The organism is Vibrio sp. V04_P4A5T148, from assembly GCF_963875605.1.
Taxonomy (GTDB): Bacteria; Pseudomonadota; Gammaproteobacteria; order Enterobacterales; family Vibrionaceae; genus Vibrio; species Vibrio anguillarum.
Genome location: NZ_CAWNMS010000091.1, coordinates 1 through 115,343, shown reverse-complemented (window position 1 = coordinate 115,343; position 115,343 = coordinate 1). Strand labels below are relative to the sequence as shown.

Sequence of the window (115,343 nt, the reverse complement as noted above, 5' to 3'; positions counted from 1 at the left end):
TTAGTCATAATGAGAGTTGTGATGAAATTATCGTAGAATTAAGAAAAATTGTAGCGACGAGCCCTTTTGTAAGAACGACAAATTTAGCTCATGATGGAGTGATATATTGTACATCTCTTTGGGGAGAACGATCATTTATTGATAACCCGCAGATTTATATCTCAGGTGAGCTCTTATTAATGTCAGGCAGTCAAGTAGACTTGCAGCATCCACTGATTGTCGTTCGTAATGTGGAAAATGATAATGTGTCACTTAGCGGTATTGACGGATTACACATCCAACAAGCGTTACTTCAATCTTCTGCTCATGCTTTATCTCTATTTTTACAGTTGGGGGAGTTTTGGTTAGGTGAGGACGGTGTAATGTATCCAACTGATCCAACGCTTGCACTGACTGCTGTTCAACAGATTAAATCAGAACGTTTCCCATTTACAATTTATGCAGGATTTGGTTACCCATCATCCTGGTCTGCATTTTGGAATGAGAGAAAGTTCTATATTTTCTTGATTGTATTTATGCAGGTGTCATTTTCGATTTGTTATTGGTGGCTTATTAACCGCCCAAAAACGTTAGATTCGGAACTTCAGCGTGCAATTCGTCAAGAAGAATTTGTACCCTATGCTCAACCGATTGTTAATGCCTCAACCAATGAAATTATGGGTATAGAAATCTTGATAAGGTGGGTTCACCCTATTCAAGGTGTGGTTCGTCCGGATCTTTTTATTCCTCAAGCTGAAGAGTCTGGGCTGATTATTCCAATGACAAGATTGCTCATTAACGAAACAGCTAAGCAGTTGAAGAATTATAAGGACTCCTTACCTAATCCGTTTCATGTAGGGATAAATATTTCGCCTCAACATTGCAATGGTCAAGATCTTTTTAACCAATGTAAGGCTTTTGTTGAGTATATTGATACAGAGAAAGTAGTGCTTGTTTTAGAGCTTACTGAACGAGAGGTTCTTGAGTTTTCGGATGCAACAGATGTACTTTTCAGTAACATAAAACGTTTGGGTTGTAAGATAGCGATTGATGACTTCGGAACTGGCCATTCCAGTCTGATAAACTTACAAAAAATCGATCTGGACTACTTAAAAATTGATCAAATATTCATTAAAAACATAGGAAAGGATCCTATTGCTGAACACTTGGTTGAAAATACGATTGAACTTGCTAAGCGTTTATCAATTGATCTTGTTGCTGAGGGCGTTGAGCTGGCTGAGCAAGCTGAATATCTAAAAAATCATAATGTTAACTATTTACAAGGTTTTTTATTCGCAAAACCTGTGCCTCTATCGGAATTCTTGCAGGCGTATCAAGACCAATGTCATGCTAAATAATTACGATAGTTTTTAAACTAGCGACCTGATTTGGTTGTGATATCTGACTTCCCATCCATACCACTGTTTAGTAGACCTGTGTAACGTTTATTGAAAATCTTTGAGGATTATCCTGCCTACCCGCAATTCCGAGTCGTTTGTGTGCATTCAAGTTAGAAACTGGTCAAGAGCAAAAGATCTGGCTAGCTATTTGAAATCGATTCGCTAAAGTAAAAACGTTTTTTTAAAAGAGCGAAGGTATTGATGCGTTATGCGTTAGAGCGATACGACCAACATGGTTTTCTTAAAGCCCCTAAACTTATCTGGCTTGGTTGGTTATTTTTGGCAAAAGCTTGGGTTGTTTTCGTGGTGGCAGGAGCAAGCCGAGATAATGGCACGACGATTTTAACCATTGTTTACCCAGACCATTCGATGCTTTATTTGGGGTTGATTATGGGGTTGCCAAGTATCATTCTGATGTGGCTTATCAGCTTACGTGCTCCTGAACGATCGTGGCTAAACCGCATCGTCAGCATGGGAAAACCGCTGACGTTACTTATGGTTATCTTGCAATTTATACAAACGCTTTATCATATCTATTTAGAGCACGGCGTTTTTAATTGGGCCAATGCAAGCACACTGTTGGTGCTGTTATGGTTTGGTCTATATCTACTGAAGAGTAAAAGTGTGCGTGATTGTTTTTCTATCCCGCTCATAGACAAGGCGTGATCCCAATCAAGGTCGCCCCAAAAAACTGAATTACACTGAGCAAAAATAAGTAAGTGAGGATATTTTATGACACAACCTCAAACCGCGATTCTGCCTGAAGCAGGTCCGTTTGCACTGTTTAGCCTTTTAAAAGTAAAGCAAAATCCGGCGCATGTTTTAGCGCAATTGAAAGCATTGCCCGCTTTAGTCAATGAGATAAATCAACATCAACCCGGCGCTGAATTAACCGTGTCGGTCGCGTTTACTCGCACCTTTTGGCAGCGTTTAAACCAAAGCATACCACAAGAGCTGATTGATTTTCCTGAGCTTGGTAAAGGCGAAACCATAGCACCAAGTACCGAGGTGGATGTGTTGATTCACTGCCATTCTCAGCGTCATGACTTGCTGTTTTATGTGTTGCGTAAATGGATGGAACCTGTGGCTGAGTTGGTTGAAATGGTGGATGAAACCTACTCATTTCGTTACTTAGATGCGCGAGATATGACGGACTTTATCGATGGCACTGAAAACCCTAAAGCCGAAAAACGTCAAGAAGTTGCACTGATTGCTGATGGTGAATTTGCTGGCGGCAGCTATGTGATGTTGCAGCGTTTTGTGCATAACCTTCCAGCGTGGAATCGCTTAAATGTGGCGGCGCAAGAAAAAGTGATTGGGCGCACTAAGCCTGATTCGATTGAGCTTGATAATGTACCTGCAGCGTCTCACGTTGGCCGTGTCGATATCAAAGAAGAGGGGAAAGGGCTAAAAATTGTTCGTCATAGCTTACCTTACGGTACGGTGAGTGGTGAGCACGGTTTACTATTCATTGCTTATTGCCATACGCTGCATAACTTTAAAGTGATGTTGGAAAGTATGTATGGTGTGGCGGATGGTAAAACAGACCAACTGCTGCGCTTTACCAAAGCCGTGACGGGCGCGTACTTTTTTGCCCCTTCAGCTGAGATGCTGCAACATCTTGAACTAAAGTAAGTTTCAATACTGACCTACTATCGGACCGAGCCTTGTGCTCGGTTTTTCTTTTTTAAGCATTTTATGTAAAGAAAAGCGTCTACTGTCCGATAAAGAGATCATTCATTCTATGGCATGGGTCTGTTATGGCAATTACCGTTAATACCAATGTTTCCGCTTTGATTGCGCAGCGTCACTTAGGCTCAGCAAGCGAAATGTTGAATCAATCTTTGGAGCGTCTTGCTTCCGGGAAGCGTATTAATAGTGCCAAAGATGATGCTGCGGGTTTACAAATTTCGAATCGCCTTGAGTCGCAAATGAGGGGTTTAGATGTCGCTGTACGCAATGCTAATGATGGCATTTCAATTATGCAGACTGCTGAAGGTGCAATGCAAGAGACCACCAGCCTGCTTCAGCGTATGCGAGATCTCTCTTTGCAGTCGGCGAATGGCGCGAACAGTAAAGCGGATAGGCAAGCTTTACAGGAAGAAATGAGCGCCTTGAACGATGAATTAAACCGAATTGCTGAAACCACCTCTTTTGGTGGTCGTAAGTTACTGAACGGTTCGTTTGGTCAATCCTCATTTCAGATAGGGGCGAGCTCTGGCGAAGCAGTGCAAGTTTCGTTAAAAAATATGCGTTCAGACAGTTTGGATATGGGGGGCTTTAGCTATGTTGCGGCAGGCATGGCGGATAGCCAGTGGCGGGTGACACAAGATAATCGGCAGCTCACCATGAGTTATACCGATGCCAAGGGAAAACAGCACAACATTCAAATCCAAGCAAAAGTAGGGGACGATATTGAAGAGTTGGCAACCTACATCAATGGGCAAACCGATAAAGTATCGGCGTCAGTCAACGACAAAGGACAGCTACAGCTGTTCATGGCGGGTAAAGAAACCTCTGGGACTATTGATTTTAAAGGTAGCTTAGCCAATCAGTTGCAAATGAATGTGACGGGATATGAAGCAGTAGACACTCTTGATATTACCGAAGTCGGTGGTGCGCAGCGGGCGGTTGCCGTCATTGATACCGCAATGCAGTACGTTGATAGCCATCGCTCTGAGTTAGGCGCGTTGCAAAACCGTTTTAACCACGCCATCAACAACCTCGACAACGTACATGAAAACCTCGCTTCTTCAAACAGTCGAATTAAAGATACTGACTATGCGAAAGAGACCACCCAAATGGTAAAACAGCAAATTCTACAACAAGTCAGTACCTCTATTCTTGCGCAAGCCAAAAAACAGCCAAACCTAGCATTGGCCTTACTTCGCTAGCGATAAAAATCAACAATTATCGACTTTTATCAACAAATCTTTAGCGAAATTATTACCTTTTTGATGGGTTTTTGACCTCTTGTCCTGTTTTTTACACTAAACACATTTTTTTTAAGAAAATCGAAAAAAAATCCTCAAGCTTTGGAAAATACCGCCGTTATAAAAAGTAACTTTGAGAGAACTATTTGGTTTTCCGAGACGTCGGAAACCGGAAACATCGGAAAATCAATTGGAGTAATCACCATGGCAGTTAATGTAAATACCAACGTATCAGCGATGACAGCACAGCGTTACCTAAACGGCGCTAGCAATGCACAACAAACATCAATGGAACGCCTATCTTCTGGCTTTAAAATCAACAGCGCAAAAGATGATGCGGCAGGCCTACAAATCTCTAACCGTTTGAATGTTCAGAGCCGCGGTCTTGACGTAGCAGTACGTAATGCGAATGACGGTATTTCTATTGCACAAACCGCTGAGGGTGCGATGAATGAAACGACCAACATTTTGCAACGTATGCGTGACTTGTCACTACAATCAGCTAACGGCTCAAACTCAAAAGCAGACCGTGTAGCGATTCAAGAAGAAGTCACCGCTCTGAATGACGAGTTAAACCGTATCGCAGAAACCACATCATTTGGTGGTAACAAATTACTTAACGGTACTTTTGAAACTAAGTCATTCCAAATCGGTGCGGATAACGGTGAAGCCGTCATGCTTAGCCTAAACAACATGCGTAGTGACAATGCTATGATGGGCGGCACAAGCTACCAAGCGGCGAACGGCAAAGATAAAGATTGGTCAGTTCAAGCTGGCAGCAACGATCTACAAATCACACTGAAAGATACTTCAGGTACAGATCAGACTATCAATATCTCAGCTAAAGAAGGCGATGATATTGAAGAGTTGGCGACTTACATCAACGGCCAAACTGATATGGTGAAAGCATCAGTTGATGATGAAGGAAAACTACAAGTCTTCGCTGGCAGTAATAAAGTAGAAGGCCCTGTAACATTCGCAGGCGGTCTTGCTGGTGAGCTCGGCATGCAAGCTGGTCAAGCAGTTACCGTAGATGTCATTGATGTGACCTCTGTGGGTGGCGCTCAAGAATCGGTTGCCATTGTTGATGCTGCACTGCAATTTGTAGATAGCCACCGTGCACAATTAGGTGCATTCCAAAATCGCTTTAGCCATGCAATCAGCAACTTAGATAACATTAACGAAAATGTGAGTGCTTCTAAGAGTCGTATTAAAGATACTGACTTTGCCAAAGAAACAACAGCGCTTACTAAGTCGCAAATTCTTTCTCAAGCATCGAGCTCAGTGCTGGCTCAAGCAAAACAAGCGCCACAAGCGGCACTTAGCTTACTTGGCTAAAAGAGCCCAATAGCTACCCTTAATGAAAATCCAGCCTCGGCTGGATTTTTTTGCTTAGTGGCAAAGTGGAAAAAGTGTTAGTCGATGCAGCATTATCCTTCTTATTTTTTGACGCTAATCACATTTCTCATGCTCGCTGCATAAATTTTAAAAAAAGGCTTATTTTTTTCTAAAGGATATAAATCTTTCGCCGTTAAAGGATACGAGAGAAATGAGGTGTACCGACGTGAGGTGAGAGACACGGAAGTACATCAACACAATGCCTAAGGAGATCAATATGGCAATTAATGTAAGCACTAACGTGTCTGCAATGACCGCACAGCGTTATTTAAATAACGCCGCTGATGGTACGCAGAAATCGATGGAGCGTCTGTCATCGGGCTATAAAATCAATAGCGCGCGTGATGATGCAGCGGGTCTACAAATCTCAAACCGTTTAACGTCACAAAGCCGTGGCTTAGATATGGCGGTAAGAAACGCAAATGATGGTATTTCCATTGCACAAACCGCAGAGGGTGCAATGAATGAAACCACCAATATCTTGCAACGTATGCGAGATCTTTCTTTGCAATCAGCAAACGGTTCTAACTCAAGTTCAGAACGCCAAGCGATCCAAGAGGAAGTCTCAGCACTCAATGATGAATTAAACCGTATTGCTGAAACAACCTCGTTTGGTGGTAATAAACTGCTAAATGGTTCGTTTGGTAATAAATCTTTCCAAATTGGTGCCGATTCTGGTGAAGCTGTGATGCTTTCCATGAGCGACATGCGTTCTGACACAAAAGCGATGGGCGGTAAGAGCTATGTCGCGACAAATGGCAAAGCGCCTGACTGGTCAGTCACCAATGCGACGGATCTGACTCTGAGCTATACTGATAAACAAGGAGAAGCTCGCGAAGTCACCATTAACGCTAAAGCGGGTGATGATTTAGAAGAAGTCGCTACTTACATTAATGGTCAAAATGGTGACATCAAAGCTTCAGTCGGTGATGAAGGTAAACTGCAACTGTTTGCCGCCAATCAAAAAGTCTCAAGCGATGTCACTATTGGTGGTGGACTGGGTACTGAAATTGGTTTTGCTGCAGGTAAAGACGTAACCGTCAAAGACATCAATGTCACAACGGTTGGCGGCTCTCAGGAAGCTGTAGCTTTGATTGATGGTGCACTAAAGGCCGTTGATAGCCAACGTGCCTCGTTAGGTGCATTCCAGAACCGTTTCGGTCATGCCATCAGTAACCTTGATAACATCAACGAGAACGTCAACGCTTCTCGTAGTCGAATTAAGGATACTGATTATGCCCGTGAAACAACCCAAATGACGAAGTCGCAGATTTTGCAGCAAGCGAGTACGTCAGTTTTGGCACAGGCGAAGCAGTCACCATCTGCAGCTCTTAGTCTATTGGGTTAACCGATAGGCGAATGGAGCTTTGTGGGGAAAGCAGTGTTTTCACTGCCAACCTATGAGGTGGAAGGGAGATTGTTATGGAAATACCATCCTACACATCGAACATCCAGCCTTACGGCTCGCAAAGTGGCATTAAATTTGCTTCAGAAAACGATGGCGCGACACGCGCTTCCTCGAAACAAAATGAGGTGAATCGTACTGAACAGTTAAGAAATAGGCAAAACCAAAGCGTTGAAGCGGCAATCGAGCTTGCACAGCAACGAGAGCAGATCAACAAATCGGAAAGAGCCAAGATGGTAGAGCAGATGAATGAATTTATCTCATCTATCAACAAAGACTTAGCGTTTAGAGTCGATGAAGAATCAGGACGGGATGTTGTGACGATTTATGAAGCCAGTACTGGTGACATTATTCGTCAGATCCCGAACGAGGAAATGCTAGAGGTTTTGCGACGCCTTGCCAGACAAAAAGACCACAGTACAGGTTTATTGGTTGCTAAGGTGTAATCGTAGTTTTTGAGGTGATTTAATGAGCTTAGGCCCGATGGGTATGAATACTGGCATGGATATCAATTCCTTGGTCAGCAAAATTGTCAATGCAGAGCGCGTTCCTAAGCAGCAACGTATTGATAATGAGCTTGGCCAAATTGATGCCAGTATCAGTGCCTACGGCCGGCTCAAAGAGTCGCTGGATACGATGAAAAATCTTATGACGAATTTTCGTCAGGAGAAGGCTTTCGCTTTGCGAAAAGTCGATACTACTGATGAAAACGTCGTCTCCGCGACAGCCACCACTGACGCAATAGCAGGTAAATATGCTATCGATGTGTTGCAGCTTGCACAGAGCCATAAAGTTGCCTCGGATGTTTTAGAGAAAGAGGCAAAGTTTGGTCCTGGTAAGCTGCAGATTTCACTTGGTGATCAGAAGTTTGATGTTGATGTCCAAGCCAATTCAAAATTGATTGATATCGTTCGCGGTATCAACAGCACTAAAACCAATCCCGGAGTTCGTGCTTCGGTAATCAATGATGTTGAAGGGCCACGTTTGATTGTGGCCTCTAATCTATCTGGAAAAGATCATGACATTAAAATTAATGCTCAGTCTGATGCCGGAAATCCGCTCAAAAATCTAGAGTACAAAACGCTGGAAGAGCGCGTTAAAGATTTAGAAAAAGCACGCGCTGCGGCGCAACAAATCATTGCACCACTCACGCCAGCTCAACAAGCTATCGCTGCAAAAGTCGCCGAGAAAATAGGTGCGGCGGCACGCGAAGTTGACCAAAGTATGGCGAGTGGTGTTCAAGAAGTCGCCGGGCAAGTAGCTGCCGACGGTAAAGTTGCTAATGCTGCCGGTGAATTAACCGACGCCGCCGTCAAAGCTGCTGCCGCCGCCGGTGTTGCTGCCAATAAATATCTGAAACCGCAAGATCGTATTCCAGGGTGGACTGAAACCGCCTCTGGCACCTTGCTCGATTCCTACTATGAACCTGAGCCAGAGCTTGATGCGACCGCGTTAGAAAAAGCGCCAGATGTGCCCGGTTGGACTAATACTGCTTCTGGTACTTTGGTTGACTCCTATGTAACCCCCAAAGAAGCGCAAGCCAAGCTTGAACAGCAATTAGCAGCTGAAAAAGCCGCGGTTGCGGCGGCGGTGCGTAGTGGTGAACTGACGCCAGAGCAAGCCAAGCAGAAAGAGCGTGAAAAGCTTGACCCGCAAGAGCGTGAGTATTTAGATAAAGTGGACAAAGCAGATGCTGAGCTTAGAGCGGCACAAGCATCGTTTGACGCCTATCAAGGTATGACTCAAGTACAAGCAGGCCAAGATTCCGTGGTGGTTTTGGACGGTGTGGCGACCCTTTCTAGCAACAACAACGTGATTGAAGATGCGATTGAAGGGGTTGATTTGACCCTTAAAGGGCAAACGGCCAAAGGCAAACCACCGGCTGAAATTGGCATCGAATATGACCGCAAAACCGTGCGCGATGATATTGAACAATTTGTCGCGGCGTATAATCAGTTTTATCAGGTCTCTAAAGAACTTGGAGGCGTTGACCCTCGGACTGGCCAAGCTGGGCCACTGGCGGGTGACAGTATTGTACGCAGTGCAGACTCCCGCCTACGTAGTGTTTTTTCGACTAGAATTGAGCAGGCTCCAGAAGAGATCAAAAGTCTGATTGAGTTTGGTATTACCACCACACGACAAGGGACACTTGAAATTAACTACGACATGCTAGATCGCCAACTCAATAACAACTTTAATAAGCTAGGTGAGTTCTTTGGTGGAAACCAAGGATTTGCCAAACGGGTTGAAGATGCTATTCAGAGCATGACGGGGGTGACAGGGTCGATTCGCACACGCGAAAAAAGCTTAGTAGAACGCAACTACCGTGTGGCGGACGACCAAGCGGCACTTGATCGCCGCATGGACAGTTTGGAGAAGCGAACGCATTCTAAGTTTTCAGCAATGCAAGACGCGACCAGTAAAATGCAGAACCAATTAGCTGGTATGATGAATGCGTTAGGCGGCTGATATGGAACAGCAACTCGACCTTTTAAGTGATCTAGATCACCAAATAAGAGCAATGCTTGTCATTGATGAAATTAATACTGAAGAAATCAATCATCTTGTCGATAAAAGGGAACGGATATTGCAAAACTTACTGACGCATGCGTCAGAAAATCCACAGTTTGCAATGTCGAGCCAATGGCGAGAGGCTATTGATGAAACTAAACATCTTGTTGAACTGATGCAGTCAAAAACGGTCGAGATCGGTAGAACGCTCCAAAAATACCGACACGGTAATAAATCCGTTCAGCAATACAAAAAGTTTTTATAAGAGGAAGACTATGCGCGGTTCTTTACAGGCATACAAAAAGGTATCAGTGGATAGCCAGCTCAGTGCGGCCTCGCCGCATAAAGTCGTACAAATGTTGATGGCGGGTGCCATTGAACGCCTTATTCAAGCAAAAGCAGCAATGCTACAGGGGAATATTCCAAGTAAGGGTGAACGCCTTGGTAAAGCATTGGATATCATTATTAGCTTACGCAGTTGCTTATCGATGAGTGATGGCGGGGATATTGCAAAAAATTTAGATCAGCTTTATGAATTTATGATCACTCAGATCACCGAAGCGAATCATCAAAATGACCCGCAACCACTGGATGATGTGATCGACATCATTCGAGAAATTAAATCAGCATGGGATCAAATCCCTCCTGAATACCACAATCTGACGGCAAGCGAAGTGGGCATATAAGTTATTTATAAAACTTTAGGCACTTATTTTTTAAAGTTTTAACTGATGTCACACCAGCTCATTGCTTGGTTGCCTTATTTTTTTTATTCCATAGAATAGAAGCCATTACTAGCCTAATGGCTTTTTTTGTTGCTGAATTCCACAAATTGTCTATCGTTTAATCAAGTGATTATAGAAAAACAAAACTGAATAACGATTTTCAGAAGTGCGGCCACAATTTCTCTGATTTAAGGCAAATATTCTCACCTATGCAAGGTTTAGCAAAACTGCTTGTGATAGAAGACGATCCGCAGATCCGTCTCAATCTAAGTAACATTTTAGAATTTGTTGGAGAGCACTGCGAGGCGATCGAGTCATCCCAAATCAAGGATATTGATTGTTCAAGATTGTGGGGGGGCTGCATTATTGGATCGCTAAAAAGTGAGCAGTTAACTGATGAGATAGCTCAGTGGTTGACTAAGGCCAATTATATTCCACTTCTAATGGCAAACAAGCAGCCATATTCATTGGAAGAATTTACTCAATACGTCGGTGAACTTGAGTCACCTCTTAATTACCCTCAACTGAGTGACGCATTACGACATTGCAAAGAATTTTTAGGACGCAAAGGCGTGCAAGTTCCCTCTACATCGCGTAAGAATACCTTATTTCGTAGCCTTGTAGGCCAAAGTCATGGTATCCAAGAAGTTCGCCATTTGATCGAGCAAGTCTCAGGCACAGAAGCCAATGTGTTGATCTTAGGTGAATCTGGAACGGGCAAAGAAGTGGTTGCGCGTAACATCCATTATCATTCTGCACGCCGCAACGGTCCGTTTGTGCCGATTAACTGTGGTGCGATTCCGGCTGATTTACTTGAAAGTGAATTATTTGGTCATGAAAAAGGGGCGTTTACCGGAGCGATAACCGCGCGTAAAGGTCGTTTTGAGCTTGCCGAAGGCGGTACTTTATTTCTCGATGAGATCGGTGATATGCCGATGTCGATGCAGGTAAAGTTGTTGCGTGTGTTACAAGAGCGCTGCTTTGAACGTGTGGGCGGTAACACCACCATTAAAGTGAATGTGCGTGTGGTGTCAGCGACTCACCGCAATTTAGAAAACATGATTGATGATGAATCATTTCGTGAAGATCTTTACTATCGACTCAATGTGTTCCCAATTGAAATGCCAGCGCTAAAAGATCGCAAAGACGACATCCCATTGCTGTTACAAGAACTCATGACACGTATGGAAGCGGAAGGTGGACAGCCATTTTGTTTTACCCCGCGAGCAGTCAATTCGTTAATGGAACACAATTGGCCGGGCAATGTTCGTGAGCTAGCGAATTTAGTTGAGCGGATGATCATTCTCTATCCAAATAGTCTTGTCGACGTCAATCATTTACCAACTAAATACCGCTATAGTGATATTCCAGAATTCCAACCAGAGCACAGCTCCTATGGCTCTGTTGAAGACCAAGAACGTGATGTGCTTGCGGGTATTTTCTCTGAAAACTTCAGTTTTGAAGACGTCGAAGAGATGCACGAAAATCTCAACGCACCGCAGTCATTGCCTCCTGAAGGCGTGAACTTGAAAGAGCTATTGGCGGACTTGGAAGTCAATATGATCAACCAAGCCCTTGAAGCTCAAGGCGGAGTGGTAGCACGTGCCGCTGATATGCTGGGTATGCGCCGTACGACCTTGGTTGAAAAAATGCGTAAATACAATATGCAACGGTGATTCAAAAACAGCATGGGTAAAGTTTAGTCAATATATTGGCAATGGATTAATTCTTTGATTTTAAAGAAAAATAGCCTGGCATGTATTTTGCATGTTAGGCTATTGTTGTTTTATAGGTAGAATTTCGACATGCAGTCTCCTGACACACCCATTAATCAATCTCACTTAGATTCTGTAGAGGATCAAGTTGAGCGCTATAAACAGGTTCTTGATGTGATGCCTGCTGGCGTCATTTTGCTCGATACTCAAGGCGTAGTCAGAGAAGCTAACCCTGAAGCTCAGCGGTTATTGCAAGTCCCATTGGCGGGTGAAAAATGGTATTCCGTCATTCAAAGTGCTTTTGCGCCGAGAGAAGATGATGGGCATGAAATCTCGCTGCGCAATGGTCGTAAAGTTAGATTAGCCATTTCAGCATCAGCAACAGGCCAATTGATATTAATCACCGATTTAACCGAAACTCGGTTACTTCAATCACGCATCAGTGATTTACAGCGCTTATCCTCACTCGGTCGAATGGTGGCGTCTTTGGCACACCAAGTTCGCACACCGTTATCCAGTGCCATGCTCTATGCCTCAAATTTAGGTGCGCCTAACTTGCCAAACGCTACAAGAGAGCGTTTTCAGTCTAAGCTGATGGATAGGCTTCATGATCTTGAAAAACAAGTCAATGATATGTTGTTGTTTGCCAAAGGTGGTGACAATAAAGTCATTCAGCCGTTTACAGTGACAGACTTGGTCAGCGAATTTGTTCCCATGGTGGAAACGGCATTAAAAAATAGCGCAATTGATTATCATCAGGAAGTGGAACAAGAAGGGACAGTGGTGTTAGGCAATGCAAATGCCATTGCCTCTGCACTGAGTAACTTAGTGATGAACGCAATACAAATTGCGGGTAAGGCGTCGCAAATTGATGTCTTTTTTCGCCCGGTAAATGGTGAGCTGAAAATCTCGGTACAAGACAGTGGCCCGGGAGTCCCTGCTGCGCTGCAAAGTAAAATTATGGAACCGTTTTTTACCACTCGCTCACAAGGAACGGGGTTAGGGTTAGCGGTGGTACAAATGGTCTGCCGCGCCCATGATGGGCGATTGGAATTAATTTCAGAAGAAGGGGAGGGTGCTTGCTTTACTATGTGCATTCCACTCGAGCGTCATGCCCCTTCTTCACCAACAGAGACTGGAGAAGGATGATGGCTCAAAGCAAAGTCTTAATCGTTGAAGATGATGAAGGTCTACGCGAAGCGTTGGTCGATACTTTGGCGCTGGCCGGTTATGAATGGCTGGAAGCTGATTGCGCCGAAGATGCACTGATTAAACTCAAAGCACATCCTGTTGATATTGTTGTCTCTGACGTTCAAATGGCTGGCATGGGTGGCCTTGCACTGCTGCGCAACATCAAACAGCACTGGCCCAATTTACCCGTGTTGCTGATGACGGCGTACGCCAATATTGAAGATGCGGTCTCGGCGATGAAAGAGGGCGCCATTGATTACATGGCAAAACCCTTTGCCCCCGAAGTGCTACTCAACATGGTTAGCCGTTACGCGCCAGTGAAATCGGATGATAATGGTGATGCGGTTGTTGCCGATGAGAAAAGCCTGCGCTTATTGTCACTTGCCGACAAAGTGGCAAAAACCGATGCTAACGTCATGATTTTGGGCCCAAGCGGCTCAGGAAAAGAGGTCATGTCTCGCTACATTCATAACTCATCTCCGCGTAAAGATGGGCCATTTGTGGCGATCAACTGTGCCGCCATTCCAGACAACATGCTCGAAGCCACCTTATTTGGTTATGAAAAAGGGGCATTTACAGGAGCGGTACAAGCTTGTCCGGGCAAATTTGAACAAGCACAAGGTGGGACCATTTTACTCGATGAGATCAGCGAGATGGATCTGAACCTACAAGCAAAACTGCTGCGCGTACTCCAAGAGCGTGAAGTGGAACGCTTGGGGGGGCGTAAAAGCATTAAGCTTGATGTCCGCGTATTGGCGACCAGCAACCGCGACCTAAAGCAGTATGTGCAGGAAGGCAATTTCCGTGATGATTTATATTATCGCCTCAACGTCTTTCCAATCTCATGGCCAGCGCTACGTGACCGCAAAGGGGATATTGAACCGCTGGCTCACCACCTTGTAGAGCGTCACTGCACTAAACTTGGTTTACCTGTGCCTCGTATCGCGCCGCAAGCCATTAACAAGTTGCTTAGTTACGCTTGGCCGGGCAACGTCCGTGAACTTGATAACGTCGTGCAACGCGCGCTGATCTTGAGCGAGCAAGGAGACATTGCAAGTGAACATATCTTGTTGGAAGGGGTTGATTGGCAAGATGCTAGCAGCTTGCAACAAGTCGTAGAGCGCAGCGATATTGCCACACCAGAGATTAAGCCTGTAGCACAAGCCGAAGTGAATAAGCTGTTTAATAACAATGGCGCTGCATTGGGTGATGAGCTGAGAGATCAAGAGTACACCATTATTATGGATACTTTAGTCGAGTGCCAAGGCCGCCGTAAAGAGATGGCTGACAAGCTCGGAATTAGCCCTAGGACACTGCGTTATAAATTAGCGAAAATGCGTGATGCAGGAATTGATATCCCGAATTAACCCCAAAGTGGGTGATGGCATATAAATTGCTGCATCACAGAAAGAAGCAGCACAGCAGTCAAAGATTTGGCGTTAGAGGTAGCAATGAGACTTGATGGTTTAAACAGCGAAATGCAAACAATGATGTTGGAAGCAACCAATGCTCGTCCTACGGCAACTGGACAAAGTGTGAGTGCTGATTTTGGCGACATGCTTTCCAAAGCCATTAATAACGTGAACAGTTTGCAAAAGACCTCAGGTAATTTACAAACCCGCTTTGATCGGGGAGATGAAAATGTCTCACTATCGGATGTGATGATTGCTCGTAATAAGTCGAGTGTAGCCTTTGAAGCGACGATTCAAGTTCGGAATAAACTTGTCGACGCCTACAAAGAACTCATGAATATGCCCGTATAAATTAGGTAGCCGCCGTGGCAGAAGATAAGCAAACAACCGATCTTACCGTGACCAGTGGTTCTGACCACGCTTTAATGGCGAGCTCAGATCTAGACATGGACACGCAAAACCCAGATCTTGAAGAGAAGAGTTCATCCAAAAGTGATTTTGCGATGGGCGACTTGGACTTGTTGCGCCAGGTGGTGTTAGTCCTCTCTATTTCCATCTGTGTGGCACTGATTGTCATGTTGTTCTTTTGGGTTCGAGAACCTGAAATGCGCCCGCTTGGCGCTTATGAAACCGAAGAACTTATTCCTGTCCTCGATTATCTTGATCAGCAGAAACTGACCTACAAATTAGATGGTAATACTATCTTAGTGCCATCCAGTGAATACAACAGCTTAAAACTCAACCTCGTCCGTGCAGGGTTAAATCAAAACAAGCAAGCGGGCGATGAAATCTTGATGCAAGACATGGGCTTTGGTGTTTCTCAGCGCCTTGAGCAAGAGCGCCTTAAACTTAGCCGTGAACGTCAGCTTGCCAAAGCGATTGAAGAGATGAAGCTCGTCAACAAAGCTCGTGTGTTATTGGCACTGCCTAAGCAAAGCGTATTTGTTCGTCATAACCAAGATGCTTCTGCCTCCGTATTTCTTACCTTGCGAACTGGCGCTAACCTCAAACAAGAAGAGGTCGACTCTATTGTCGATATGGTCGCCAGTGCCGTGCCAGGGATGAAACCCAATCGAATTACCGTGACTGATCAACATGGTCGGCTGCTCAGCTCAGGCTCTCAAGATCCTGTGTCGTCAGCCCGCCGTAAAGAACAAGAACTTGAACGCAAGCAAGAAGAGGCGCTGCGTGACAAAATTGATTCGGTATTAATCCCTATTCTAGGTTTTGGTAATTACACCGCCCAAGTGGATATCCAACTGGATTTCAGTGCCATTGAACAAACGCGTAAACGCTTTGACCCGAATACGCCAGCGACACGCAGCGAATATACGCTTGAAGACTATAACAACGGCAATGTGGTGGCTGGCGTTCCAGGTGCATTAAGTAATCAGCCACCTGCGGATGCTTCGATCCCACAAGACGTCGCGCAGATGAAAGATGGCTCGGTACTTGGGCAAGGTTCGGTCCATAAAGAAGCCACGCGCAATTTTGAACTCGATACCACCATCAGTCATGAACGCAAACAATCGGGTGTGGTGAATCGTCAAACCGTTGCGGTGGCGATTAAAAACCGACCATCGGTTAACCCAGAGACTGGCGAAGTCACCTATACTCCCCTGAGCGAAAGTGAAATTAGCGCCGTGCGACAAGTATTGATTGGGACGGTTGGCTTTGATGAAAACCGTGGCGATTTGTTGAATGTCTTGAGCATGCAATTTGCCGTGCCTGAAGTTGAATCAATGGTTGATGTCCCTATTTGGGAGCATCCAAACTTCAATGATTGGGTACGCTGGTTTGCTAGTGCCTTGGTTATTGTGGTTGTGGTGCTGGTGCTGGTTCGCCCTGCGCTGAAAAAACTGCTCAACCCTGCTGCGGATGATGATGACCCAATGTACGGACCTGATGGTTTACCGATTGGTGCTGATGGTGAAACCAGTTTAATTGGCAGTGGTATTGACGGCGGTGATCTCTTTGAGTTTGGTTCCGGTATTGATTTGCCAAACTTACACAAGGATGAGGATGTACTGAAAGCGGTGCGTGCTCTAGTGGCCAATGAGCCTGAACTTGCGGCTCAAGTAGTAAAGAATTGGATGCAAAATGCCTGATAATAAAAATAAGAGTGGAACAGAAGTGACAGAATCATCGGTTGATATTTCAACAATTTCTGGTGATGAAAAAGCGGCTATTTTGTTGTTAAGCTTAAACGAAGAGGACGCCGCTGGCATCATCCGCCATCTTGAACCTAAACAGGTACAACGAGTCGGTAGCGCGATGGCGAAAGCGAAAGAGCTTAGCCAAGAGAAAGTCGGCGCGGTGCATCGTGCTTTCCTCGAAGATATTCAGAAATACACCAATATCGGTATGGGCAGCGAAGACTTTATGCGTAACGCGCTTATCGCTGCATTAGGTGCCGATAAAGCCAATAACTTGGTCGATCAAATTTTGCTTGGCACGGGTTCAAAAGGGTTGGATTCATTGAAATGGATGGACCCACGACAAGTGGCGAGCATCATTGTTAATGAACACCCACAAATCCAAACCATTGTTTTATCGTATTTAGAACCGGATCAATCGGCTGAAATTTTGGCACAGTTTGCTGAACGTGACCGTTTAGACTTATTAATGCGCATTGCCAACCTTGAAGAAGTACAACCTTCGGCATTGGCTGAGTTGAATGAAATCATGGAGAAACAATTTGCTGGTCAAGCGGGCGCGCAAGCGGCGAAAATTGGTGGCTTGAAAGCCGCGGCTGATATCATGAACTACCTTGATAACAATATCGAAGGCATCCTCATGGATCAGATGCGTGAGCAAGATGAAGACATGGCAACGCAGATCCAAGATCTGATGTTCGTGTTCGAGAACTTAGTCGAAGTGGACGACCAAGGTATTCAAAAATTGCTGCGTGATGTACCGCAAGATGTACTGCAAAAAGCACTGAAAGGTGCTGATGACGCATTGCGCGAGAAGATCTTCAAAAACATGTCAAAACGTGCAGCTGAGATGATGAAAGATGATCTGGAAGCCATGCCTCCGATTAAAGTATCAGATGTCGAAGCGGCGCAAAAAGAGATTCTGGCGATTGCACGTCGTATGGCCGACAGTGGCGAAATTATGCTGTCTGGCGGTGCAGACGAATTCTTATAATCTAACCCTGACTCAACAATAGGTAGCATTATGTCTGGAGAAAGAAAACGCGGCTTTTTACGTTTAGATGCAGACGCTAATATTGAACAAGCCAAAAAGTGGGGGTTGCCGGACTACGGCGCAGAGATCAATAAAAAAGCCAAAGAAACGGCAATGAACTACGACCCCGGTTGGATGCCAAGTTTTGATGAGCCAGTGGTCGAAGAGCCGCTGCAACTCAGCGAAGAAGAGATTGGCCAGATCAAACAAGGGGCTTATCAAGAAGGTTTGCACCAAGGCCAAGAAGCCGGATTCAAACAAGGTTATGAAAAAGGCAAAGAAGAAGGGCTGATTGCAGGACACCAAGAAGGTGTTGAGCAAGGCAAAACCGAGGGTGTTGCTGAAGGGCAAACCCTCATCCAGCAGCAGGTTGATATTTTCGTTGGTCTTGCCAATCAATTTGCTCAACCGCTAGAGTTGATGAATGCCCAAGTCGAAAAACAGCTGGTCGATATGGTTTTAACCTTGGTCAAAGAAGTCGTTCACGTTGAGGTACAAACCAATCCGCAAGTGATCTTAGATACCGTCAAATCGTCGGTTGAATCCCTGCCTGTATCTGGTCATGCCATCACATTAAAACTCCATCCAGAAGATGTTGAAGTGATTCATTCTGCTTATGGCGAAAAAGAGCTGGATTTCCGAAACTGGACATTGGTCAAAGAGCCGGCATTAAATCGCGGTGACGTCCAGATTGAAGCAGGTGAATCGAGTGTGAATTATCGAATGGAAGATCGCATTCGTAGCGTGTTGAAAAGTTTTTGTGGCACCAATCGTCACCAACAAGGTGATCAATAGTGTTGTCTCTTGCCGATCGCCTTAGTCAATATAAAACCGAAGGGTTAACCTGCCGCCCAATGGCATCCGGCAAACTGGTTCGTGTGGTTGGTTTAACCCTTGAGGCTACTGGTTGTAAAGCCCCCATTGGCAGCTTATGTAAAGTAGAAACCATGTCCGGAGAAATGGAAGCGGAGGTGGTCGGGTTTTCTGGTGATAGTCTTTACTTGATGCCCAGCGAACAGATAACAGGCGTATTGCCCGGAGCTAAAGTTACCCCAATGACAGGGGACGCTGGCCTACCAGTCGGGATGGAGCTGCTTGGACGGGTGATTGATGGTGTCGGTAATCCACTCGATGGGCTGGGGCCTATTTATACCGAAAAGCGCGCATCGTTTAATGCTGACCCCATCAATCCATTAGCTCGCAAACCCATAACAGAACCTCTGGACGTTGGCCTAAAAGCGATCAACGGTTTACTTACGGTGGGTAAAGGACAGCGGATTGGTTTATTTGCCGGTTCTGGTGTCGGTAAATCGGTAACGCTTGGCATGATGACTCGTGGCACAACCGCTCAAGTGGTGGTGGTGGGGCTGATTGGTGAGCGTGGCCGCGAAGTAAAAGAGTTTATAGAAGAGATTTTAGGCGTTGATGGACGTCAACGTTCAGTGGTGGTAGCCGCGCCTGCGGACTCCTCACCGCTGATGCGTTTAAAAGGCTGTCAAACCGCATTAGCGATTGCGGAATACTTTCGTGATCAAGGGTTAGATGTATTGCTACTAATGGACTCGTTGACTCGTTTTGCCCAAGCGCAACGTGAAATTGCGTTATCTGTGGGTGAGCCGCCAGCCACAAAAGGTTATCCGCCGTCGGTGTTTGCTAAACTGCCCGCCTTGGTTGAACGAGCGGGAAATGGCGGTCCTCACCAAGGATCGATTACCGCTTTCTTTACCGTGCTCACCGAGGGGGATGATCTACAAGACCCGATCGCTGATGCATCGCGAGCCATTCTTGATGGTCACATTGTTTTATCACGTGAAATGGCTGATGCCGGACATTACCCAGCGATTGATGTAGAGAAATCGGTCAGTCGTGTTATGCCACAAATCACCACCGATGAACATCTGTTGATGTCGAAAGCGGTGCGTCAAATACTCTCCATCTGCCGGAAAAATCAAGATCTCGTCTCTATCGGTGCTTACAAGCCGGGGACGGACCCTGCGATTGACAGTGCATTTACGCTAAAACCTAGGCTGGATGAATATTTGCAGCAAGGGATGAAGGATTCGGTTCCTTACGACATGTGCGTCAATATGCTCAAGCACGTTTTGCAAGTGGGGTAATCGATGGATAACGCACTCGAGTTTCTGCTTGACCAAGCCAAAGACAAAGAAGAAAAAGCCGTGATGGCGTTATCTAAATCGCGTGATGAGTTAGAGAGTTATTACAAGCAGTTAGCGCAGATTGAACAATACCGACTGGATTATTGTCAGCAGCTTATGGAGCGCGGCATGTCGGGTTTGACGGCGAGCCAATATGGACACTTAAACCGATTTCTTACCCAGTTAGATGAAACCCTTGTCAAACAAAGAGATGCAGAACAACACTTCAAAAATCAGGTAGAGAACTGCCAAGAGCATTGGATGGAAGTGAGAAAACAGCGACGCTCTTACGAATGGCTCATTGAAAAAAAACAGATAGAAGCGCAACGTCTGCAAGATAAACGAGAGCAGAAGCAGATGGATGAGTTTTCTACACTGCTCTTTAGCAGGCAACGTTCTAATCAACACAAGTTTTAAGCAACATAAGTTTTAATCAAAATAAGTTTTAAGTCACTGACGCCTCAAGTCGTCAACGTGTTCAATAAGATGGGTGTCATACTTTCTTATCGATATTGAAGGCTTGGCTCATTTCTTGCTTCTGACTAATCACGGAGTTCATTAGGTTAATCCACTGCGCCATCGTCAACAAATGATGAAACATGGCTTACTGGCCAATAATGAATCCGCGTCATCCTCTGTTTTTAGTGCGAGCATCATGGATATGAATGTAAATATTACAACACCATCCGACACCTCTAAAATGGCCAGCGTGAGTAAAGCAGGCTCTGATGCGGTGAGTGAAGGTTCTGAATCTCAAGGTTTTTTTGAAAAACTGACCGCCCTCATTATGGGTCGTAGCACTGAATCTTCGGCAGAAACCGACTTTAAGGCGCTGGATGAGGGAGCTGTGCTCACCGATGACGTAGCAGCCCAAAGTAGCGATGCCTTGTTAGATAAAGAACTTGGTGAGGCATTGAGTGAAGAGGCCGATGTTGATACCGTGCAAACAAAATCACCCCCTTCAGCAGAGGTTGATGACTCCGCTCTTCAGCTGAAAACTGCACAGGTTATGAGCGATGGCGATGAAATCCTTGGCCGTTTAAATAGCGCCAATCAAGCACTTGCTGACCAAAACGGCAAAACCTTGCCACAAAACACTCATCCGGTAGACGTGCAAATCGACGACAACGCAGGTGACTCCTCGGATCAAGTGGAGCAAAAAGCGCCAGCGGCTGCGCAAATATCAGCACAGGATGCATTCGCTAAACCCACTACTGAACCAGTAGCACCGACGTCAGTGAATGAGCAAGCTCCATTATCTGATCAGCACATCACGGAACAAGATGCAGAGCGTGTGCTGCCTATTCAGCAGGACAAAGAGCGTTTGATTGCTGCGGAAGGTTCACCTACGGCATCAAGCTTAAACGCAGAGACTGAAGAGAATGGTGAACTCATCCTGCCGGAATCAGTCCGAAAATTCATTCAGCCGCCTCAAGATACAAAGTCAGTGCAAGCAAGCGCTTTGTCGCAAGCGATAGAAGATGAGGCCACTTTACTTGCCACAACTGAAGTTGGCGATGCAGCAGTTAACGCGGTGGAAAAAAGTGACAACGCCATGCCCATAGAGCCATCACCTTTGGTTGAAGCGCAAGCACTTGATTCACAATTGACGACAAATTTAGCAGAGGGCAAGCTACCACTTTCCCCATCCCCATCGGCGAATACACCTCAAACCGATTCGGAAAATGATCTACAAGGGCTGCCCACAGAGGCGTTATTGACTGTCGCTGCCATTCCTTGGGCGAACACAGTTATTGCCGAAGGGCAAGCATTACCTCTAGATGTGGCACAAAGTGAAACGGTCCTCAAGGGTAAAAATACGCCGGTTTCATTAGCCCATTCTGTTCAGCAAGCCTTAGCTCAGCAACAATCTCAAACCATGCAGGCTGCCGTGGCGGCAGACAAAGCCGCACTAGCATCGTCACCTCTTGTGACAGCAAGCAATGAGTTATCCAATGTACAAATACAACAGTTAGCGAGTGCGGCCGCGATACCAGCTGCAACCCATGCTGAATTTCCACTCAACCCCGCGCTATTCAAAGCCGGATTAGGCGCGAAAGCGTTATCGGGTGTGAATGATGCAGGGTCGGCTCAAGAGCAAAAAGAGGGCACATTAACGCAGCAGCTTTCGAGTGCTTTGGGGCAACATGGTTTGAACGCGACGCAGAGCCGTGCTGACAACTTGCAAGCCGCGCAACAGCCTCCTTTGTTGCTTAACCGAGAAATGGCCAGTGAGCAAATGGCGGAACGGCTGCAAATGATGATGTCGAAAAACCTTAAACATGTCGATATTCGCTTAGATCCACCGGAATTGGGGCGTTTACAAATTCGTATGAATATGAATGGTGATCATACGACGGTTCATTTTACGGTCGCTAACCATCAAGCACGTGATGTGATTGAACAATCTATGCCAAGGCTACGAGAAATGTTGGCACAACAAGGTGTGCAGTTGGGTGAGACCTCTGTCCAACAACAGAGCGCTGGTCAGCAACAAGCGCGCTACACTGCCGACGGGGATGCCCAATCTGGTCAATTAGCGCGCAACGGAAGCTATTTAGACGAAGAAAACCTTGATACAGACGTCAAACTTGATTTGAATGTCGCATCAAAGCGTGATGGAATCAGTTATTACGCTTAAACTAATATTAAAAATAACGACATAGAGAACATTATGGCCGATGAAGAGTTAGGCGCGGAAGCCCCCAAAGGGAAGAAAAAACTGCTGATTATCATTATTGCTGCCGTAGTGTTACTGCTTGGTGGTGGTGCAGCTTTCTTTTTGATGAGCGGAGATGAGGGTGAAGCCACGAGTGAGCAAGCCCCCGCAGCGCAGCAAGCTTTGCCAACGGATCCTGTGGCTTACGTTAATATTGCACAGCCGTTTGTGTTTAACGTCACGGGTGATAAGAAAGATCGTTTGGTGCAAATCAAAGTACAGTTGATGGTGCGGGGTTCTGAAAATGAAAGCCTTGCACGTTACCATTCACCTTTAGTGGAAAGCTCTTTACTGGCCACTTTTGCGTCTGCCACTGTGGAACAGCTTCGTAGCCCTACCGGGCGAATTGAGCTGAGAGATAAGGCGACCGATGACATTAAAGCGGCACTCACTAAAGCGGTTGGGCAACCTGTGATCGAAAAAGTGTTGTTTACTGATTTTGTAATGCAGTAGGTGAGAAGTGACTGATTTATTAAGCCAAGACGAAATTGATGCCCTGCTTCATGGTGTAGACAGTGTTGATGAGGCGGAAGACGATGACGATGTTGCCGATAAATCGGCGATTAACTTTGACTTCTCTTCACAAGACCGTATCGTCCGTGGGCGCATGCCTACGCTGGAGCTTATCAACGAACGTTTTGCTCGTCACATGCGTATTAGTTTGTTCAACATGCTGCGTAAAACGGCTGAAGTGTCGATCAACGGCGTACAGATGATGAAGTTTGGTGAATACCAAAATACGCTTTATGTTCCGACTAGTTTGAACATGGTGCGTTTTCGTCCGTTAAAAGGGACCGCGTTGGTCACGATGGAAGCGCGTTTAGTCTTCATTTTGGTGGAAAACTTTTTTGGTGGCGATGGCCGTTTCCACGCTCGAATTGAAGGGCGCGAATTTACGCCAACAGAACGTCGTGTCATTCAATTACTGTTAAAAATTGTTTTCGGTGACTACAAAGAAGCTTGGTCACCGGTGATGGGCGTTGAGTTTGAATATTTGGATTCAGAAGTGAACCCAAGTATGGCTAACATCGTTAGCCCAACGGAAGTGATCGTAGTGAGCTCGTTTCATATCGAAGTCGATGGCGGCGGCGGCGATTTCCACGTGGTCATGCCTTATTCGATGGTTGAACCCATTCGTGAGTTACTCGATGCGGGTGTCCAGTCGGATAAAATGGAAACTGATGTGCGTTGGAGTTCTGCACTGCGCGAAGAGATCATGGATGTACCCGTCAATTTCCGAGTCAATTTATTAGAACAAGACATTTCATTGCGTGACTTAATGGATCTACAAGTAGGCGATATCATCCCAATTAAAATGCCCAAAAACGCAACGATGTTTGTTGAAGAGCTGCCTACTTACCGAGTGAAAATGGGCCGCTCTGGTGAAAAACTGGCGGTTCAAGTCTCTGAAAAAATTAAACGCCCTGATGTAGTAAAAACGGATCTCGCCTTTTTAGGCAAAGACATCATGTCTGAATTTGAAGATGATGACGAAGAAGATAACGAAGAATAATAGAGTAGGTAACGAAGATGGAACCAAGTGACGACCAAAGATTGGCAGACGAATGGGCAGCCGCATTAGGGGAAGACCCGTCCGCGCCTAGTATTGATGTAGATGAAATTCTGGCCGCGCCTCTTGATGAATTGAAAGACACTTCACCACCGATCACCGAAGATGAGCGCCGCAAACTTGATACGATCATGGACATTCCGGTGACCATTTCGATGGAAGTGGGACGTTCGAAGATCAGCATTCGTAACTTACTGCAATTGAACCAAGGCTCGGTGGTTGAGCTTGATCGCATCGCGGGTGAGTCATTGGATGTGATGGTGAACGGAACCTTGATTGCTCATGGAGAAGTGGTAGTGGTTAACGATAAATTCGGTATTCGTTTAACCGATGTAATCAGCCAGACTGAGCGTATTAAAAAGCTGCGTTAGCATAACGTCAGTTTACGAAAAAGAAGTATTTGGATGAAAAAACTGATCGGTTTATTGCTCTGTTCAAGCCAGGCGATGGCAGCGCCGAATGATCACTTAGATTTAGCGACCACTTTCGGGTCGCTTTTGTTCGTTATTGCGCTAATTCTCTTTTTGGCTTGGGTGTTAAAACGCATGCGAGTGCCCACGTTCGGTAATCAAAAAGGGCTGAGCATTGTACGTCAACTGCCCGTGGGTACTAAAGAGCGTATCGTTATTGTGCAAGCGGGAGAAGAACAATTTCTCGTCGGAGTCACGTCACAATCCGTCCAATTGATCGCAAAATTAGATGCCCCACTCAAACAGGAGGAGGCTGAGGTCAGTCCGTTTGCCGGTCAACTGACTCAGCTGCTAAAGAAAAATGACAAGAAATAGTCGCACGGCCTCATTGGGTTACCTTGGTCATCTATGGCATCTTTCTATGTTGCTGGTGGCATTATTGTTTACCCCGTTTGCGTTTTCAGAGCAAGAGTTAGCCACACCAATTCCTTCCAGCGCCGTAGGCGCAGAAACGGTGACAGTAACGGCGATGAATAAAGACAGTGGCGCCTCTAAAACGATAGCCGCTGGTAGCGTCAGTGGTGGTGGCGGTATTCCAGCATTTACCATGACGACCAATTCAGATGGCAGTCAAGATTACTCGATCAATCTACAAATTTTAGCCTTGATGACCATGTTGGGTTTTTTGCCTGCCATGGTCATTTTGATGACTTCCTTTACACGTATCGTGATTGTGATGTCGATCTTGCGCCAGGCAATGGGCCTGCAACAAACGCCGTCAAACCAAGTAATTATCGGCATCGCTATTTTTCTCACTTTTTTCATTATGTCACCAGTCATCAACGCCATTAATGAGCAAGCTGTGCAGCCATATCTCAATGAGCAGATGACGGCGCGTCAAGCGTTTGATACGGCTCAAGAGCCACTAAAAGCTTTCATGCTGAAACAGACGCGAGTCAAAGATTTAGAAACCTTTGTTGAGATATCGGGCTCTGACGCAACCAATCCTGAAGATGTCTCGATGGCGGTGCTGATCCCTGCGTTCATCACCTCGGAGCTAAAAACGGCGTTTCAAATCGGCTTTATGCTCTTTTTACCCTTTTTAATCATTGATTTAGTGGTGGCGTCTGTTTTGATGGCGATGGGTATGATGATGCTTTCGCCGATGATCGTCTCGCTGCCTTTTAAACTCATGCTGTTTGTACTAGTGGATGGATGGAACTTGATCCTCTCAACGCTAGCCGGCAGTTTTGCTTTATAGCGGGGGCGCGAATGACTCCTGAAGTCTTTGTTGAGCTGTTTCGAGACGCACTGTGGATGGTGCTTATCATGGTGTGCGCCATCATCATCCCGAGTTTGTTGATTGGCTTAGTGGTCGCCATTTTCCAAGCCGCGACCTCAATTAACGAACAGACGTTGAGCTTTTTACCGCGTCTCATTGTGACGTTACTGGCACTGATGTTCTTTGCCCATTGGATGACGCAGATGTTGATGGAGTATTTCTTCTCTATCGTTGAACGGCTACCACAGGTGCTGTACTAGGAGCTTGAATGGAGTACCCAACAAGCCTCGTTTTAGAGTGGATTGCTAGCTATTTTTGGCCCTACACTCGTATTTCCGCCATGCTGATGGTGATGTCAGTCACTGGGGCCCGCTTTGTTCCGACCCGAGTGCGGCTCTACTTAGGTTTGGCGATTACCTTCGCCGTGATGCCCGCGATTCCTGCCGTTTCAGAGACCGTTGAACTACTTTCATTTAAAGGTTTTTTGACCACCTTTGAGCAGATTATTATTGGCGTTGCAATGGGCATGATCACCCAGTTTATAATCCAAACCTTTGTTATGCTTGGCCAAATATTGGGTATGCAAGCCAGCTTAGGTTTTGCTTCAATGGTCGACCCCGTAAACGGACAAAACACCCCTCTGCTTGGTCAACTGTTTATGTTTTTAGCGACCTTGTTCTTCTTAGCAACCGATGGTCATTTAAAGATGATCCAACTGGTGGTATTTAGTTTTAAAACCTTGCCTATTGGCGATGGGGCATTAACGACCGTGGATTTTCGTGAGCTTGCATTGTGGCTGGGAATTATGTTTAAAGTGGCGCTGAGTATGTCTCTTTCTGGCATCATTGCGCTATTAACCGTCAACTTATCATTTGGTGTGATGACTCGTGCAGCCCCTCAGCTCAACATTTTCTCGTTAGGTTTTGCGTTTGCGCTTTTGGTCGGCTTGTTACTCTGTTGGTATATTTTAGGCGGCCTGTATAGTCACTACGAACTATTCTGGTTAGAAGGCGAGCAACAAATTTGTCGCCTTATCCGTATTAACTGTTAGGAGGCGCGTTTGGCAGAGTCAGACGGTCAAGAACGTACCGAAGACGCCACGCCCAAGCGATTGGACGAGGCGCGAAAAAAAGGTCAGGTCGCTCGTTCAAAAGAGTTAGCGTCCGTTTCGGTACTGGTGGTGGGTGCGATTGCATTGATGTGGTTTGGCGAATCGTTAGCCCGAGCTTTATACGCTTTGATGGGTCGAATCTTCAACTTAAGCCGAGAAGAAGTGTTTGATCTCGGAAAGTTGTTTGATATTGCGGCTGGCTCTCTTGCGACCCTGATATTGCCACTCTCGCTTATCTTAATCACGTTATTTATTGCTGCATTAATTGGCGCGGCTGGCATTGGTGGAATTAACTTTTCTGTCGAAGCTGCGATGCCAAAGCCCTCCAAAATGAACCCGCTCAGTGGCTTAAAACGTATGTTCGGTTTGCAAAGTTGGGTTGAGTTATTTAAGTCCATTTTAAAAGTACTGCTTGTTTCTGGCGTTGCTTTTTATCTGATCAATGCATCGAAAGAAGATCTATTTCAACTGAGCATGGATGTCTATCCACAAAATATTTTCCATGCGCTCGATATCTTACTCAACTTCGTGTTGCTGATCAGTTGTTCTTTATTGGTCGTGGTCGCCATCGATATCCCATTCCAAATCTGGCAGCACGCTGACCAATTAAAAATGACCAAGCAAGAAGTAAAAGACGAATACAAAGATACGGAAGGAAAACCTGAGGTTAAAGGCCGAATTCGGATGTTGCAGCGTGAAGCGGCCCAGCGGCGGATGATGGCGGAAGTGCCACAAGCGGATGTAATCATCACCAACCCAGAACACTTCTCAGTTGCGCTGCGCTATAAACAAAATACGGATAAAGCACCGATTGTGGTGGCTAAAGGCGTCGATCACATGGCGATGAAAATTCGTGAAGTAGCACGTGCGCATGATATACACATCATCCCCGCACCGCCTTTGGCTCGAGCGCTTTATCACACAACCGATCTTGAGCAGGAGATCCCCGACGGGCTTTTCGTGGCGGTTGCGCAGGTACTGGCTTATGTCTTTCAGCTTAAGCAGTATCGTAAACGCGGTGGCCAAAGACCCAAACTCGATGAGAATAACATGCCGATTCCACCGGATTTACGACATTAATCCTCATCGTTATGCTGGAGCAAAAGCGTTGATGCTGAAGTTAGCGTCAGTTTAAATCACTTATCAGGAATAGAAAGCAGCACCAATACCGCGCCATGCCCGCCAAATTCAAGGGGGGCTTGATGAAATGCCATCACATCAGGATGTTGAGCGAGCCAGAGAGGAACTTTTTGTTTGAGAATGTGTTTACCGATCCCATGTTGGACACAAGCGCAGTGAATATTTTCTTTCACACAATAAGCAACCATCGCCCCGAGCTCTCGTTTCGCTTCTTGCTGTGTCATGCCGTGCATATCCAAAAACACATCCGGCACATAGACGCCACGTCTTAACCGTTTAACTTCATATTTCGACACATCATCACGAGCATAGCGCGTCGGGCCTTCATCGCTGAGTTTTGGTATAAACTCATCGGAAAAATAAAATTCGGTATCGCTGGCTTCCCGCGCAATACGGCGGATTTCTTTTTGTTTGGGGTTTCTGTTTGGCGGCTGGATTATGGTATCCTGTCGCAACTTTTTAACGCCCTTTACTGCATCCCGAAACAAGTCGAAAGCGTCATCGTGTTCGGTCTCTTTTTGGCTCATTGGGTTTGGTCATTTTCTAACAGATCGATATTGGCAGTATTGTAGCGCTTTTCGGAGGCAATTTTGGATAAGATTTTTGTAGAAGAGGCGGTTTCTGAACTTCACACGCTTCAAGATATGATTCGTTGGACGGTCAGCCGTTTTAATGCCGCCAACTTATTTTATGGTCATGGGACCGATAATGCGTGGGATGAAGCCGTTCAGCTAATCCTACCGACACTCTATCTTCCGATTGATGTTCCTCCGCATGTACTGAATTCTCGTTTAACAGGCAGCGAACGTCTGCGTATTGTTGAACGGGTGATTAAGCGCATTAATGAACGTACTCCTATCGCCTATTTAACCAATAAAGCCTGGTTCTGTGGCCTTGAGTTTTATGTGGATGAGCGAGTACTGGTGCCACGTTCACCGATTGGCGAATTGATTGAAGCGCAGTTCCAACCTTGGTTGATCGACGAGCCTGTACGCATTATGGATTTGTGTACTGGCAGCGGTTGCATCGCCATTGCGTGCGCCCACGCTTTCCCTGATGCTGAAGTGGATGCGATTGATATCTCAACCGACGCACTGCAAGTGGCAGAGCAAAATATTCAAGATCACGGTATGGAGCAACAAGTTTTCCCGATCCGTTCCGATCTATTCCGTGATTTGCCAAAAGAGAAATATGACCTAATCGTGTCGAATCCACCGTATGTGGATCAAGAAGATATGAATAGTTTGCCCAAAGAGTTCAAACACGAACCAGAACTCGGCTTAGCCGCTGGTACCGATGGTTTGAAATTGGTGCGTCGTATTTTGGCCAATGCGGCGGGGTACCTCACTGATAACGGTATTTTGATCTGTGAAGTGGGCAATTCGATGGTGCATATGATGAACCAATACGACCACATTCCGTTTACTTGGCTTGAGTTTGAAAATGGTGGGCATGGCGTATTCATGCTAACTCGCCAGCAGTTGGTTGATTGCGCTAGCGACTTTGCGCTTTATATCGACTAATGCCGTACGCATAAAAAAACGCCAGCCACAGTGCTGGCGTTTTTTTATCCATTAGAAAAATACACATTGCTTTATTTTGGGGCTTTACATCATTTCGTAATAAAGCCACTATGAATCCACGAACAATAGAATGAAGCGGTGATAGGGAGCATGTCGCTCTGTGTCATCAATATTGAGGAAGTAATGGCAGGAAACAGTATCGGACAACATTTTCGGGTGATGACATTCGGAGAAAGTCACGGTATCGCACTAGGATGTATCGTCGACGGATGCCCTCCGGGCTTAGAAATTACAGAAGCTGACTTACAGATAGACCTAGATCGTCGCCGTCCTGGCACATCTCGCTATACAACGCAGCGCCGTGAAGCGGATGAAGTCAAAATTCTTTCTGGTGTATTTGAGGGGAAAACCACAGGTACATCGATTGGTCTATTAATTGAAAATACCGACCAACGTTCAACCGATTATTCAGACATTAAAGACAAGTTTCGCCCCGGTCATGCCGATTATACCTACCATCAAAAATATGGCATTCGCGACTATCGTGGTGGTGGCCGTTCATCAGCACGTGAGACAGCGATGCGAGTGGCAGCGGGAGCCATTGCGAAGAAATATCTCAAACAAGAATTTGGGGTTGAAATTCGCGCTTACTTGTCACAAATGGGTGATGTTTGTATCGATAAAGTGGATTGGAATGAAATTGAGAATAACGCCTTTTTCTGTCCAGATGCAGACAAAGTGGCGGCATTCGACCAACTGATCCGTGATTTGAAAAAAGAAGGTGATTCGATCGGTGCAAAGATTCAAGTTGTCGCGACAAACCTGCCTGTTGGTTTAGGTGAGCCGGTATTTGATCGTCTAGATGCGGATATTGCGCACGCTTTGATGAGCATTAATGCGGTGAAAGGGGTTGAGATTGGTGACGGTTTTGATGTCGTGCAGCAAAAAGGCAGCCAGCATCGAGATCCTCTAACACCGAACGGCTTTCGCTCAAATCATGCCGGCGGTATTTTAGGCGGTATTTCGACTGGGCAAGATATTGTTGCCAGTATTGCGCTTAAACCCACGTCAAGTATTACAGTACCTGGCGATACCATTACTCGCACGGGTGAACCCACACAACTTATCACGAAAGGTCGCCATGATCCTTGCGTTGGTATTCGCGCTGTGCCCATTGCCGAAGCAATGCTGGCGATTGTGTTGATGGACCACTTACTTCGTCATCGCGGGCAGAATTTTGCGGTTCAAACCGAAACGCCTAAAATCTAATCCAGCATAACCGAATTAAAATGAAAAGCGCCCTTCTTGTTAGGGCGCTTTTGTTTTAAGCAATTTTCTGTTTGACCAATTTCCGCGGCTGAATGAATTTTTTATCGAAACAAGTCAGCTAACTAACTAAATATCTAACATCGGAATATCTAACATCGGATTGTGGTTAATGAATCTGATTTTCAGCATCAAGCTGGAAAGAAGGCAAACGCCATTTAAAACGCACTGCCGCCATACGCAATAAATAACCCACAATAAGCGTTACTATCGTGCTGGTGACATCATTGATGCCGAATGCGAGTAAGGTTAAATAAAGCCCTGAAGCGACTAATGAAACCGAAGCGTAGAGTTCTTCATGCAGTACCAGTGGCGTTTGTCTGCAGATTAAATCGCGTAATAACCCACCAAACACCCCAGTGACCAACGCAGAAACCATACAAATGCCGGGATGCAAACCCATGCCCATTGCGACTTTTGTGCCTATGATACTGAACACAATTAGCCCCAATGCATCTAAACGAATGAACAACCCTTTGAGTTTGATTACCCATTTAGCTAAGCCAGTGGTGAGAACGCCTGCGATACAGGTAATGGCTAAAAACTCCGGATTCTTCACCCAACCTAGCGGATAATGGCCGAGTAAAATATCCCTCACCGTACCGCCTCCAATCGCAGTGGCACTCGCTACTAACATCACACCGAACCAATCCATTTTTCGACGGCCTGCACTCAATGCGCCAGTCATCGCTTCGGCAGTAATACCAATAATATATAAAACACTGAGCAACATAATGCGGTACTCCGACAGCACTTCCTTAGGTATATAAGAACCGAGAAAGCGGTTGAACTTAAAAATGGAGGCGCAAGTGTAGTAGTAAAGTCAGGCGATGGCGAATGAGATTTTATGCCAAGAAACCGTTTGACCGATTAATAAAACTAATGAAGTGGGGCGATTGAATGGCTTTACCTGACTACAGAAAAATAAGAGAATGCGTTGAGAAATTTTTGCCTGCATGACTGAGCGATGACACATCACTACCAAGACTTGATCTCCCTGTTCAATGACACTTTTTTTGAGCCATTCAATACGCGTTTAGAGCTCGGTGGTGATGAGCCGATTTACTTGCCTGCTGATGCGCAAATCAATCATCACCGCATCATTTTCGCACGGGGATTTTTTGCCTCGGCACTGCACGAAATCGCGCATTGGTGCGTCGCCGGCCCTGAACGGCGATTGATGGAAGATTTTGGCTATTGGTATCAACCAGACGGGCGAACCGCGCAAGTCCAAGCCGAATTTGAAAAAGTAGAGGTTCGCCCTCAAGCGTATGAGTGGATTTTATCGGTCAGTGCTGGCTTTCCTTTTACTGTAAGTTGTGACAACCTACACGGCGATTTTGAACCAGACCGCATCGCCTTTATGACTCAGGTACATCGTGAGGTAGTCGCTATCTTACAGGTTGGGCTTCCACCCCGAGTGAAGATGCTGTCAGATGCATTACGTGCTTTTTATGGTACGACAGAATTAAGGCTAGAGCACTTTATTATCAGGTAACTAGCTAAATAATAAGAGAAAATGAGAGTTGTATGATTATTGGATTTGAAGAAAAACTGCTGGAAATGATTGATGCACGTATTGCGACGGCATCGGACGATGAATTGTTTGCGGGTGGTTATTTGCGAGGTCATATTTCTTTGTCTGCAGCCGCGTGTGAAGATGAAGGAATTGACGATCTATCTCTGTTTAAAGCACGAATTGAGCAAAGCCTAGAGCAAGCGCGCACAGAGCTTACGCCTGCCGACCGCGTGATTGTGTTCGATTTATGGACCGAGCTTCACAACCAAGCTTAAGATGAGCACACTTAACTCATTCGAATTCTTTGAATGAGTCCGTAAAATTTTTATGGTTGTTGTTAATTTGTGCGATCGCTATGCTTAAGCCATATTCGGACACACAAGGGCAACACCATGAAAGTCATCGCATTTGGAGCATCAAACAGCTCAACTTCAATCAATAAAGCATTGGCCACTTACACCGCTCACCTCATTGAAGGTGCAGACGTGGTGGTGCTTGATATTAACAACTATACCGTTCCTATGTTTAGCGAAGATCTTGAAAAAGAGCTTGGTCAAGCCGAAGGTGCTCAAGCTTTTCTGCGTGACCTTGCTCAAGCGGATGCGTTTGTTATCTCTTTTGCTGAGCATAATGGTCACTACCCAGCGGCGTACAAAAATTTATTTGACTGGGCAACACGCATTGACCGTGAACTATTCAAAGGTAAACCTGCTGTTTACCTAGCCAGCTCTCCTGGTCCTGGTGGCGCGCAATCGGTTTTGGCGGCGGCAAATAATTCTGCTCCTTATTTTGGTGGTAATGTAAAAGCGTCTGTCTCGGTACCGAGTTTTTATGACAATTTTGACTTGGCCACGGGTCAAGTGACTAACCCAGAAGTGGCGGCACAATTGAAAGACGCGGTTGCGAAGCTCGTATAGTTTTCTTGTCTCGTTTTAAGTTCGTCTCACGTTAAGTTTCACGCCTTTTCGCGTGAAAAAGTGAGCATTAAAAAAGCCTTGCTGGATAAGCAAGGCTTTTTTCTATGATGGGTTTTATCGAGGAGTACGTTCGGTGATGGCTTTGCCTTTTTTGAGTTTTCTCACCCACATTCGACTTGGATGAAGCGTTTCGAGTACATCAACAGCAAGTGGTAGCGGATCGCCATTCATTTGTGAAGCCAGCAACTCAGCCATTAATGGCGCAGAACTTAGTCCTCGCGATCCTAGCCCGAGCATGCAGTACAAATGAGGATAGTGAGCCACAGATGGAGTCTGTTGCGGATCTTGGTACGTTAACGGCTGGTAGTCGAGTTTGATCTGTTCAAAGTTGCCCACATTCCCGACAAACGGCAAATGATCGCGGCTGACACAGCGAACGCCTTGGCGAGATTGATTGCTAGATGTATCGACTTGCTGTGTCCAGTTTTGGTCGTTAATACAACGGGTTAAGCGTTGTCCATTCTCTTGCTGCGCCGCCGCATCGAATGCTTGGTTGATTTGACTTCGGTCATAGCTTGCGCCAATGCAGTGCTGTTGACTGTTGGGGTTGTGCGGTGTCATATAGCCGTCGTAACACAACACGCTGCTCAGCTTTTGCAATGTTTCTGAGGTTGGAATATGGCTCACTTGTCCTTTCACTTTTCCAAGTGGCAACGCTTGAGTTTGCTCGAAATGGTCAAATTGATGACCGTTTGCAATGACCACACACTGATGGTGCTTTTCGCTACCATTAACACTTAATGTCCACTGCCGCTGTATTTCATCCCAGCGCAAAGACTCCACCTCGTGATTGAAATAGGCGTTGAATCGCTCACTTTGGCTTAATTGGTCAAACAGGCCTTGTGTCAGTTGAGCAGGGCAAAGCCATCCTCCGAGTGGGTAATGTAAGCTGACCATGTCAGTCGGTAAGCCGACGTTTTGTAACGTTGCTTGTTGATCGCAGTAGTGCATTAGCTGAGGGTTAAATTTCCCTTCAAGCATCGCCATCTGTTTTTGGGTCGATTTTTCATCCCACATCAATTGGGTCACACCACACCAATCATGATCAAAAGGGACGGTTTGCGCCATTTGCTCAACAAATTGCCGAGCAAACAGAAAAGCGGGCGCAAAAACACGCGATACACCACTGTGGTCTTTATTCAGCAGTGGGTAAACCGCACCTTGTCGGTTACCTGAAGCACCTTGAGCGGCTTTATCATCAGCGCAATACAGGCTGACATTGATACCGCGGCGATTGAGCATTTTAGCTAATGTGGCACTGGCAATGCCGCCACCGATGATCGCCACGTCGGTAACATTGGTCGTCGGCGCAATCGCAAACCAAGGTTTTATATTGCTGTACGGCGTTTTGTGTTCCAGTTGACCAGCAATCATCTCTCTTTTGGTGCCAAAGCCTTTCACTTTTTTCATCGAAAAGCCTGCTTCTATCAATCCGCGTCGTACAAAACCTGCGGCGGTAAAAGTGGCGCACGTGGCTTTGTGTTTCGCCAGTTTGGCCATATTCTCAAACAGCGTTTGATTCCACATTTCAGGGTTTTTACTGGGAGCAAAACCATCCAAAAACCATGCGTCTACCACGCCTTGCTCAGTCGTGGGAACTTGCGGCATACACTCTTTGATATCACCGAACCAAAGATCAAGGGTAATGGCGCCATCATCAAGAACAATGCGATGACATTCTGGTACTGCAATCGGGTAGTGTTGTTGAAGCTTTTTCGCATAAGTCGCTAATTCAGGCCACGCTTGGTGCGCTGTTATCAAGTCGTGTTTATTGAGCGGATATTTTTCAAAACTGATAAAATGCAGCGCTTGCAATGGCGCATTTGGGTTTTGTTGCCTAAACGCATCAAATTCTTGCCATACAGCGAGAAAATTTAACCCAGTGCCAAACCCCGTTTCGGCAATGACGAATCGTTTTTGGTCATATTGGTGCCATCTTTGTGGTATATGATTTTGGGAAAGAAACACGTAACGCGTCTCTTCTAGGCCGTTAACGTTGGAAAAGTAAACGTCATCGAATTGGTCGGAAACGGGTGTGCCCGCTTCATTCCAACCCAGTGTTGCGTTGGTTATGCTGGTCATAATGGTGTAATTCTGTGAAATCGGGCGATATATAGCTCGAGATTGTACGAATTTCTGGGAAAGCTGACCACTTTTGTTATTCTTCTTAGTTATTATCTAAGCGAATTTTGAATTATAGGAATGTCACATGAAACGAGTCGTAATCACCGGTATGGGTATTGTTTCAAGTATCGGTAACAACGTCGAAGAAGTTTTAGCGTCTCTAAAAGCAGGCAAATCAGGTATTACCGCTTCTGAGCAGTTCAAAGAGAACGGTTTACGCTCTCAAGTGTGGGGTAGCCTGAAAATGAACCCTGCTGACCATATTGATCGCAAACAGATGCGTTTTATGGGTGATGCGGCCGCGTTTGCATACCTATCAATGGAACAAGCGATTGCCGATTCAGGTTTAGCACCAGAGCAGGTCTCTAATGACCGCACTGGTATTGTGGCTGGTTCTGGCGGTGCGTCGTCGTATAACCAAGTTATTGCTGTCGACACATTGCGCACAAAAGGCGTGAAGCGCGTTGGTCCTTACATGGTTCCACGTACTATGTCTTCGACTGTTTCAGCCTGTCTTGCTACGCCATTTAAAATCCGTGGCGTCAACTACACCATGAGCTCCGCTTGTGCGACGTCGGCTCACTGTATTGGTCACGCAATGGAACTTATCCAATTGGGTAAGCAAGATGTTGTGTTTGCAGGTGGTGGTGAAGAGCTCGATTGGTCTTTAACTATGATGTTTGATGCAATGGGTGCGTTGTCAACTAAGTACAACGAAACACCAGAAAAAGCGTCACGTACTTACGATGCTGACCGCGATGGTTTCGTGATTTCAGGCGGCGGCGGCATGGTTGTGGTTGAAGAGCTTGAGCATGCACTGGCTCGCGGCGCAAAAATTTACGGTGAAATCGTCGGTTACGGTGCGACATCCGATGGCTACGACATGGTGGCTCCATCAGGTGAAGGCGCTGTGCGTTGCATGAAGATGGCAATGCAAGCGGTAGATAGTGTGGATTATGTCAATACACATGGTACTTCCACACCTGTCGGTGATGTAAAAGAGTTGGGTGCCATTCAAGAAGTGTTCGCTGGCAACAGCCCAGCTATCTCGGCAACAAAAGCAATGACTGGCCACGCATTGGGTGCGGCAGGTGTGCATGAAGCCATCTACTCTACCTTGATGCTTCACCACGGCTTTATCGCGCCAAGCATCAACATTGACAATTTAGATCCAGCGGCTGATGGCCTTGATATTGTGACCGAAATGCGCGAGCAAGAGCTAACCACTGTGATGTCTAACAGCTTTGGTTTTGGCGGTACGAACGCGACGCTAGTGATCAAAAAGTATCAAGGCTAATGAGCCTACACACCTCTAATAAAAAGGTTTCCAGAGCGGGTCAGCTTAGCTGATCGAACAGACGCAGACTCTGTCCCATGGAGAGCGGGACGGGATCCTTTTGTTCTGGGTTTTTGCCCGGTTTCCGTGAGGAGCCGGGCATTTTTATGGAAAGCGGGATTTCTTCTCGACAGTCTGTGCGCTTTTCTGCACAATTCCTTCAATTTCGAAAATTGTGAACTCCGCTATGAAAATCCTTATTGATGAAAACATGCCTTATGCTGAATCGTTATTTAGCCAGCTTGGTGAGGTGGTGTTGAAACCCGGTAGAAGCTTAACAGCTGATGATCTTATCGACGTTGACGCCTTGATGATTCGTTCTGTTACGAAAGTAAATCAAGCACTATTAGCGAAAGCCAATAAATTAAAGTTTGTTGGTACGGCGACGGCAGGTATGGACCACGTTGATCAAGCGCTTTTGGCTGAAAGAGGCATCTTTTTTACTGCCGCACCGGGGTGTAATAAGGTGGGAGTGGCTGAGTATGTTTTCAGTGTATTGATGGTGTTAGCACAGCAGCATGGTTTTTCTGCCTTAGAGAAAACCGTTGGCATTATTGGTGCTGGTCAAGTCGGCAGCTATTTAGCCGAGTGTTTAGCGGGGATTGGCATTAATGTGCTGCTCAACGATCCCCCAAAACAAGCACAAGGTGATTGCCGCGAGTTTACTCATCTTGATGTTTTACTTGATAAAGCGGATGTCATTACGCTGCATACACCCATTACTAAAAGTGGTGAATGGCCAACTCATCACTTGATTGATGAAGTTCGACTTGCCCAGTTGCGCAGTGATCAGATCTTGATCAACGCGGCTCGTGGCCCTGTGGTGGATAACCAAGCGCTGAAACAACGCCTACAGAAAAATGATGGTTTTATTGCCGCTTTAGACGTGTTTGAATTTGAACCTGAAGTGGATATGGAACTGCTGCCTTTGCTCGCCTTTGCGACGCCGCATGTGGCTGGCTATGGGTTAGAAGGTAAAGCCCGAGGCACGACCATGATTTTCAATAGTTTTTGTGAGTATCTTGGCGATGACCATTGCGCGAATGCCAGTAGTTTATTACCCGAGACTCCCATTGCCAAAGTGTATTTATCACGCGGTTGGGATGAGGAAACATTACACAGTTTAACCCAATTGATTTATGACGTACGCAAAGATGACGCCTTGTTTCGCCGTGAAATTGGCAAACCAGGTGCTTTTGATCAAATGCGTAAACTTTATTGGGATAGAAGAGAATATAGCGCGATGACTGTCGTCGGTAGTGAGTCGTGTGATCTCACTCCCTTAGCTAAATTAGGTTTTAAAACAGAGGTAACAAATGAGCCAAGAATTTAATATCGCTATTTTAGGAGCAACCGGCGCGGTTGGTGAAACCATGCTTGAAGTGCTCAAAGATCGCAAATTCCCCGTTGGTGAACTTTACCTACTTGCCAGTGAGCGTAGTGAAGGTAAATTCTACCGCTTCAATGGTAAGACCATACAAGTACAAAATGTTGAAGATTTCGATTGGTCACAAGTTCAGATTGCACTGTTTTCCGCTGGTGGTGAATTGTCCGCAAAATGGGCACCTATTGCCACAGAAGAAGGCGTGGTAGTCATCGATAACACCTCACATTTCCGCTATGAGTACGATATCCCACTTGTTGTGCCTGAAGTGAACCCTGAAGCGATTGCGGATTTCCGTAACCGCAATATTATTGCGAACCCAAACTGCTCAACCATCCAAATGTTGGTGGCGTTAAAGCCGATTCACGACGCTGTGGGTATCGAGCGAATTAACGTATCAACTTATCAGTCCGTATCAGGAGCTGGGAAGTCAGGCATTGATGAGTTGGCGGGACAAACCGCAAGGCTGTTAAACGGTGTTTCGGCCGATCCTGATGTGTTTAGCCAGCAAATTGCGTTTAACTGCATCCCACAAATCGACCAGTTTATGGATAATGGCTACACCAAGGAAGAGATGAAAATGGTGTGGGAAACGCAAAAAATATTCAATGACTCAACCATTATGGTCAACCCAACTTGTGTACGCGTGCCAGTTTTTTACGGCCATGCTGAGTCACTGCATATTGAAACACGCTTACCGATTGATGCTGAGCAAGTTATTGAGTTATTAGAGAAAACTGAAGGTATTGAAGTATTCAGCGGGAATGATTTCCCCACGCAAGTTCGCGATGCGGGAGGGAAGGATACGGTTCTTGTAGGGCGTATTCGCAACGATATCAGTCACCACAGTGGCATTAACATGTGGGTAGTGGCAGATAACGTGAGAAAAGGCGCTGCAACAAATGCGGTACAAATTGCGGAAGTGTTGATTCGAGATTATTTCTAATTCATACCTAAGTAAAAAGGCACTCCTTTCTCTTTACACAAAAAAGCCGAGTGATTGATTCACCCGGCTTTTTTATTATCGTCCAGCTCAAGGCTGAGAATGATGGCTATCTTTTTGACTTGTGCGCGTTAGGGTTCTGCTTGCAACTGCCGTCGGCACATTTACCATATAGATAAAGACTGTGATTGGTGAGCTGTACATTATATTGCTCGGCAATCTCTCTTTGGCGTTGTTCGATCACCTCATCTGAAAACTCAATCACTTCACCACAATCTAAGCACACTAAGTGGTCGTGGTGGTGTTGTGTTGAAAGTTCAAAAACGGATTTTCCACCTTCAAAATGGTGACGAGTGACAATACCCGCATCATCAAATTGGTTTAATACTCGATAAACAGTCGCAAGACCGATTTCTTCACCAAGATCAATCAATTTCTTATACAGTTCTTCAGCGCTGATATGTTGGCATTCAGGCTGCTGTAGTACTTCTAAAATTTTTAGCCTAGGAAGGGTAACTTTAAGACCTGCATCCTTGAGCGCTTGGTTATTATCTGACATACACTTTCCTGTTGATGATCTGCAGCAGTTAACAGAATTCATAATTGCGATCATTATAGGGGAGTCACTGCTAACAATAAACCACGAAGTTCAAAGGGTTACTTTATATTTGTCACAAAGCCGCGCAATATCACTGATATAACAGCTCTTACCAGTTACAATTGCGTAACATTTATTAGTGATTGAGTCGATAGGTTTAAAAGGTGAGCACGGAATGAATCACTCTTTAGCAAGATTTTATAAGCCAAATATTGTTAAGTGGGCGTTAAATAGCTGGCCCCCTTTTTGGGGCGCTGGTATCCACATTGATGAAATTAGTAGCGACTTCCGTCAGGTGAAAATGCGCCTAAAGCTGCGGTGGTGGAACAAAAATGCCAATCGCACTCAGTATGGTGGCAGCATTTTCTCTCTTACTGACCCTGTTTACTCGTTGATGTTAATGGGGATTTTGGGTGAGCAATATTACGTATGGGACAAAGAGGCCAGCATCAACTTTATCAAACCGGGCCATTCTGATTTGTATGCGGAGTTTCTGATAACGCAAGACCAACTGGATTCAATCTTAGTGAGCACGGCCAATGGGGATAAATGCTTTCCGGAATTTGTTATCCATGTTAAGGATGCCAAAGGCGAAGTGGTCTCTGAAGTGCAACGTAAATTGTACGTGCGCAAAAAACCTAAATATAGAGAAGAGAGTGATGCAGACAAAATGGTTACTTTTTGTGATCGCTAAGGCTGTTCGTTCTGCATTTGGCACAGCTCAATCCAAGCTTCGGCGGTGCGAGAAACGTACCGTTCCGCGTGCCATATTAATCCTAAGTGCCAATCAATACTGGGTGTCATCGGTTTGACTAAGACGCCTTCTCCTTGAATTCGTCGACAAAGTGGTTCGGGTAGAAAGGCAACGCCTACGCCACTTTTGACCAACGCGACTAAAAAATCCCATTGGCTACTGCGCGCTGCAACTTGTGGTGTAAATCCGTGTTGTAGGCAGAATGAGTGGATGTAGTCACTCAGCGTAAAATCATGGGTATAGAGGTAAAATGGCTCATTTTGTAGTTGCTCCCAACCGATAGCTTCTTGCTGCTTCCAAGGGGATGTATCAGGGAGTACGGCGCAAATGGGGTAACTGTCTAAGGAGAGTGACCGCAGATTGTCAATCGGATGAGGCGAAAGCATGGTGACGGCTACGTCAATTTCGCCATTGAGAATAGCTTGCTCTATTTTACGTCCGCCATACTCAACGATGGTGAGCTCTACATGAGGGTAGGTTTGACGGTATTGGCGGATCAGACCTGCGTAAAGGTGTCCAACCATTGGTGGAATACCGAGATGCAGTTGTCCCCGCTTTACCTGATTGAGATCGACCAATTCGGCTTCTAACTGAGACATCTGCGCTAAGATCTCTAGCGCTCTTTGATAGACAACCTCTCCTGCATCGGTAAGCCAGAAACGTCGACCTTCACGATGTAATAGTGGCTGTTCAATTTCCTGCTCTAGACTGCGGATCATCTTACTGATGGTGGGTTGGGTGACGAACAGTTGCTCGGATGCGCGGGTAAAGCTTTGTTGATTGACCAACTCAACAAAATAGCGCAGTGCTTTAATATCCATAATATCTCCTTTTTATCATTCCATTTTGGCATGAAAATGATAATAAAAAGTCATTTTACGATGGTTTTATGGCTTAATATAATGTGACTAATTTCACAAAACGGCATTAGTCTCATCATGCAAAGAATAAGAAACAGCCAAAGAGTAAAAAACAATCTGCAAACAGTGGTACAAGTTGCTGCGTTATCAATGATCTGGTTTTTGGCGGATTTTCTAGTCAGCACTTTTCATATTCCTTTACCAGCAAATTTAACGGGCATGCTATTGCTGTTAACTTTAGTGATTATGCGAGTTGTAAAAGTTGATTGGCTGCGCAAGGGAGCAACTTGGTTATTGGCGGAAATGCTGTTGTTCTTTGTACCAGCGGTCATTGCGGTCGTTAACTATCAAGAGTTAATGCAACAGCAAGGGTTACGAATTATGGCGGTACTTGTCATCAGTACCATCATGGTCATTGCTATTACTGCTTGGACCGTTGATAAAATGTATCGTTTAGAGCTGATATTAGCGCGTAGAAAAAGCAACCGGGCAATACGCCTAACCAAAGTGGAGCGTTCATCATGAGCTCACTACTTACCTCAACGCTGCTTGGTGTATTTTGCTTGCTGTTAACCTTGGCTTTTTACTATGGCAGCAAGTGCCTTTATCAACGTAAACGTTCTATTTTTTTAATGCCGCTGCTATTGGCCCCTATATTGTTAGTGGCTGTTGTGATGATCTTTCACATCCCTTACCAAACCTATATGGCAGAATCTCATTGGTTATTGTGGCTACTTGGTCCGGCGACAGTGGCTTTTGCTATTCCGGTCTATGACAACCGATTGTTGATCAAGCGCCACTGGCTCTCTCTATCCGTTGGAGTGATCGTATCGGTTGTGGTGGCTGTGGGAAGCACGGTTTTGTTGGCTCGTTGGTTTGAATTACCCGATATGCTTCAGCGCAGTTTAGCGATGCGCTCGATTACCACGCCTTTTGCTGTTGAGGCGACGAAGTCAATTGGTGGGCAAAGTGATCTGACTGCTCTATTTGTGGTACTTACTGGGGTGATAGGCATGGCGGTAGGTGAAGTGGTGTTAGCGTTATTATCCATTCGCTCTGGGCTTGGTAAAGGAGCCAGTCTTGGCGCTTCCGCGCACGGTGCAGGAACGGCAAAAGCGTATCAAATTGGCAATGCTGAAGGGGTAGTGTCGAGTGTGGTGATGATGATTGCGGGCATGGTCACTGTGTTGCTTGCTCCATTTATCGGCCGTCTACTTTGGTAAAGAAAAGAGTGCTGTTGTATACGGGTCAATAAAAAATCCCCTCGCAAGGGGATTTTTTATGTTTAAGAGATTAGCCTTCAAGTTCAGCTAAACACATCTCTTCATAAATCTGCTTAACCCATGTGCTGACGCGCTGTTCAGTCAACTCTGGTTGACGATCTTCATCGATGCATAAACCAATAAAGTGGCTATTGTCACCTGCAACCAAGGCTTTAGAGGCTTCGAATTCATAACCTTCAGTTGGCCAGTGGCCAATAATCGTTGCACCTTTGCTTTCGATAATGTCACGCACTGTACCCATCGCGTCACAGAAGTATTCAGCGTAGTCTTCTTGATCGCCGCAACCGAAAATAGCAACTAATTTCGTCGAGAAGTCGATCGCTTCTAACTCTGGGAAAAAATCATCCCAATCACACTGCGCTTCACCGTAGTACCAAGTAGGGATACCCAGTAACAATAAGTCAAAATTATCAATGTCTTCTTTGCTGCTTTTCGCAATATCTTGAACGTGAACGAGCTGCTTACCCAGTTGCTTTTGAATCATTTTCGCAACGGCTTCAGTATTACCGGTATCGCTACCAAAGAAGAGGCCTACACTTGCCATAGAATCATTACCTTTAATTTGTCATTTTCTGGCGGATGAGCGTGTTCTTTATCCCAGTCCGGTGCCTTCCCAACTGAGTTGGATAAGTCCTTTAAGGATAAAGCCAGCACAACCTAAAAACAGAACTAGCCATACAATACGGCGCCCAAATGGCGGTACATTACCTTGCTTAAGGACATCTTTTATTGCCATACCGATAAGGAAAAATATAGACGCAAAAAGAAGATCGAGTCCAATCGACTCAAGCATGTTCATGTAGTCGTACAGCATGGGTATCCTTTATGCCAATTTGCTTGAGCGCACTATAACACTGTTATTCGTCAAAGTTAATGCGCGCATTGGTACCTATTTCACACTTGTTGTTTCACAGTAAAGCGGCTAGCTGCCAATGAACTTCCTGATCGCTCGTAAAACTTCAACGGGCTTTTCTGCGTGTAGCCAGTGCCCTGTGTTGGCGATGACGTGCGCTTTCGCTTGGCTAAACTGCTGCTGGATCATTTCTTGGTGTTCCGCTAGTAGATAGTCAGAGTTGCTGCCTTTAACCAATAAGGTTGGAACAGAGCTGCAAGGGATTGGTTCCCAGCCTAAAATATTCCAGTAATTTTTTTCAATGGCGGGAACATTAAAACGCCAGCTCATTACACCATCTTCTCGTTTAAATAACGATTTACTGAGAAATTGTCGTACGCCTTCTAGCTCAATATGTTGCGCTAAAATGGCCATGACCTCTGCTCGCGAGGTAGGCTGCTGTGCAATAACCGCGTTGAGCCCCGCCAGTACGTTATCATGTTTCCGATGCTGATAGCTGACGGGGGCCATATCTAAAACCACCAGTTTGGCGACTTTGGATGAGGCGATGTCAGCCAGCTTCATAGCAACTTTACCGCCCATTGAATGGCCAATCAGCGTGACTGAATCACAAGCTAACTCTTCGAGTAAACTAGCAACATCGAATGCCATGCTCGCGTAATCATGTTCCTCACTGTGAAATGATTGACCGTGATTGCGCAAGTCAATACTCAATACTTGGTGATCGGCTTTTAGGTCTCTTGCAAGTAAACCTAGGTTGTCTAAATTGCCGAATAAACCATGGATCAAAACAACGGTGTGACCTTCACCTTCGAGTTTGTAATTAAGAAGTACTGACATTTTATCTTATTAGTGATTGGTTTAACGTAGAGTATCAGTGAAGATCTCGCTATAATCCCTCAGAGTTTAAACATTGAGATTGTGAAAAGCGAATGAAAACAATTGAGGTTGATGAGGATCTATACCGTTATATTGCCAGCCAAACCCAACATATTGGAGAAAGCGCGTCGGATATTTTACGCCGTTTGCTCAATGTTGACGGTAAAGTGTCTGCAGCAGCGGTCGTGACGCAAGTAAGTACCGAGCCCAAGGGCATTGTTGTGAGTAAAGATGCCGTACAAGAGATACAGATTGATAGCGTAAAAGAGATGCGTTCTTTGCTCATTTCTGATGAATTTGCGGCTTTGAAAAAAGCAATTGATCGTTTTATGTTGGTGCTTTCAACCTTATACCGTATCGATCCAGTAAGTTTTGCTGAAGCGACCTTAGTGAAAGGACGTAAGCGTGTGTATTTTGCTGACAACGAGCAAACCTTGCTTGCTAGTGGGCAGACAACCAAGCCAAGAGCGATTCCAAACACACCATTTTGGGTCATTACCAATAACAATACTAGCCGCAAACAACAGATGATCGAGCAGCTGATGGTATTGATGAATTTCCCGAGTGACATTATTGAGAAAGTGACGCACTCAATCTGATTTGTGCCCATTCATAGATAAAAATCTGATTCAAGCCTCATACTGCGGACCACTAAGTCCGTATCATGAGGCTTTTTATTTCGTTGTTATTTTAAGAAAGGATGTCAAAAATGGCTATGCACCCACGCGCCGGACAAAAAGCACGGCAGGAAGACTTACATAATATCCCTGCGCTCGTTGCAAACTACTTTTTACTTCAACCTGATGCGGCTAACCCAGACCATAAAGTGCAATTTGGTACTTCGGGGCATCGTGGTTGCGCGGATAAATCGACATTTAACGAAAACCACATTCTTGCTATTGCTCAAGCGGTAGCAGAAGTGCGCGCTCAGCAAGGAACCACTGGGCCGATTTTTGTCGGAAAAGACACGCACGCACTCTCTGAGCCTGCTTTTTCTAGTGTACTTGAAGTACTGATCGCTAATGAAATTGAAGTGATCGTTCAACAGGATAATGGCTATACGCCAACTCCGGGTATTTCACACGCAATCTTGACTCATAACTTGAAGCACGCGCAAAAAGCTGATGGCATTGTGATCACACCTTCTCATAATCCACCACAAGATGGTGGTATTAAATACAATCCTACCCATGGCGGCCCTGCTGAAGGGGAAATCACCCAAGCGATTGAAAACCGTGCCAATGAGATCATTGCAGAAGGCATGCAAGGCGTGAAGCGTCTGCCTATTATGTCGGCAAAGCAATCGCCGCTGTTTAAACAAGTTGATCTTGTGAAACCTTATATTGATGACTTAGTGAATGTGATTGATATGGAGGCCATCCAAAAAGCCAATCTAAAACTGGGTGTTGATCCGCTCGGTGGCAGTGGTATTGATTATTGGCGTCAAATTGGCAAAGCGTATCAGCTTGATTTAACACTGGTGAGCGAAGCGGTGGATCCGACATTCCAATTTATGTCACTCGATAAAGATGGTGTAGTGCGTATGGACTGTTCTTCTCCTTATGCAATGGCGGGGTTATTAGCGTTAAAAGATCAGTATGATCTCGCGTTTGGTAATGACCCTGACTACGACCGCCACGGCATTGTCACTCCGAAAGGTTTGATGAACCCAAACCATTTCTTAGCCGTATGCATCGATTATCTGTATCGTCACCGCAAGCAATGGCGTAAAGAAGTGGCTGTTGGTAAAACGTTAGTATCAAGTGCATTGATTGACCGTGTGGTCGCCGATCTTGGCCGTGAGCTGTGTGAAGTACCTGTCGGCTTTAAGTGGTTTGTTGATGGCTTATACAGTGGTCACTTCGGTTTTGGTGGTGAAGAGAGCGCAGGTGCGTCATTCCTGCGTAAAGACGGAACGCCTTGGTCAACGGATAAAGACGGTATTATCCTTTGCTTACTGGCGGCGGAAATCACCGCTGTCACAGGTAAAAATCCGCAGCAATATTATGAAGATCTGGCCGCGAAACATGGAGAGTCTAAATATAGTCGTATTCAAGCTGTCGCAAATGGCCCGCAAAAAGCAGTGCTGAGCAAATTATCACCAGAGATGGTCTCTGCGCAAACATTAGCGGGAGATGAGATCACAGCCCGCTTGACGCATGCTCCCGGCAATGGCGCAGCCATCGGTGGATTAAAAGTGACCACTGATTATGGCTGGTTTGCTGCTCGTCCATCAGGCACAGAAGATATTTATAAGATCTATTGTGAAAGTTTTAAGGGCGATGAGCACCTCAAGCAAATCGAAGCGGAAGCGCAACAGATTGTTAATCAAGTCTTTGCCGACGCTGGTTTGTAAGCAAACTTATCAATTAAAATAGGCGGCCAGAGGCCGCCTATTTTATATTTAGTCGTCTATTATCTTGGTTAAAGCTGAGGCCAACTGTCGGGAACGATGAACCAGAACTTTCCGCTGTCACTTTGGCAATGCACAAAACCATGCTCTTCATTTGCTGTGTAACGCGTGCAGTTTTTACCTTTCCCGCTAATCCATTGAGGCTTTTCCAGTAAGAATAACGCTTCATCTATTTGATGTGACTGGCTTTGATAACACCAAAAACCAGCAATTTGTGACGGATTGAGTTTATAACCTAGGCATTCACTAGGAACAGGCTCATCGTGAAAAGGGTTTACATATAAGCGCCCTTGCATCAGTAAATGACGGCTAACGTCACGCCAAAGTGGGTAAGCCGCACTAAATTGGGCTGATTGGGAAAGGGTCAATTGGTGGTTCAGCATATGTTCAAGTTTGAGATCTAATCGATCTTGAGCATTGGGACCATACCACAGCCCTTGATGTAGTAGGTAAAACTTCACTGCGACTTCCCAATGTTCATAACGCTGACTGCGTTTATTTTTGATGACAAAATCTAGCGAACCTAGTGTACTTCCTGCTTCGTTCAATTGAATTTCTTCAGAAACGGCGGAATAAGTGGGGTTTAGCGTAAACAATAAAGAACATAAATGCTGGTAGAGAAAGCCTAATCTAGGGTTCCCTCTATATTCTTCTTTCAATGTCGGAACATTGGGTAAAAAAGGGGTACGCGCCGCGACCACACCCTCTCCTTGGAAAAGAGTAGGGGTTGTCGACACCCAGTGTGCCAGTGTGTTGAGGTCCATTGTCATTAATTATTCTCGTCCTTATTTTTCGACATTCTAGCCTGAAATTGTTATAACCACGCTAATGATAAAACTCAATTTTGGAATGAAAGATGGATAATTTAAAACTTGAAGCTCTGCTCAATCAAAAGCTTAATCCTCAATTGATTAAAGACTATTGCCCTAATGGATTGCAAGTTGAAGGTCGCACTGAAATCAAAAAGATTGTGACGGGTGTGACGGCCTCGCAAGCGCTGATTGAACAAGCAATTGAACGAAATGCTGACGCTTTATTAGTGCATCATGGCTATTTTTGGAAAAGTGAGCCTGAGTCCATCCGTGGAATGAAAGGACACCGGATCCGAGCTTTGATACGAAATGATATAAACTTATACGCATATCACTTGCCGTTAGACATCCATCCAGAATTAGGCAATAACAAATTGCTAGCTGATTTGTTGGGGATTCATGTTGATGGCGGATTAGAAGGGCACCCGCAGTCGGTCGCCATGTTCGGCCATTTTGAACAAGCGTTGACAGCCGATGAGCTCAGTCAACGAATCGAGCAAGCTTTACAACGACGGCCACTGCACGTAGCTCCGAGCTCAAACAGAATCATCAAAACGGTGGGTTGGTGTACTGGTGGTGGACAAGATTTCGTCGATCTAGCGGCGCAGTACGGATTAGATGCGTTCATCTCTGGTGAAATATCAGAGCGGACTACCTACTCAGCAAGAGAGCAAAATATTCATTATTTTTCTGCAGGGCACCATGCCACAGAGCGTTATGGCGTTAAGGCTCTGGGAGAATGGTTAGCGAGCGAATATGGCTTTGAGGTTGAGTTTATCGATATCAATAACCCTGTGTAGTGGGCTTGTTTCTGATCAATGTATCAAATGAAAAAAGAGCGAGTGGGAACTCGCTCTTTTCTATTAAGTACTATGACTGGGTTTGCTATTCGCGTTCGTGTAACGGTTTAAAGTTACGCATTTTTTGACCAGTGTAAAGTTGGCGAGGACGGCCAATTTTATTATCTGGATCACTGTGCATTTCATTCCAGTGGGCAATCCAACCGATAGTGCGAGACATTGCGAAGATAACGGTAAACATAGAGATTGGAATACCGATAGCCTTCAGAATAATGCCTGAGTAGAAATCCACGTTAGGGTAGAGTTTTTTCTCAACAAAGTATTCGTCAGAAAGCGCGATGCGCTCAAGTTCCATCGCCACATCTAACAGTGGGTCTTGAATATTCAGCTCTTTGAGCACTTCATGGCAAGCCTCACGCATTACCGTCGCTCTTGGGTCGTAGTTTTTATAAACTCGGTGACCAAAACCCATCAAGCGGAATGGATCATCCTTATCTTTTGCTCTGACGACATACTCAGGAATGTTATCAACGTTGCCTATCTCTTCTAGCATACGCAGACAGGCTTCGTTAGCACCCCCATGAGCAGGCCCCCACAACGAGGCAATGCCAGCCGCAATACAGGCAAACGGGTTAGCACCAGAAGAACCGGCAAGGCGAACCGTTGAGGTTGACGCGTTTTGTTCATGATCGGCATGCAGTGTGAAAATTTTATCCATCGCGCGTGCAACCACAGGATTCACTTCATACTCTTCACACGGCGTTGCAAACATCATGTGTAGGAAGTTCTCGGCATAGCTTAAGTCATTACGCGGGTAGATAAATGGTTGGCCGACAGAATACTTGTAGCACATCGCCGCCAATGTTGGCATTTTTGAGAGTAGGCGGTAAGCCGCTATTTCTCGGTGTATATCATTATTAATATCAAGTGAATCATGGTAGAACGCAGCAAGCGCTCCAACCACACCACACATTACAGCCATTGGGTGAGCGTCACGGCGGAAACCGTGGAAGAAACTTGCGATTTGCTCATGAACCATAGTGTGACGCGTCACTGTATGTTTAAACTCTTCATATTGCTTACGATTAGGGGCTTCACCGTAAAGAAGAATATAACAAACTTCCAAGTAATCAGCGTTATTGGCTAATTGATCAATAGGGAAGCCGCGGTGCAGTAACACCCCTTTTTCGCCATCGATATAAGTGATTTGAGATTCACAAGATGCAGTGGCAAGAAAACCAGGGTCAAAAGTGAAGTATCCGTTGGCTCCTAGTTTACGAACGTCGATTACTTGTGGGCCTACAGTCCCATCCATAATCGGCAGCTCGATTGGCGCTTTACCTTCAATATGAAGGGTCGCTTTCTTATCTGCCATAACAATCTCCTTTGTTTATTATTTAATCCGTCCAGGATGTTTGTGTGACATTTTTTTACGTGTGTTCTTAATTAAAGTCAATTTTTCTCGTCTGATGTGTGCACTTGTTTTGATTTTTTATACATATAAAGTTAAAAATCTGTTCTGTGTAGCAAAAATTGTTACATCAATTGTATTAGAATGTTGCGAGCCGTATAGTGGCACTGAAAATTTTGGTGAACACCTTATAAATAAAAGGCTAGAAACTGTATTTCAGTATTGCATTCTGTCTTTGTTGTTAACGTAATTATTACATTTAACTGCGCGATATCGGGCTTTTTATGTTAAAATAATGTTAACTTTTGTGGGTTTTACAACCAAAATTCATTTATAACTATAAATGCTCAATGGAGCTGAGTGAGCAAGCCCGTGAAAGAAAGAAAGTCAAGACCTGTTAATTTAGATTTACAGACCATTCACTTTCCGATCAGTGCGATTGCATCCATCCTACACCGAGTGTCTGGGGTGATGATGTTCGTTGCGGTCGGAATTTTGCTGTGGTTACTCTCCCTCTCGTTAAGTTCTCCGGTAGGTTTTATGGAAGCCAGCAACATTGTGAATGGCTTTTTCGCAAAATTTATTTTATGGGGAATTTTAACAGCGCTGTCTTACCACATTGCAGGTGGTATACGCCATTTGCTGATGGACCTGGGCCACTTTGAAGAGTTGGAGTCAGGGGCTATGAGTGCCAAAGTCGCCTTCATCGCAACAGCAGTGCTTTCAGTTTTAGCGGGAGTATTGGTATGGTAAAACATGTTTCTTCTTTTGGTCGTAACGGAGTGCATGATTATCTGCTGATCCGTGCTTCTGCGATCATTATGACTCTTTATACTATCTACCTAGTCAGCTTCTGTGCTTTCTCTGGTGATATCTCCTATGTTTCATGGACACAGTTTTTTGGTGGAACCTTTACCAAAGTCTTCACAATGCTGGCGTTAGTCTCTGTCCTTATCCATGGTTGGATCGGTTTATGGCAAGTATTAACGGATTACATTAAGTGTTCTAAATTGCGTGGTGGCCTGCAATTGGTCGTTATCGCAGTGCTCTTTGGATACTTCTTCTCTGGCTTATTTGTATTGTGGGGTGCGTAAGTGACTATTCCAGTTCGTGAATTTGATGCCGTAGTGATCGGCGCTGGTGGTGCCGGCATGCGTGCAGCACTGCAAATTTCAGAGCAAGGTTTATCCTGTGCTCTGCTTTCTAAAGTTTTTCCAACACGTTCTCACACGGTTTCGGCTCAAGGTGGTATTACCGTTGCGTTAGGCAACGCGCATGAGGACCACTGGGAACAACATATGTATGACACGGTGAAGGGCTCCGACTATATTGGTGACCAGGATGCTATCGAGTACATGTGTAAGAATGGTCCAGAGTCGGTGATTGAACTAGAGAAAATGGGTTTGCCTTTTTCTCGTTTTGACAATGGCACCATTTATCAGCGCCCATTTGGTGGGCAATCCAAAAACTTTGGCGGTGAACAAGCGGCTCGAACCGCTGCTGCCGCTGACCGTACTGGTCACGCACTACTTCATACCTTGTATCAACAAAACATTAAATATAAGACCACTATTTTCTCTGAGTGGTACGCACTTGATTTAGTGAAAAATGAAGAGGGTGCAGTACTTGGCTGTACCGCCTTGTGTATGGAAACAGGCGAAGTTTGTTATTTCAAATCTAAAGCCACAGTATTAGCGACTGGCGGAGCTGGCCGTATCTATGCTTCAACCACCAACGCGCACATCAATACGGGTGATGGCGTGGGCATGGCTATCCGCGCTGGCGTCCCGATGCAAGATATCGAAATGTGGCAATTCCACCCAACAGGGATTGCTGGTGCTGGCGTTCTTGTGACGGAAGGGTGTCGTGGTGAAGGTGGTTATCTTTTAAATAAAGATGGCGAACGTTTCATGGAACGTTATGCACCAAACGCGAAGGATTTGGCTGGTCGCGATGTAGTAGCCCGCTCAATGATGATTGAGATCCGTGAAGGTCGTGGTTGCGATGGTCCATGGGGTCCACACATCAAGCTTAAACTGGATCACCTTGGCAAAGAAACTCTGGAATCTCGTCTGCCGGGCGTATGTGAGTTGTCACGTACGTTTGCTCATGTCGATCCAGTTAAAGAACCGATTCCAGTGATCCCAACCTGCCACTACATGATGGGAGGAGTACCGACTCAAGTTTCAGGTCAGGCGATTAAGCAAGATGCTAAAGGCGCTGATGTGGAAGTTCAAGGTTTGTTTGCGTGTGGTGAAATTGCATCAGTATCGGTGCATGGCGCGAACCGTTTGGGTGGTAACTCTCTACTGGATTTAGTGGTCTTTGGCCGAGCAACAGGCTTGCATTTGGGCGAAACGTTGAAAAAGCAAGCGGACGCAAAACCTGCCACAGAAGCGGACATTGAAAAATCGCTAGAACGTTACAACCGCTGGGAAAACAGTACAGGTGGTGAAGATCCCGCGCAAATTCGTAAAGATCTGCAACGTTGTATGCAAAATAACTTCTCGGTGTTCCGTGAAGGTGAAGCGATGGCTAAAGGTCTTGAAGAGCTTAAAGTGATTCGTGAACGTTTGAAGAACGCACATCTTTCAGACAAGTCAACCGAGTTCAACACTCAACGGATCGAGTGTTTAGAGCTGGAAAACTTGATGGAAACAGCATTTGCTACCGCGGTTGCTGCAAATTATCGTACCGAAAGCCGTGGAGCCCACGCTCGCTTTGACTATCCTGAACGCGATGATGCTAATTGGTTATGCCATTCAATTTACAACCCTGAGACTGAAAGCATGTCGAAGCGTAGCGTAAATATGGAACCAATTTATCGTGAAGCGTTTCCGCCTAAAGCGCGCACATACTAAGGAGAAGGCACTATTATGAAATTGAAATTCTCTTTGTATCGCTATAATCCGGATGTCGATCAAAAGCCTTACATGAAGGATTATCTGCTTGAAGTCGAAGAGGGCTCTGACATGATGTTGTTGGATGCACTCATTTTGCTGAAAGAGCAAGATCCCACCATTGCTTTTCGTCGCTCGTGCCGTGAAGGGGTGTGTGGATCTGACGGTTTGAACATGAACGGTAAAAATGGATTAGCGTGTATCACTCCATTATCCGCGCTTTTGGCCAAAGGCACGATCGTTATTCGACCTCTGCCTGGGCTACCAGTCGTCCGTGATTTAATTGTCGATATGGCCCAGTTTTATGAAAATTACGAGAAGGTTAAACCTTATCTTGTGACTGACGGAAACTTGCCTCCGGCTCGTGAGAACTTGCAATCACCAGAAGAGCGAGCGCATTTAGACGGTTTATATGAGTGCATTATGTGCGCTTGCTGCACAACTTCATGCCCTTCTTTCTGGTGGAACCCGGATAAGTTTATCGGCCCAGCAGGTTTGTTGGCGGCTTATCGTTGGCTAATTGACAGCCGAGATACTGCAACAGATGAACGTTTATCTAATCTTGATGATGCTTTTAGCGTTTTTCGTTGCCATGGCATCATGAATTGTGTAAGTGTTTGTCCTAAGGGATTAAATCCGACGAAAGCCATTGGACATATCAAATCAATGCTTGTGAACCGTTCGGTTTAAAATGAATAAAAATTGCAGGTCTTCGGACCTGCCTTTTATAGCTCGGCATAGACCGAAGCAAACGTGAAAACTACTGGTTAAGGGAAAATATGCACAACGGCGTGATGAAGGCATGGCTCGAGTCTTCACACTTGGCTGGCGCCAATGCAACTTACGTAGAGGACCTCTACGAACTGTATCTAAGTGATCCTGATCTGGTAAGTGAGGAGTGGAAACGTGTTTTTGATGGCTTGCCTGCGCAAGCTGACAATGTGGTTGAACAGCCACATTCACGTGTCCGTGACTACTTCCGACGACTCGCGAAAGAAACAAAGCATTACAATGTCCAAGTTAGTGATCCAGATGTCGATGCTAAGCAAGTAAGAGTCTTGCAGCTGATTAATGCTTACCGTTTTCGCGGTCATGAAGCGGCTCAACTCGACCCCCTAGGTTTATGGCAACGCCCATTAGTGGCAGAATTAGACCCAGCGTTCCACAATCTTAACGAAGGTGACTTCGAAGAAACTTTCAATGTCGGCTCTTTTGCTATCGGGCAAGAGACAATGAAATTGAAAGACATTTATCAAGCCCTCAACAAAACCTATTGCGGTTCCATCGGTGCAGAATACATGCACATTATCGACACTGAACAAAAGCGTTGGATACAACAACGTCTTGAATCAGTCGTTGGTCAACCTTCTTTCAGCAAAGAAGAAAAACGAATTTTCCTCGAAGAATTGACAGCCGCAGAAGGCCTTGAGCGTTATTTAGGCGCGAAATTCCCCGGTGCTAAGCGTTTTTCTTTGGAAGGTGGTGACGCGCTCATCCCAATGATGAAAGAGTTGATCCGTCATGCTGGTAGCACAGGTATGCGTGAAGTTGTGATTGGTATGGCGCACCGTGGTCGTCTTAACATGCTCGTCAACGTCTTGGGTAAAAAACCTCAAGATCTGTTCGACGAGTTTGCGGGTAAGCATGGTGAAAGCTGGGGAACGGGTGATGTTAAATATCACCAAGGTTTCTCTGCTGACTTTGCGACACCCGGCGGTGATGTGCATCTAGCCTTAGCATTTAACCCTTCGCATCTTGAAATTGTTAACCCAGTCGTAATTGGTTCAGTTCGTGCTCGACAAGATCGATTGGGAGATGAAGACGGTTCGACAGTGCTACCTATTTCGATTCATGGTGACTCTGCTATCGCTGGCCAAGGTGTCGTTGCCGAGACATTTAACATGTCTCAAGCGCGTGGCTATTGCGTGGGAGGGACGGTACGTATTGTTATTAACAACCAAGTTGGTTTTACCACGTCAAACCCTCGTGATACACGCTCGACTATGTATTGTACTGACATCGCTAAGATGGTTCAGGCACCCATTTTCCACGTCAATTCTGATGATCCAGAAGCAGTTGCTTTCGTCACCCGCATTGCGCTCGATTATCGTAATGAATTTAAGCGTGATGTCGTCATTGATCTGGTTTGTTATCGCCGTCACGGCCATAACGAAGCCGACGAGCCAAACGCAACTCAACCGCTGATGTATCAAAAGATCAAAAAGCATCCTACGCCGCGTAAGCTTTATGCCGATGTTTTGATAGAGCGTGGTGAGTTTGATATCGAGATTGCCACACAGTTAGTCAACGAATATCGTGATGCTCTGGACCATGGTGAAGTCGTGGTGAAAGAGTGGCGTCCAATGGCACTGCATTCTGTTGATTGGTCACCGTATATTGGCCATGAATGGGATATGGCATGGAATAATAAAGTTGACCTTGAGCGTTTAAAAGAGCTGGGTAACCGAATTTGTCAGTATCCAGAAAGCCATAAACTGCAAAGTCGTGTGGATAAAATCTATACCGACCGACAAGCGATGGTTAATGGAGAGAAGCTTCTCGATTGGGGTATGGCTGAAACGCTGGCTTATGCAACCTTAGTTGATGATGGAAAGCGAATCCGCATTTCGGGGCAAGACTCTGGGCGTGGAACCTTCTTCCACCGTCACTCGGTATTGCATAACCAAAGTGACGCAAGTACCTATATTCCATTGGCGAATATCCATGATAAACAGGGTCCTTTTGAAGTATTGGATTCGGTTTTGTCGGAAGAAGCAGTGCTAGCTTTTGAATATGGCTACGCGACAGCGGAGCCGAGTGGTTTGACGATTTGGGAAGCTCAGTTTGGTGATTTCGCCAATGGAGCTCAAGTCGTGATTGACCAGTTCATCTCTTCCGGTGAACAAAAATGGGCGCGTTTGTGTGGTTTAACCATGCTGCTACCTCATGGTTATGAAGGGCAAGGCCCGGAGCACTCATCAGCACGCCTAGAGCGTTATTTGCAACTGTGCGCCGAACAAAACATGCAAGTGGTGGTTCCCTCTACGCCAGCGCAGGTATACCACATGCTGCGTCGTCAGGTTGTTCGTCCAATGCGCCGACCATTGATCGTTATGTCACCAAAATCGTTGCTGCGTCACCCACTATGTATATCAACACTGGAAGACTTGGCTGACGGATCGTTTTTGCCGGCTATCGGCGAAGTTGACGATCTCAACCCAGCGAACGTCAAACGTGTTGTGTTCTGCTCTGGTAAGGTTTACTACGACCTGCTTGAACAGCGCCGCAATAACGAACAAGGTGATGTTGCTATCGTCCGTATTGAACAGCTATATCCATTCCCGAAAGAAGAAGTGGAAGCGGTTATCGCTCAATACACTAATGTTGTTGACTATGTATGGTGCCAAGAAGAGCCTCAAAACCAAGGTGCTTGGTACAGTAGCCAACACAACTTCCGTTCTGCCATTCCAGTCGGTGCTGATCTGAAATACGCAGGTCGCCCTGCATCAGCATCACCAGCCGTTGGTTATATGTCGGTACACTTGAAACAACAAAAAGCGTTGGTTGAAGACGCTCTGACCCTAGCTTAACGAACTAGAAGTAAAAGGAAGACACAGATTATGACAATTGAAATTCTGGTTCCAGATCTACCTGAATCAGTGGCTGATGCAACAGTCGCGACATGGCATAAAAAGCCAGGTGAAGCCGTCGCTCGTGATGAAGTACTCGTTGAGATTGAAACTGATAAAGTAATTCTTGAAGTGCCAGCGCCTGAGGCGGGTGTTCTCGAAGCCATTATCGAGCAAGAAGGTGCGACGGTGCTTTCGAAACAGTTATTGGCGAAATTGAAACCCGGTGCCGTTGCAGGTGAACCGACGAAAGATACCACCAACGATACAGAGCCGTCTCCTGATAAACGCCACAAAGCCACACTGACAGACGAAACGAATGATGCGCTTAGCCCTGCGGTACGCCGTTTACTCGCCGAGCATGGTTTGGAAGCAAGCCAAGTGAAAGGCTCTGGTGTGGGTGGACGTATCACGCGTGAAGATATTGATGCTCATCTAGCAGCCGCAAAATCAGCGTCAGCAGTTGCTCCAAGTCAACCTGAGCCTGTCGTTGCGATGGCGCGCAGTGAAAAACGTGTCCCGATGACGCGTTTGCGTAAACGTGTTGCGGAGCGTCTGCTTGAGGCAAAAAATAGCACGGCGATGTTGACGACGTTTAATGAAGTTAACATGAAGCCTATCATGGATCTTCGTAAGCAATATCAAGGTCTGTTTGAAGAGAAACACGGTATTCGTTTAGGCTTTATGTCTTTCTACGTGAAAGCGGTAACAGAAGCGTTAAAACGTTACCCAGAAGTGAATGCATCTATTGATGGCCAAGATATTGTGTATCACAGCTATTTTGATATTAGCATGGCAGTTTCAACGCCTCGTGGCTTAGTGACTCCGGTTCTTAAAGATTGCGATACGCTAAGCCTTGCCGAAATTGAGAAGGGCATCAAAGAGCTTGCACTCAAAGGAAGAGATGGCAAATTGACGGTTGAAGAACTGACTGGCGGTAATTTCACGATTACGAATGGCGGTGTGTTTGGATCGTTAATGTCAACACCGATCATTAATCCGCCGCAAGCGGCCATATTGGGTATGCACAAAATCCAAGACCGCCCAATGGCTGTGGATGGCAAAGTGGAAATTTTACCAATGATGTACCTAGCACTTTCTTATGACCACCGTTTGGTGGATGGCCGTGAGTCAGTTGGTTTCCTTGTTACAGTAAAAGAGCTACTTGAAGATCCAGCACGTCTGCTACTGGACGTGTAACCTCACTGAACGTTGTTCAGTGAATTTAAGGCTAGGCAGGCTCACGTCTAGCCTTCATTTAAGCAAAAGGCTACAAGCTATCCTCTTGGATAAATTGCAGCCGCTTAATTTGAGAAGCACCCTACAGATATATGGCGCAGCATAGCTGCCGCTTTATGGAAATAATAAATCCCCTAAGGGATAAACAAACGGAAGAACATAATGAATTTGCATGAATATCAAGCCAAACAGCTGTTTGCAGAATTCGGTTTGCCTGTACCGGAAGGTTATGCCTGTGATACTCCACAAGAAGCTTTTGAAGCGGCGGGTCGGATTAGCACAGCGAAGAAAGTTGTTAAGTGTCAAGTGCATGCAGGTGGTCGCGGTAAAGCGGGTGGCGTTGAGTTGCACGACACTAAAGATGGTGTCAAAGAGTTTGCTCAAAAATGGCTAGGTAAACATCTGGTTACTTATCAAACGGACGCAAATGGCCAGCCAGTATCAAAAATTTTGGTTGAAGAAGCCTCTAATATCGCGAATGAGCTTTACTTAGGCGCAGTCGTCGATCGTGCGACTCGTCGTGTCGTGTTCATGGCCTCAACAGAAGGCGGCGTGGAAATTGAAAAAGTAGCGGAGGAGACTCCTGAGCTGATTCATAAAGCCGCGATTGATCCTTTGGTTGGTCCGCAAGCCTACCAAGGCCGAGAACTTGCTTTCAAACTTGGCTTGGAAGGTGACCAAATTAAGCAATTTGTGAAGATCTTTCTAGGTCTTGGCGCTATGTTTACCCAGTATGATCTTGCACTGCTAGAAATCAACCCATTAGTTGTCACCGCTGAAGGGAACTTGTTGTGCCTTGATGGCAAGATCAACATCGACTCAAACGCACTTTATCGTCAACCTAAACTTCGCGAAATGCACGATCTCTCACAAGAAGATGAGCGCGAAGCTCATGCTGCTCAGTGGGAACTGAACTATGTTGCTCTTGATGGTAATGTTGGCTGCATGGTGAACGGTGCTGGCCTTGCAATGGGCACTATGGATATTGTTAACCTTCATGGCGGAAAACCTGCAAACTTCCTTGATGTTGGTGGTGGCGCAACCAAAGAGCGTGTTGCTGAAGCGTTCAAAATCATTTTGTCTGATGACAACGTGAAAGCCGTATTGGTTAATATTTTCGGTGGTATCGTACGTTGCGATATGATTGCAGAAGGCATTATCGGTGCGGTGAAAGAAGTTGGTGTAACGGTTCCCGTAGTCGTGCGTTTGGAAGGTACAAATGCGGAATTAGGACGCGGAGTACTTGCAAATTCTGGTCTTGATATCATTGCAGCTGAGTCGTTAACGGACGCAGCTCAGAAAGTTGTTGCTGCGGCGGAGGGTAAATAATGTCGGTACTTATTAATAAAGACACCAAAGTAATCTGCCAAGGTTTCACTGGTGGCCAGGGAACTTTCCACTCCGAACAGGCGATTGCCTACGGTACACAAATGGTCGGTGGGGTTTCCCCGGGTAAAGGTGGTCAAACTCACCTTGGTCTGCCTGTATTTAATACGGTGCGTGACGCAGTGAAAGCAACGGGTGCAACGGCAACCGTTATTTATGTACCTGCACCATTTTGTAAAGACGCTATTTTAGAAGCAATTGACGCTGGTATTGAACTTATTGTGACGATCACTGAAGGTATACCGACTACCGATATGATTGACGTAAAAGTGAAGCTCGAAGAGACTGGTGTGCGTATGATTGGCCCGAACTGTCCGGGTGTGATTACACCGGATGCGTGTAAGATCGGCATCATGCCAGGCCACATTCATAAGAAAGGAAAAGTGGGTATTGTTTCTCGTTCAGGAACGCTAACTTATGAAGCCGTTAAGCAAACAACAGATGAAGGCTTTGGTCAGTCAACGTGTGTTGGTATCGGCGGTGACCCAATCCCGGGCTCTAACTTTATTGATATCTTGAAACTATTCCAAGACGATCCTGAAACAGAAGCGATTGTGATGATTGGCGAGATCGGTGGTACAGCCGAAGAAGAAGCCGCTGCATTCATTAAAGAGAATGTCACGAAACCGGTGGTGTCTTATATTGCTGGTGTGACTGCGCCTCCGGGTAAACGGATGGGCCATGCTGGCGCTATCATTTCTGGTGGCAAAGGGACAGCTGATGAGAAATTTGCAGCGCTTGAAGCCGCGGGTGTGAAAACCGTCAAAAGCCTTGCTGATATCGGAAAAGCATTGCGTGAAGTGACGGGTTGGTAATCACGCCTCCCTCAGTTTGAAGACAAACCCCGAACCTTGTTTCGGGGTTTTTACTTTAGATTCAATAGGTTTTGATACTAGCGTTTTACAAGTTGACTGCACATAAACATCGTTGTAGCCGTCACGACAACCGAAGGGCCTGCAGGTGTGTCAAAATGCCACGAGAGGATTAGCCCGCCCAGCACAGCTAAAGCGCCGACCAAAGAAGCCAATATTGCCATCTGCTCTGGGGTTTTTGTGAGTCGTCTAGCGGTCGCCGCGGGAATAATCAGCAGCGATGTCATAATCAGAGCACCAACAAATTTCATTCCTAGTGCAATCACCACCCCAATTAATAGCATTAGCAGCAAACGCATTAAATCAACGTTGATACCCTCAACAAACGCAAGCTCTTCGTTCACTGTAGTTGAAAGTAATGGCCGCCAAAAAAGAAATAGCAGTGCACTTACTGCAATCGCTCCCCCCCAAATGAAGGCTAAATCGGTAAAGTTCACTGCCAATAAATCGCCAAAGAGATAGCTCATTAAATCGATGCGAACGTTATCAAGGAAGCTTACTGCAATGAGACCAATGGATAACGAGCTGTGAGCGAGAATGCCGAGCAAAGTGTCTGTCGCCACAAGCTGCTGTTTCTGCATAGTAACCAAAATGATTGCAAGCCCAAGACAGCAAACGAGCAACGCAAGATAAAGGTTGATATCAAGCAAAAAGCCTAGCGCCAATCCCATCAGCGAGGCGTGTGCGAGGGTATCGCCAAAATAAGCCATTTTTCGCCAAACCACGAATGACCCAAGGGGACCTGCGATAACGGCAATACCAAGGCCTGCTAATATTGATGGAAGAAGAAATTCAATCATGATGGTGACCGTGTGAATGATTTGAACAGCAAGTTGCATCTCCTTTCACAGGTTGGCCTGCTAAGTCGTGATGATGCTGATGTTTGTGATGGTAAAAAGCTAAGGCTTCGCGATTGCGCGTACCAAATAAAGCGATATAGCTTGGGTGTTGAGTAATCGTTGCAGGTGAACCGAAACAGCAAACATGGTGATGAAGACAGATAACATCATCCGTTTTTGCCATCACCAGATGCAAATCGTGAGAGACCATGAAGACACCACAGCCGAAACGATGTCGTATGGCATCGATAAGATCATACAGATCAATTTGCCCTTGCACGTCAACACCTTGAGCTGGTTCATCAAGAATTAGAATATCTGGGCGCTGTAGCAATGCACGGGCGATAAGAATCCGTTGTGTTTCACCACCGGACAGCTTATGCATATCATAATCAAGAAGATGCTCGGCCCCGACTAGTCTGAGTGCGTCTAGCAACTCTTGTTGACTAAAACGTCCGGCCAAACTTAAAAATCGTTTAACGGGGAGTGGTAACGCGTCATTAAGTTTTAACTTTTGAGGAACATAACCAATTTTAAGGTTTTTTACGCGCGTCATCGTTCCGCTATGGACGGGCTGTAGCCCGAGCAATACTTTAACGAGCGTCGACTTGCCCGCACCATTAGGACCTATCAGTGTGGTAATCTTCCCTTTTTCTAGGTTGATACTGACATTGTCCAAAACACGGCGGTTGTTGAATTCGACACAAATGCCTTGCAGCTGAATTAAGTTGGACATGAATGGAACTTATTTGCAATTCGGAAGTGTTATAATGTAACATTTCGTTCCCTTTAACGCTATATACCGAATGGAAAAACCATCATGTTGCGTCAGATTATGATCCTTCTTTGCTTAATAACATTATCGCCTTTGGCGTGGTCTACGGTCATTTTGACCAGCATCAAGCCGATTCAGATGATTACATATGAATTGACTCTCGATGTGAATGAACCAGAAGTACTACTGGGGGCAAATACCTCACCGCATGACTATGCGTTGCGCCCTTCTGATGTTAAAAAAGTCAGAGCGGCGGATTTAGTGATTTGGTATGGAAAAGACCTTGAGCCATTCTTAAGTAAGACATTAGCGAGTCACCACAACGTTTTGACCATCAGCCAAATTGATGGCCTGACACTGAGAGAGCTCAGTGGCGAACAACACGATCATGATGGGCATCACCATGGTATGTATGACCCACATTTTTGGCTTGGAACAGATCAAGCCAAGCAAGTGGCAGCGGCGATTACCGCAAGTTTAGTGAAAAGTGATAGCGCTAATGCCGAGCAGTATAAAGTAAACTTAGTCCGCTTTTTAGCTCAATTAGATTCGACCCATCAAGCAATCATGCAGAAGATGAGCAAAATTAGTGATAAAGGATATTATGTTTTTCATGATGCATACGGCTATTTTGAACAGCAATACCATTTGAATAACCTCGGCCATTTTACCGTTAGTCCTGACAGAAAGCCGGGTGCTAAAACCCTAATCACCATTAAAAATTCAATCATTAATAATGAAGCGAAATGCGTGTTTTCAGAACCTCAGTTTACCCCGGCGGTGATTGATACTGTGACTCGTGGCACTAAGGTTAAAACGGGAGTACTTGATCCATTAGGCGCAGATATCAAAGTGAAAAGTGGCAGCTATTTTGAGCTGTTAAATCAGCTGAGCAACAACTTTTACACTTGTTTGTCTCAATAGATGTACGCTGTATTGTATGTTGTACGATCTGCACTGAAATCTAGGATAAAGATTCACAGATTGTCGCTTTCTTAGCTTCAAAAAGCCTTATCTTTGGTTAGAATGTTTTGATAATTATCGCCACGAAAAAACAGTTTGCAATTTGGCGTGCTATTGATTGAGGCTCTGTCTGTTGAAAGGAAAGAACGACTATTTTAAACCTTTGCTCTGGATCTTGGGTTTTCTGACGCTTTTATTAGCGCAGGGGACACAAGCTCTAGACAAAGCACCTTCCATCTTCTATCCATTGCCAGCTCAGGCTCAAGGGAAAATTTTTGCCGCACAAAATTTGTTTCTAGGTGAAGAAGGGGGAATTTGGATACACGATGTGCATGGCAAAGTGGTTTTCTTTGATGGGCAAAACATCCTTCCCCGGCGTGGCTCAGTGCTTTCACAAGAGAGCGAAAATATTACCTATCTTAATAACGCTTTTTGGACGTTCATTGATAATGAACTTTATCGAACTTATCCCGCACAAGATCGCGAATTAGTATTTAGCTTAACGCCTGGAATCATCATAAAAAAAATAGGTTCGTCAGGTAATTTCATCTGGTTAGCCGATGAGACGCACTTTTATACATACCATGCGCAAACCCACAAGTTAGTTACTTATTCTTTTAAAGAAATGTATCAATTAAATCAAGCTAGTCGATTGATCGTTAATGATGCGAAGTTTGTGCTTTCTAAATGGGTATTAGCCACTAATGCTGGAGTCTATCTGTCAGATGGAGAGAGTTTTTCTCACGTGCTCAGCTCTGGTAAAAACTTCATTGAGAAACTCTATTTTTCCGAGAAACGTAGAGAGCTTGTGATTGGAATGCTCAATGGTGGGCTGATTATTGATGTCGAGGACCCAAAGCGCCAACAAAAGTTGGTTGGAGATTCCCATGTATTATCTGTTGCTGAGACAGATCAAGAGTATTGGATTGGTACTGAAGATGGATTATTTGTTCATTCGTTTTTGACAGGTAAAACCGTCAAGTTAGAAAGTAATGACCAAGACAATAATGGGTTACCAGGCAATAAAATTTATTCATTGGTCAATGACTTACAAGGTGGGATTTGGATCGCAACGGATAAAGGTGTTCGTTACTTTTCTCTGTTTGGACAAAAATTTAAGCGTCATTCCATTGCACCGCTCACCAATAATCCCATGACAAAAATTGTAACAAGGTCAGATAACAACGGGTATTTGTTTTTAACTCGACAAGGGTTGTACCAAGTCGATGCTGAAGATTGGCAAGAGCCTAAACTTATTTTCTCTGGAGAAGTGCATGATGTCGCTCAAATAGATGATCATTCTCTATGGATAGCTACACATACAGGCATCGTTATTTATCACTTGCAGACAAAAAAGATGATAGAAACGAGCGTTTTACCTCTGAAGCTGCGTTCGAATGATACTAAACATCTTGAATTTGATCATGAAGGACTGTTGTGGGGAGCAACAGGTAACCATTTGTGGTCATATCAGTTGGCCGATAACTCGCTAACCGATTTCGGTTCTGAATGGTTTGTTGATGCATTTTTACCTGCAAAAATAATAAAACTTAAGTCAACTCGGCGAGGGGTATTTATCGGCACTGACCATGGTGTTTATCTTTTTGACAAAGGCAAAATTGTTTTTCTCCGAGCGACTAGTCATTATGGACAAAGCATTGATATATTTGAGAGTAGCAAGGGCGATGTTTGGTTTGCTAGTGCTTATGGCGTCTTTGTTTTGGCACATGATCGTAGTGATATTCGATCTATTGATATGGTTGAAGAGAATATTAGCCCCAAATGTTTAACTGAAACGGGCAACGGTATTTGGCTGACTTCCTCACAAGGAATCTCGCTCTATAATCCTATGGGTGAGATGGTAAAGCATTTTGGTGATCCACACGGATTGATGAATAATGAATTTAAAAGTGGAGTTTGCGAATCAAGTATTATCAATAACCAACAGCAGTTGCTGCTAGGTTCCCGTTTTGGCTTAGTGACAGCATGGTCCTCTGAACTCACGGTTGCTACCCCTCCTAATACCAATATTATCTTTAGCCAAGTGAATGTCGATCACATTCCTGTCATGTTCGGTCGTGGTCGTTTTCAGACACTAGAACTGGAATATGGAAGTTCGATAAGCTTTTTGTTTGGTGCATTGCCAGAATCGAGAGCCTTATCATTGGAGTATCGTATAGCAGGGGATAAGGAGTGGCAGAGATTAGAAAGTGCTCAGTTGACACTTGATCACCTGTTACCTGGACACTATCGTTTGCTGGTGAGAAATTACAGTCCAAATCCGCAAAACAGTATGATAAACAGTCTATCATTTATTGTGGATAACCCGTGGTATTGGTCTTCATGGGCTATTGTTCTTTACCTTTGCCTTTCTATAGGCCTTATTGCTTTTGCTTCATGGTGGCGTTCTCGTTGGGTTACCAAAGTAAACCGAAAGTTAAAAGCTCAGGTGGCCTTGAAAACGGATCAACTACGGCATCAAAGCAAAATTGTTTTGACTAATAACCAGCAGTTGCGCAAGCAATTACAAATTCGCCATATCGTTGTTGAACAGATGTTAGATTCTATTACACCTACATTAAATCAGCTGATTTATCGCTCCCAACTACATCAACTCGCGCGACTTGAGTCTTTAGCTTTAAAAGTAAAACGTGAACTGGCGTTACTTCGTAATGTAAGAAATGATAAAACAGCGACTCAGTTGCTCTACGACCTATCGATCATCTTGAACTCTTGTGTGGACGGATGGCGTGAAGAGTTCGCGAAAGCGAATATTTCGTTGGCGGTGAACAATGAGCTTAAACAAGCTTATATTGAATCTGCCCATTTTAACCTAGACATCATTTTCAATACGCTACTGTCTGATGCGGTAAAACGTCTTTACAGAAATCAAGAGCTACAAATTCATTGTTATGAAAGGGAGAAAAGACTGTTTATTGTGATGATTGACTGTGGCGATCAGGTACAGTCTATCAATAGTGATAAGCGTATCTCTGGTTTTGAACTAGAGGAAATGCAACTGTTAGTACAGCGCAGTGGTGGGGAAATACATATTTTTTCATCGCCAGAACGAAATTTAGTTGAGCTTTCTTGGCCATCAGTTGAGCTTGTGAGTGATGCACCTGAAATGATCGTCGTAGAGGAGCATTCAGAGGACAAGTTTATTGATGTAACGGAAAAAGAGTGGCTTAAAAAAGTAGAAAAATTGGTACACAATTACTATTCAGATCCTGAATTTAGTACCTCTAGTGCGGCCAAATCACTCTTCGTATCGGAGCGTAGTTTGCAGCGTCGTTTTAAAGCGATCACCAATAAAACATTCAAAGAGTATCTAAATGAGATCCGCTTAGAGAAAGCGTGCCAATATTTGCTCGCAGGAGGAAAAGTCGCCCAAGTCGCTTTTGATTGTGGGTTTAATGATCCGTCTTATTTCAGCCAAAGATTTAAACATCACTTCGGTTTATCGCCAACCCAATTTGTTGATGATAACGAGTAATACCGCCCCTGATAAATAGTGATAACTTTCCCACTTGAAGCTGCAGCGATGTTAGCGACATTCAGTCACCCTAATCACAAAGCTTATTCAGGTGTGTGGAGATGAACTCACTTTCCGCCGGCCTGCAATCAAGCTGTATCTCCCTTCTTGATTAGATTGGCTGCTGTGTTAGCTGCGCATATTTGTCTATGCTTGCGTAGATACACTCATTAATACTCAAAGTCGTAATATCAATTTATTTTGGAAATAGCACTTACTCAATAAACAGGCTGGGTCGGTGATTGTGTTGCGGTAAAGATGAGATGAGTAGAAAAAAAAGATCGTGGTATAGCCGGGGGGACTATACCACGGGTGTCAATGACACCTTCGCTTGCTGCCGGAGTGATACGAGTAACACCCGTACCACCTCTGGAATTTGTATCTAAGGAGTAATTCCTTTCGATGGATTTACTATATGGCAAAGGACTTATTTCATTTATAAAATTAACGACAACCTAGTATAAGAAAAACGACAAAATACATAATTAACTATAACTAATTGATTTTAATTGTTTATTTTAATTTCATCTGTTTTTGTTTATTTTTTTATGTTGAGCTCATTTGTACCTGATAATTTTTTAACGTTTTTAACGTCAGTTTATTTACCGAAAACAACGTGATGGATTTATGCAATCTTTGATTTCACGCAATAAAATAGAGGGTTAGCGCGTGTATTATTCGTCTGTTAATAAAAATATTTCTCATTACCACTACCATTGAGAGCAAGATAGATGAAATTATCTCAATTAAATGAAGGGGATAGCGCGAGCATTGTCGCGTTCAATCAACTTCCAAATGACATTCGTAAAAAATTGATGGTGATGGGCTTGCTGCCTCTAACTACTGTTACGTTAATCAGAAGAGCTCCTATGGGAGATCCACTTCAACTTGAAGTGAGAGGCGTCTCTTTAGCGGTACGTGAAAATATAGCCGCTTGTATTGAAGTGGAGAGAGCGTAGTGCGATATCAAATTCTAACCGTTGGTAACCCTAATAGTGGCAAAACAACGTTATTTAATGGTCTTACTGGTTCTAAGCAGCAAGTCGGTAACTGGGCTGGTGTTACCGTTGAGAAAAAAACGGGTCGCTACACTCATTCTGGAGATGAATTCATACTAACGGATTTGCCGGGTATCTACGCACTTGACAGCGGGAATGACAGTAACAGCATTGACGAATCCATTGCCTCTAGAGCGGTTCTTACACATCCTGCCGATTTAATCATTAACGTTGTGGACGTGACGTGTTTGGAGCGCAGTCTCTATATGACGCTTCAATTGAGAGAGCTCGGGCGTCCAATGATTGTGGTTTTGAATAAAATGGACGCTTTAAAAAGAGAGCGTCAAAGCCTAGACATTCAACAACTTGAGAAAGTTCTAGGTTGCCCCGTTTTTATGCTTTCTGCTACCAGTAAAGAGCAGGTGAGTCGATTCAAAGAAAAGCTGCATAAAGTACTGCTGCAAGGAGTAGCTCTTAAAGAACTGCTATTGGATTACGGCAGTGCATTTGAACAATCGATCGGAAAATTAGCCACTATTTTTCAACATAAGCAAGTGGCACCTCGCGCATTGGCCATTCGTGCTTTAGAAAATGATCTTTTGGTGATTAATGGATTGCCAGAAGTGCAGCGTGAGCTTATTCAGAAAGAGCAATTGCAAAGTGGTTTGGATATTGATCTGCATGTCGCTGATACCAAATACACATTTTTGCATGAACAGTGCCAGCAGATCCGCAAAACCGAAGGGAAACTAAGCCACAGTTTTACACAAAAAGCAGATAAGCTGATTTTAAATAAATGGGTGGGTGTACCGTTTTTCTTTGTGGTTATGTACTTAATGTTTATGTTCTCGATCAATATTGGGAGCGCTTTCATTGATTTCTTCGACATTGGCGTCGGGGCGTTACTGGTTGATGGCGGGCACTACTTACTGGATGATCATTTGCCTATTTGGCTAGTGACATTATTAGCCGATGGCCTTGGCGGAGGTATTCAAACCGTCGCCACATTTATCCCAGTTATCGCTTGTTTGTACTTATTTTTAGCTGTACTCGAAAGTTCAGGCTATATGTCTCGCGCGGCTTTTGTTTTAGATAAAGTGATGCAGAAGATAGGCCTACCGGGTAAAGCGTTTGTTCCGCTTGTTTTAGGATTTGGTTGTAACGTTCCCGCGATTATGGCGACTCGTACTCTAGATCAAGAACGTGAACGTAAATTAGCGGCATCGATGGCACCCTTTATGTCATGTGGTGCACGTTTGCCTGTTTATGCGCTATTTGCTGCGGCATTTTTCCCTGAAAGCGGTCAAAATGTAGTTTTTGCTCTTTATTTATTGGGCATTTTAGCCGCAGTGTTCACTGGTTTGGTTTTGAAGCATACGCTCTATCCGGGTTCAAGCGACAGCCTCGTTATGGAGATGCCAGATTACGAGATCCCAACGGTACAAAACGTCATGATCAAAACATGGCAGAAATTAAAACGTTTTGTTCTCGGTGCAGGGAAAACGATTGTCATCGTCGTTATGATCTTAAGCTTCCTCAATTCAGTTGGTACTGATGGCAGCTTTGGTAATGAAGATAGTGACAACTCAGTGCTATCAAAAGTGGCTCAAGTGGTTACGCCGGTATTTGCTCCTATTGGTATCAATCAAGATAACTGGCCAGCGACAGTGGGTATCATCACGGGTATTTTTGCCAAAGAAGCGGTAGTCGGAACATTAAATAATTTATATACCTCTGCTGAAGGTGATGAAAGTGAATATGACCTAATGGCGAGCCTACAAGAAGCGGTCATGTCTATACCAGAAAACCTAACGGGATTAAGCTTCTCTGATCCGCTCGGTATCGAAGTCGGAGACTTGACAGACAGTAGCGCAGTGGCTGAAGAGCAAGCCGTAGATGCCTCAATCTTTGGTAATTTGAAACAGCACTTTGTGACTGGTCATGCCGCATTTGCCTACCTTATCTTCATTTTGCTTTACACGCCTTGTGTTGCTGCAATGGGGGCTTATGTTCGTGAGTTTGGTGCGAATTACGCTCGTTTTATCGCCGTATGGACCATGGGGCTTGCTTATGGTGGCGCCGCGCTTTATTACCAGGCGACAAGGATCACCGAAACTCCTGTCGAAAGTTTAACATGGATTATTGCCATTATTATGGTGAGCTTGTTGACCTTTAAAATGCTTAAACGAAAAGGACTCCAGCAGAAAACGGTGCTTGAGGTACAAGTGGCATGATATTAAATGAGTTAAAGCGCTACATTGAAGAGAATGGAATCGTTAGCCGCTCGGCGATTGCGAAAAAGTTTTCGCTCAGTGAGGACGGCGTTGACGCTATGTTAGCCGTGTGGATAAGAAAAGGTGTGTTGTCGCGTACCATCGATACCAACAAGGCTCACCACGTAACAAGAGTGCGTTATGGGCTTAACCGAAATAACGGGCTGTCTTTGACTGTCTTACTTTAGTCATAATCGATGCCGGGCATTCTGTCTGATAAACGAAAGCCGCTAATGTCAGCGGCTTTCAAACTTTTACCCAATCTATCTTTTACCTAATATATGGTGTGAGAGACGACGTTTATCCTTTTCTAAAAATAGAACTCAGTGATAGAACATTTTGGATTCTGGTTAAGATCGCTTGCTGTTCTTGTTCGGCTCTCACTATCCCTTGAGTATTGCCCCAGATAGGCCCAGGCCATGCTACATCATTTTTAAATCGAGCAACATGGTGAATATGGAGCTGAGGCACCATGTTACCCAGCGCACCTAAATTGAGTTTATCTGGACAAAACGTGGCTTCAAGAGCTTGGCTAACGGCTTGAGATTCGCATAAAAATTGTTGCTGTTCCTGCATTGGTAGATGATGCAGCTCTTTCAAATTGGCACGTTTAGGCACCAGAATAATCCAAGGCACGGCATTATCTTTATGGAGTAAGGCTAAGCAAAGAGGAAATTCGCCAATGACGGAAGTGTCTTTGGCCAGTTGCGGGTGGAGTTCAAAATTCATGTCAATCTCACTTGCACGGATGTTATCACCGATAAAAGAAAAGGCTGACCATGGTCAACCCTTTCATTCACTCATAGCTGTCGTTACATACGTTCTAATGTATCAATACCGAGTAGCGACAAACCTTGCTTGATGGTTTTTGCTGTCAATGCAGCCAGTTTTAGACGGCTTTGTTTCACACTTTCATCTTCAGCGACTAAGATTGGGCATGCTTCATAGAAGCTAGAGAATTGGCCAGCTAATTCAAATAGGTAGCTACACATAATGTGAGGTTGGCCTTCGCGGGCAACAGCTTGTACCGCTTCTTCAAACTGCAGAAGTTTCGCAATCAAAGCTTTTTCTTTCTCTTGTGTGACTTTAATTTCACCCGTCAGGTTATCCATCGATACGCCTGCTTTAGCAAAAATTGACGCAACACGTGTGTAGGCATACTGCATGTAAGGTGCAGTGTTACCTTCAAATGCCAACATGTTGTCCCAGTCAAACACGTAATCGGTAGTACGGTGCTTAGAAAGATCAGCGTATTTCACTGCGGCCATCGCGACAGTATTGGCAATGTTCGCTTTTTCTGCGGCGTCTAAATCAGGGTTTTTGGATTCAATTAATTTAGCGGCACGCTCTTGCGCTTCATCGAGAAGATCGGCCAGACGAACAGTACCGCCAGCACGAGTTTTGAACGGGCGGCCATCTTTGCCTAGCATCATACCAAAGGCGTGGTGTTCAAGAGTCACTTCTTCAGGTACATAGCCCGCTTTGCGGACAATCGTCCATGCTTGCATTAGGTGTTGATGTTGACGCGAGTCGATAAAGTACAGCACACGGTCCGCACCCAAGGTTTCATAACGGTATTTTGCACACGCGATATCGGTTGTGGTGTATAAGAAGCCGCCATCACGTTTTTGGATGATAACGCCCATCGGCTCGCCATCTTTATTTTTGTATTCTTCAAGAAAAACGACTTGTGCGCCATCATCTTCTTGCGCCAAACCTTTTTCTTTTAAATCGGCTACGATGCCGGGCAACATGTCGTTGTACATGCTTTCGCCCATCACATCATCGCGCGTGAGCGAAACATTCAAACGATCATAGTTACGCTGATTTTGGATCATGGTGATGTCCACCAATTTTTTCCACATTTGAGCGCAGAATTCGTCACCGCTTTGTAGTTTGACCACATAATTTCGTGCTTTAGCGGCAAACACTTCATCTTCGTCGTAGAGTTTTTTTGACTCACGATAGAAAGCTTCAAGATCGGAAAGTTCCATTGAAACTTCGTTACCAGATTCTTGTTGCACACGTTCAAGGTTGGCTATCAACATACCAAATTGCGTGCCCCAGTCACCGATGTGGTTGGCGCGGATCACTTTATGGCCTAAAAATTCCAAGGTACGTACAACGGCGTCACCAATGATGGTTGAGCGTAAGTGGCCTACATGCATCTCTTTGGCAACGTTAGGCGCTGAGTAGTCTGCGACGATCGTCTTCTGCGCTTCTTTGGTTACACCAAGGTGCTCATCTGCTAGGGCGATATCCGCTTGTTTAGCAAGAAACGCTTCACTGAGGAAAATGTTGATAAAACCTGGGCCTGCAATTTCCGTTTTGCTCGCAATGCCATCGAGGTCCAGAACATCCAATACTTTTTGAGCAAATTCTCGCGGGTTGGTACCCAGTTGCTTAGCTACGCCCATGATGCCATTGGCTTGATAGTCACCAAATTGCGCTTTGGCCGATTGGCGAACAGCAGCAGGACTGCCAGCTGGTGCGCCTGCGGCTTCAAGAGCCTGAGATACTTTGTCATTAATCAGTGCTTGGATATTCACACGCGTTTCCTTTAATTCTTGGAATTGCAAAGGTATGCATTTTATTCACCATTTAGTGCCAATACATATCTTAATTTTGTTCATCATTTGGCGCACATAATACCAATTTTATTGAGGCGCTTATAGGGACTAAATTAGGAAATTTTCTACTTTTCGAAGAGTTGTTGGTACTATTAGACGATAATCATCATTTTGGACCATTTAAATGCTTGAACCATTGAAGAATGCAGCGCTTCATCCTGAACAGCTTAAGCAGGATTTAGATAAATTTATGCATAAAATTCAAGAATTAACCAAAATTTTGCATATTGATTTATCCACAAATCAAGCTGACCACATTGCACTGCGCATTAATGATCGTAAATTAGCGTCATTAGCACATGCGGCATGGCTGGAGGAAGGGCGAGAAATATCGAGTGCTCAGATAAATGGCCGTCCTATCATTGTGATTGAATTTGCGGTGCCGCTATCGGCTAATAGTTGGTCAATAGAATGTTTGGAATTGCCTTACCCTGCCGAGGGGAAAATTTACCCAGAGCAGAGCTGGGAGCATGTGGAATTTGTGGTGCCATCTGAGGCACAAACCGCGCAAGCCTATTTGCAGGATATACTGTCGGTTTACCCACGATTAAAAGAATGCTGGACTACATTAGACACTCAAGGTGTTCAAGTTAAATTGTCCAGTCCAAAAGGGGAAGGAGAGCGATTACATAACCCGACGGTTGCATTTAAGTGGCAAGGCGTGTGTATTAAACTGCATCCCCACTCTTTAAAAGAGATCGTAAAATCAGAGCAAAGATAAATTGCTCTGATGGCGATGAAGTACTGTTACCCTAAGTTATAGCTTTTAGGCCGAAGCTGGAACGCTTCAATTGAGCCAATTTCTTGCCCTAAACTGAGTTTCTGAACCGTTTGATGTGCGTTTCCTTGGCTGTGCATGATCAGTCGATTGGCGGTCCTTGGTTTTAGCTCATTGACCACAAAGCGGATCATATCACTGCGACTGAGTGATTTCAGTTCACTCAAAACCTGCTCTCTTTGATCAAAGCCGGCATCTTTATTGCCGATAGCAACCCAAAGTCTTTGCGCACGGCTGCGAAGGGTGGGGTCGGGCGTTGAAATTTGATTCCATAAACCGCGCTTACTGCTGTGCCACTGGTATTCGTTGAGCTCCAGCAACACCATGTAAAAAGCATTTAAAAATTCATCTACAGCGCTAATCAGCTCATAAGGGGCAGCATTCGGTGACTGGACGTAGAGTACGATGCCTGGGTGACGGTTTAATGGCATGTTGCCCGTTCCGACCATATAACCAAGTTGCTGCTTAGTGCGAATTTCATGAAAAAATGTAGCGGACATCAAGTGATTAGCTAATGAATATAAGGCGATGCTGCGCGGTGCGGCATCATTGCACTGATAATAGACCACCACAGCAGAATCTTCTTGATCGCAGTGAACCTCTTTTTGAAAAGTCCCACTCTCTCCGAGCATGACGAGTGGTCTTAATGATTCCTCGTACTGTTGATCTTTGACTCGTAATGCATTTTTAAGCGTATCTGCCATCGCTTGTGCATCACTTCTTAACCAGTCGCCATAGACAAACATCTCAACATGAAGTTGCGCTAATATTTGTTCAACGAAATCACTGAGCTCATCGACTTCTATCTGCTTTAAGGCACCAAGTAGCGTTTCATAAGGAGGGTTGTTGGGTTGTAAAATACCCGTCATTGCATTGAAAAGCTGCGAAATTGGACGATCTTTAGTGGTATTTTGCCAGTTACGAAGCAGTTGTTGCTTGATGGTGTTAAAGCGTTTTAGGCTAAAATCACGTTTAGCAAAGCGTGCGAGAATCATCTCCATTAACTGTGGTTGTTTTTCGCTAAAACCAGAAAGCATCAGGGTGACGCCGCCTTGATGAGCGTACATGTTGTAACTCATCCCAGCAATTTCTGCTTGGTAAGTTTCCGTGGCCAGCGAGTCTAAAAACATTTCCACACAGAGACGGGTTTTAACAATATTTCGAGAAGTGGCTACCGAGATGGGGCTATCAATCGCGATGTAAATTACCCCTTTAGGCACTCTAAATTCATGGTCTTGTAGATGCCATAAACGAAAGCCTGGTAACTCTTCAATGACTTCCGGGTGTAAAGACGTTGAAGGCTCTAACGGTTTTGGGTCTAAGTCGTAACAGATAAAAGGATTGAGTGGCGGTAAGTTTGTTTCAATGTCGCAAGGGGTTGCGAATGCTGCAAGTTGTGACGCCGATAATGGAGTAATTGAATAAGGTGTAAAATACCATTTCGCTTTCTTATCGTAATACCCATCTTTAGCAATTAACGTGGCGCGTAGATTTTCAGGAGTTAAATAATGAAGTGCTTGCTTAAGTAGCGATTCGTTGTAGCCCGCCATCATGTAATCGCCATAGATAGTGTCTTGCGGCTGATAGTGCTGCATATTGACCACTAAATGGCTGACCATGTCTAATGGCCTTGTCGTTTCTTGAAAGCGAAAAGCCGATTCAAGCACCGCTCTTTTCTCAAGGTAACGCCATTCGTTTAGCCCCTGATCTGCGATTAATTTAATCTGAGTAAAGAGTGACTGGATGATGTTATCGACCTGTTTTACGCCTTCATGTGTCAGGCTAAAACTTATCGAAAACTCACGATAATTGCTGCCACTCGCGCCGCCTCCAGCCGATAAGGACGTGATCCAACCTTTCTCTTTTAATGCCAGCATTAAACTGCCTTCACCTTCGTAACCGATGAGATGGGCGAAATAAGAGAGAGGTTTGACATGATAAAAGTCATCCGTGCTTGGGGCAGGGAAGCTTAAAATCAGTTTGCGGATCTCTTTTCGTGGCTCGATTTGAATCAAGACGCCTCGGTGCGCGTCTAAAACAAAAGGCACCTCTATTTTTTTCGGGCCGAGCTGTTTATTTGGGATGGAGGAAAATTCATCTCTTGCCCACTGCTCTAACTCATCAAGTGTCTGTGGGCCTGCTAGCGAGAGCGTCATCAAATCAGCCGAGTAATTTTCATGGTGAAAACGGACAATTTCTTCACGGATAGAGACACCATTTCTATCACACAGCGTTTCTAAATTACCCACTGAAAATTTAGCAAACGGGTGTTGCGGATTGATGGTTTCTTTTTGAACCTGATAGAGCCTTCTCGAATCATCATTCTGTTTGAGTTTAAATTCAGAATCCACCGCTTGGCGTTCTTTATCTAGGGCTTCTTCATTAAATAAGGGGGCACAAAAGAATTGGCTGAATCGGTCCAAGGCTTTTTCAAAATGATTTGGGCTTACATCAAAGAAAAAACAGGTGTGCTCTGTACCAGTCCATGCGTTATTGCTGCCACCATGTTGATTAATAAAACTTTGAAACTCACCAATTTTCGGGTACTTTTCTGTGCCTAAAAACAGCATGTGTTCCAGATAGTGGGCAAGACCTTCTCTGTCTTCAGGGTCATCAAAATGCCCCACATTAATCGCTAAAGCAGCGGCTGACTTTTGTGCATCATCCGCTTGAATAAGTAATGTTCTCAGACCATTAGTTAACGTAATGTAGCGGTATTGGTTGGTGTCGTTAGGGCTTAAATGCACAGTGACTCTCCACAGAAAAGGCTTTTTTAATTATGGCGTTGAAACGGTTAGGTGCAAATTTCAAGCAATGATTTTATGAGCGAAGTGCCATTTTAGTCCTTCAGGAGACTTTTTAATAGACTGTTAACAGTGTCGAAGTCTTTGCTTGGTTGCCTGATATAATCGAGAATAAAGCCGCCTAGACGGCATAGATAATAACCACTAGGAATGAGTAATGAAGATTTTTATTATGCGTCACGGAGAAGCTGAACATTATGCAGCGAGTGATGCACAAAGGGCCTTAACCGAAAGAGGTCTTCGTGAGTCTGTTGCTGTGGCTCGTGCTTGTGAAAAGCAAGATCTTCGCCATGTAGATAAAGTATTGGTAAGCCCTTACTTACGGGCGCAGCAAACTTGGGCTGCTATAGCCTCTTATTTTAATGCCGATGAGGTTGTGACCTGTGATGACATCACACCTTATGGGAAAGCGGAAGTGGTATTTGAGTATGTCTCTGCCTTGGCCGATGTAGAACAAATCGAATCAGTGCTGCTGGTGTCTCATTTACCGTTAGTTGGCTATCTCGCGGCTGAATTTGTTACCGATTTAGTCCCTCCAATGTTCCCCACATCCGGTCTGATTGGTATCGAATATGATAGAGAGTTGCGCAAAGGACAGCAGATCTGGAGTATTAATCCTTAAACCACCATTCAAAGTAAAAGAAGTTCACGTAATTTGAATAACTAGGCTACGTTAAGTGAAGGGTTATTGCCTTTACCAATGTAGCCATTATTTTGACTGTTTTACTGGACTAAAAATTGCATCGCCGAGTTAACGCATTGTCGCATTTATAGATATTTATCAACAGATTGCTTGCTAACCTATGAAATTTACTCTTCCATTTGCAGATAAATTGCCATCAATACCGCAGCGAAGTATGCCAGCAATCGGTGCGCCGGTTATGGTATTGGCCACGTTGGCTATGGTCGTTTTACCGATCCCAGCCTTCCTATTGGATCTGTTTTTCACTTTTAACATTGCCTTATCGATGGTGGTGTTACTCGTTACTGTCTATACCCGTAGACCGCTTGATTTTGCTGCTTTTCCTACGGTTTTGCTTATTGCAACCTTACTTCGACTAGCCTTGAACGTTGCTTCAACCCGTGTGGTTTTATTGTATGGTCATGAAGGCCCTGGGGCGGCTGGTAACGTCATTGAAGCGTTTGGTAGTGTGGTGATCGGTGGTAACTACGCCGTCGGTTTAGTGGTGTTTTTGATCTTGATGATCATCAACTTCATGGTAGTAACCAAAGGTGCGGGACGTATTTCTGAGGTGAGTGCTCGCTTTACCCTAGATGCTTTGCCGGGTAAGCAAATGGCCATAGATGCGGACTTAAATGCGGGTTTAATCGATCAAGACCAAGCGCGGCTACGACGTTTCGAAGTAACCAAAGAAGCGGATTTCTACGGTTCAATGGACGGTGCGTCAAAATTTGTTAAAGGGGATGCGATTGCTGGGATCTTAATTTTGTTCATCAACATTATTGGCGGCTTATCGATTGGTATGGCGCAATATGGGTTGGGGTTTAAAGAAGCGATCCAAATCTACACACTGCTGACCATTGGTGACGGCTTAGTGGCTCAGATCCCCTCATTGCTGCTTTCGATTGGTGCTGCCATGATGGTTACCCGTCAAAATACCGATGAAGATATGGGAGAGCAAGTCGTCTTCCAACTGTTTGACAACCCTAAAGCATTGATGATTACCGCTTGTATTCTCGGCATCATGGGCATTGTACCGGGTATGCCTCACTTTGCTTTTTTACTGCTAGCCGCGTTAGCGGGTGGTTGCGCGTATTGGATGATACGCAAACAGAAAAAAACCGCCGATGAAAAGAAACTGCCTGCAAAAGTGGACAACGAAGCACCCACTCAAAAAGAGCTCTCTTGGGATGATGTTCAACCCGTTGATGTGATTGGCTTAGAAGTGGGCTATCGATTGATACCGCTGGTGGACCGAGATCAAGGTGGAGAGCTGCTCGAACGCGTAAAAGGTGTTCGGAAAAAACTGTCGCAAGACTTTGGCTTTCTCATCCCCGCAGTGCATATTCGCGACAATTTAGAATTAACACCCAATAGTTATCGCATTACCTTAATGGGGGTTGCTGTTGGTGAAGCGGAGATCCGCCCAGATCAAGAACTGGCGATTAACCCTGGTCAAGTCTATGGTGTTATTGACGGTGAACGCACACTCGACCCTGCATTCGGCCTTGAAGCGGTTTGGATCCGTGAAGAACAACGTGAACACGCACAAGCTCTCGGTTACACAGTTGTGGACTCATCGACCGTACTCGCCACTCATTTGAGTCAGCTTCTCACTAATAACGCCTCGCAACTGATTGGTCATGAAGAGGTTCAAAACTTAATTGAAATGCTGGGTCGCTCAGCGCCAAGGCTAGTTGAAAACTTCGTTCCAGATCAACTGCCGTTGGGTACAGTCGTTAAGGTACTGCAAAACCTACTCAATGAAGCGATTCCAATCCGAGATATTCGAACCATAATACAAACCTTGGCGGAGTATTCTGGGCGGAGTCAAGAACCTGACATCCTAACGGCGGCCGTTCGAATCTCATTGAAGCGTTTAATCGTCCAAGAAATCAATGGTATAGAACCTGAACTACCAGTGATAACACTGATTCCTGAGCTGGAACAAATATTGCATCAAACCATGCAGGCGTCAGGAGGAGAATCGGCAGGTATTGAGCCAGGCTTAGCAGAGCGTTTACAAGCTGCACTGAGCCATGCAACGCAAGAACAAGAATTGAAAGGTGAGCCCGCCGTGTTACTCACGTCTGGTGTGCTTCGTTCCACTTTGGCGAAGTTTGTGAAAAACACGATACCTAATTTGCGTGTGCTCTCTTATCAAGAAATACCTGACGAGAAACAAATTCGGATTGTTCAAGCCGTTGGGAACTAACGAAACTGTTGTTACCTAATCGGGCTTTAGCCATTTAACACGGATATCTGCTTTGAAAATAAAACGATTTTTTGCCAAAGATATGCGAACAGCGCTGCTGCAAGTGAAAGAAGAGCTTGGTGCGGAAGCGGTGATCATGTCGAATAAAAAAGTCGCGGGTGGTGTGGAAATCGTTGCCGCTGTGGATGGTGAACAGCCCACCCAGCAAAACAGTGCCAAGCGCTATAATTCGCAGCCTAGACAACAAGGTTACACCCAAGTCACCCCGTCTTTGAACAAATCCTCTCGTGAGTTGGATGATGATCGAGTCAGCCTGCAAAACAGCGCAGATACTGGGCGTTCAATGACCAAACGTTTTGCAAATATGTTAAAGCAGTACAGCACACCAAGTGGCTCAGATTCGGACTATCACGCCGAAAATGAAGATTCGCTCTCTGCATTATTGCAACGTCAATCGGGTTCATCTAACACCAACTCAGGACACGGTAGTGCAGAGTTACGAGCCGATTCGCCATTAGCGAAGTTAATTGCAGAGGATAGAAGAGCGTCCACCCGTCAAACGCCGAAGCTAGATCCGTCGCGTTATGATCGTTACCCAACGCAAGAGGCGAGTGTTTCGAACCCAGAGCTGGAAAACATGCGTGAAGAGATGACCTCAATACGCCGCCTGTTAGAACATCAAGTTTCAGGATTAATGTGGCAAGAAGTTGAGCGTCGAGAACCTTTGCGTGCCATGCTCATTAAAAGACTTGAGCGCATGGGGGTTTCACAAGAACTGGCTGACCAGCTTGCGTGCTATATCCCAGAAGATACTGCTCCAACTAAAGCTTGGAAGGCACTGCTTGGCTTAGTGGCTGATCAAGTCCCTGTTTCCAAACAAGATATTCTGAAACGTGGTGGTGTGGTTGCGCTATTAGGCCCAACAGGGGTTGGTAAAACCACCACCATTGCTAAACTAGCCGCTCGCGCTGCTATGGAGTATGGCGCTGATAACGTTGCTCTAGTCACCACAGATACCTACCGTATTGGTGCTCATGAACAGCTCTCTATTTATGGCCGAATCATGGGTTGTCCAGTAAGAGTTGCTAAAGATTCCAGTGAGTTAGCCGATGTAATATATCAGCTAAGAAATCGGCGTTTAATTTTAGTTGATACCGCGGGGATGGGGCAGCGTGATGTTCGGTTATCAGAGCAGCTCGATACCCTGATGCAAGAGAGTGGCGAAATCATCCACAGTTACCTTGTTCTGCCTGCAACGGCACAAAGAAAAGTATTACAAGAAACAATCGAGCACTTTAGAAGGATCCCTCTTTCAGGGTGCATTATGACTAAGCTTGATGAGTCATTGAGCTTAGGGGAATTTGTGAGTGTCGTGGTTCAAAACGCACTGCCCGTTGCTTACATCGCGAATGGCCAGCGTGTACCAGAAGATATTGTGATTGCCCAGCCGAAGTACATGGTTGCAAAGGCAAACGAATTGCTAGAGAAGTCGACAGAGAATGAACCTCACTATTGGAGCAGCGACTCCGAGAGATTCTAGGCGGCGGACAAATATGGCGAATAATATGATATATGACCAAGCGAGCGGTTTACGCCGCTTAACTCAACCGTCACTGACCAAAGTCATATCTGTGACTGGTGGTAAAGGTGGTGTGGGTAAATCTCACGTGACACTCGGCATGGCGATCTGCATGGCTCGTCAAGGCAAAAAAGTCATGGTGTTGGATGCAGACTTAGGTTTAGCTAACGTGGATGTGATGCTTGGCATACGCCCGAAGCGAAACTTAGGGCATGTACTGGCTGGCGAGTGTGAACTCAAAGATGCCATCGTCGAGGGGCCTTTTGGGATACGAATAATTCCAGCGACCTCGGGCACACAGTCGATGACAGAGTTGTCACACGCCCAACATGTTGGTTTAATACGCGCCTTTGGCAGTTTAGAAGATGAGATGGATATTCTGCTCATCGATACAGCCGCAGGTATTTCTGATATGGTCGTGAGCTTCTGTCGCGCCGCACAAGATGTAGTGATCGTGGTATGTGACGAACCGACATCCATCACCGACGCTTACGCGCTGATCAAGCTCTTAAGTCGTGAACACCAAGTGCAACGTTTTAAAATTGTGGCCAATATGGTGAGAAGTTATCGTGAAGGACGGGAATTATTTGCTAAATTAACTTTAGTGACAGAAAGATTCCTAAATGTGAGCCTTGAACTTGTTGCTTGCATACCTTTGGATGATAAAGTGCGACAAGCAGTAAAAAAACAAAAAATAGTGGTCGATGCGTTTCCACGGTCACCTGCGGCACTGGCAATCAGCTCGTTGGCAAGTAAAGCGTTAACGTGGCCAATTCCAAGAACGCCGACAGGCCATCTGGAATTTTTTGTCGAGCGTTTGCTAAATAGAACAGAAAGTGTAGGGGAACCATTCGGTGAATAAAGCGCTTACTTATGACCAACACGGAAACCTAAAGAGCCAACAAGCATTTTTAGAAAAATACTCTGTATTGGTTAAGCGTATTGCACACCATTTAGCAGGTCGCCTGCCACCAAACGTATTGGTCGAAGATCTAATACAAGCCGGTATGATAGGCCTACTTGAAGCACAAAAAAATTATGATGGGAGTAAAGGTGCAAGCTTTGAAACCTACGCAGGAATTCGAATTCGTGGAGCTATGCTCGACGATATTCGGCGTGGTGATTGGGTTCCACGCTCGGTTCATAAACACAACCGAGAGATAACCCATGCAATTTCAGTTCTAGAAGGTGAGCTAAACCGAAACCCAACTGATACAGAAGTTGCGAAGTATTTAGGCATGTCGCTGGATCAGTACCATACTGTATTAACTGACATTAATTGCTCACGGATTGTCGGAATCGAAGATTTAGGTATTTCTGATGATGCAATTTCTCCTCTGGATGACGATGAAGACAACTCGCCATTTAAGGGAGTCGCCGATGAATCGTTTCGTAAAGCATTGGTTGAATCAATAAAATCACTTCCAGAACGTGAAGCTTTGGTACTTTCGCTCTATTATGATGAAGAGCTAAACTTAAAAGAAATTGGTGAAGTTCTAGGTGTTAGCGAATCCCGCGTTAGCCAGATACTAAGCCAATCTATGCAGCGACTAAGAACGAAGTTAAGTTCTTGGACGCAAAATGACTAATATCACTGATTTCGAGCTCAGTGGAGGCAATTTTGAATAAAAACATGAAGATCCTTATTGTTGACGACTTTTCAACAATGCGCCGTATTGTTAAGAATCTACTTCGTGATTTGGGCTTCAATAATACCCAAGAAGCAGATGATGGCCTGACAGCGTTGCCTATGCTAAAGAAAGGTGATTTTGAGTTTGTGGTTACAGACTGGAATATGCCGGGCATGCAAGGCATCGATTTGTTGAAAAATATCCGAGCAGACGCAGAACTTAAGCATCTGCCTGTTCTGATGATCACCGCAGAAGCAAAACGCGAACAAATCATCGAGGCTGCTCAAGCAGGTGTGAATGGTTATATCGTAAAACCTTTTACTGCTGCTACGCTTAAAGAAAAACTGGATAAAATTTTCGAGCGTTTATAAAGCGTGTGGTCACAGACAAAAGGTGCTCTATTCATTTATGCGCGAAAAGGCTAATCGATGATTTCATTAGAACAAGCAAAAGAACTCGTTCAGCTACTGGAAAATGGACAGCAAGATCAGGCGAATCAACTCTTTAAAGAGACCTACGACAAAGCAAGCAATCCAATGCTGCAAGAAATAGGCACTTTGACAAGGGAACTGCATGAATCGCTCAAACAGTTCAACCTTGATGAACGGATGGCTGAGATTGCAAATGACGAAATTCCAGATGCAAGGGATCGTCTTCAATATGTAATTGATAAAACGGAAGTAGCTGCGAATAAAACAATGGATGCAGTGGATCGATGTATGCCGATCGCTGACAGCCTTCACGAAGGTTTGTTAAAAGTGCGTCCACAATGGAATGAGTTGATGCATGGACGTATTGATCTCATTGAGTTTAAAGCACTTTGTCACCGTATTGATGATCTACTATCACAAGTTGAAGGCAACAGCAGCGAATTGCGAGGTCAGCTAACTGAGATATTGATGGCTCAAGACTTTCAAGATCTCACTGGCCAAATAATTCGGCGTGTTATTACGCTGGTTAATGAAGTTGAGAAACGCCTAGTTGAGATTCTCACTGCCTTTGGGGCTAACCAAATAGAACAAAAAACAGACAAGAAGAACCCATCTATCGAACCTGAAGGTCCTATTTTGAACCCTCATGAAAGAGCCGATGCGGTTTCATCTCAAGACGAAGTCGATGATTTGTTATCGAGTCTTGGTTTTTAGGGGTAACGTATGAGCTACGAATTAGACGACGACATTCTTCAGGACTTTTTGGTTGAAGCAGGTGAAATTCTCGAATTGCTCTCAGAGCAATTGGTTGAACTTGAGAACAACCCCGAAGACAGGGAGTTATTAAATGCGATTTTCCGCGGTTTCCATACCGTTAAAGGTGGGGCCGGGTTTCTTGCCCTCACCGAGCTGGTTGAGACGTGCCACGGTGCCGAGAACGTATTTGATATCTTACGCAATGGCCAAAGAAGTGTAACATCGAGCTTGATGGATACGATGTTACGAGCTTTAGACACCGTTAACGCACAGTTTCGCGCTGTTCAAGATCAAGAACCCTTAGAGCCTGCAGATCCCGCTCTACTCGATGAACTTCATAAATTGTGTCGTCCTGCTTCTGAAGATGAAATTGACGAAGTGGAGCCTGTTATTGCTGAAGTTGAAGTCGAGGAAGAGGCCGCTATCGAAGCGCCTGAACCGGAAGTCATTCAACCAGTGGCCTCAAAGGCTGTCGCGTCAAATTCTATCGATGAAATCACGCAAGATGAATTTGAAAAACTGTTAGACGAATTACATGGCAAGGGCACCGCGCCTAATGCTCATTCTGAAAATGCCGCACCAGCGGCCCCAGCGCCTAAAGCCCCAAGTGCATCAGTGGCTGCTAGTGGTGACATTACGGATGACGAATTTGAAAAGCTGCTTGATGAACTGCACGGCGTAGGCAAAGCTCCAACCGTTGAACCCGCTCCTGAGGTTACAGCGAAACCAACTACTCCGCCTAAATCAACAGCGGCACCTAAAGCTTCTGCTGGTGGTGGCGATGATTTGATGACGGACGAGGAGTTTGAAAAGCTTCTTGACGAACTGCATGGCTCAGGAAAAGGGCCATTGCCAGAAGAGTTGGAAATGGCAACCAGACCTGCTTCTGAAAATGTGAAGCCAGCAGAGCCTATAAAACCAACAGAGACCGCAAAACCGAAAGCTGAAGCGGCGAAACCTACACCGGCTCCTCAGCCTAAAGTAACGGCTCCAGCCGCCTCTTCCCCGGCGAAAGCTCCGGTTGCAGTGGCTGAGAAAAAAGAAGTATCAGCACCTGCTGTGGCTAAAAAAGCGCAAACTCAGCCGGAAACAACAGTCCGTGTTGATACATCAACGCTCGACATCATTATGAACATGATTGGCGAATTGGTGCTAGTGCGTAACCGCTTGCTGAGTTTAGGGCTTAATAGCAACGACGAAGAGATGGCAAAAGCGGTGGCTAACCTTGATGTAGTTACTGCGGATTTGCAAGGCGCTGTTATGAAAACGCGCATGCAACCGATTAAGAAAGTGTTCGGTCGTTTCCCTCGCGTGGTTCGAGACCTTGCACGTACCCTGAAAAAAGACATCGTGCTTGAAATGCGGGGCGAAGAAACAGACCTTGATAAAAACTTGGTTGAAGCGCTTGCAGACCCATTGATCCACTTAGTGCGTAACTCAGTTGACCACGGCATTGAAATGCCTGATGTGCGTAGCAAATCTGGAAAGCCAAGCACGGGTAAAATCATACTCTCAGCTTCGCAAGAAGGTGATCATATTGAGCTAGCTATCGTCGATGATGGCGGCGGTATGGACCCAGATAAGCTGCGTAGTATTGCGGTTAAACGAGGCATGATGGATGAAGATGCGGCGTCGCGTCTCTCCAATAAAGAGTGTTTCAACTTAATCTTTATGGCGGGATTCTCCAGTAAAGAGCAAATTTCAGACATTTCTGGGCGTGGTGTTGGGATGGATGTTGTAAAAACAGCCATCAATACACTCAATGGTTCAATTGACATCGATTCTGAGATGGGCAAAGGGACTAAGATTACGATCAAAGTGCCGCTAACACTCGCTATCTTACCGACATTGATGGTTGGGGTCGCAGGGCATCCATTTGCTCTACCACTTGCGAGCGTGAATGAAATTTTCCACCTTGATCTTAGCCGGACGAACGTCGTTGATGGACAACTGACCATCATAGTACGTAAAAAATCGATACCACTCTTCTACTTACAGAATTGGCTAGCACCTAAAGCAGGTAAAATAGAACTGCGTAAAGGTCATGGACATGTTGTTATTGTTCAGATTGGTAGCCAGCGAGTTGGTTTTGTGGTTGATACCTTAATTGGCCAAGAAGAAGTGGTAATCAAACCACTAGATAAGCTTCTTCAAAAAACACCGGGTATGGCTGGGGCAACGATTACCAGCGATGGACATATTGCACTAATACTAGATGTGCCAGATTTGCTTAAGCAGTATGCTGCTGCTTCCCGCATTTAAATGAGCACACAATATAAGGACACCCATGGCGATTAGAGTATTAGTCGTTGATGATTCGAGCTTTTTTAGACGGCGTGTGAGTGAAATTATTAACTCTGACACCCGTCTAGAAGTGATTGATGTTGCAACTAACGGTAAAGAAGCCGTAGAAAAAGCGAGAATCTTAAAGCCTGATGTCATCACAATGGATATTGAGATGCCAGTTATGGATGGCATTACTGCTGTCCGTGAAATTATGGCTGCGAACCCGATCCCAATCTTGATGTTCTCATCGCTGACTCATGATGGTGCCAAAGCAACGCTAGATGCTTTAGATGCTGGAGCGTTAGATTTCTTACCGAAAAAGTTTGAAGATATTGCTCGTAACCGTGATGAGGCTGTCGCTTTATTACAACAACGGGTTATTCAAATCGCGTCGAAAAAAGGGATGCTGAGAAGACCTTTGGTTTCACGCCCAGTGCCGAGCACATCGTCGCCGTTTGCTAATAGAACAGCAGCTACAACGGCGAGTTCCCCTGCGCCGAAATCAATGAGCACATTGGCTCGCTTTAAAGCTACAGGTAAAAAATATCAGTTGACCGCTATCGGTACCTCTACAGGGGGCCCGGTTGCGTTACAAAAAATATTGACGAAGTTACCTGCGAATTATCCGCATCCGATCGTACTCATTCAACACATGCCAGCCACTTTCACTGCTGCATTTGCAAACCGGCTCAACTCACTGTGTAAAATTGAAGTGAAAGAAGCAGAAGATGGCGATGCATTGCGCCCAGGCGTTGCTTACTTGGCTCCGGGTGGTAAACAGATGATGATTGAGGGCCGTCCGGGTAGTGCAAAATTGCGCATTATCGATGGTGGCGAACGTATGAATTATAAGCCGTGTGTTGATATAACATTCGGTTCTGCGGCTAAGATCTATGCAGATAAAGTGCTGTCAATGATATTGACTGGTATGGGAGCCGATGGTCGTGAAGGGGCTCGAATGTTACAAGCCGCAGGGGCAACCATTTGGGCTCAGGATGAAGAAAGTTGCGTGGTGTATGGCATGCCGCAAGCTGTCGCAAAAGCGGGGATCTCGTCTGAAGATTTACCGTTAGAGCGTATATCAGAACGAATGTTAGTTGAAGTTGGCCTCGCATAAAGGAAGTTCAATGATTGTATGGAGTATTGCAAACCAAAAAGGCGGTGTGGGTAAAACAACCACAACGATTACGCTTGCCGGTTTGCTAAGTCAGCAAGGCAAAAGAGTGCTGTTGGTCGATACTGACCCTCACGCCTCGCTTACTACATACTTAGGTTATGATTCTGATGGCGTGCCCGTCAGCCTGTTTGACCTATTTCAGCAACGTGAGTTAACAGAGCAAAGCGTTACCCCTCTTATCCTAAAAACCGATGTTGAAGGCATTGATCTCATCCCTGCCCATATGTCTCTAGCCACTTTAGATAGAGTCATGGGCAACCGCAGTGGAATGGGGCTGATTTTGAAACGTGCGCTTCTTGCATTGCGCCATAATTATGACTACGTATTGATCGACTGTCCTCCAATCTTAGGGGTAATGATGGTTAATGCATTGGCCGCCAGCGATCGTATCTTAATTCCAGTGCAGACTGAGTTTCTGGCTATGAAAGGGCTCGAAAGGATGATTCGCACCTTAGCCATCATGCAAAAATCTCGTAGTCGATCGTTTAAAGTGACTATCGTACCGACTATGTACGACAAGCGAACCCGGGCTTCTTTGCAAACGCTGAATCAACTTAAAAAAGATTACCCAGAGCAAGTTTGGAGCTCTGCTGTACCTATAGACACCAAGTTTCGTGATGCGAGTTTAAAGCGCTTGCCTGCTTCTCATTTTGCTGAAGGTAGCCGTGGTGTTTTTGCTTATAAACAGTTGCTGATTTATTTAGAGAGGCTAGCTATTGATGAGTAGTGGGCCATTTTTATCCAGTGAACAAGCACTCGATGACTACTTTACAGCGTTACTAGATGAAGAAGCGATTGAACTTGAGCTGAAAGCGGAAGAGCAAAAAGAATTGTCCCTTGCTGAACCTGAGTTAGCGCTTTCGACATCGGTGCAATCTGTACCGGAAAAAAGTTATTACCATGCTGAAGTGGTTGAGTTTGAGCTGCCGAATTTAGATGATGTGCAGCGCTTATTAAGCCAGCTAGAATCAAGTAATCCAGTGGCAGAGTTAGAGCTGGAAGAGATCATGGAGCAAAACACCGTTCAGATCGCTTTAAAAACTCAACCAGTGACTGAAATTGTTGAAGAGATCCAAGAATGGGATATTCCCGCCGATACCTTGGAAACAGAACCTGAAGTTGAAATTCTGACTGCGGCAGACACTGTTGAAGAATTTGCTGTTGACGTGGAAGTGGTTGAGCAACCGACGGCTGAAGTCGAACTTGAAACGCAAGCGGGCTACTCTGGAATTGGTACATGGCAAAGCACTGCGAGAACACGAGATTTTCAAGTGCTCTATTTTGAAGTGAATGGCGTGACGTTTGCGGTGCCTCTTGATGAACTTGGGGGGATCCACCGTATGGCAACGCTCAATCATTTAATCGGTCGACCTGCTTGGTACCTTGGACTGCAAACGAATAAAGATAATCAGCTAGATGTTGTCGATACGGCAAAATGGGTAATGGCAGAAAAGCTCCATGATGATAGCTACAAAGAAGGTTATCAATACATCGTCATGCTTGGTGACAGTATGTGGGGGTTAGCAAGTACTCAGCTTATGGGTACAGAATTGCTAAGCTCAGAGAAGGTCCGCTGGCGAGAACAGGCAGGCAAAAGGCCGTGGCTTGCTGGAATGGTAAAAGAAAAAATGTGTGCTTTGATCCATGTTGAAGCATTGATAGCTATGCTTAATGCAGGGCTTGATGTAAAAGCACTAGAGAAATAATAATACATTGATGTCGGAATCGACTTAGAGAGGAAAAGGTATGTCTCAGACTAACGAAGTAGAAGTAAGAAAAGACAAGTCTAACGACGAAGTGCTTCAGTGGGTGACGTTCCAACTAGAAGAAGAAACATACGGAATTAATGTAATGCAGGTACGTGAAGTACTCCGCTATACAGAAATTGCACCGGTACCAGGTGCTCCTGATTATGTTCTTGGCATCATTAACCTACGTGGTAATGTTGTGACCGTCATTGATACACGATCTCGTTTTGGCTTAATGCAAGGTGAAATCACGGATAATACACGCATTATTGTGATTGAATCTGAGCGCCAAGTGATTGGTATTTTAGTCGATAGCGTTGCGGAAGTAGTTTACCTACGTTCTTCTGAAATCGATACTACACCAAGTGTTGGTACTGATGAGAGCGCTAAGTTTATCCAAGGCGTGAGCAACCGTGACGGTAAGCTATTGATCCTTGTTGACCTGAATAAACTGCTAACTGAAGACGAGTGGGACGAGATGGTCCACCTATAATGAGCGAAGCTATGTTGTTCAGTGCTCCTGTTATTCTTATAGGGAGCGCGGTTTTTGTTGTTGTATTTTTGTTGCTGGTGTTACTTCGTGTACGTCAGGGACTTGCCCAACAGATTGATCACCAAAGACAACAAGCCCGATCGTTAGATAAGGAGTTGCAAAAGGCGAATAGACAGCTGTTGGAAATACGCTCAGTTGCTATTGGTCTTGGCCAAAAAGTGACGGATCAGCAGGATCTCATCCAGCATTTAAACGAGCGAATTACTGAATTGGAACATGTTGATACGGATGGGCGTTTATACAGCCGAGCGACAAAAATGGTCCAACTCGGTGCTGACATCAATGAGCTTATTAAAGAGTGTGAGCTACCTAAAGCTGAAGCTGAGTTGATGATGTCCTTGCAGAAGAAAATTGCAGGGCATGAAAGCATCCCGCCACTGAGTAGTCACCCGGAAGGTCGCGAGCCGGTGCAAAGTACGAGGCGACCTGCAAAAAAATAGTCGAAAGAGCGAAACTAGAGAGGGAAGCCAATGGCTTCCCTCTCTAGTTTTGAATGTGGTTAAATGTAACCATAAAGTAGTAAATGAGACAGAAAATAATTAAAAATTAACAGTTTCTTACCTAGTTTCGTGACTGGTAATAGTCTTATTATGTTTTGTCTTAGGTGTGGTGTGCTAATATAGCGGCTCAAATTTCTCGATTTAGATGCACATGCTTGAAGTAAATAACCTGACCGCAATTCGTGATGAAAGAGTTCTGTTTGAAGCACTTAGCTTTGTGATTCATGCTGGCGAATTGGTGCAGATTGAAGGACGGAACGGCACAGGTAAAACGACCTTACTACGAATTATTACCGGGTTAGGTGATAGAGAGGATGGTTCTATTTTGTGGAATGGCATGAATATTGAGTCTAATCGTGATGATTACCACCAAGATTTACTGTTTCTTGGTCATCAAACTGGGGTTAAGCGCGATTTGACGGCATTCGAGAATCTTCATTTTTATCAATCAGTGCATAATGCAGAATCGTCTTCTCAAGAGATATATCAAGCCTTGGCTAAAGTGGGTTTAGCTGGCCGAGAAGACGTGGCTGCAGGCCAGCTTTCTGCCGGACAACAGCGCCGAGTTGCGCTGGCTCGTTTGTGGCTCAGTCAACAAAAGTTGTGGATTTTAGATGAACCGTTAACTGCGATTGATAAGCAGGGTGTCAAAGTGTTGGAAGCCTTATTTCTAGCGCATGCGCAACAAGGTGGCATTGTTGTATTGACCACACACCAAGATATGTTTGCTAACTATCCGCAATTGCGAAAAATTAAATTGGGGCATGAGTCATGATCGTGACCATGGGGATGATCATCCGTCGTGAATTATTGATCGCCTTTCGACGTCAAGCCGATATTTTTAATCCACTGTGGTTTTTTATCATAGTGATCACCCTATTCCCGCTGAGTATCGGCCCAGAGCCTGCTTTGCTCGCCCGTATCGCTGCAGGTATTGTTTGGGTTGCGGCGTTACTGTCGGCGCTACTATCACTTGAGCGTCTGTTTCGCGATGATTTTCAAGACGGGTCACTTGAACAAATGATGCTGATCCCAGTGCCATTACCCATAGTCGTTATTTCAAAAGTCGTGGCTCATTGGTTATTGACTGGACTGCCTTTAATTTTAATTAGCCCATTGTTAGCCGTATTATTGTCATTAGATTTTAATACGTGGCTTGCAGTTGTATTGACTTTGTTCATTGGCACGCCAACGTTGAGTTTTATCGGTGCTATTGGTGTTGCATTGACCGTAGGCTTGCAAAAAGGTGGCGTGTTGCTGAGCCTACTGGTCTTACCCTTGTATATCCCGATTTTAATCTTCGCTACATCAGCTATTGATGCAGCATCGCTTGGCATGCTCTACAACGGTCAATTGGCTGTTTTGGGGGCAATGTTTATGGGCGCGATAACATTAACTCCATTTGCTATTAGCGCAGCATTGAGAGTCAGCGTTAACTAAATTAAGTACGAACGATATTTTCAGCAATGCATTTGAGCGTTGCGTATCAACAACACAATAAACTGAGCAGACACATGCTCAGAAGCAATGAAGTAAGAGTGAGACAATACAATGTGGAAATGGCTCCATCCCTATGCAAAGCCTGAATCCGCCTATCGGCTATGTGGAAAGTTCCTGCCTTGGTTTGCAGGGCTCGCTATCTTATGCCTGGTAGTCGGTAATATCCTTGGTTTAGCTTATGCTCCGGCAGACTATCAACAAGGCGACAGCTTCAGAATCATTTACATTCATGTCCCTTCCGCCATTTGGTCAATGGGCATTTATATGTCGATGGCGATTGCGGCTTTCATTGGTCTAGTTTGGCAATTAAAACTGTCAGACATGGCCGCTGCTGCAATGGCGCCCATCGGTGCGGTATTTACGTTTATTGCGTTAATTACTGGAGCAATTTGGGGCAAACCGATGTGGGGTACCTGGTGGGTATGGGATGCTCGTCTGACGTCTGAGCTCATTTTACTGTTTCTCTATTTGGGAGTGATTGCGCTTTACCACGCTTTCGATGATCAAAAAACAGCCGCAAAAGCCGCAGGTCTGCTGGCCATCGTTGGTGTGATCAATCTACCTATCATTCATTTCTCCGTTGAGTGGTGGAATACCCTGCATCAAGGTGCCACGATTACTAAATTTGAAAAGCCTTCCATATCCAGTGACATGTTGTGGCCATTGCTGCTCAATATTTTTGGTTTTGCTTTCTTTTTTGCTGCGGTCACTATGGTCCGCTTACGCAATGAAATTATCAGTAAAGAGAGCCATCGCCCTTGGGTTATCGAATTGGCAACCCTTCAAACACAGAAAGGTAACTGATCATGCATTTTGACTCTTTGAGTGATTTCTTGGCGATGGGCGGTTACTCCGCCTATGTATGGAGTGCATTTGGCATTACCTTTTTATCCATGTTTATTTTACTGATGCTCAGCATCAAGCGTGGCAAAACCTTGTTGCAAGATGTGCAAGCAAAGGTTGCACGCCAAGCCAGAATTGATGCTGCAAAGCATATGGAGAACACCTTATGACCCCAAGACGTAAAAAAAGACTCACCATTATTTTGGCATTGATTATTGGGGCTGGTGCCACCATTGGTTTGATGTTGTATGCACTCAATCAAAATATGGACCTTTTCTATACGCCGACCGAGCTTGTACACGGTAAACCCGATGGGACAAAGCCAGAAGTGGGTCAACGGCTACGCATTGGCGGCATGGTGGTGGTGGGCTCTGTGAAAAGAGATCCGGGGTCACTAAAAGTAAGATTTCAGCTCCACGATGTTGGTCCAAATGTGACGGTCGAATATGAAGGCATCTTACCCGACTTGTTTAGAGAAGGTCAGGGTATTGTTGCGCAAGGCGTATTGAAAGATGCCACCACAGTGGAAGCGTTTGAAGTGCTAGCCAAGCATGATGAAAACTATATGCCACCGGAAATTGCTGAAGCAATGAAGAAAACGCATGAGCCGTTAACCTATAGCTCGGAACAAAAACAAGGAAGTGCTCAATGATTGTTGAAATAGGACATTTTGCCCTTATTGTTTCACTTGGGCTGGCCATATTACTCAGCTTACTTCCACTTGTTGGTGCTTCTAAAAACAATACTATGCTGATGAATACTGCGCGGCCATTAGCATGGGGAATGTTTTCATTGCTATTGGTCTCATTTAGCATTTTGCTGTGGGCATTTTATGTCAATGACTTCACGGTACAATACGTGGCGAGTAATTCGAATAGTCAATTACCCTGGTATTACCGTCTAACAGCGGTGTGGGGGGCGCATGAAGGTTCATTATTGCTGTGGGTTTTAATTCAAGCGGGATGGACTGTGGCGGTGGCTACCTTTAGCCGTGGTATGCCTCAAGAATCTGTGGCGCGAGTCTTATCTGTTATGGGGCTGATCAGCGTTGGATTCTTGCTGTTTGTCATCGTGACTTCGAATCCATTTTTACGCACCTTACCCTATTTCCCAATTGATGGTCGTGACTTAAACCCGCTGCTACAAGATCCTGGGCTAATCATTCACCCACCCATGTTATACATGGGATATGTTGGTTTTTCAGTCGCATTCTCATTTGCGATAGCCTCTTTGATGACTGGGCGTTTGGATACTGCATGGGCCCGTTGGTCTCGTCCTTGGACAACTGCGGCGTGGTTATTTTTGACATTAGGTATCGCGCTAGGTTCGTGGTGGGCTTACTACGAACTTGGCTGGGGTGGCTGGTGGTTCTGGGATCCAGTAGAAAACGCGTCGTTTATGCCATGGCTTGCGGGAACGGCATTGATGCACTCACTTGCTGTGACAGAAAAACGTGGCACATTCAAAGCTTGGACAGTGTTACTGGCAATTTCAGCATTTTCGCTCAGTTTACTGGGCACATTCTTAGTGCGATCTGGTATTTTGGTTTCGGTACACGCATTTGCATCCGATCCCGCTCGTGGCCTGTTTATCCTTGGGTTTTTGGTGTTTGTCATCGGTGGCTCACTGCTATTGTTTGCCGTTAAAGGTGCGGCAGTGCGCGTCCGTGGCAATGCTGAATTGATCTCGCGTGAAAATGCGCTGCTCTCCAACAACATCTTATTAATCGCGGCATTGGTGGTGGTGTTGGTTGGCACCTTGTTACCTTTAATCCACAAGCAGATTGGCCTTGGTTCCGTATCAATAGGAGCGCCTTTCTTCAACATGCTGTTTGCATGGCTAATGGTGCCATTTGCATTTTTGCTGGGGATCGGTCCACTGATCCGTTGGAAGCGCGATAATTTTTCCAAGCTTTTGAAACCGATGTTGATTTGTGGCCTGATGGCGTTGATTCTTTCGGCGGTTATGGTGTACCTGCTAGCTGAACGCTTTAGCTTGATGGCATTTATCGGCTGGGTCATGGCGTTTTGGATCATCTTGCTACACGTTGTCGAGTTGCACCAACGTGCGACACATCGTCATAGCTTCATGATAGGGGTGACTAAATTACAACGTAGCCACTGGGCCATGATGTTAGGCCATGTTGGTCTTGCCGTTACTGTGATTGGTATTGCGATGGTGCAAAACTACAGTATCGAGCGTGATGTTCGTCTAGCACCTGGGGAATCTTTTGAAATCCAACAATATAACTTTTATTTCAAAGGGTTAAGAGATAAAGATGGCCCGAACTATGATGGTTATATTGCCGATTTTGAAATTACGCAGGATGGGCAATACGTGAATACACTCCATGCGGAAAAACGCTTTTATCGTACTGCCAAGTCAATGATGACTGAAGCGGCCATCGATCGTGGCATCACTCGCGATTTGTACATTGCAATGGGTGAGCGATTAGAAGATGGTCGTTCATGGGCGATCCGAATTTATTACAAACCATTTGTACGTTGGATCTGGGCTGGTGCTTTATTGATGTCATTAGGTGGTGCGTTAGCCATCAGTGACAAACGCTACCGCTTTAGAAAAAGCTCCCAACAGGAGGCGTAGATGAACAAGAAAATTCTATTTATTCCATTGGTGGCTTTTCTTGGTCTAGTTGCCGTGTTTGTTACTCAGTTGGTCAAAAATACCGAAGGTGATGATCCCACAAAATTGGAGTCGGTTCTGATTGGTAAGTCTGTGCCTGAATTTCGTTTGGAAGATTTAGCCGAACCCGGCAAGCTGTACGACCAAGCGATATTTAAAGGCGAGCCTTTGCTGCTGAACGTCTGGGCAACTTGGTGCCCGACCTGCTATGCCGAACATCAATATCTCAATCGGTTGGCGGGTGATGGTGTAAAAATTATAGGCTTAAATTATAAAGATCAAAGAGATAAAGCGGTTCAATGGTTAAATGAGCTAGGTAATCCTTACTTGATCAGCCTGTTCGATGGTAATGGTATGTTAGGGTTAGATCTCGGCGTTTACGGTGCGCCGGAAACCTTTCTCATTGATGCCAACGGTGTTATTCGTTACCGCCATGTGGGGGATGTTAATCCAACCAATTGGCAAACAACTTTGCAACCTATGTATCAGAAACTTCTAGAGGAAGCGAAGTAATGAAGCGTTTTATATTATCGATCATTGCTAGCTTTGCTTTGGTATTTTCTGTGCAATCTGCAATTGAAGTGTACGAGTTTGATAATCCACAGCAAGAGCAGCAATTCAAAGAGTTGAGCAATACATTGCGTTGTCCAAAGTGTCAAAACAATACTATTGCCGACTCAAATGCTGCATTAGCACAGGACTTACGTAATAAAGTCTATGAAATGACCAAACAAGGTAAGTCTGAACAAGACATTGTTGACTACATGATTGCACGTTACGGCAACTTTGTGACCTATAATCCACCGCTGACTTTGGCGACTTCCATCTTATGGCTAGGTCCTTTGAGTGTGGTGTTCCTGGGTTTTGGTTTTATTGTATTACGCAGCAAACGTCGTAAAGCATCAACCGCTCAAAATGGTGAAGTTTGGGATGCCGAAAAGGAAGAGCGATTAAATCAGTTGCTCGCCGAAGACGCGGTTGATGATGAGAAGCATGGAGACAAACAATAATGACGTTTTTTTGGTTATCTACCCTCATTCTGACCTTCTTTGGTTGTGTCTTCATTGCACTGCCGATCCTCAAAAACAGAGTGAACAACGATGCAGCGCTGCGTGACGAATTGAACAAAGCGATCTTTAAAAACCGCCTTGCAGAGTTACACGAAGAGACGCAAGAAGGGTTGGTTGACAGCGAACAAGAGCTGATTGCTGATCTGAAACAGTCGCTATTGGATGATATTCCTGCGCAATCGGTGCAAGGAAATTCTTCACATGTGTCACCGATGGTTGTTTTGATCCCCTCGATTTTATTGGTCGTCATCTTAAGCTATGGCTTTTACCTAAAATTTGGCGCGGCTAGTCAAGTAGAGCAGTGGCAGCAAGTGAACGCTAACTTACCTGCACTCTCAAAAAAAATGATGTCACCAGAAGGTGCTGCCTTAAGTGATGATGAGATGAATGATCTCACACTGGCGCTGCGCACTCGTCTGCATTATCAGCCTCAAGATGCGACCGGGTGGTTGCTGCTTGGACGTATTGGACTTGCTAACAGAGATATAGAAACATCGATTGGCTCAATGAAAAAAGCGTATGCGTTAGATCCAAAAGATGCAGATGTGAAGTTGGGCTATGCGCAAGCATTAATGTTGTCACAAGATGAGCTCGACCAAAATCAAGCACGTGAAATTTTAACGGCATTAGTACAACAAGATTATGTTGATCTACGCGTGTTTTCACTACTTGCGTTTGATGCGTTTGAACGCCAGGATTACCCAGCGGCGATGAAGTATTGGCGATTAATGCAGCAGATGATTGGCCCTGAAGATAGCCGTTATGAGATGCTTTCGCGCAGTATTGAAAGAGCACAAAGCAAAATGCAGCCTAAAGCTATCGATGGGAAAATGGTTCCTGTCACCATCTCACTCGGTGATGGTGTGACTCTTGAACAAAATGCAGTACTCATAGTCTCTGTGCACAGTTCCGATGGTGCACCTATGCCTGTTGCCGCAGCGCGTTATCCACTGACTCAATTCCCTATTAAGGTTGTGTTAGATGATAGCAATAGCATGGTTCAGGGTCGGAAGTTATCCGACCTTGCACAGCTTATTGTTCGAGTACGCTTGGATACGGATGGTAATGTTTCAACCAAACAAGGTGATTGGTTTGGTGAAAGTGCTCCCATGAGTCTCGGTCAACCTGTTGAAGTTGTGATCAATAAGCAGTATTAATAGCACTTATATACAATTAACGTATTGATAGGCCGATGTCTCATCGGCCTTTATACATGGAAATAAATAATGATAAGCCGCCTATCCCGACTGATATGCCCTATGCTGTTCCTTTTCGTATTAGCAGGGTGTGCAAGCGCTCCGGATTCAACGTCAGCCGAATCAAAGCAAACGCAGTCGGGCGATCCTTTTGAGGTTTTTAACCGATCAATGTGGACAATCAACTACGATTATATCGATCCATACTTGGTTCGCCCTGTTGCGATTGCCTACGTGGATTACATTCCACACCCCATTAGAAAAACGATCGCCAATGTTTTGTCAAACCTTGATGAACCTTCAAGCATTATCAACAACATATTGATGGGTAATGGCACGAAAGCCGTTGACCACTTTAACCGCTTTTGGATTAATAGCACCTTAGGCCTGTTTGGGATGATTGATATTGCGTCAGAAGCGGGCATCACCAAACACAATGAAAAAGCGTTTAGTGATGCGGTAGGCCATTATGGTGTTGGTAATGGTCCATATTTAATGATTCCTGGATACGGGCCCTACACGATTCGAGAAACCACAGATGTTGTGGATGGCTTGTATGTACCACTTTCTTATCTCAATGTCTGGGCTGGCCTAGGCAAATGGGCTCTGGAAGGATTGGAGACCCGAGCAAGGCTCGTTCCCCAAGAAGTGACGTTGGAAAACTCCCCAGATCCATACTCATTAACTCGCGATGTTTATTTACAACGCCAAGATTTTAAAGCAGAAATTGATACCCAAACGTATGATGAATCGGAAGAAGAGTATCTCGACGATTATCTGGAAGAAGGGTTTTAATCATACTCATGTAGGTCGGCCTTGTACTGCTAGCTAGGCCGACATCACACGTCCGCTAAAGTATTCGTTAGCGACGATGTATTCCGTATTGCGGATCAATTCATCTTGCAGCTCAGCCCAATGGGGCTTCTCATCTACATCACCTTTTGCGCTAGGCACTACGCCTCCGACCCTTATGTTGAAAGGGGTTAGTTCTTTTGCCCAACTCTGCGTGAAACCAGAAACCATAGAATTCGCATTTTCAATTCCCGCTAGGTCATACTCATCATTTTGAGAAATGACGTTCACAATCACACCTGGTTTGTTGTTAATACGCATTCGCTCAGCACTGGCTTGACCAAAAGTGAATAAAGTTGAGGCCATCATGGCGAGCTTCTGAAGAAAGACTTCAGCTCGTTGTTCACCTATCAAGGGGGGGAGGGATGCATTTGGCCAATTATTGACCAGTACATCCGGTGCCCCATGATAGGTTTGATCAATAAAATCGAACAGCCGATGGATCGTTTCTAAAGAGTAATCTGGTGTGTGGTAATAATGAACATCCTGAGAGATCGTTTTGCAACGAGCAAAGGTTTCCATTAACCCAAATTTGTCTTGGTCACACAAAATAATTTTTGCACCTAAATGTGCGAAATGAACGGCCAGCGTGCTACCAAGCATCGAACTTGCTGAAGTGATTAATATTATTGCACTTTTTATATCCATTGGGTGCCTCACCCTATTGTTTGTTTTATTGTTGTAGCGGGATTTAGTCTCAATAGGATGGTTGATTAACTGTGGGTAGGGTGTGAATAACATCAAATTACTCAGCCTAAGCGAGCGTGGTATGTGTTTTTTTTGGTCATACTCACATTCTGATCTAGAGAATGTCGTTTTGTGTTACATACAAGACATCAAACTTGGGTGCGGATCTGATCTCGCCGGTGGGCAACGGTGAGTTGAACCGACAGATCGGCAACTAAGAGCTCAACGTTTGAGGGGGAGGCAAGATGCCTTCGCTCATGTCCTGACAGATTAAGATATACCTCTTCGGGTAAATCATGCGTATCTTCAGGCAAATAGGCGAGTACTTCAGGAGTCAAGTAGTGGCTGAGTTTCGCACTGGCGAGTCCTCCGTGATGGAAAAGCTCGGCCTGTTTTGCTGAAACAGCGTAAGAGCTTTGATCGGAACGCAGTGCTTGAGGCTCCGTAAGCTCAAATCGCTTACGTAACAATTCATCGCTAGTGGGTGGGTTTTCAATACGTTCAACAGGAGTGTTGTCGCGTACATCGTTAGAAAACATCGACAGTATGAGTGCAAAGTCCGCACGGCGTCCTTGCTGAACAGCATGGCTTAGCCCCGAGCCAAATTGAAGCTCGTTTATAATACTGGCTTTATCTAATGTATGTACTTGCATTTGCCTCTCCAACCGATGCACTTTTAGCGGCGAGAAAGCAGATAACTTTAGATAAAATAACAAAAAAGCCTGCGATAAAGCAGGCTTTTCATATGACTAAATACCAATCCAAGGGGAAAAGGTTATTTTGCTAGGTTTTCTGCAACGAATGCCCAGTTAACCAGTGCCCAGAAACCATTCATGTAGTCAGGGCGTAGGTTACGGTAATCGATGTAGTAAGCGTGTTCCCACAGATCAACCGTCAGTAGCGGAGTTACACCTTCGTGAGTCAGTGGTGTGGCTGCATTTGAAGTGTTGATGATCTCTAAAGAACCATCCGCATTTTTCACCAACCAAGTCCAAGATGAACCAAAGTTATTGATCGCTGAGTCAGTGAATTTTGCTTTAAAAGCTTCAAAAGAACCAAATGCGGCGTTGATTGCGTCTGCAACGGCACCTGTTGGTTCGCCACCTGCATTTGGTGCAAGGCAGTGCCAATAGAAGGTGTGGTTCCAAATTTGAGCGGCGTTATTAAACACGCCACCAGTTGAAGTTTTGATGATCTCTTCGAGAGATTTACCTTCAAATTCAGTGCCAGGGATAAGGCCGTTAAGCTTCACAACGTAAGTGTTGTGGTGCTTACCGTGGTGGAAATCTAGTGTTTCGGCTGAAATGTGTGGTTCTAGAGCGTCTTTAGCGTAAGGCAAAGCTGGTAATTCGAATGACATTGCTCGATTCTCCGTTGTGTAGAAAGAGTGAAAGTCTCTTTCAGTAGCTTCCAGATATTATAATGATATTCGTCGATACGACTGACTTGAAGGTATTTTAGCAAGTTTTTACTTTATTAAAAGTCCTAATATTGAAAATTGTTGTATAGGCAGGATATCCATAAATAATATGTGCTTTTTATTCTCTATTAATGATTTAGAATGTCAGTAACAAACCGCACTATCCCCATTAAGAGGAAGCAATGGAAACTATTGATAAAATTAAACAGCAACTTGAAGAAAATGCCATTCTGCTATATATGAAAGGCTCTCCTAAGCTACCAAGTTGCGGATTCTCTTCTCAAGCTGCGCAGGCTTTGATGGCTTGCGGTGAGAAATTTGCTTATGTGGATATTCTGCAAAACCCAGATATCCGCGCTGAGCTGCCTGTATACGCACAGTGGCCTACTTTTCCACAATTGTGGATTGAAGGTGAGTTGATTGGTGGTTGTGACATCATTATCGAAATGTTCCAAAAAGGCGAACTGCAACCTTTAGTGAAAGAAGCCGCTGCACGTGCAGGCAATGAAGAGTAATACTGTATAAAATAACAGTTTTTCTTGATTTATTAAGGTCACATTGGTTAATGTGGCCTTATTTTTTTGCGTTGATTTGAGTTTATGACCCGTTTATTCATTGCTGAAAAGCCCAGCTTAGGGCGCGCTATAGCCGATGCTCTGCCGAAACCACACAAGAAAGATCAAGGTTTCATTCGTTGTGCGAATGGTGACATCGTTACTTGGTGTATTGGGCATTTACTCGAGCAAGTTGAGCCGGATGTTTATGATGAACGCTATAAAAAGTGGAATTTACTCGACTTACCTATCATTCCTTCACAGTGGCAGCTTAGACCGCGCAAAACATCGAGCAAACAGTTGACTGTGATTCGTCAGCTTTTGAAAGAAGCATCGCAAATTATCCATGCAGGAGACCCGGATCGCGAAGGGCAACTATTAGTTGATGAAGTGATTGATTATTGCAAAGTAAGCCAAAGTAAAAAAGAGCAAGCATTGCGGCTACTGATCAGCGATTTAAACCTTCCAGCCGTGCAGCGTGCACTGAAACAGATGCGCAGTAACCGCGAATTCATCCCTTTATCGGTTTCAGCGCTCGCGCGTTCAAGAGCCGATTGGTTGTATGGCATGAATATGTCACGGGCTTATACTTTGCTGGGGCAGAAAGCGGGCTATCAAGGTGTCTTGTCGGTTGGACGGGTACAAACTCCTATTCTAGGGCTTGTGGTACGTCGGGATGAGGAGATAGAAAATTTCATCCCGCGAGACTATTTTACATTACATGCGTTAATCCCTTATCAAACTGATCAAGTGGCGTTTGATATCCGTGCGCGCTGGAAACCCAGCGATGCTTGCCAGCCGTGGCAAGATGAAGAAGGGCGAGTCTTAAACCGCAAGTTGGTGGAAAATGTCGCACAGCGCATCGCAGGGCAACCCGCCACAGTGATTGAAGCCGAACAAAAGCAAACTAAGCAAGCCGCGCCGTTACCTTATTCCTTATCTGCACTGCAAATTGATGCAGCGAAGCGCTTTGCAATGAGCGCCCAGCAAGTGTTAGACACTTGCCAATCTCTGTATGAGAAGCATAAATTAATCACCTATCCGCGTTCAGATTGTCGTTACTTACCACAAGAACATTACGCTCAAGCTTCGTCAGTAACTCAAGCTATCGCGTGCAACGCCAAAGAGTTGTTAACGGCGGTCAGTGGCGCAAACTTATCTCTTAAATCCAAAGCATGGAACGATAAGAAAGTGGACGCGCACCATGCCATTATTCCCACGCCAAAGCAGGCATCCGTCAATGCCTTGTCGGGAAATGAGATGAAAATATACCAATTGATTGCGCGCCAATACTTGATGCAATTTTATCCCGCTGCCGTGTACGCGGAAGCCAAGCTGGTGTTTGATATTGCGGGTGGCTTTTTTGTTGCGTCAGGGCGACAACTGGTTGAAACCGGTTGGAAGAGTTTGTTAGGCAAAGTCGATGAAGAAGAGAACGGAGTCGATGCCGTTCCACCACTGAGTAAAGGGACGGTGCTGACGTGTCGAGAAGGGGAGATTCACGATCGAAAAACCGAGCCTCCTCGTCATTTTACTGAAGCGACTTTACTACAAGCGATGACGGGAATTGCTCGCTATGTTGAAGATAAAGAGCTGAAAAAAATCTTACGTGAAACCGATGGTTTGGGTACGGAAGCGACGCGAGCGGGGATCCTTGACACTTTATTCAAGCGGCAACTCTTAACACGTCAAGGTAAGCTGATTCTAAGCTCCCCAGCGGGAAGGGGTTTAATTCATGCGCTGCCAAATGAATCAACTTATCCTGATATGACCGCCCATTGGGAGCATCAATTGCAAGCGATGGCTGAACGTGGGCAAGCGTATCAACCCTTTATGCAAGTGCTGCAAGAGCGCATTATTCAGATCATGGAACAGGCGAAATCGGGCGCAGTGCCAGAGTCGCTTCGCTCATTGCCTAAAGTGGAGCGCCCTGCATTCAAACGAAAGACACGTAAATCCAGCAAAACCACGCGTTATCAACGTAATTCGGCTCAATAAAATGACATCAAAGAATCGGTCGCTAAGTAAGCAGAGGCCAGTGAATTAGGTAAGATGTTCACCGACCTGACGAGCTAATTATCACATTTTCGATAAAAAAGGCTGGTATCCCAATCGGTTACATTATCAGTCACTTTGCCGACAAGTGGCAGTAAACGCCACGCCTCGCGCTCTTGAAAAGGGTGGCTTGTTATCACGGCAAAACCAGCAATACAGCATCTTCCACCTTTAGAACGGATAAACTGGGCAATCGAGCTGACCGCTTCTTCACTGTAGGATTCAATCTTATAGAGATGGCTCATACACTTCTCCTCTCTAACCATGCCATTAATTACGACATAACCGTTGAATAATGGGAAGCATATTTGATGCCAGTTTCTAAAAAATACACCTTTGGTATGTGATGAATGGAGAGGGTACTTATCTAATGAATGGCAACTGGTGCGTGGAATAAAATATCAGTATGAGAAAATGATGTTAATCAGATACGAAAAAGCCGCTGTAAAAACAGCGGCTTTTCTTAAAAGTGGCGGAGAGATAGGGATTTGAACCCTAGGATAGCTATTAACCATCGCCGGTTTTCAAGACCGGTGCTTTAAACCACTCAGCCATCTCTCCGTGTGGTGCGCATAATAGCGAGGCAATTTTACTTTGTAAAGTCTTGAGCTGATCGTTTGCTGGTTTTGTATACAATTGACGATAATTTTCCACTAATGGCTTGATTCTTAGCGCCTTGTTGGAGAAAAAATGTACATTAATGCGTGCTTCGTTATGGCGCATTTTTTATTTGGTTGCTGGCTTAACGGTGAATTCTTACGATGTTTGCCTGATGCTCTCTTGTAGTATCAGGCTACCGGAGTTTCATAAATGGAATGTTATTTCTTTTTTATGCTTTTATGTTCATATAATGCTTGAACCTCTGGGAATGACGGGTAACAAGCTAAAACTGGCAGGGAAATGGTACTAAACCTGAACCATAGCCAAAAGATGGCTTTCTTGACCCTGCGCAAGGTGAGGAGTAATTTGCAGCTTCCTGTGTTTAAGGCACTGCTTCCATTTCCAATCATTAAGTACAGAGTGTTTGCAGGAGTTTATCTTGCACTCACCTATGCTGATGATTGAAATCAGTCAATAAAAAGAACCATGCTAGAAGAAACGACAACCAATGACCCTCATGATGCTCAACCTGAGGGGACTGAACGCATTTATCGCCAACGTTTTGATTCCAAAATAGGGTTTCAAAATGAATATGATATTCTTGCTATTGAAGAGCCTTTACAAATCAGTTTGCAATGGAATGATACGGTTACTAACAAGCTGCATATCGAAGAGTGGAGCATGACAATGCGAACGCCTGGTGACGATGCTCATCTCATCGGTGGCTTACTTTACACGCAGCAAGTGATCGATTCATATGACCATATACTCAATATGGAATTGGTTGACGACGAATCACGCCATGGCCAGAATCACTGGTTGGTCACGCTCAATCATCCATACACTGATGTGATTCAGCATCAGGCCCGTCGTTATATGAGCCAGTCGAGCTGTGGCATTTGCGGTATGACATCCATCCGAGCCTTGAGTTTGAGGCGAGAAATTCGTGTTGATAATAGCCCGAAATGGCTCTCTTCTGATGTTGTTATTGCGCTTCCTAATCTGCTTCTTGTTCATCAACCACTGTTTGCAAAAACGGGGGCGGTGCATGGTGCGGGTTACTTCGTGAATGGCGAGTTGATTGCCGTTGCGGAAGATGTGGGCCGCCATAATGCAGTGGATAAGTTGATTGGTCGAATTTTGAGTGAGCAACGTTGGCACCCGCAAGGGGTATTGATTCTTAGCGGCCGAGTGAGTTTTGAGTTAATGCAAAAAGCGGCTATTGCTGGCATTTCAGTGGTGGTGGCTGTTGGTGCGCCATCACGTTTAGCGCTCGATATGGCGCGTCAGTTCGATATGACACTGATTGGTTTTATCAAAAAAAATCAGTTCAATATATACCATGGTCATGCACGTTTGCAGTCAGTGAAAGAGTGAGAAGAAGAATATGAGTATTAAACAATATACCGGTTCGGCTGGTGGTTGGGGAGCGCTAAAAAGCACCGCGCATCATCTATTGAAAAGTCATAATGTTGCCAAAAATATTTCCAATCTTTTAAAAACCAACCAAGACCATGGTTTTGACTGTCCGGGCTGTGCTTGGGGTGAAAAACATGTCCCAGGGCGTTTTCGTTTTTGCGAAAATGGCGCTAAGGCCGTCAACTGGGAAGCCACTTCTCGACGCGTTGGGGCGGATTTCTTTAAGCAATATTCGGTCACTTGGCTCAATAAGCAGAGTGACTATTTTCTCGAATCTCAAGGGCGTTTAGCGGAACCAATGCGCTATAACGCTCAAACGGATCACTATGAGCCAATCAGCTGGGATGAGGCGTTTGCACTGGTTGCACAACACCTCAATCAACTCGCTAGTCCAAATCAGGCGGAATTTTATACATCAGGCCGCGCGAGTAATGAAGCTGCATTTCTATACCAGTTGTTTGCGCGCCGGTTTGGTACCAATAATTTTCCTGATTGCTCAAACATGTGCCATGAAGCTACGAGCGTCGCCTTGGTTCGCTCGATTGGCATTGGTAAGGGAACTGTGACTATTGAGGATTTTGAAGAATCCGATGCGATTCTTTTATTTGGACAAAACCCAGGAACGAATCACCCTCGTATGTTGGAAACACTGGCGTCAGCCTATAAGCGTGGCGCTCGGGTTGTTGCGTTTAATAATTTAAAAGAGCGAGGATTGGAGCGTTTTACTAACCCGCAAAATCCTTTTGAAATGTTAAGCAATGGTTCAACACCGACCACTAGCCATTATTTCACTCCTAAATTAGGCGGAGACATGGCGGCGGTTCGTGGCTTGGTGAAAATTCTTCTGGCTCGTCATCAGCAAGCACAGACCCGTGGTGAATCGATATTCGACCTTAATTTCATTGCCCAGCATACCGAAGGGATGGAGTCTTATTTAGCCATGGTACAGGCTACGTCGTGGTCAAGTGTTATTGAACAATCAGGGCTCACGCAACAAGAGCTAGAGCTGGTGGCAGATATTTACCAAGGCGCTAAACGCGTGATCGTAACTTGGGCAATGGGGGTGACTCAGCATAAGCATTCGGTGGCAACCATACAAGAGTTGGTCAATCTACAATTACTGTTTGGTCAAATTGGTAAGGATGGTTCTGGGGTATGTCCTGTCCGTGGCCACTCAAATGTGCAAGGTGACCGCACGGTTGGAATTAATGAAAAACCGCCTGCATTTCTACTCGACAATATTGAAAAAGTACTGGGCTTTACGCCACCAAAAGCGCATGGCCATAACGTAGTTAATGCTATTGAGGCGATGCTACGGGGTGAAAGTAGAGTCTTTATCGGTTTAGGAGGAAACCTCGTTGCTGCTGCGCCCGATACCGAGCGTGTCGCACAAGCAATGAAAAACTGTAATTTGACCGTAAACATTGCGACTAAACTGAATCGGAGTCATGTCAACCCGGGCAAGGATGCGTTGATCCTGCCTTGTTTAGGTCGGACAGATATTGATATTCAGGCTCAGGGGCCACAGAAAATTACCGTTGAAGACTCATTCTCCATGGTTCATGCCTCTTCTGGGCGAATTGATGTTACAGGAGAGATGATGCGCTCAGAGCCTGCCATTATCGCAGGAATGGCAAAAGCGACCTTAGGGGAGGGAAATCCAATCGATTGGCAATCCATGGCCGATAATTACGATAACATTCGAGATTTGATTGAAAAGATTATCCCAGGATTTGCCAATTTTAATCAGCGGCTCAAAGGGCCTGGCGGTTTTTATCTTGGTAATTCAGCGCGTGAATTTAATTGGAAAACGCCCACAGGAAAAGCGCAGATAAGCAGCAATGCACTTCCTGAATCTATCGTTCCGCTCAAAACTCAGCAGATGACCAAGAAACCGATTTTTGTGTTGCAGACGATGCGTTCGCACGATCAGTACAACACCACGGTTTACGGTTTGGATGATCGTTACCGAGGTGTATTTGGCGAACGTAATGTCATCTTCATGAATGAAAAAGATATTGAGCAGCTGCAATTAAAAGCGGGTGAACGAGTCGATATTGAGACACTGTGGGATGATGGTATTAAACGTGAAATTTTGGGCTTCAAAGTGGTCGCCTATGTAATTCCTCGAGGGAATGTAGCGGCCTATTTCCCTGAGGCAAATGCACTCATTCCATTGAGCAGTAAAGGCGACTTTAGTGATACCCCGACATCAAAATCTATTGCCGTTGTCATTCATCCAACCAAAGTTGCGCCACTGTTAGTTCAAACAGACTAAAAAATCAGATACTGAAGCAAAAAAGAGAGCCGAAGCTCTCTTTTTTTAGGTGTATGGTCGGACTGAGAGGATTTGAACCTCCGACCCCCGACACCCCATGACGGTGCGCTACCAAGCTGCGCTACAGTCCGATTGGCGTAATCTAATCATTTATCCCTTTAGCGTCAAGAGATAATCTTGCTAACGACCTGATTTAATTATCTTTGGCGTAAAATCTCTGCAATTCAGTTAAGCCTTGCATCAGTACAGGTAACGCTGGGCTAGAGTCTTTCTGACGTTGATAGTTTTCATCAAACAGCTTGAAGTTGCCAAATTTATCAATGAGAGTCGTTTGGGTATCGGTAATCAAAGCTAATTCACGGGCATCACCGGCTAAAATCCACTTCCTTTTGTTTTCATCAAACAAGTTTCTACCACTGCTAAATTCAATAGGGTTGGATGAAGCACCTAACAGATCCTGTAAAAGCGTGACTGAGAAATCTAAGTGACTTGAACGGTGTGAGTATTCCCCTGCCATTTTTCCAGGCCAATGGATGATCATCGGCACTTGTAACTGGTATCGGCTGTAATTGCTGTTAGCACCCCAGCTGTTGGTTTTTGTCTCGTTAAACTCCGCGCCATGATTTGAGGTGATCACAATCAGCGTATTGTCTTGCAATTGTAATTCGTCAATCTTAGTGAGCAGCAGGCCTATTTCTTGGTCGGCTGCATTGACCGAGTTATTGTAACCAGCACGCAGGCGATCGCTGGCACTACCTTTACTTGACCGATGGTCAAAGTCATTAAAGTTGTCAACGGTCGTCAACTCCAAATAGCTGAACCAGGGTTGTTCGGTTTGCTCGGATACCCATTTATGCCAGCGTTGTATAGTTTGGTTATCTGTGCTCGATTCTTGATCAAAAGGAGCTTTAGAGACCGTTAAAGTGCGGAAAATCGTCTCTTCGTATAAGGTGTCGTCAAAATTATCGCCACTAAAGAGGCCAAACTGATAATTCTGTTTTTTCAATACATCTATCAGTATCGGAGGGGTACCTTGTGAACGAATGGCGTTGGCATAACTGCTTGGCAATCCATAAAATAAGCCAAAGATCCCAAACATGTCATTACTCGAGCTGTAATGATTATTAAACTTCAAATTTTCTGTCGCAAATTGGTAAGTGTTGGGCATGATTTCAGCTGTCAGCACATCACTTCTTAAATTATTGACACTCACTAGCAAAATATTGAGATTATTTGCTCTGCGGCCAAATTGAAGAGGCTCAAGAGGATAACGAACAATGTTAAGGTTCTCTTCATTATCCTTCAAACGCTTTAAGTACACATCACGATCAAATAGACCGTGTTTTTCCATGAACGATTTTGCCGTCATTGGATAGGAGAGCGGGAAGTTTGATTTTTGGCTGGTCACTGATGTTTCTAAATACGCATCAGACCAAACGTAAATAAGGTGGCTGGTAATAAAACTAATGAAAAATACCGCCGCGATGGGCCGGCCAACGTGTTTATGCGATAGTTTTCGCTGCTTACGCCAAACCCACTCCGAAAGCCCAAGTTGTAAGAGGAAAATGAGCGGCATGACCACAAACAGATGCTGTAAGTCGGCGGTGATAGCGCTGGTCTCATCGCTAAAAAGCAGTTCCCATACAATCGGTGTTAAGTGCAGGTTGATTGCTTGATAAGCTTGGGTATCGATTAATAAGAGTGTGAGTCCTAACGTTGCAAAACAGACCGCCACGAAGCGAAATAGTTTGCGCGACGGAATGATGAATGTCAGAGGGAATAAAACCAGCAGATAGAGTGCAAAGACCAAAAATCCAAAATGGCCGACCCAAGACACAGCTAAATAAAACTGCCCCAACAAGGTTTCAGGCCATGGTGATTGTACGATATATCGAGTACCAATAAGCATTGCTGCAATGATATTGAAGAAAGCAAACCAATGCCCCCAACCAACCAACCGTGATACGCGTTCACCGTATGTATTTTCGCTATCTGCCATGTGATTTTCTATCTATGCATTCTATTAGTGAGTAGTAGTTTCTAAAGACGACATCAATGCCTGAGCAAATTTTTCCGCAATCGCCTTACGCTGTGAAGCGGCAACGTTTTGGTTTAAGACATTCGTTGCAATGTTTCCCGCAATCATGAGAGTAAGCTCAGGGGAAGCACTATGTTTAGCGAGGATGGCAGCAACTTCTGTCAGGATATTTTCAATTCTTTCGTCGCTGTATTTAGATGTAATAGGCATAAAGACTCTAATGATGATAGTAAAAGCGGCTTATGATAACCTACAATGCCTTACAACTGAAACCAGAACGATGATAATTTCACTATGAGTCTTCACCTTTCCAACGTGATTTTGCACCAATTAAGCAAAAACGAGCAAGATGAGTTGGTGGTTAAATACCGCTCTCAATCTTTAGATAATGATACGTCTGCCGAAAATTTAGTGGCTGAGTTGCATCGCGTGTTTAATTCGAAAGCGAGCAAAGGTTTTGGTTCGTTTAAGTCGGACAGTGATTTTCAAACTTGGTTGCAAGAACTTCGTCAAGGTGAGCGTGATTTTTACGATTTTTCACAAATCAGTGCTCAACGGCTGAAAGATGAATTATCAAAGTATCCGTTTGCTGATGAAGGGATCTTAGTGATGGCCGAATATCAGTCACTAGCTACCGATTACCTATTTATTGGGCTTTTACCTCTCAACCAAAGTTTGAAAGTAACAGAGGGGCTCGACATTAGCGCGACAGATTATCTTGATATCAACAAAATGGATATCGCGGCGCGTCTTGACCTCTCAAGTTTTGAAACGGACAAAAACTCAAACCGCTACCTTGCCTATATCAAAGGTCGCGTTGGTCGAAAAGTGTCGGATTTCTTTCTTGATTTTCTGCAAGCCGATGTCGGGTTAGATACCAAAGTGCAAAATCAAGTACTGATGCAAGCGGTACAGGATTTTTGCACGGATTCTAAGCTAGAAAAAGATGAAGCGATCGGTTACAAGAAGCAGGTTTACGATTACTGCAATGAGCAAATTAAAGCCGGTGAAGAGGTTCATATTCGTGAGTTGTCTGGTGAATTACCTGCTAGCCAAGACGGCACGGGTTTTTTCGAATATACGCAGGCACATGGCTATGAACTGGAAGAGAGCTTTCCTGGTGATCGTTCTACCGTGCGTAAACTGACCAAGTTTGTCGGTGCAGGGGGCGGTTTGAATGTGAGCTTTGATAGCTTGTTATTGGGAGAGCGTATTTTTTATGATCCTGAAAGCGACACGTTAACCATCAAAGGCACGCCACCGAATTTAAGAGAACAGTTAACGCGCCAGCGTTAATCGTTTACCACTAAGAGAGCTTGATATGGCTCTCTTTTTTGTCTTTTCTCCCGATGTACAACTCAGCACGGTCCAAACTTTAGGTTTATGCTTGTATTAATTACAAGTACAAATTGGTAATCACAGTGTTTGGGCAAAAGAAATCAAAACGATTCAGCGTGAGATCGTATGGAGTGATTCTGTTTGGTTGGTTAATCTCCGTTGGTCTTGTGTTTTGGCAAAGCCATTTAAGCTACCAAGCCATGCATGCGGTGAAAGAGTTACATTACAGTGTTGAAGAACTTAAAAGTTCACTCTATTTTAAAGAGCCTTATCGTTCGACGCGAGCGAATGATATCGCGCTGAATGTACAGCTACTCTATTCACTTAGGCTACAACTGGAAGTTGAGTACCGAGATTTTTCATGGCGACCAGATATTCAGCAATTGCTTCATGTGACTGATCGCTATATCACACTGACCAAATCGTATTTGTCGATTGAGCTTAATATTCAACCCTTGGTTGAACGCCTACAAGTGCTGCGCGATAATCCCACTAATTCAGAACAACTCAAGCAAATGTATGTGGTGTTAGGCGCTTATGTATTTGAAGCGATGTTCAGTGACACTGAGCAAAATCCGGGGATCTATCGAGCATTAGATAAACTCTATGTGGATGGGCAATCTTTACCAGCCATTCAGAAAAAAGAGTTAGAGCAGACATTAACACAAGCGTCTGATTTACTGAATCAATACGCCCAAGGTGCACGTTTGGTCGACAATTTAATCAATCACTCTATTTACAATCAGCTTATCCATGTTGAAAACCAATACCATCGTCTTTTAAACATCTATGCTTATCTTGTCACGGGGTTAAGTGGTGGTGTTATGCTATTGCTGGGTTGGTTGATGTTTCGGTCATCAGTTTTAACTCGTTCTCATGTTAATAAAGTTCCCAGTGCTGCGAAAGAGGATGCGTCATCTGAGATAAATCCCAGTCGTGTTTTGTCTACAGAAGAACCACAGGTGGAAACATCGGATCTTTCTGATGATTTGGCCATCGATATTGAATCCATGCTCATAACTCTCAATGGCGATGTTGAGTCTGTCACTCTACTGTTGAGCGTATTTATACAAGATCATCAGCATGATGCCACTGAATTGAAAAGATTGGTGCATTCTGATTTGGAGGCTGCTCAACGTCGAGCACATAGCCTGAAAGGCGTCGCGGGCAATCTTGGTTGCCGTTCTCTCAAGCAGATAGCGTCAGAAATAGAGCTGCGACTTAGTCAGAAGCAACGACCTACGGAGAGTCAACTGGGGTTATTAACGACGCAATTAGCGGCCGCTATAGCCAGTGCGCAACACTACCTTGATCAAAGAAAACGATAAGCCAGTTCTATCGTGTCAGCTTTAAATGGTGATTCTGCTTGTAGTAAAAAAAGAGCTCAGTTGAGCTCTTTTTTACTGGTTTTTTAGTTCAATGACTTTTGCAATACCCTGCTAGGCTGACTGTTGGTTGAGAACCGGTGCTTGTTCAGCACTGTCTGCTGGTGCAGTAGGTTCACATTTATCAACAAACCAACCCATGTAAGAGGTAAAAATGGTCACCAAAATACAGACAAAGCTTAGCCACATAAAGGGGGCATATGAGAGCGTTGCAACGCCTAGAATGCTCGCCATGTAGATGCCATTATCGCTCCATGGCACCATACCGGAGGTGAGCGTGCCACCAAATTCAGCGTTACGTGATAGGTTCTTACGCTGATAGCCTAAACGGTCATAGTTCTTGGCACAGATTTTAGGGGTCAGGATGAGTGAAACATACATGGCTGAGCCAAAAACGTTGCCCATAAATGCAGTACCAATAGTACTGGTTGCCAGTGAACCTGCGCTTGTCACGCGGCGCTCAAACAGTTTTGCGATGGTTTCAAGCACACCCACTTTATCTAGCAATCCACCAAACCCGAGACCAAAGACAATCACGGCTACAGAACCAAGCATAGAGGACATGCCGCCTCGGTTTAAGATTGAGTCAATGAAGCCAACGCCAGATTCAATATTGTAAGGTGCCCATGCGGTATTGAAAGCTTGCAAGAAGTCTACGTCTTGGATCATCACAGCCCAAATGATGCCCAGCAATGAACCAAAGCTAATTACAGGAAACGAAGGCATTCTCATCGCAAGCAAGCCGAGTACAATCAGCACTGGCACAAAAGAGTATGGGGTAATGTAAAACTGCTGTTCCATCGCCTCAATCACGCTTTGTACTTGAGACATGTCTACGTTACCCGCATAGTGGAAACCAAATAAGGTAAACATGATACCCGTGATCACGTAGCTGATAAGCGCTATCGGCAGCATACCTTTAATGTGCTCCATCACTTCAACGTTAGACATCGAAGACGCCAGAATAACGGAATCAGATAATGGCGACATTTTGTCACCAAAGTAACAACCTGAAAGTACTGCGCCAGCGGTGATTGGTGCTGGAACGCCAAGACCCTGACCAATCCCCATCATGGCAATCCCCGCGGTACCAGCTGCACCCCATGAGGTTCCAGTTGCTAAAGCGGTGAGAGAACAGATGATCATCGTTGCAAGAAGGAAAATAGAAGGATGGATTGCTTGAAGACCGTAGTAAATGATGGTCGGCACGATCCCGCCGGAGATCCAAGTACCAACTAATGCGCCAACAGCTAAAAGTATCAACACGGCACCTAAACCATTAGAAATACCATTCAGTGCTGCTTTTTCTAATTCTTTATATTGGTGACCTAAACGAACACCGAGCACAATAATGATGAACCAGCCAATGTATAAGGCTAGTTGGATAGGGAGATCGAGTTGAGCTGTAAACGAAAACGCGAGTAACAAAAACAAGCCTAGAGCAATAATTACTTGAATTAAGCTAGGTAGGCGTTGAGGGGCTTGCGTCATAAAAGAGCCTCTTGTCAGATTTATGATCTAAGGACAGAACGGTGCCCTTATTGAGTTCGATCGCACTTTACAATAGTTAGCATAATATATCGACATCAAACACCTCGGATGTGATTTATGTCGTTCAAGTGGTTAATCTTCGATGTTAAATGTTGATAATAGTTAAATTTAATGGTTATAAATGTTTTGTAGTGTGGGCTTTTTGTGTAACAAGAACGTGATTATTTAGCGTTTCGTTGATTATTGAATGCTGAATCATAGTGCGGTTGAGTGATTTTTAGGCTTAAATGTGTTTTTTACAAAACTGGCTACGCAGAAAGAAAAAGTTACCACTTTTACTAAGAAAGTCTTGAGATTTTATGCTGAACCACTTATAGATGAAGCAATAAATTTTCATTTTAGATACATGGAGAGTGAGCGCGATGAGAGTAGGTTTAGTGGGTTGGCGTGGTATGGTCGGTTCTGTACTGATGCAGCGTATGGTTGAAGAAAATGACTTTGACTTGATCGAACCGGTTTTCTTTAGCACATCTCAAATTGGTATTCCTGCCCCAACGGTGCCTTCTAAGAAAGGCAATCATCATACAGGGTTACTGCAAGATGCTTACGATATTGATAGCCTCAAACAATTAGATGCCATCATCACCTGTCAAGGTGGTAGCTACACTGAAAAAGTGTACCCAGCGCTGCGTCAAGCGGGTTGGAAAGGTTACTGGATTGATGCTGCATCTACCTTACGGATGGATAAACAATCAATCATCACTTTAGATCCGGTCAACTTGACACAAATTCAGCACGGCATCCATTCAGGAACCAATACCTTTGTGGGCGGTAACTGCACAGTCAGTTTAATGCTTATGGCATTAGGCGGCCTTTATGAGAAAGGTTTGGTCGAGTGGATGAGCGCAATGACCTACCAAGCAGCTTCGGGTGCTGGCGCTCAAAATATGCGCGAGTTGATCTCGCAAATGGGAGTAATTAACGATGTGGTGAGCTCTGAATTGGCTAATCCATCGAGCTCAATTCTTGACATCGACAGAAAAGTGGCTGAAACCATGCGATCACCTTCTTTTCCTACCGAGCAGTTTGGTGCACCACTAGCGGGTTCATTAATCCCTTGGATTGACGTCAAACGCGACAATGGTCAAAGCAAAGAAGAGTGGAAAGCGGGCGTTGAAGCTAATAAAATTCTGGGACTTCAATCGTCACCGATCCCGATTGATGGAACCTGTGTTCGTATTGGCGCAATGCGCTGCCACTCACAAGCATTAACCATCAAGCTGAAGAAAAATGTTCCGCTTGATGAAATCGAAGAGATGATCGCTACGCACAATGATTGGGTGAAAGTTATTCCAAACGAGCGCGATATTACCGCACGTGAATTGAGCCCTGCCAAAGTCACTGGCACCTTGTCAGTTCCCGTAGGACGTTTGCGTAAAATGTCTATGGGTGATGATTTCTTAAATGCGTTTACGGTGGGTGACCAATTATTGTGGGGAGCTGCTGAGCCGCTTCGGCGTACTTTGCGGATCATTCTGGCTGAAAAACAGTAAAGATGGATCTCGGTTTAAAACTACCTGAGTAAAAATACAAAAGGGGCGCTTTATGCAAAGCGCCCCTTTTTTTATGTTTTTATGCTTTTTGTCTGTAGTCACAGTGACGATGTTAACCGCGGTTATGCAAGGCCAGGAAATAAATTTCTGAGCCCATTGGCAATAAACTCAATACCGAGTGCGCCGAGTATCAAACCCATGATCCGCGTAATCACGTTGATACCCGTTTGACCTAAGAAGCGGACAATATAGGGCGCTGAGCGAAACAGCAGCCAAGAGCTTAAACTAAATAACACCACAGTGATTATAATGCCCACGGTATCGAACATGCTTGGGTAGCGAGAGCCATACACTATGGTTGAACTGATGGCACCCGGTCCTGCCATTAAAGGCATAGCGAGTGGCACAACCCCAATTTGTTCACGGCTAATGTATTCAGATTTCTCTTGTTTGTTTTGTTTATCTTCACCCAATTTACCGCTCATCATCGAAAACGCGATGCTCAGCAGCAATAGGCCACCAGCTACTCGAAACGAATCTAAAGAGATACTAAACATATCCAGTAACATCTGCCCAGCAAGCAGTGCGGTAATCAAAATTATTGCCACAGCAATATTCGCTGTAGCCGCCGTTTTGTGTTTCTCTTCTTGCGTCATATGCCCAGTGAGAGAGACAAATATTGGCATAATCCCCACGGGGTTCACAGCGGCTACAAGGCCTAAGAAAAACTGCAGGAAAATGGCTAACTCAAAGGTTTGCATGGCATTTATCTCTAATGGATCATTTCGATGAAATATTACGTGGCTAATGTAAGCGAAAGCAAAGGATAGCACGAATGAAAAAAACTAAAGCGATTGGGGTTTTATTGCTGAGAAAAACTAATTCAATGAAGAAAACGTTTTACAATTGTTTTTCTAATGTATGTGAGTGGTGTTGTTTTTTGCTCAACTGTTAACATCTGCACATTTTTAATAAAATTAGTGCTCCTAGCTGGTGGTAAAAGTGAGAGTCGATATACTCTCAGTAGCACGTAAAATGAGGTGTGTTCATTCATCTATCGCTCAAAAATGAAACTTTTTTACAGATTGTTGTAGTTTTTATAGTTTTCGTTGTTTAAGTAAATGTTTTTTATTCATTTAATTATATATATGTTTTTTGTTTATTTTCAGTGTCTTGTAGGCGATTTTGTAGGGTGGTTACC

At 44.9% G+C, this 115,343-nt stretch carries 109 protein-coding genes and 2 tRNA genes (1 of these 111 running past the window's edge); 86 read left to right on the top strand and 25 right to left on the bottom strand.

The annotated features are described in order from the left end of the window. The 28 genes from AACT18_RS16885 to flhB all read left to right on the top strand — a co-directional run. Positions 1-1,337 carry the 3' portion of an EAL domain-containing protein gene (locus AACT18_RS16885; RefSeq protein WP_094144248.1) on the top strand. It extends 202 nt beyond the left edge of the window, so 1,337 of the gene's 1,539 nt are visible here — the last part of the coding sequence; its start codon lies off the left edge, out of view; the stop codon is at positions 1,335-1,337. Between the two features lie 243 nt (positions 1,338-1,580). Continuing rightward, positions 1,581-2,045 carry a DUF2919 domain-containing protein gene (locus AACT18_RS16880; RefSeq protein WP_176428299.1) on the top strand — a complete coding sequence of 155 codons (465 nt, stop codon included), beginning with the start codon at positions 1,581-1,583 and terminating at the stop codon, positions 2,043-2,045. A 66-nt stretch (positions 2,046-2,111) separates the two neighbouring features. Further along, the gene (locus AACT18_RS16875) at positions 2,112-3,014 is read left to right on the top strand and encodes a Dyp-type peroxidase (RefSeq protein WP_017048866.1); all 903 of its coding nucleotides are present in this window, start codon (positions 2,112-2,114) and stop codon (positions 3,012-3,014) included. 125 nt (positions 3,015-3,139) lie between these two features. Next, positions 3,140-4,273, top strand: coding sequence for a flagellin (locus AACT18_RS16870; RefSeq protein WP_064625773.1), 1,134 nt, complete (start codon positions 3,140-3,142; stop codon positions 4,271-4,273). Between the two features lie 243 nt (positions 4,274-4,516). Then, a complete protein-coding gene (locus tag AACT18_RS16865) occupies positions 4,517-5,650 on the top strand; it encodes a flagellin (protein WP_013856299.1) in 1,134 nt (377 codons plus the stop codon). 277 nt (positions 5,651-5,927) lie between these two features. Continuing rightward, complete coding sequence (locus tag AACT18_RS16860; RefSeq protein ID WP_026028066.1) at positions 5,928-7,058, top strand: flagellin; 1,131 nt, start codon at positions 5,928-5,930, stop codon at positions 7,056-7,058. 74 nt (positions 7,059-7,132) lie between these two features. Next, entirely contained in the window at positions 7,133-7,561 is a 429-nt protein-coding gene (gene flaG / locus AACT18_RS16855) for a flagellar protein FlaG (protein ID WP_013856302.1), read from the top strand. A gap of 22 nt (positions 7,562-7,583) precedes the next feature. Then, on the top strand, positions 7,584-9,584 hold the full coding sequence (gene fliD / locus AACT18_RS16850) for a flagellar filament capping protein FliD (RefSeq protein WP_017047852.1): 2,001 nt from the start codon (positions 7,584-7,586) through the stop codon (positions 9,582-9,584). A 1-nt stretch (position 9,585) separates the two neighbouring features. After that, on the top strand, positions 9,586-9,891 hold the full coding sequence (locus AACT18_RS16845; RefSeq protein ID WP_013856304.1) for a flagellar protein FliT: 306 nt from the start codon (positions 9,586-9,588) through the stop codon (positions 9,889-9,891). A 10-nt stretch (positions 9,892-9,901) separates the two neighbouring features. Beyond that, complete coding sequence (gene fliS / locus AACT18_RS16840) at positions 9,902-10,312, top strand: flagellar export chaperone FliS (protein WP_010318718.1); 411 nt, start codon at positions 9,902-9,904, stop codon at positions 10,310-10,312. 248 nt (positions 10,313-10,560) lie between these two features. Then, positions 10,561-12,027, top strand: a complete 1,467-nt coding sequence (locus AACT18_RS16835; RefSeq protein WP_017045739.1) for a sigma-54 dependent transcriptional regulator — start codon at positions 10,561-10,563, stop codon at positions 12,025-12,027. Positions 12,028-12,156: 129 nt separating this feature from the next. Next, on the top strand, positions 12,157-13,215 hold the full coding sequence (locus AACT18_RS16830) for a sensor histidine kinase (protein ID WP_013856306.1): 1,059 nt from the start codon (positions 12,157-12,159) through the stop codon (positions 13,213-13,215). Further along, a complete protein-coding gene (locus AACT18_RS16825; RefSeq protein ID WP_026028065.1) occupies positions 13,215-14,624 on the top strand; it encodes a sigma-54-dependent transcriptional regulator in 1,410 nt (469 codons plus the stop codon). Before AACT18_RS16830 ends, AACT18_RS16825 begins: the two co-directional genes overlap by 1 nt. A gap of 84 nt (positions 14,625-14,708) precedes the next feature. Beyond that, complete coding sequence (gene fliE, locus AACT18_RS16820) at positions 14,709-15,020, top strand: flagellar hook-basal body complex protein FliE (protein ID WP_026028064.1); 312 nt, start codon at positions 14,709-14,711, stop codon at positions 15,018-15,020. A gap of 14 nt (positions 15,021-15,034) precedes the next feature. Beyond that, entirely contained in the window at positions 15,035-16,777 is a 1,743-nt protein-coding gene (fliF, locus tag AACT18_RS16815; protein ID WP_013856309.1) for a flagellar basal-body MS-ring/collar protein FliF, read from the top strand. Next, positions 16,770-17,819, top strand: coding sequence for a flagellar motor switch protein FliG (gene fliG, locus AACT18_RS16810; RefSeq protein ID WP_013856310.1), 1,050 nt, complete (start codon positions 16,770-16,772; stop codon positions 17,817-17,819). Before fliF ends, fliG begins: the two co-directional genes overlap by 8 nt. A 30-nt stretch (positions 17,820-17,849) precedes the next feature. After that, complete coding sequence (fliH, locus tag AACT18_RS16805; protein ID WP_013856311.1) at positions 17,850-18,653, top strand: flagellar assembly protein FliH; 804 nt, start codon at positions 17,850-17,852, stop codon at positions 18,651-18,653. Beyond that, a complete protein-coding gene (fliI, locus tag AACT18_RS16800) occupies positions 18,653-19,975 on the top strand; it encodes a flagellar protein export ATPase FliI (protein ID WP_094124707.1) in 1,323 nt (440 codons plus the stop codon). The genes fliH and fliI overlap by 1 nt, the downstream gene beginning before the upstream one ends. Positions 19,976-19,978: 3 nt before the next feature. Then, complete coding sequence (fliJ, locus tag AACT18_RS16795) at positions 19,979-20,431, top strand: flagellar export protein FliJ (RefSeq protein ID WP_010318709.1); 453 nt, start codon at positions 19,979-19,981, stop codon at positions 20,429-20,431. A gap of 172 nt (positions 20,432-20,603) precedes the next feature. Continuing rightward, complete coding sequence (locus AACT18_RS16790; protein ID WP_094124706.1) at positions 20,604-22,655, top strand: flagellar hook-length control protein FliK; 2,052 nt, start codon at positions 20,604-20,606, stop codon at positions 22,653-22,655. A gap of 33 nt (positions 22,656-22,688) precedes the next feature. After that, on the top strand, positions 22,689-23,186 hold the full coding sequence (gene fliL, locus AACT18_RS16785; protein WP_013856316.1) for a flagellar basal body-associated protein FliL: 498 nt from the start codon (positions 22,689-22,691) through the stop codon (positions 23,184-23,186). Positions 23,187-23,193: 7 nt separating this feature from the next. Next, positions 23,194-24,246 carry a flagellar motor switch protein FliM gene (fliM, locus tag AACT18_RS16780; protein ID WP_013856317.1) on the top strand — a complete coding sequence of 351 codons (1,053 nt, stop codon included), beginning with the start codon at positions 23,194-23,196 and terminating at the stop codon, positions 24,244-24,246. Between the two features lie 17 nt (positions 24,247-24,263). Beyond that, positions 24,264-24,674 carry a flagellar motor switch protein FliN gene (fliN, locus tag AACT18_RS16775; protein WP_010318705.1) on the top strand — a complete coding sequence of 137 codons (411 nt, stop codon included), beginning with the start codon at positions 24,264-24,266 and terminating at the stop codon, positions 24,672-24,674. A gap of 33 nt (positions 24,675-24,707) precedes the next feature. Beyond that, positions 24,708-25,088: a flagellar biosynthetic protein FliO gene (gene fliO / locus AACT18_RS16770; protein ID WP_013856319.1), complete on the top strand. Its 381-nt coding sequence runs from the start codon at positions 24,708-24,710 to the stop codon at positions 25,086-25,088. Positions 25,089-25,134: 46 nt separating this feature from the next. Beyond that, positions 25,135-25,974, top strand: a complete 840-nt coding sequence (fliP, locus tag AACT18_RS16765) for a flagellar type III secretion system pore protein FliP (protein ID WP_094124705.1) — start codon at positions 25,135-25,137, stop codon at positions 25,972-25,974. Positions 25,975-25,985: 11 nt separating this feature from the next. Then, positions 25,986-26,255 carry a flagellar biosynthesis protein FliQ gene (gene fliQ, locus AACT18_RS16760; protein ID WP_013856321.1) on the top strand — a complete coding sequence of 90 codons (270 nt, stop codon included), beginning with the start codon at positions 25,986-25,988 and terminating at the stop codon, positions 26,253-26,255. Between the two features lie 8 nt (positions 26,256-26,263). Then, the gene (gene fliR / locus AACT18_RS16755) at positions 26,264-27,046 is read left to right on the top strand and encodes a flagellar biosynthetic protein FliR (protein ID WP_019281593.1); all 783 of its coding nucleotides are present in this window, start codon (positions 26,264-26,266) and stop codon (positions 27,044-27,046) included. A 9-nt stretch (positions 27,047-27,055) separates the two neighbouring features. Further along, positions 27,056-28,186 carry a flagellar biosynthesis protein FlhB gene (gene flhB / locus AACT18_RS16750; protein WP_013856323.1) on the top strand — a complete coding sequence of 377 codons (1,131 nt, stop codon included), beginning with the start codon at positions 27,056-27,058 and terminating at the stop codon, positions 28,184-28,186. A gap of 56 nt (positions 28,187-28,242) precedes the next feature. Here the strand turns inward: flhB and smrB are convergent, their stop codons facing one another. Further along, positions 28,243-28,773, bottom strand: a complete 531-nt coding sequence (smrB, locus tag AACT18_RS16745; RefSeq protein WP_013856324.1) for an endonuclease SmrB — start codon at positions 28,771-28,773, stop codon at positions 28,243-28,245. 63 nt (positions 28,774-28,836) lie between these two features. On the opposite strand from smrB, the gene prmB reads away from it, so the two are divergent. Both prmB and aroC read left to right on the top strand, forming a co-directional pair. Continuing rightward, entirely contained in the window at positions 28,837-29,769 is a 933-nt protein-coding gene (prmB, locus tag AACT18_RS16740; protein ID WP_013856325.1) for a 50S ribosomal protein L3 N(5)-glutamine methyltransferase, read from the top strand. Between the two features lie 183 nt (positions 29,770-29,952). After that, entirely contained in the window at positions 29,953-31,038 is a 1,086-nt protein-coding gene (gene aroC / locus AACT18_RS16735) for a chorismate synthase (protein ID WP_026028357.1), read from the top strand. Positions 31,039-31,204: 166 nt separating this feature from the next. Here aroC and AACT18_RS16730 read toward each other — a convergent pair whose 3' ends face one another. Continuing rightward, entirely contained in the window at positions 31,205-31,828 is a 624-nt protein-coding gene (locus AACT18_RS16730; protein ID WP_026027295.1) for a trimeric intracellular cation channel family protein, read from the bottom strand. A gap of 234 nt (positions 31,829-32,062) precedes the next feature. On the opposite strand from AACT18_RS16730, the gene AACT18_RS16725 reads away from it, so the two are divergent. The 3 genes from AACT18_RS16725 to AACT18_RS16715 all read left to right on the top strand — a co-directional run bounded on the left by AACT18_RS16725 (position 32,063) and on the right by AACT18_RS16715 (position 33,531). Next, the gene (locus AACT18_RS16725) at positions 32,063-32,593 is read left to right on the top strand and encodes an elongation factor P hydroxylase (protein ID WP_088729041.1); all 531 of its coding nucleotides are present in this window, start codon (positions 32,063-32,065) and stop codon (positions 32,591-32,593) included. 32 nt (positions 32,594-32,625) lie between these two features. Further along, positions 32,626-32,889, top strand: coding sequence for a YfcL family protein (locus AACT18_RS16720; RefSeq protein WP_013856329.1), 264 nt, complete (start codon positions 32,626-32,628; stop codon positions 32,887-32,889). 117 nt (positions 32,890-33,006) lie between these two features. Further along, entirely contained in the window at positions 33,007-33,531 is a 525-nt protein-coding gene (locus AACT18_RS16715) for an NADPH-dependent FMN reductase (protein WP_026027294.1), read from the top strand. A gap of 114 nt (positions 33,532-33,645) precedes the next feature. On the opposite strand, the gene mnmC is transcribed toward AACT18_RS16715, so the two are convergent. Then, positions 33,646-35,673: a bifunctional tRNA (5-methylaminomethyl-2-thiouridine)(34)-methyltransferase MnmD/FAD-dependent 5-carboxymethylaminomethyl-2-thiouridine(34) oxidoreductase MnmC gene (gene mnmC / locus AACT18_RS16710; protein ID WP_094124704.1), complete on the bottom strand. Its 2,028-nt coding sequence runs from the start codon at positions 35,671-35,673 to the stop codon at positions 33,646-33,648. A 127-nt stretch (positions 35,674-35,800) separates the two neighbouring features. Here mnmC and fabB point away from each other — a divergent pair, with 127 nt between their 5' ends. The 3 genes from fabB to AACT18_RS16695 all read left to right on the top strand — a co-directional run bounded on the left by fabB (position 35,801) and on the right by AACT18_RS16695 (position 39,381). Further along, positions 35,801-37,012: a beta-ketoacyl-ACP synthase I gene (fabB, locus tag AACT18_RS16705; RefSeq protein ID WP_013856332.1), complete on the top strand. Its 1,212-nt coding sequence runs from the start codon at positions 35,801-35,803 to the stop codon at positions 37,010-37,012. 226 nt (positions 37,013-37,238) lie between these two features. Continuing rightward, positions 37,239-38,384, top strand: coding sequence for a 4-phosphoerythronate dehydrogenase (locus AACT18_RS16700; protein WP_026028062.1), 1,146 nt, complete (start codon positions 37,239-37,241; stop codon positions 38,382-38,384). Further along, complete coding sequence (locus tag AACT18_RS16695) at positions 38,368-39,381, top strand: aspartate-semialdehyde dehydrogenase (protein WP_013856334.1); 1,014 nt, start codon at positions 38,368-38,370, stop codon at positions 39,379-39,381. The genes AACT18_RS16700 and AACT18_RS16695 overlap by 17 nt, the downstream gene beginning before the upstream one ends. 106 nt (positions 39,382-39,487) lie before the next feature. Here the strand turns inward: AACT18_RS16695 and fcrX are convergent, their stop codons facing one another. Beyond that, on the bottom strand, positions 39,488-39,937 hold the full coding sequence (fcrX, locus tag AACT18_RS16690) for a ferric iron uptake transcriptional regulator FcrX (RefSeq protein ID WP_010318689.1): 450 nt from the start codon (positions 39,935-39,937) through the stop codon (positions 39,488-39,490). Between the two features lie 214 nt (positions 39,938-40,151). Here fcrX and AACT18_RS16685 point away from each other — a divergent pair, with 214 nt between their 5' ends. After that, the gene (locus AACT18_RS16685; RefSeq protein ID WP_010318688.1) at positions 40,152-40,670 is read left to right on the top strand and encodes a DUF4442 domain-containing protein; all 519 of its coding nucleotides are present in this window, start codon (positions 40,152-40,154) and stop codon (positions 40,668-40,670) included. Here the strand turns inward: AACT18_RS16685 and AACT18_RS16680 are convergent. After that, positions 40,667-41,551 (bottom strand): LysR family transcriptional regulator, encoded by an 885-nt coding sequence (locus AACT18_RS16680; protein WP_029388096.1) that lies wholly within the window; start codon positions 41,549-41,551, stop codon positions 40,667-40,669. The genes AACT18_RS16685 and AACT18_RS16680 overlap by 4 nt on opposite strands. Positions 41,552-41,668: 117 nt before the next feature. Between AACT18_RS16680 and AACT18_RS16675 the strand changes: the two genes are divergently transcribed. Next, a complete protein-coding gene (locus tag AACT18_RS16675) occupies positions 41,669-42,115 on the top strand; it encodes a CidA/LrgA family protein (protein WP_017042726.1) in 447 nt (148 codons plus the stop codon). Further along, entirely contained in the window at positions 42,112-42,813 is a 702-nt protein-coding gene (locus AACT18_RS16670; protein WP_013856339.1) for an LrgB family protein, read from the top strand. The genes AACT18_RS16675 and AACT18_RS16670 overlap by 4 nt, the downstream gene beginning before the upstream one ends. A gap of 70 nt (positions 42,814-42,883) precedes the next feature. On the opposite strand, the gene fldA is transcribed toward AACT18_RS16670, so the two are convergent. From fldA to AACT18_RS16655, 3 genes are all read right to left on the bottom strand, one after another. After that, on the bottom strand, positions 42,884-43,417 hold the full coding sequence (gene fldA, locus AACT18_RS16665) for a flavodoxin FldA (protein ID WP_013856340.1): 534 nt from the start codon (positions 43,415-43,417) through the stop codon (positions 42,884-42,886). 48 nt (positions 43,418-43,465) lie between these two features. Beyond that, on the bottom strand, positions 43,466-43,687 hold the full coding sequence (locus AACT18_RS16660; RefSeq protein WP_010318683.1) for a DUF2788 domain-containing protein: 222 nt from the start codon (positions 43,685-43,687) through the stop codon (positions 43,466-43,468). Positions 43,688-43,795: 108 nt separating this feature from the next. Then, complete coding sequence (locus AACT18_RS16655) at positions 43,796-44,566, bottom strand: alpha/beta fold hydrolase (protein ID WP_094124703.1); 771 nt, start codon at positions 44,564-44,566, stop codon at positions 43,796-43,798. Positions 44,567-44,658: 92 nt separating this feature from the next. Here AACT18_RS16655 and seqA point away from each other — a divergent pair, with 92 nt between their 5' ends. Together seqA and pgm are read left to right on the top strand one after the other, a co-directional pair. Continuing rightward, positions 44,659-45,204, top strand: coding sequence for a replication initiation negative regulator SeqA (gene seqA / locus AACT18_RS16650; protein ID WP_010318681.1), 546 nt, complete (start codon positions 44,659-44,661; stop codon positions 45,202-45,204). 110 nt (positions 45,205-45,314) lie between these two features. Next, the gene (gene pgm / locus AACT18_RS16645; protein WP_026028060.1) at positions 45,315-46,961 is read left to right on the top strand and encodes a phosphoglucomutase (alpha-D-glucose-1,6-bisphosphate-dependent); all 1,647 of its coding nucleotides are present in this window, start codon (positions 45,315-45,317) and stop codon (positions 46,959-46,961) included. A 68-nt stretch (positions 46,962-47,029) separates the two neighbouring features. On the opposite strand, the gene AACT18_RS16640 is transcribed toward pgm, so the two are convergent. Next, positions 47,030-47,788, bottom strand: a complete 759-nt coding sequence (locus AACT18_RS16640) for a DUF1853 family protein (protein ID WP_017042721.1) — start codon at positions 47,786-47,788, stop codon at positions 47,030-47,032. A gap of 86 nt (positions 47,789-47,874) precedes the next feature. On the opposite strand from AACT18_RS16640, the gene AACT18_RS16635 reads away from it, so the two are divergent. Next, positions 47,875-48,630: a Nif3-like dinuclear metal center hexameric protein gene (locus AACT18_RS16635; protein WP_094125602.1), complete on the top strand. Its 756-nt coding sequence runs from the start codon at positions 47,875-47,877 to the stop codon at positions 48,628-48,630. An 85-nt stretch (positions 48,631-48,715) separates the two neighbouring features. Here AACT18_RS16635 and AACT18_RS16630 read toward each other — a convergent pair whose 3' ends face one another. Next, complete coding sequence (locus AACT18_RS16630; RefSeq protein WP_017042719.1) at positions 48,716-50,005, bottom strand: citrate synthase; 1,290 nt, start codon at positions 50,003-50,005, stop codon at positions 48,716-48,718. 396 nt (positions 50,006-50,401) lie between these two features. Here AACT18_RS16630 and sdhC point away from each other — a divergent pair, with 396 nt between their 5' ends. The 8 genes from sdhC to sucD all read left to right on the top strand — a co-directional run bounded on the left by sdhC (position 50,402) and on the right by sucD (position 60,010). Beyond that, a complete protein-coding gene (gene sdhC / locus AACT18_RS16625) occupies positions 50,402-50,794 on the top strand; it encodes a succinate dehydrogenase cytochrome b556 subunit (RefSeq protein ID WP_010318676.1) in 393 nt (130 codons plus the stop codon). Then, the gene (sdhD, locus tag AACT18_RS16620) at positions 50,788-51,135 is read left to right on the top strand and encodes a succinate dehydrogenase, hydrophobic membrane anchor protein (RefSeq protein ID WP_010318675.1); all 348 of its coding nucleotides are present in this window, start codon (positions 50,788-50,790) and stop codon (positions 51,133-51,135) included. Before sdhC ends, sdhD begins: the two co-directional genes overlap by 7 nt. Further along, positions 51,136-52,902: a succinate dehydrogenase flavoprotein subunit gene (gene sdhA / locus AACT18_RS16615; protein WP_013856347.1), complete on the top strand. Its 1,767-nt coding sequence runs from the start codon at positions 51,136-51,138 to the stop codon at positions 52,900-52,902. 15 nt (positions 52,903-52,917) lie between these two features. Beyond that, positions 52,918-53,631, top strand: coding sequence for a succinate dehydrogenase iron-sulfur subunit (locus AACT18_RS16610; protein ID WP_013856348.1), 714 nt, complete (start codon positions 52,918-52,920; stop codon positions 53,629-53,631). 89 nt (positions 53,632-53,720) lie between these two features. Further along, positions 53,721-56,531, top strand: a complete 2,811-nt coding sequence (gene sucA, locus AACT18_RS16605; RefSeq protein WP_094125177.1) for a 2-oxoglutarate dehydrogenase E1 component — start codon at positions 53,721-53,723, stop codon at positions 56,529-56,531. Between the two features lie 30 nt (positions 56,532-56,561). Next, positions 56,562-57,770, top strand: coding sequence for a 2-oxoglutarate dehydrogenase complex dihydrolipoyllysine-residue succinyltransferase (gene odhB, locus AACT18_RS16600; RefSeq protein ID WP_017042519.1), 1,209 nt, complete (start codon positions 56,562-56,564; stop codon positions 57,768-57,770). 201 nt (positions 57,771-57,971) lie between these two features. Continuing rightward, positions 57,972-59,138 carry an ADP-forming succinate--CoA ligase subunit beta gene (sucC, locus tag AACT18_RS16595; protein WP_013856351.1) on the top strand — a complete coding sequence of 389 codons (1,167 nt, stop codon included), beginning with the start codon at positions 57,972-57,974 and terminating at the stop codon, positions 59,136-59,138. Continuing rightward, entirely contained in the window at positions 59,138-60,010 is an 873-nt protein-coding gene (gene sucD, locus AACT18_RS16590; protein WP_013856352.1) for a succinate--CoA ligase subunit alpha, read from the top strand. Before sucC ends, sucD begins: the two co-directional genes overlap by 1 nt. A gap of 77 nt (positions 60,011-60,087) precedes the next feature. Here the strand turns inward: sucD and znuB are convergent, their stop codons facing one another. Together znuB and znuC are read right to left on the bottom strand one after the other, a co-directional pair. Then, entirely contained in the window at positions 60,088-60,867 is a 780-nt protein-coding gene (gene znuB / locus AACT18_RS16585; protein ID WP_026027242.1) for a zinc ABC transporter permease subunit ZnuB, read from the bottom strand. Beyond that, positions 60,860-61,642: a zinc ABC transporter ATP-binding protein ZnuC gene (gene znuC / locus AACT18_RS16580; RefSeq protein WP_013856354.1), complete on the bottom strand. Its 783-nt coding sequence runs from the start codon at positions 61,640-61,642 to the stop codon at positions 60,860-60,862. Before znuC ends, znuB begins: the two co-directional genes overlap by 8 nt. An 84-nt stretch (positions 61,643-61,726) precedes the next feature. On the opposite strand from znuC, the gene znuA reads away from it, so the two are divergent. From znuA to AACT18_RS16555, 5 genes are all read left to right on the top strand, one after another. Continuing rightward, positions 61,727-62,605: a zinc ABC transporter substrate-binding protein ZnuA gene (gene znuA / locus AACT18_RS16575; protein ID WP_094125176.1), complete on the top strand. Its 879-nt coding sequence runs from the start codon at positions 61,727-61,729 to the stop codon at positions 62,603-62,605. A 172-nt stretch (positions 62,606-62,777) separates the two neighbouring features. Then, on the top strand, positions 62,778-66,140 hold the full coding sequence (locus tag AACT18_RS16570; protein WP_094144247.1) for an AraC family transcriptional regulator: 3,363 nt from the start codon (positions 62,778-62,780) through the stop codon (positions 66,138-66,140). 770 nt (positions 66,141-66,910) lie between these two features. Next, positions 66,911-67,138: a FeoA family protein gene (locus tag AACT18_RS16565; protein ID WP_013856356.1), complete on the top strand. Its 228-nt coding sequence runs from the start codon at positions 66,911-66,913 to the stop codon at positions 67,136-67,138. Next, the gene (gene feoB, locus AACT18_RS16560) at positions 67,138-69,411 is read left to right on the top strand and encodes a Fe(2+) transporter permease subunit FeoB (protein WP_094124995.1); all 2,274 of its coding nucleotides are present in this window, start codon (positions 67,138-67,140) and stop codon (positions 69,409-69,411) included. Before AACT18_RS16565 ends, feoB begins: the two co-directional genes overlap by 1 nt. Continuing rightward, positions 69,408-69,638, top strand: a complete 231-nt coding sequence (locus AACT18_RS16555; protein WP_094124994.1) for a FeoC-like transcriptional regulator — start codon at positions 69,408-69,410, stop codon at positions 69,636-69,638. The genes feoB and AACT18_RS16555 overlap by 4 nt, the downstream gene beginning before the upstream one ends. A gap of 112 nt (positions 69,639-69,750) precedes the next feature. On the opposite strand, the gene AACT18_RS16550 is transcribed toward AACT18_RS16555, so the two are convergent. Both AACT18_RS16550 and argS read right to left on the bottom strand, forming a co-directional pair. Continuing rightward, entirely contained in the window at positions 69,751-70,179 is a 429-nt protein-coding gene (locus AACT18_RS16550; RefSeq protein WP_017042525.1) for an HIT family protein, read from the bottom strand. Between the two features lie 83 nt (positions 70,180-70,262). Further along, positions 70,263-71,999 carry an arginine--tRNA ligase gene (gene argS, locus AACT18_RS16545; protein ID WP_094123958.1) on the bottom strand — a complete coding sequence of 579 codons (1,737 nt, stop codon included), beginning with the start codon at positions 71,997-71,999 and terminating at the stop codon, positions 70,263-70,265. Between the two features lie 205 nt (positions 72,000-72,204). Between argS and AACT18_RS16540 the strand changes: the two genes are divergently transcribed. After that, positions 72,205-72,801 carry a VOC family protein gene (locus tag AACT18_RS16540; RefSeq protein WP_094125770.1) on the top strand — a complete coding sequence of 199 codons (597 nt, stop codon included), beginning with the start codon at positions 72,205-72,207 and terminating at the stop codon, positions 72,799-72,801. A 26-nt stretch (positions 72,802-72,827) separates the two neighbouring features. On the opposite strand, the gene AACT18_RS16535 is transcribed toward AACT18_RS16540, so the two are convergent. After that, on the bottom strand, positions 72,828-75,605 hold the full coding sequence (locus AACT18_RS16535) for an insulinase family protein (protein ID WP_094125771.1): 2,778 nt from the start codon (positions 75,603-75,605) through the stop codon (positions 72,828-72,830). A gap of 214 nt (positions 75,606-75,819) precedes the next feature. Between AACT18_RS16535 and sixA the strand changes: the two genes are divergently transcribed. The 23 genes from sixA to AACT18_RS16420 all read left to right on the top strand — a co-directional run bounded on the left by sixA (position 75,820) and on the right by AACT18_RS16420 (position 97,267). Next, positions 75,820-76,284: a phosphohistidine phosphatase SixA gene (gene sixA / locus AACT18_RS16530; protein ID WP_017049124.1), complete on the top strand. Its 465-nt coding sequence runs from the start codon at positions 75,820-75,822 to the stop codon at positions 76,282-76,284. Positions 76,285-76,465: 181 nt separating this feature from the next. After that, positions 76,466-78,559, top strand: a complete 2,094-nt coding sequence (flhA, locus tag AACT18_RS16525; protein ID WP_013856364.1) for a flagellar biosynthesis protein FlhA — start codon at positions 76,466-76,468, stop codon at positions 78,557-78,559. A gap of 52 nt (positions 78,560-78,611) precedes the next feature. Continuing rightward, positions 78,612-80,099: a flagellar biosynthesis protein FlhF gene (flhF, locus tag AACT18_RS16520; protein WP_094125772.1), complete on the top strand. Its 1,488-nt coding sequence runs from the start codon at positions 78,612-78,614 to the stop codon at positions 80,097-80,099. A 13-nt stretch (positions 80,100-80,112) separates the two neighbouring features. Further along, positions 80,113-81,000: a MinD/ParA family protein gene (locus AACT18_RS16515; protein ID WP_010318888.1), complete on the top strand. Its 888-nt coding sequence runs from the start codon at positions 80,113-80,115 to the stop codon at positions 80,998-81,000. After that, entirely contained in the window at positions 80,993-81,727 is a 735-nt protein-coding gene (locus AACT18_RS16510) for an RNA polymerase sigma factor FliA (RefSeq protein WP_010318887.1), read from the top strand. The genes AACT18_RS16515 and AACT18_RS16510 overlap by 8 nt, the downstream gene beginning before the upstream one ends. A gap of 44 nt (positions 81,728-81,771) precedes the next feature. After that, positions 81,772-82,140, top strand: a complete 369-nt coding sequence (gene cheY / locus AACT18_RS16505) for a chemotaxis response regulator CheY (protein WP_033197405.1) — start codon at positions 81,772-81,774, stop codon at positions 82,138-82,140. A 57-nt stretch (positions 82,141-82,197) separates the two neighbouring features. Further along, positions 82,198-82,914 (top strand): protein phosphatase CheZ, encoded by a 717-nt coding sequence (locus AACT18_RS16500; protein WP_017045236.1) that lies wholly within the window; start codon positions 82,198-82,200, stop codon positions 82,912-82,914. A 9-nt stretch (positions 82,915-82,923) separates the two neighbouring features. Then, positions 82,924-85,218 (top strand): chemotaxis protein CheA, encoded by a 2,295-nt coding sequence (locus tag AACT18_RS16495; RefSeq protein ID WP_019281574.1) that lies wholly within the window; start codon positions 82,924-82,926, stop codon positions 85,216-85,218. Between the two features lie 25 nt (positions 85,219-85,243). Then, positions 85,244-86,359, top strand: coding sequence for a protein-glutamate methylesterase/protein-glutamine glutaminase (locus tag AACT18_RS16490; RefSeq protein WP_094125773.1), 1,116 nt, complete (start codon positions 85,244-85,246; stop codon positions 86,357-86,359). 10 nt (positions 86,360-86,369) lie between these two features. Further along, positions 86,370-87,146: a ParA family protein gene (locus AACT18_RS16485; RefSeq protein ID WP_026027244.1), complete on the top strand. Its 777-nt coding sequence runs from the start codon at positions 86,370-86,372 to the stop codon at positions 87,144-87,146. After that, positions 87,136-88,125 carry a chemotaxis protein CheW gene (locus tag AACT18_RS16480; protein ID WP_013856371.1) on the top strand — a complete coding sequence of 330 codons (990 nt, stop codon included), beginning with the start codon at positions 87,136-87,138 and terminating at the stop codon, positions 88,123-88,125. The genes AACT18_RS16485 and AACT18_RS16480 overlap by 11 nt, the downstream gene beginning before the upstream one ends. A 40-nt stretch (positions 88,126-88,165) precedes the next feature. Further along, complete coding sequence (locus tag AACT18_RS16475; RefSeq protein ID WP_013856372.1) at positions 88,166-88,660, top strand: chemotaxis protein CheW; 495 nt, start codon at positions 88,166-88,168, stop codon at positions 88,658-88,660. Continuing rightward, on the top strand, positions 88,660-89,160 hold the full coding sequence (locus AACT18_RS16470) for a DUF2802 domain-containing protein (protein ID WP_202598892.1): 501 nt from the start codon (positions 88,660-88,662) through the stop codon (positions 89,158-89,160). The genes AACT18_RS16475 and AACT18_RS16470 overlap by 1 nt, the downstream gene beginning before the upstream one ends. Positions 89,161-89,371: 211 nt before the next feature. Continuing rightward, positions 89,372-89,995, top strand: coding sequence for a cytochrome c biogenesis heme-transporting ATPase CcmA (gene ccmA, locus AACT18_RS16465; RefSeq protein ID WP_026027245.1), 624 nt, complete (start codon positions 89,372-89,374; stop codon positions 89,993-89,995). Continuing rightward, the gene (gene ccmB, locus AACT18_RS16460; RefSeq protein WP_013856375.1) at positions 89,992-90,660 is read left to right on the top strand and encodes a heme exporter protein CcmB; all 669 of its coding nucleotides are present in this window, start codon (positions 89,992-89,994) and stop codon (positions 90,658-90,660) included. The genes ccmA and ccmB overlap by 4 nt, the downstream gene beginning before the upstream one ends. Before the next feature lie 111 nt (positions 90,661-90,771). Next, a complete protein-coding gene (locus AACT18_RS16455; protein WP_019280903.1) occupies positions 90,772-91,524 on the top strand; it encodes a heme ABC transporter permease in 753 nt (250 codons plus the stop codon). 2 nt (positions 91,525-91,526) lie between these two features. Further along, positions 91,527-91,733 carry a heme exporter protein CcmD gene (ccmD, locus tag AACT18_RS16450; RefSeq protein WP_064625743.1) on the top strand — a complete coding sequence of 69 codons (207 nt, stop codon included), beginning with the start codon at positions 91,527-91,529 and terminating at the stop codon, positions 91,731-91,733. Further along, positions 91,730-92,215, top strand: coding sequence for a cytochrome c maturation protein CcmE (ccmE, locus tag AACT18_RS16445; protein ID WP_013856378.1), 486 nt, complete (start codon positions 91,730-91,732; stop codon positions 92,213-92,215). Before ccmD ends, ccmE begins: the two co-directional genes overlap by 4 nt. Next, positions 92,212-94,167, top strand: coding sequence for a heme lyase CcmF/NrfE family subunit (locus AACT18_RS16440; RefSeq protein ID WP_017045241.1), 1,956 nt, complete (start codon positions 92,212-92,214; stop codon positions 94,165-94,167). The genes ccmE and AACT18_RS16440 overlap by 4 nt, the downstream gene beginning before the upstream one ends. Further along, positions 94,168-94,719 carry a DsbE family thiol:disulfide interchange protein gene (locus AACT18_RS16435; RefSeq protein WP_013856380.1) on the top strand — a complete coding sequence of 184 codons (552 nt, stop codon included), beginning with the start codon at positions 94,168-94,170 and terminating at the stop codon, positions 94,717-94,719. Further along, positions 94,719-95,216: a cytochrome c-type biogenesis protein gene (locus AACT18_RS16430; protein ID WP_017042542.1), complete on the top strand. Its 498-nt coding sequence runs from the start codon at positions 94,719-94,721 to the stop codon at positions 95,214-95,216. The genes AACT18_RS16435 and AACT18_RS16430 overlap by 1 nt, the downstream gene beginning before the upstream one ends. Next, on the top strand, positions 95,216-96,433 hold the full coding sequence (gene ccmI, locus AACT18_RS16425; protein ID WP_094125335.1) for a c-type cytochrome biogenesis protein CcmI: 1,218 nt from the start codon (positions 95,216-95,218) through the stop codon (positions 96,431-96,433). Before AACT18_RS16430 ends, ccmI begins: the two co-directional genes overlap by 1 nt. Before the next feature lie 69 nt (positions 96,434-96,502). Continuing rightward, entirely contained in the window at positions 96,503-97,267 is a 765-nt protein-coding gene (locus tag AACT18_RS16420) for an MlaA family lipoprotein (protein WP_094125525.1), read from the top strand. 33 nt (positions 97,268-97,300) lie between these two features. On the opposite strand, the gene AACT18_RS16415 is transcribed toward AACT18_RS16420, so the two are convergent. From AACT18_RS16415 to sodB, 3 genes are all read right to left on the bottom strand, one after another. Further along, the gene (locus tag AACT18_RS16415; RefSeq protein ID WP_441351406.1) at positions 97,301-97,927 is read right to left on the bottom strand and encodes an SDR family oxidoreductase; all 627 of its coding nucleotides are present in this window, start codon (positions 97,925-97,927) and stop codon (positions 97,301-97,303) included. 233 nt (positions 97,928-98,160) lie between these two features. Continuing rightward, entirely contained in the window at positions 98,161-98,664 is a 504-nt protein-coding gene (locus AACT18_RS16410) for a VC2046/SO_2500 family protein (RefSeq protein ID WP_026028396.1), read from the bottom strand. 122 nt (positions 98,665-98,786) lie between these two features. Next, positions 98,787-99,371 carry a superoxide dismutase [Fe] gene (gene sodB / locus AACT18_RS16405; protein ID WP_010318866.1) on the bottom strand — a complete coding sequence of 195 codons (585 nt, stop codon included), beginning with the start codon at positions 99,369-99,371 and terminating at the stop codon, positions 98,787-98,789. A gap of 242 nt (positions 99,372-99,613) precedes the next feature. Here sodB and AACT18_RS16400 point away from each other — a divergent pair, with 242 nt between their 5' ends. Continuing rightward, positions 99,614-99,946 (top strand): Grx4 family monothiol glutaredoxin, encoded by a 333-nt coding sequence (locus tag AACT18_RS16400; protein ID WP_010318865.1) that lies wholly within the window; start codon positions 99,614-99,616, stop codon positions 99,944-99,946. A gap of 84 nt (positions 99,947-100,030) precedes the next feature. Continuing rightward, entirely contained in the window at positions 100,031-101,983 is a 1,953-nt protein-coding gene (locus AACT18_RS16395; protein WP_094125418.1) for a DNA topoisomerase III, read from the top strand. 74 nt (positions 101,984-102,057) lie between these two features. On the opposite strand, the gene AACT18_RS16390 is transcribed toward AACT18_RS16395, so the two are convergent. Continuing rightward, positions 102,058-102,285, bottom strand: a complete 228-nt coding sequence (locus AACT18_RS16390; RefSeq protein ID WP_026028272.1) for a hypothetical protein — start codon at positions 102,283-102,285, stop codon at positions 102,058-102,060. Between the two features lie 225 nt (positions 102,286-102,510). Further along, a tRNA-Ser gene (locus AACT18_RS16385) sits at positions 102,511-102,601 on the bottom strand. A gap of 525 nt (positions 102,602-103,126) precedes the next feature. Here AACT18_RS16385 and AACT18_RS16380 point away from each other — a divergent pair. Then, positions 103,127-104,017: a formate dehydrogenase accessory sulfurtransferase FdhD gene (locus AACT18_RS16380; protein WP_094125417.1), complete on the top strand. Its 891-nt coding sequence runs from the start codon at positions 103,127-103,129 to the stop codon at positions 104,015-104,017. Positions 104,018-104,027: 10 nt separating this feature from the next. After that, the gene (locus tag AACT18_RS16375) at positions 104,028-106,337 is read left to right on the top strand and encodes an FdhF/YdeP family oxidoreductase (RefSeq protein ID WP_094143474.1); all 2,310 of its coding nucleotides are present in this window, start codon (positions 104,028-104,030) and stop codon (positions 106,335-106,337) included. Positions 106,338-106,391: 54 nt separating this feature from the next. Here the strand turns inward: AACT18_RS16375 and AACT18_RS16370 are convergent. The 3 genes from AACT18_RS16370 to AACT18_RS16360 form a co-directional block, all read right to left on the bottom strand. Then, positions 106,392-106,468 (bottom strand) — tRNA-Pro (locus tag AACT18_RS16370). A gap of 62 nt (positions 106,469-106,530) precedes the next feature. Continuing rightward, positions 106,531-108,336 (bottom strand): DUF3413 domain-containing protein, encoded by a 1,806-nt coding sequence (locus AACT18_RS16365; protein WP_094125013.1) that lies wholly within the window; start codon positions 108,334-108,336, stop codon positions 106,531-106,533. Positions 108,337-108,360: 24 nt separating this feature from the next. Further along, positions 108,361-108,585 (bottom strand): YejL family protein, encoded by a 225-nt coding sequence (locus tag AACT18_RS16360; RefSeq protein ID WP_013856392.1) that lies wholly within the window; start codon positions 108,583-108,585, stop codon positions 108,361-108,363. An 84-nt stretch (positions 108,586-108,669) separates the two neighbouring features. On the opposite strand from AACT18_RS16360, the gene yejK reads away from it, so the two are divergent. Both yejK and AACT18_RS16350 read left to right on the top strand, forming a co-directional pair. Then, positions 108,670-109,671, top strand: a complete 1,002-nt coding sequence (gene yejK / locus AACT18_RS16355; protein WP_017042553.1) for a nucleoid-associated protein YejK — start codon at positions 108,670-108,672, stop codon at positions 109,669-109,671. A gap of 173 nt (positions 109,672-109,844) precedes the next feature. Continuing rightward, positions 109,845-111,041 (top strand): Hpt domain-containing protein, encoded by a 1,197-nt coding sequence (locus tag AACT18_RS16350; RefSeq protein WP_094125012.1) that lies wholly within the window; start codon positions 109,845-109,847, stop codon positions 111,039-111,041. Positions 111,042-111,152: 111 nt separating this feature from the next. On the opposite strand, the gene nhaC is transcribed toward AACT18_RS16350, so the two are convergent. Continuing rightward, positions 111,153-112,589, bottom strand: coding sequence for a Na+/H+ antiporter NhaC (gene nhaC, locus AACT18_RS16345; RefSeq protein WP_017048541.1), 1,437 nt, complete (start codon positions 112,587-112,589; stop codon positions 111,153-111,155). 422 nt (positions 112,590-113,011) lie between these two features. On the opposite strand from nhaC, the gene asd reads away from it, so the two are divergent. After that, the gene (asd, locus tag AACT18_RS16340) at positions 113,012-114,142 is read left to right on the top strand and encodes an aspartate-semialdehyde dehydrogenase (protein ID WP_094125891.1); all 1,131 of its coding nucleotides are present in this window, start codon (positions 113,012-113,014) and stop codon (positions 114,140-114,142) included. Positions 114,143-114,264: 122 nt separating this feature from the next. Here the strand turns inward: asd and AACT18_RS16335 are convergent, their stop codons facing one another. Next, the gene (locus tag AACT18_RS16335) at positions 114,265-114,903 is read right to left on the bottom strand and encodes a YchE family NAAT transporter (protein WP_010318853.1); all 639 of its coding nucleotides are present in this window, start codon (positions 114,901-114,903) and stop codon (positions 114,265-114,267) included. Positions 114,904-115,343 lie beyond the last annotated feature (440 nt).

What these genes read in the sequence shown, in the direction of transcription:
- AACT18_RS16880 (WP_176428299.1), top strand. Translation starts at nt 1,581, where the DNA reads ATGCGTTATGCGTTAGAGCGATACGACCAACATGGTTTTCTTAAAGCC.
- AACT18_RS16875 (WP_017048866.1), top strand. Translation starts at nt 2,112, where the DNA reads ATGACACAACCTCAAACCGCGATTCTGCCTGAAGCAGGTCCGTTTGCA.
- AACT18_RS16870 (WP_064625773.1), top strand. Translation starts at nt 3,140, where the DNA reads ATGGCAATTACCGTTAATACCAATGTTTCCGCTTTGATTGCGCAGCGT.
- AACT18_RS16865 (WP_013856299.1), top strand. Translation starts at nt 4,517, where the DNA reads ATGGCAGTTAATGTAAATACCAACGTATCAGCGATGACAGCACAGCGT.
- AACT18_RS16860 (WP_026028066.1), top strand. Translation starts at nt 5,928, where the DNA reads ATGGCAATTAATGTAAGCACTAACGTGTCTGCAATGACCGCACAGCGT.
- flaG (WP_013856302.1), top strand. Translation starts at nt 7,133, where the DNA reads ATGGAAATACCATCCTACACATCGAACATCCAGCCTTACGGCTCGCAA.
- fliD (WP_017047852.1), top strand. Translation starts at nt 7,584, where the DNA reads ATGAGCTTAGGCCCGATGGGTATGAATACTGGCATGGATATCAATTCC.
- AACT18_RS16845 (WP_013856304.1), top strand. Translation starts at nt 9,586, where the DNA reads ATGGAACAGCAACTCGACCTTTTAAGTGATCTAGATCACCAAATAAGA.
- fliS (WP_010318718.1), top strand. Translation starts at nt 9,902, where the DNA reads ATGCGCGGTTCTTTACAGGCATACAAAAAGGTATCAGTGGATAGCCAG.
- AACT18_RS16835 (WP_017045739.1), top strand. Translation starts at nt 10,561, where the DNA reads ATGCAAGGTTTAGCAAAACTGCTTGTGATAGAAGACGATCCGCAGATC.
- AACT18_RS16830 (WP_013856306.1), top strand. Translation starts at nt 12,157, where the DNA reads ATGCAGTCTCCTGACACACCCATTAATCAATCTCACTTAGATTCTGTA.
- AACT18_RS16825 (WP_026028065.1), top strand. Translation starts at nt 13,215, where the DNA reads ATGGCTCAAAGCAAAGTCTTAATCGTTGAAGATGATGAAGGTCTACGC.
- fliE (WP_026028064.1), top strand. Translation starts at nt 14,709, where the DNA reads ATGAGACTTGATGGTTTAAACAGCGAAATGCAAACAATGATGTTGGAA.
- fliG (WP_013856310.1), top strand. Translation starts at nt 16,770, where the DNA reads ATGCCTGATAATAAAAATAAGAGTGGAACAGAAGTGACAGAATCATCG.
- fliH (WP_013856311.1), top strand. Translation starts at nt 17,850, where the DNA reads ATGTCTGGAGAAAGAAAACGCGGCTTTTTACGTTTAGATGCAGACGCT.
- fliJ (WP_010318709.1), top strand. Translation starts at nt 19,979, where the DNA reads ATGGATAACGCACTCGAGTTTCTGCTTGACCAAGCCAAAGACAAAGAA.
- AACT18_RS16790 (WP_094124706.1), top strand. Translation starts at nt 20,604, where the DNA reads ATGATGAAACATGGCTTACTGGCCAATAATGAATCCGCGTCATCCTCT.
- fliL (WP_013856316.1), top strand. Translation starts at nt 22,689, where the DNA reads ATGGCCGATGAAGAGTTAGGCGCGGAAGCCCCCAAAGGGAAGAAAAAA.
- fliN (WP_010318705.1), top strand. Translation starts at nt 24,264, where the DNA reads ATGGAACCAAGTGACGACCAAAGATTGGCAGACGAATGGGCAGCCGCA.
- fliO (WP_013856319.1), top strand. Translation starts at nt 24,708, where the DNA reads ATGAAAAAACTGATCGGTTTATTGCTCTGTTCAAGCCAGGCGATGGCA.
- fliP (WP_094124705.1), top strand. Translation starts at nt 25,135, where the DNA reads ATGTTGCTGGTGGCATTATTGTTTACCCCGTTTGCGTTTTCAGAGCAA.
- fliQ (WP_013856321.1), top strand. Translation starts at nt 25,986, where the DNA reads ATGACTCCTGAAGTCTTTGTTGAGCTGTTTCGAGACGCACTGTGGATG.
- fliR (WP_019281593.1), top strand. Translation starts at nt 26,264, where the DNA reads ATGGAGTACCCAACAAGCCTCGTTTTAGAGTGGATTGCTAGCTATTTT.
- smrB (WP_013856324.1), bottom strand. Translation starts at nt 28,773, where the DNA reads ATGAGCCAAAAAGAGACCGAACACGATGACGCTTTCGACTTGTTTCGG.
- aroC (WP_026028357.1), top strand. Translation starts at nt 29,953, where the DNA reads ATGGCAGGAAACAGTATCGGACAACATTTTCGGGTGATGACATTCGGA.
- AACT18_RS16730 (WP_026027295.1), bottom strand. Translation starts at nt 31,828, where the DNA reads ATGTTGCTCAGTGTTTTATATATTATTGGTATTACTGCCGAAGCGATG.
- AACT18_RS16725 (WP_088729041.1), top strand. Translation starts at nt 32,063, where the DNA reads ATGACACATCACTACCAAGACTTGATCTCCCTGTTCAATGACACTTTT.
- AACT18_RS16720 (WP_013856329.1), top strand. Translation starts at nt 32,626, where the DNA reads ATGATTATTGGATTTGAAGAAAAACTGCTGGAAATGATTGATGCACGT.
- AACT18_RS16715 (WP_026027294.1), top strand. Translation starts at nt 33,007, where the DNA reads ATGAAAGTCATCGCATTTGGAGCATCAAACAGCTCAACTTCAATCAAT.
- mnmC (WP_094124704.1), bottom strand. Translation starts at nt 35,673, where the DNA reads ATGACCAGCATAACCAACGCAACACTGGGTTGGAATGAAGCGGGCACA.
- fabB (WP_013856332.1), top strand. Translation starts at nt 35,801, where the DNA reads ATGAAACGAGTCGTAATCACCGGTATGGGTATTGTTTCAAGTATCGGT.
- AACT18_RS16700 (WP_026028062.1), top strand. Translation starts at nt 37,239, where the DNA reads ATGAAAATCCTTATTGATGAAAACATGCCTTATGCTGAATCGTTATTT.
- AACT18_RS16695 (WP_013856334.1), top strand. Translation starts at nt 38,368, where the DNA reads ATGAGCCAAGAATTTAATATCGCTATTTTAGGAGCAACCGGCGCGGTT.
- fcrX (WP_010318689.1), bottom strand. Translation starts at nt 39,937, where the DNA reads ATGTCAGATAATAACCAAGCGCTCAAGGATGCAGGTCTTAAAGTTACC.
- AACT18_RS16685 (WP_010318688.1), top strand. Translation starts at nt 40,152, where the DNA reads ATGAATCACTCTTTAGCAAGATTTTATAAGCCAAATATTGTTAAGTGG.
- AACT18_RS16680 (WP_029388096.1), bottom strand. Translation starts at nt 41,551, where the DNA reads ATGGATATTAAAGCACTGCGCTATTTTGTTGAGTTGGTCAATCAACAA.
- AACT18_RS16675 (WP_017042726.1), top strand. Translation starts at nt 41,669, where the DNA reads ATGCAAAGAATAAGAAACAGCCAAAGAGTAAAAAACAATCTGCAAACA.
- AACT18_RS16670 (WP_013856339.1), top strand. Translation starts at nt 42,112, where the DNA reads ATGAGCTCACTACTTACCTCAACGCTGCTTGGTGTATTTTGCTTGCTG.
- fldA (WP_013856340.1), bottom strand. Translation starts at nt 43,417, where the DNA reads ATGGCAAGTGTAGGCCTCTTCTTTGGTAGCGATACCGGTAATACTGAA.
- AACT18_RS16660 (WP_010318683.1), bottom strand. Translation starts at nt 43,687, where the DNA reads ATGCTGTACGACTACATGAACATGCTTGAGTCGATTGGACTCGATCTT.
- AACT18_RS16655 (WP_094124703.1), bottom strand. Translation starts at nt 44,566, where the DNA reads ATGTCAGTACTTCTTAATTACAAACTCGAAGGTGAAGGTCACACCGTT.
- seqA (WP_010318681.1), top strand. Translation starts at nt 44,659, where the DNA reads ATGAAAACAATTGAGGTTGATGAGGATCTATACCGTTATATTGCCAGC.
- pgm (WP_026028060.1), top strand. Translation starts at nt 45,315, where the DNA reads ATGGCTATGCACCCACGCGCCGGACAAAAAGCACGGCAGGAAGACTTA.
- AACT18_RS16640 (WP_017042721.1), bottom strand. Translation starts at nt 47,788, where the DNA reads ATGACAATGGACCTCAACACACTGGCACACTGGGTGTCGACAACCCCT.
- AACT18_RS16635 (WP_094125602.1), top strand. Translation starts at nt 47,875, where the DNA reads ATGGATAATTTAAAACTTGAAGCTCTGCTCAATCAAAAGCTTAATCCT.
- AACT18_RS16630 (WP_017042719.1), bottom strand. Translation starts at nt 50,005, where the DNA reads ATGGCAGATAAGAAAGCGACCCTTCATATTGAAGGTAAAGCGCCAATC.
- sdhD (WP_010318675.1), top strand. Translation starts at nt 50,788, where the DNA reads ATGGTAAAACATGTTTCTTCTTTTGGTCGTAACGGAGTGCATGATTAT.
- AACT18_RS16610 (WP_013856348.1), top strand. Translation starts at nt 52,918, where the DNA reads ATGAAATTGAAATTCTCTTTGTATCGCTATAATCCGGATGTCGATCAA.
- sucA (WP_094125177.1), top strand. Translation starts at nt 53,721, where the DNA reads ATGCACAACGGCGTGATGAAGGCATGGCTCGAGTCTTCACACTTGGCT.
- odhB (WP_017042519.1), top strand. Translation starts at nt 56,562, where the DNA reads ATGACAATTGAAATTCTGGTTCCAGATCTACCTGAATCAGTGGCTGAT.
- sucC (WP_013856351.1), top strand. Translation starts at nt 57,972, where the DNA reads ATGAATTTGCATGAATATCAAGCCAAACAGCTGTTTGCAGAATTCGGT.
- sucD (WP_013856352.1), top strand. Translation starts at nt 59,138, where the DNA reads ATGTCGGTACTTATTAATAAAGACACCAAAGTAATCTGCCAAGGTTTC.
- znuB (WP_026027242.1), bottom strand. Translation starts at nt 60,867, where the DNA reads ATGATTGAATTTCTTCTTCCATCAATATTAGCAGGCCTTGGTATTGCC.
- znuC (WP_013856354.1), bottom strand. Translation starts at nt 61,642, where the DNA reads ATGTCCAACTTAATTCAGCTGCAAGGCATTTGTGTCGAATTCAACAAC.
- znuA (WP_094125176.1), top strand. Translation starts at nt 61,727, where the DNA reads ATGTTGCGTCAGATTATGATCCTTCTTTGCTTAATAACATTATCGCCT.
- AACT18_RS16565 (WP_013856356.1), top strand. Translation starts at nt 66,911, where the DNA reads ATGAAATTATCTCAATTAAATGAAGGGGATAGCGCGAGCATTGTCGCG.
- AACT18_RS16555 (WP_094124994.1), top strand. Translation starts at nt 69,408, where the DNA reads ATGATATTAAATGAGTTAAAGCGCTACATTGAAGAGAATGGAATCGTT.
- AACT18_RS16550 (WP_017042525.1), bottom strand. Translation starts at nt 70,179, where the DNA reads ATGAATTTTGAACTCCACCCGCAACTGGCCAAAGACACTTCCGTCATT.
- AACT18_RS16540 (WP_094125770.1), top strand. Translation starts at nt 72,205, where the DNA reads ATGCTTGAACCATTGAAGAATGCAGCGCTTCATCCTGAACAGCTTAAG.
- sixA (WP_017049124.1), top strand. Translation starts at nt 75,820, where the DNA reads ATGAAGATTTTTATTATGCGTCACGGAGAAGCTGAACATTATGCAGCG.
- flhA (WP_013856364.1), top strand. Translation starts at nt 76,466, where the DNA reads ATGAAATTTACTCTTCCATTTGCAGATAAATTGCCATCAATACCGCAG.
- AACT18_RS16515 (WP_010318888.1), top strand. Translation starts at nt 80,113, where the DNA reads ATGGCGAATAATATGATATATGACCAAGCGAGCGGTTTACGCCGCTTA.
- cheY (WP_033197405.1), top strand. Translation starts at nt 81,772, where the DNA reads ATGAAGATCCTTATTGTTGACGACTTTTCAACAATGCGCCGTATTGTT.
- AACT18_RS16500 (WP_017045236.1), top strand. Translation starts at nt 82,198, where the DNA reads ATGATTTCATTAGAACAAGCAAAAGAACTCGTTCAGCTACTGGAAAAT.
- AACT18_RS16495 (WP_019281574.1), top strand. Translation starts at nt 82,924, where the DNA reads ATGAGCTACGAATTAGACGACGACATTCTTCAGGACTTTTTGGTTGAA.
- AACT18_RS16490 (WP_094125773.1), top strand. Translation starts at nt 85,244, where the DNA reads ATGGCGATTAGAGTATTAGTCGTTGATGATTCGAGCTTTTTTAGACGG.
- AACT18_RS16485 (WP_026027244.1), top strand. Translation starts at nt 86,370, where the DNA reads ATGATTGTATGGAGTATTGCAAACCAAAAAGGCGGTGTGGGTAAAACA.
- AACT18_RS16475 (WP_013856372.1), top strand. Translation starts at nt 88,166, where the DNA reads ATGTCTCAGACTAACGAAGTAGAAGTAAGAAAAGACAAGTCTAACGAC.
- AACT18_RS16470 (WP_202598892.1), top strand. Translation starts at nt 88,660, where the DNA reads ATGAGCGAAGCTATGTTGTTCAGTGCTCCTGTTATTCTTATAGGGAGC.
- ccmA (WP_026027245.1), top strand. Translation starts at nt 89,372, where the DNA reads ATGCTTGAAGTAAATAACCTGACCGCAATTCGTGATGAAAGAGTTCTG.
- ccmB (WP_013856375.1), top strand. Translation starts at nt 89,992, where the DNA reads ATGATCGTGACCATGGGGATGATCATCCGTCGTGAATTATTGATCGCC.
- AACT18_RS16455 (WP_019280903.1), top strand. Translation starts at nt 90,772, where the DNA reads ATGTGGAAATGGCTCCATCCCTATGCAAAGCCTGAATCCGCCTATCGG.
- ccmD (WP_064625743.1), top strand. Translation starts at nt 91,527, where the DNA reads ATGCATTTTGACTCTTTGAGTGATTTCTTGGCGATGGGCGGTTACTCC.
- ccmE (WP_013856378.1), top strand. Translation starts at nt 91,730, where the DNA reads ATGACCCCAAGACGTAAAAAAAGACTCACCATTATTTTGGCATTGATT.
- AACT18_RS16440 (WP_017045241.1), top strand. Translation starts at nt 92,212, where the DNA reads ATGATTGTTGAAATAGGACATTTTGCCCTTATTGTTTCACTTGGGCTG.
- AACT18_RS16435 (WP_013856380.1), top strand. Translation starts at nt 94,168, where the DNA reads ATGAACAAGAAAATTCTATTTATTCCATTGGTGGCTTTTCTTGGTCTA.
- AACT18_RS16430 (WP_017042542.1), top strand. Translation starts at nt 94,719, where the DNA reads ATGAAGCGTTTTATATTATCGATCATTGCTAGCTTTGCTTTGGTATTT.
- ccmI (WP_094125335.1), top strand. Translation starts at nt 95,216, where the DNA reads ATGACGTTTTTTTGGTTATCTACCCTCATTCTGACCTTCTTTGGTTGT.
- AACT18_RS16420 (WP_094125525.1), top strand. Translation starts at nt 96,503, where the DNA reads ATGATAAGCCGCCTATCCCGACTGATATGCCCTATGCTGTTCCTTTTC.
- AACT18_RS16415 (WP_441351406.1), bottom strand. Translation starts at nt 97,927, where the DNA reads ATGCTTGGTAGCACGCTGGCCGTTCATTTCGCACATTTAGGTGCAAAA.
- AACT18_RS16410 (WP_026028396.1), bottom strand. Translation starts at nt 98,664, where the DNA reads ATGCAAGTACATACATTAGATAAAGCCAGTATTATAAACGAGCTTCAA.
- sodB (WP_010318866.1), bottom strand. Translation starts at nt 99,371, where the DNA reads ATGTCATTCGAATTACCAGCTTTGCCTTACGCTAAAGACGCTCTAGAA.
- AACT18_RS16400 (WP_010318865.1), top strand. Translation starts at nt 99,614, where the DNA reads ATGGAAACTATTGATAAAATTAAACAGCAACTTGAAGAAAATGCCATT.
- AACT18_RS16395 (WP_094125418.1), top strand. Translation starts at nt 100,031, where the DNA reads ATGACCCGTTTATTCATTGCTGAAAAGCCCAGCTTAGGGCGCGCTATA.
- AACT18_RS16390 (WP_026028272.1), bottom strand. Translation starts at nt 102,285, where the DNA reads ATGAGCCATCTCTATAAGATTGAATCCTACAGTGAAGAAGCGGTCAGC.
- AACT18_RS16380 (WP_094125417.1), top strand. Translation starts at nt 103,127, where the DNA reads ATGCTAGAAGAAACGACAACCAATGACCCTCATGATGCTCAACCTGAG.
- AACT18_RS16375 (WP_094143474.1), top strand. Translation starts at nt 104,028, where the DNA reads ATGAGTATTAAACAATATACCGGTTCGGCTGGTGGTTGGGGAGCGCTA.
- AACT18_RS16365 (WP_094125013.1), bottom strand. Translation starts at nt 108,336, where the DNA reads ATGGCAGATAGCGAAAATACATACGGTGAACGCGTATCACGGTTGGTT.
- AACT18_RS16360 (WP_013856392.1), bottom strand. Translation starts at nt 108,585, where the DNA reads ATGCCTATTACATCTAAATACAGCGACGAAAGAATTGAAAATATCCTG.
- yejK (WP_017042553.1), top strand. Translation starts at nt 108,670, where the DNA reads ATGAGTCTTCACCTTTCCAACGTGATTTTGCACCAATTAAGCAAAAAC.
- nhaC (WP_017048541.1), bottom strand. Translation starts at nt 112,589, where the DNA reads ATGACGCAAGCCCCTCAACGCCTACCTAGCTTAATTCAAGTAATTATT.
- asd (WP_094125891.1), top strand. Translation starts at nt 113,012, where the DNA reads ATGAGAGTAGGTTTAGTGGGTTGGCGTGGTATGGTCGGTTCTGTACTG.
- AACT18_RS16335 (WP_010318853.1), bottom strand. Translation starts at nt 114,903, where the DNA reads ATGCAAACCTTTGAGTTAGCCATTTTCCTGCAGTTTTTCTTAGGCCTT.